Origin of the sequence: Pseudomonas sp. FP2294 (assembly GCF_030687625.1) — a bacterium.
In the GTDB taxonomy this organism is placed as follows: Bacteria; Pseudomonadota; Gammaproteobacteria; order Pseudomonadales; family Pseudomonadaceae; genus Aquipseudomonas; species Aquipseudomonas shahriarae.
In genome coordinates this window covers 1,204,298-1,318,166 of the sequence record NZ_CP117441.1, presented here as the reverse complement: position 1 = coordinate 1,318,166, position 113,869 = coordinate 1,204,298, and the positions used below count along the sequence as shown (strand labels likewise).

Below are 113,869 nucleotides of genomic sequence, written 5' to 3'. Positions count from 1 at the left end.
GCCGTAATACTTGTCGAAGGGCTCACCCGCCTTGGGCAACGCGCCAAACATCCATTCGCGGCCGGCGACATAGGTCTGGCTGTTGTCCGGGGTCACCGTATTGACGCCCAGGGAGTAGAACGGATGCCCCAGGGGTGTCACCAGGTACCAGCGCCCATCACGCTTTTCGGTACGGAAGAAGCCGCTGGCGTCAAAGGCCGGGCCCTTGGTCCAGCCGCCAAACTTGTCCAGGCCCGCCTTGTCACGCTCCGCAAGCCAGCCCTTGAGCTGTTGCTGCTCCTTGGCGGCCGCGGCTTTCAACTGCTCGTCGCTGCTGACCTTTTCCGGCCAGCGCGCGCGGTTGGACTGCCCGTAGGCATCCACCAACTCACTGTAGGCAGCCTTGAGCACCGGCTCGCTGTCCTGCACGCCAAAGCGCTCCAGCAGGATACTTTGCGGCGCAGCCGGCTGGATCATCGACAGCGTGACCGAGACCACCTGGCTGCGGTCGAGCTCGCCAGCGCTGCCGGCCAGCATCACGCGCTGACCGTCCACGGTGATCGGCATCGGCGGCCCGGCTTTCATACCCTGGCTCAAGGGCGAATTGGCTTGCAGTGGCACCAGCAGCGTTTGCGCAGGTCCCGCCGGCAAATCAATCCGGCTGACCAGGGTCTTGCCGTCGCTGCTCTGCACCTTGACGTACAAGGTCAGCGCCCAGTCCATCGCACTCTGGATACGCAGGCTCATGGCACTCGATTGCGACCAGTCCCACACGCCACTCTGCGGGCTGAGCACCAGGCTCGGTTCCGCCGCCGGGTTGAAGGTGATGCGGCGCAACACCTCGCCTTCCGGGGTCTGCTCGGCGTTGTATTGCGGCAGGCTGGCGTCCTGGGTCGCCACCTTGACCACATCGGCCGGCCGGACAAAGTTGAACAGCGTCTGTTGCCCGGCCGGCGCGGCCAGCAATGGCGCAGCGAACAACAAGGCAAAAAGAGCAGGCAGCGTGCGGATCATACGAACAAGGTTCTCCCAATTGGCCGGTGAATGGCCTGATGACATACATGAGATAGACCACGAAGTGGGCGAATTCGCCCACTGCGGCTTAAGAAATTTCGCGCCGGAAAGGCGGCAAGGCATTCAGGATCGCCTTGCCATAGCGCTGGGTGACCAGACGGCGGTCGAGCAAGGTGATGGTGCCCCGGTCTTCTTCGGTACGCAGCAAGCGACCACAGGCCTGGACCAGCTTCAACGAGGCATCCGGTACCGAGATCTCCATGAACGGATTACCGCCCCGGGCTTCGATCCACTCGGCCAGCGCAGCTTCGACCGGATCATCCGGCACCGAGAACGGGATCTTGGCGATCACCACGTGCTCGCAGTAGGCACCGGGCAGGTCGACACCTTCGGCAAAGCTCGCCAGGCCGAACAGCACGCTGGAGTCCCCGCCATCAACCCGCGCCTTGTGCTTGTTCAGGGTTTCCTGTTTCGACAGGTTGCCCTGGATAAACACCTGTTTGCGCCAGTCGCGGTCGAGGCCGTCGAACACGTCCTGCATCTGTTTACGCGACGAGAACAGCACCAGGGTGCCCTTGGAGCCTTCCACCAGCGACGGCAGGTCACGAATGATTGCCGCGGTGTGGGCCGGCGCATCCCGTGGGTCGGCCTTGAGGTCCGGCACCCGCAGCACGCCAGCGTCGGCGTGATGGAACGGGCTGGGGACCACGGCAGTGACGGCTTTTTTCGGCAGGCCGGCGCGCATGCGGAAGCGGTCGAAGGTGCCCAGGGCCGTCAGGGTGGCCGAGGTCACCAGGGCGCCGTAGGCCACATTCCACAGGTTGCGCCGGAGCATTTCTGCGGCAAGGATCGGGCTGGCGTTGACCTCGATATCGAACAGCGCACCGCTCTCCGACAGCGTCAGCCAGCGGGCCATGGGAGGATTGTCTTCCGGGTCTTCAACGGTGAAGGCCGTCCACAATTCCCAGTTGCCCTGGGCACGGGACAACAGGCTGCCAAACAACGGATACCACTCTTCGGCCTGGTTGCTGGCGATGCCGATATTGACCTCGCCGTCCATGCCTTCCTTGAGCAGGTCGGTGAGGCGGGTGAACAGGTCGGTCAGGCGTGAGAAGCCCTTCTTCAACTCCACACCCATCTCGCGCATATGCTCGGGGATCAGCCCGCCGACAAAGCGATGGCGTGGCCGCTCGCGACCTTCAACGTCTTCGCCGGGCTTGAAGTCCGCCACCTGTTCGCAGGCGCTGAACATGAACTGTTGCTGGGTCTTGATCTCCCGCGCCAACTCCGGCACCTGTTCGATCAACTTGCCCAGGTCGCCCGGCAGCGGATGCTGGGCCAGCAGCTTGGTGAGGTTCTTGGCGGTGGTTTCCAGCCAGTCAGCGGTGGAACGCAGGCGTGTGTAGTGGGCAAAGTGGCCGATGGCCTTGTCGGGCAGGTGATGGCCTTCGTCGAACACGTAGAGGGTGTCGCGCGGGTCGGGCAGCACGGCGCCGCCGCCCAGGGCCAGGTCAGCCAGGACCATGTCGTGGTTGGTGACAATCACGTCGACCTTGCCCATGCCTTCGCGGGCCTTGTAGAAGGCGCACTGGCCGAAGTTGGGGCAGTGCCGGTTGGTGCACTGGCTATGATCGGTAGTCAGGCGCGCCCAGTCGGCATCTTCCAGGGCGTTGGGCCAACTGTCGCGGTCGCCGTCCCACTTATTGCCGGCCAGCTTCTCGATCATGCTGGTAAACAGCTTCTGGCTGGCCTCATCGACTTCGATCTTGAAGCCTTCTTCTTCGAACAGCGAGGCCGTGGCGGTTTGCGCGTGGCCTTCCTGCAACAGCACATCCAGCTTGGACAGGCACATATAGCGGCCACGGCCCTTGGCCAGGGCAAAGGTGAAGCTCAGGCCACTGTTGCGCATCAGGTCCGGCAGGTCTTTGTAGACGATCTGCTCTTGCAGGGCCACGGTGGCGGTGGCAATCACCAGGCGCTTGCCGGCGGCCTTGGCAGTGGGAATCGCCGCCAGGCTGTAGGCCACAGTCTTGCCGGTACCGGTGCCGGCCTCGACGGCCACGACCGCAGGGTCGCCACTGCGCCGGCCTTCGTCATCGGTGTCGATATCCCCGAGGACCTTGGCCACTTCGGCGATCATCAGGCGCTGGCCGTAGCGCGGTTTCAAGCTCTTGGCTTCGAGAAAACGCGAGTAGGCGCCCTGGATCGTGGTTTTGAGTTCAGTGCTGATCATGGATAGTCGGGCGCAAAAAACGCTGGATAAATTTTCAGTGGTTCGGATCGGCCGCTATCATACCCCGCTAATTAATCCCGCGCAGAACGGAGTACCTCAATGACCATGTTTAGCCTTGCCTACACCCTGCATGTATTGGCCGCCCTGGTCTGGGTCGGCGGTATGTTTTTCGCCTGGATGATCCTGCGCCCGGCCGCAATGGCGGCGCTCGACGGCCCTCCACGGCTGAAATTGTGGATGAATGTGTTTCAGCGTTTTTTCGTGTGGGTCTGGGTCGCGGTGCTGATCTTGCCGATCAGTGGCGTCGGCCTGTTGCAACTGCGCTTCAACGGGTTTGAAACCGCGCCGCGTTATGTGCAAGTGATGATGGGTTTGTATGTGGTAATGACCGCGCTGTTTATCCGCATCCAGGCGTTGCAACTGCCTGAACTGCGCACGGCTGTGGCGGCCGAAGACTGGGCGACGGGCGCGCAGGTGCTGGGAAGAATCCGAAAGCTGGTAGGGATCAATCTGATTGTCGGGTTGGTGGTGGTGGGCGTGGCTTCGGCTCGGCCGATGTTCTGAGGTTGTTCCTCAGTGCCTCATCGCGGGCAAGCCCGCTCCCACACTTTGATTTGTGAATACCCAAAAATGTGGGAGCGGGCTTGCCCGCGATGGGCCAGTGCCGATAGCTCAAAGCCGCTGGATGGTCACCGTACCGGCAGGCCCCGCCGGCCCCGCCTGGCCTTCCAGACCCGGCCGGCCTTTCTCGCCGCCGTCGGCGCGGTACACCAGGCAGCCCTTGGACGCGCCGCCCTTGCCCGGCTTGCCGGCCACACCCGGTAAACCACCCGCACCACCCTCGACCCAGACCTTGATCTGCTCACTCGGATAATCCCGCGGCAACTCGATGCGCACCGCCGCCCCCGCCGCCCCCGGCAGCCCGTCGCCGCCGTTGTCACCATTGGCGCCACGTCCGGCCGAACCCCAGGTGCAACCAGGGTCTTCGCCATTGGCACCATCCAGGCCGCTGTAACCCTGGGCACCGGTGCCACCACGGGCATCGACGGACAGCTCTTCTGCAATCAACCCATTGATTCGCAGGGTCAGGTCACGCCCCGGCCGGGCCGGTTTTTCATGGGTGCCGGGCGCGCCACGGGAGGTGATTTGGCTGCCATGCTCCAACTGCGCATGCCGCACCTGCAACTGCAGGGCCGAGGCGCTGGGCACGATGGCAATCCGCGCTTCGCGGCCCAGGTGCAGTTCGTCGATAGTGACCTGGGTGATATTGGCCGGAATCAACAAGGTGCCATAGTCCGCCACTTCCAGGCGCTCCAACTGCAGCACGCTGGTGCTGTTGGGCAAGCGCATCAGCGAGTGGGTCTCGACACTGACGCTTTCGGCCAGGGCAATGGGGCTGACCAGCAGGGCCAGGAGAAAAACCTTACGCATGATTGGCATCCTTGTTGTCTTGGTTAGCCGTAGGCGCAGGCAGGCTCTTTATATGGAACATCCCCAGCAACAGGATCAGCAGGCGGTCACGCCAGGGGTGAGCACGATGTTTGACGCTGGCGTTGAATAACACCAACTCCAGAAGGTGGACCAGCAACAACAGGCTGCCGACCAGGTTGACCAACAGATGAAATGGATTAGTCAGCGGTTTGAACAGGTTGACCAGCACCACCGTCCAGAACAGCATCGCCAGCAACTTCCCCAATCCTAGCAACAGCTTCATGCCCTACGCCCCCTTGCACATTATTCTTTGGGCGCACAGTAACGAGTTCTACAGGCGATTTGCCAGTGAAGGATTAAAAAACTTGAGAAGGCTGCAACTTGGCGGCCAGATCGCCGAGATTCGTCGGATACAACTGTAAGAAATGCCCCTGACACCACCCAGGGGCATATCAGAAATGTCTTAGCGGTTGATTTGAATTTCCACGCGACGGTTCTGGGCGCGGCCATCGGCGGTTTTGTTGTCGGCCACCGGATGGCTCTCACCGGCCCCCGTCACCGACACAAAGTTACTGCGGGGCACGCCGGAGCTGACCAGGTACTCGGTCACCGAACGGGCGCGTTTTTCCGAAAGTTTCTGGTTGTAGGCATCTTTACCGACGCTGTCGGTGTGCCCGCTGACCCGCAACTGCGCAGTCGGCGCTTCCTGTTTCAGGCGTGTGGCAACCGTGTCGAGCTTGGTTTTGTCGGCGGCCGTCAGCCGGGCCGAATCGAACTCGAAGTGCACATCACGAATCACGATGGTCTCTTCCTGGACCACGACCACTTCCTCGACGACGACCGCCTCAGGTACCGGCGGGCAGCCGTTGGCATCCACCTGCACACCCTTCGGGGTGCCCGGGCACTTGTCGCGACTGTCCGGGACGCCATCCGCGTCTTCGTCACCGTCGCCATGCACCCAGCAATAGGCGCCGGCCATGCCGCCAATCAACAATGCGCCACCGCCAGCCCATGAAGAACTTTCGGTAGCGCCCAGCGCGGCCCCGGTTACGCCGCCGAGGGCGGCACAGGTGGGCCAGTCGGTTTTTTGCAAGCCTGCGCAACCTGTCAATACTCCGGTTAGCAGAACCAAGGGTAGAGCTGTCCGCATGATGCTCATTTGATTTCTCCTGAGGGGATCGGCCGCAAGCCGATGGGTGGAGTAAAGACCGCTCTTTTCATCTGCGCCAGCCGGCCACACCCCCGTATTCATTGGACGAGGCCGCTTTTTCCGGTCGACAGGCGAGCGCCCGCTCTAGGCCCGCACGCTCAAGCAGGCTAGTCTTGAAGGTTCTGATGTGAGGATCTTCGATGACCGCCGGCAATTCTTCCCGTACTCCGCAGCAAGCACTCGCTGCCCTGCTTGATCGCCAAGCCCCCAAACGCCTGCTGGTGTTGGGCGCCGGCCACTTCCCGGCGCTGGAGGCATTCCAGCAGGCGCACCCTGACACCGTGGTCTGCGTCGCCGGGCCTGGGCCATTGCCACCTGAGGTGGCCGCCCAGCGATTTGACCTGGCCCTGGTGGTCGATTGCCTGGAGCACCTGTCAAAACGTGCAGGTCTGGAGCTGCTGGGCGGCGTGCGCAACCTCAATGCCAGCCGCATCGCCGTTCTCGCCGACCTTGCCGCCTGCGGCTGGAAGGACACCGACTTTTTCTCCCTGGCCCTGCAGACCAATGAGCAGTTTTGCCGCGACAATCAGGTACTGACGCTGTTTACCTACGATCTGCTTGAATACAAACAAGTGCCGGACTGGCTGAATGCCCGGTTCTGGGCCAACCCGGAAAATTTCGGAAAGTATTGGTGGTAACCATGAGTACATCCATTTGCCCTTGCGGCAGCGGCAACCTGCTGGATGCCTGTTGCGGCCATTACCACACTGGCCACCCCGCGCCGTGCGCCACCGCGTTGATGCGCTCACGCTACAGCGCCTATGTGCTGGGGCTGGTGGATTATCTGGTGGCCACTACGCTACCGGCACAACAGAACGGCCTCGACCGTGATGCCATCGGGGCCTGGAGCGCGCAAAGCACCTGGCTCGGCCTGGAAGTGGAAAGCTCCGAGGTGTTTGGTGGGCAGCCGGAACATGCCTTTGTCACTTTTACCGCACGCTGGCATGACAGCACCGGCGAACACAGCCACCGCGAACAGTCGTCTTTCGTACAGAACGATGGGCGTTGGTACTTTATTGATCCTACGGTGGAGGTGAAGGCCGGGCGTAATGATGCCTGCCTGTGCGGCAGTGGGCAGAAGTTCAAGAAATGCTGTTCCAGTTACCTGTAAAACCACGGACACCGCGCTAAACCACACAACCCTCGTCATCGTTGACGACCATCGCCGGCAAGCCGGCTCCTACAAGGGATTGCGTCATGGTCAGCCGATTACGAACCTACAGCTGTTTAATGGTATTGACCGTTGGCCTCTCGGGCTGTGCGTCCTGGTTCGCCGATGACACGCCGCCGCCACAGATCCACCTGGTCAAGGTCGAGTTGGTGCGGGCCAAGCTACTGGAGCAGAAATTCAAGCTGCACTTTCGCGTGGATAACCGTGACGACTCGGACCTCACCGTGCGCGGCCTGATCTATAAGATCAGCCTGGCTGACGTGGAGCTGACCGAGGGCGAATCCAACGAGTGGCTGACCATACCGCCCCATGGCCGGGGATTTTTCAAGGTCACGGTGCGCACCAACCTGTGGCCACAGGTGCGGGAGATCGCCGACCTGCTGAAAAATCCGCACCGCCCCATCCCCTATCGCCTGGAAGGTGAGTTGAAAACCGGATTATTCATCGGTAACGACGTGCACGTGATGCGCAATGGCGAGATAATCCCCGGCGATTTTATTCCGGAGCGACACCAATGACTCAGCAACCCCATGTCCATGGTCCTGACTGCAACCACGATCACGATCACCACGATCACGACCATGGTCATGTCCACGGCCCGAACTGCGGCCATGCCCACCAGGAACCGGTGCGCAACGCCCTGAAGGACGTTGGCCGCAACGATCCATGCCCATGCGGCAGCGAGAAAAAGTTCAAGAAGTGCCACGGCGCCTGATACGCGTCCCGCAGGAGCCGGCAAGCCGGCTCCTACAGTTCTATCGTTAGACGCAAATATTTCATTGAATTTTCGGTAGCTGAGCACTACCTATACCTACAGGCACATCAACGGGCGTCCTGCCCGTTCAAGCATCACCAATCCTGGAGAGCTTCATGATCGACCTGTATTACTGGACCACCCCCAACGGTCACAAGATTTCGTTGTTCCTGGAAGAAGCCGGCCTGCCCTACGAGGTGCACCCGATCAACATTGGCCAGGGCGACCAGTTCAAGCCAGACTTCCTGAAGATCGCTCCCAACAACCGTATTCCTGCCATTGTCGACCAGCACCCGAGCGACGGTGGCGCGCCGATTTCGCTGTTCGAATCCGGAGCCATCCTGCTGTACCTCGCGGAAAAAACCGGCCAGTTCCTGCCCAAGGACCTGCGCGGTCGCCAGGAAGTGCTGCAATGGTTGTTCTGGCAAATGGGCGGCCTGGGCCCGATGGCCGGGCAGAATCACCATTTCAGCCAGTTCGCCCCGGAAAAAATCCCCTACGCGATCAAACGCTACGTCGATGAAACCGCGCGCCTCTATGGCGTGCTCGACCGGCGCCTGGCGGACCGCAGCTTCGTTGCCGGCGAGACCTACAGCATTGCCGATATGGCGATCTACCCGTGGATCGTTTCCCACAAATGGCAGAGCCAGCGCTTGGAAGATTTCCCCCACCTGCATCGCTGGTTCAACCTGATCAAGGAACGCCCGGCGACAGTGCGAGCCTATGACCTGGTGCAGAAGGTCAACCCGCCGAAACCCTGATGCACGCTCCCCCCTGTGGGAGCTGTCGAGCCCCCGGCGAGGCTGCGATGCAGGCGCTGGGGCTGCCAGATACAGCACGATGCTCCTATCGCAGCCTGGCTAAAGCTCGACAGCTCGCACATGTGCTCAATCAAATCCTGAAAATTAGCATCGCCTCCCGCTTGCGTCGGTTCGCCGCGCTCACTAACGTAGCGCCTTTACTGACGCTACCCCCCGCAGGAGCTTTGCCATGGCCTCGCCAGCCCTTTCACGTTTTCTTCCCCGGTTCGGCGTTGCCGCGGCAGTGGCCAGTGCCTTGGGCCTGGCCGGTTGCCAGTCCCTGAACAGCCAGGACACCCTGCCCCCCGTTTCCGGCGTGCAGCCGCTCAAGGGCCTGGCGCAGAATGTTTCCGTACGGCGTAACAGCCAGGGCATGCCGCTGATTGAAAGCAATACCTTCCACGACGCGCTGTTCACCCTCGGTTATGTGCACGCCAGCGACCGAATCAACCAGATGGTTACCCTGCGCCTGTTGGCCCAGGGCCGACTGGCGGAGATGTCCGGTGCGGACGTGCTGGATGTCGACCGCTTCATGCGCGCCGTCAACCTGAAGAAAAGCGCCAGCGAGCTGTACAACGCCTCGTCGCCGCGCCTCAAGCGCTTCTTTGAAGTGTATGCCCGCGGGGTCAACGCCTACCTGTTCCGCTACCGCGACAAACTGCCGCCCGACCTGGCCCAGACTGGCTACAAGCCCGAGTACTGGAAGCCGGAGGACTCGGCGCTGTTGTTTTGCCTGCTGAATTTCAGTGAGTCGGCCAACCTGCAGGAAGAGTTGTCCGCCCTGGTACTGGCGCAAAAAGTCGGCGCCGACAAACTCGCCTGGCTGACCCCAAGCTACCCGGACGAACCGCTGCCTGTGGCGGAGTCCGACAAGCTCAAGGGCGTCAATCTCGGGCAGATTCCCGGCCTTGCCACGCTCAACAGCATCAACGAACACCTGGGCAGCCTTAACACCCTTGGGGTTTCCACCTCCAGCAACTGGGCCATCGCCCCGCAACGCAGCCGCAGTGGTCGCAGCCTGTTGGCCAACGACCTGTCGACGCCTATGCAGGCGCCGTCCCTGTGGAATTTCGTACAAATCCGCGCGCCGAAATACCAGGCGGTCGGGGTGTCGATTGCCGGGATTCCTACCTTGCTGTCCGGTTTCAACGGCAAGGTGGCGTGGAGCATGAGCCAGGTGTCCGGCGATTCCCAGGACCTGTTCCTAGAGAAGGTCAAACGCCAGGGCAGCGCGCTGTACTACGAGCACAATGGCAAATGGCTGCCGGCAATCGTGCGTAACGAAACCTTCTTCGCCAAGGGCCAGCGGCCGATTCGCGAGGCGGTGTACGAAACCCGCCACGGACCGTTGCTCAACAGCGCCCAGTCGCTGACCAGCGGTTATGGTCTGGCCCTGCAAACCGCCAGTTTCAAGGACGACAAGAGCCTGGATGCGTTTTTCGACCTGTCCCGGGCGCAGAATGTGGAAAAAGCCTCGGACGCCAGCCGCGAGATTCGGGCCATCGCCCTGAACATGGTATTTGCCGACGCCAGCAATATCGGCTGGCAGGTCACCGGGCGGTTCCCCAACCGCCGCGAAGGTGAAGGCCTGCTGCCCTCGCCGGGCTGGGACGGGCGCTTTGACTGGGACGGCTACGCCGATGCGATGCTGCATCCCTATGACCAGGACCCGCCACAGGGCTGGGTCGGCACGGCCAACCAGCGTACGGTGCCCCACGGCTACGGCATGCAACTGTCCAACTCCTGGGCCGCGCCGGAGCGCAGCGAACGCCTGGCGCAACTGGCCGGCAACGGCAAGCACGACAGCCGCAGCGTGATCGCCATGCAGTACGACCAGACCACGCTGTTCGCCGCCAAACTCAAAAGCATGTTCCAGGCGCCGGGCATGGCCCAGCCACTGAAGCAGGCGATTGATGCCCTGCCTGCCGCTGAGCGGGCCAAGGCGCAGCAGGCCCTGGGCCGCCTGATGGCGTTCGACGGGCGGCTGGCAGCCACCTCGGCCGACGCCGCGATCTACCAACTGTTCCTGCAGGAAAGCGCCAGGCAGATTTTCCTCGACGAGCTGGGCCCGGAATCCAGCGCCACCTGGAAAGCCTTTGTCAGCAACGCCAACCTGTCCTACGCGGCCCAGGCCGACCATCTGCTGGGGCGTGAAGACAGCCCGTTCTGGGACGACCTGCGCACCCCTGGCAAAGAAGACAAACCGGCGATTCTCGCCCGCAGCCTGGCTGCTGCAATCACCGCCGGCGACAGCCAGTTGGGCGCAGATCACAAGGCCTGGCAATGGGGCAAACTGCACAGCTACACCTGGAAAAACACCGGCGGCCAGACGATTCGCGGCCCATTGGCAGCCGGCGGCGATCACAGTACGTTGAACGCAACGCCTTACAATTGGGGGCAGGATTTCGCCACCACCCAAGTCCAGGCCCTGCGCATGATTGTCGATTTCGGCCAGGTGGAACCGATGATGGGTCAAGGCGGGATCGGCCAATCCGGCAACCCTGCCAGCCCGAACTATGCCAATGGCATTGATCCATGGCTCAAGGCGCAATACCTGAGCTTCCCGATGCAGCCACAGAACTTTGAAAAGGTGTATGGCAAGACTCGTCTGACCCTGGTTCCGGGAAAGTAATCCCACGTAGGCGCCCCGCCCGCACTGCAATGGTGCTGAAGATTTTTAGCGCCCGATATCGGGCGCTTCCTACGTTACCCTTCGTGTAATCCCGCCAATTAAAAAGACTGTTCAGAACTATGGTGCAGAAATTGCTACTTGCGATTCGTCTGACACCGTTCAGTAACAGTCCTAATCGCGCCACAAGCGCTTATCTTGGTTCCCAGGGATTACATAATGAAAAAAGCATTGCTGACCCTTTCTGCACTCGCACTGTGCATGGCCGCCGGTACCGCCTTGGCCAAGGAATACAAAGAATTGCGTTTTGGTGTGGACCCTTCCTATGCGCCATTTGAATCCAAGGCCGCCGACGGCAGCCTGGTGGGCTTCGATATCGACCTGGGCAATGCCATTTGTGCGGAGCTGAAGGTCACCTGCAAGTGGGTGGAAAGTGACTTTGACGGCATGATCCCGGGCCTGAAAGCCAAGAAGTTCGACGGTGTGATTTCGTCCATGACCGTGACCCCGGCCCGCGAGAAGGTCATCGACTTCTCCAGCGAGCTGTTTTCCGGGCCGACCTCCTATGTATTCAAGAAAGGCTCGGGCCTGAGCGAAGACATCGCCTCTCTCAAGGGCAAGACCGTCGGCTATGAACAAGGCACCATCCAGGAAGCCTACGCCAAGGCTGTGCTGGACAAGGCCGGAGTGAAAACCCAGGCCTACCAGAACCAGGACCAAGTCTATGCCGACCTGACCTCGGGCCGCCTGGATGCGTCGATCCAGGACATGCTGCAGGCCGAACTGGGCTTTCTGAAATCGCCACAAGGGGCGGGCTATGAAGTCAGCAAGCCCGTAGACAGCGAATTGCTGCCCTCCAAGACCGCAGTCGGCATCGCAAAAGGTAACAAAGAGCTCAAAGCCCTTCTGGATAAAGGTATCAAAGCGTTACACGATGATGGCACCTACGCCACCATCCAGAAAAAACACTTCGGCGATCTGAACCTGTACAGCGGCAAATAACGCTGCGGCGCCCGCCGCTCCAAGGGGTGGGCGCACTACCGATTGCCAAAGGCGTACCCCATGTTTGAAGACCTGTTGCAGACCCTCGGGCTTGGCGCGTTCAGCTTGAAAGGGTTTGGCCCGCTGTTGCTGCAAGGCACCTGGATGACCATCAAGCTGTCGGTGCTGTCCCTGGCCGTCAGCGTGCTGCTGGGACTGATCGGCGCCAGCGCCAAGTTGTCGAGCCTGGCGCTGTTGCGCATTCCCGCGCAGCTGTACACCACCTTGATTCGCGGCGTGCCGGACCTGGTGCTGATGCTGTTGATTTTCTACAGCCTGCAAACCTGGCTGACCAGCTTCACCGACTACATGGAATGGGAATACATCGAGATCAACCCGTTCGGCGCCGGGGTGATTACCCTGGGCTTTATCTACGGTGCGTATTTCACCGAGACTTTTCGCGGCGCGATCCTCGCCGTGCCCCGCGGCCAGCTCGAGGCCGCCACGGCCTATGGCCTCAAGCGCGGGCAGCGCTTTCGCTACGTGACCTTCCCGCAAATGATGCGCTTCGCCTTGCCGGGCATTGGCAATAACTGGATGGTGATGCTCAAGGCTACGGCGCTGGTGTCGATCATCGGCCTGGCCGACGTGGTCAAGGCTGCCCAGGATGCAGGCAAAAGTACCTACCAACTGTTCTTTTTCCTGGTAGTGGCGGCCTTGATCTACCTGGCCATTACCAGCGCATCAAACTTCGTCCTGCGCAGGCTGGAAGCCCGTTACGCCGCCGGCTCACGGGAGGCCGTGCGATGATCGAACTGTTGCAGGAGTACTGGCGGCCTTTCCTCTACAGCGATGGCAACCATATGAGCGGCCTGGCCATGACGATGTGGCTGCTCACGGCCTCGATCTGCATGGGTTTCGTGGTGTCGATCCCACTGTCCATCGCCCGCGTCTCACCCAAGCGCTGGGTCCGTTGGCCGGTGCAGTTCTACACCTACCTGTTTCGCGGCACACCGCTCTATATCCAGCTGCTGATCTGCTACACCGGTATCTACAGCCTCGCTGCGGTTCGCGCACAACCATTGCTGGATGCGTTTTTTCGCGACGCGATGAACTGCACCCTTCTGGCCTTTGCCCTCAACACCTGCGCCTACACCACGGAAATCTTCGCCGGAGCCATCCGCAGCATGGCCCATGGTGAGGTCGAAGCGGCGAAAGCCTATGGCCTGAGCGGCTGGAAACTCTACGCCTACGTGATCATGCCGTCGGCCCTGCGCCGTTCATTGCCGTACTACAGTAATGAAGTGATCCTGATGCTGCACTCGACGACGGTAGCCTTTACCGCGACGATCCCGGACATCCTCAAAGTCGCCCGGGACGCCAACTCGGCCACCTTCCTGACTTTCCAATCGTTTGGTATCGCTGCGCTGATCTACCTGACCGTGACCTTTGCCCTGGTCGGTCTGTTTCGTCTGGCGGAGCGGCGCTGGCTGGCCTTTCTCGGGCCGAGCCATTAAGGAGCCCCTATGCGGCAACAGATTCATCCCCTCCTCGCCCCCGTGCCAGGCACGGCACGGCAGATCCACAGCTTTCACTTCGGGCCAGAGCAGGCCGAAGGCAAAATCTACATCCAATCCTCGCTGCACGCCGACGAACTGCCCGGCATGCTGGTGGCCTGGCACTTGAAGGTACGCCTGGCGGAACTGGCTGCAGCCGGCCGCCTGCGCAGCGAAATCGTGCTGGTGCCGGTGGCCAATCCAGTGGGCCTGGAGCAAGTGCTGATGGACATTCCCCTGGGCCGCTACGAGCTGGAGAGCGGGCAGAATTTCAATCGCCTGTTTGTCGACCTCAGTGACGAGGTCGGCAATCAGGTCGAGGGCCGGCTGGGGGATGATCCAAGGCGCAACGTCGCGCTGATCCGCGACAGCCTGCGCCAGGCCCTCGACCGCCATGTACCGGCCACGCAGCTGCAATCCCAGCGCCTGGTGCTGCAACGCCTGGCCTGTGATGCCGATATGGTGCTGGACCTGCATTGCGACTTCGAAGCCGTCGCCCACCTTTACACCACGCCCGAGGCCTGGCCGCAGGTCGAGCCGCTGGCCCGTTACATCGGCGCCGAAGCCTGCCTGCTGGCCACCGATTCCGGGGGGCAATCCTTCGATGAGTGTTTCACCCTGCTCTGGTGGCAATTGCAGCAACGTTTTGGCGAGCGCTTCGAGATTCCCCAGGGCAGTTTTTCCGTGACCCTGGAGTTGCGCGGCCAAGGCGATGTCAATCACGGCCTGGCCAGTCTCGATTGCCAGGCGATCATCGACTATCTGATCCGATTTGGCGCCATCAGCGGCGAACCTGCACCCCTGCCCGACTTGCCCTACCCCGCCACGCCGCTGGCTGCCGTCGAACCGGTGGCAACCCCGCTAGGTGGCTTGCTGGTGTTCCACGCGCTGCCAGGAGAATACCTGGAGGCCGGGCAGTTGGTCGCCGAGGTCATTGACCCCATTCACGACCGCGTCACCCCCGTTCACTGCCGCCATGCCGGCCTGATGTACGCCCGCTCGCTACGGCGCATGGCCACGGCCGGCATGGTGATTGCCCATGTCGCCGGCCTTACGCCCTATCGCAGCGGCTATTTACTATCGCCTTGAGGATGCACGCCCCATGTACAAACTGACCGTTGAAGGCCTGCATAAAAGCTATGGCGACCATGAAGTGCTCAAAGGTGTTTCGCTAAAGGCCAAAAGCGGTGATGTGATCAGCCTGATCGGCGCCAGCGGCTCGGGGAAAAGTACCTTCCTGCGTTGCATCAACTTTCTTGAACAACCCAATGACGGCGCCATTAGCCTGGATGGCCAGCCGATCCGTATGGTCAGCGACCGCCACGGCATGCGCGTGGCCGACGAAGCCGAGCTACAGCGCCTGCGCACCCGCCTGGCGATGGTGTTCCAGCACTTCAACCTGTGGAGCCATATGAGCGTGCTGGAAAACATCAGCATGGCCCCCCGCCGGGTCCTGGGCTGCAGCAAAAAGGACGCCGAGGACCGTGCCCGGCGTTATCTGGAGAAGGTAGGGCTGCCGGCACGGGTGGCCGAGCAGTATCCGGCGTTCCTCTCGGGGGGCCAGCAACAGCGAGTGGCGATCGCACGCGCCCTGGCGATGGAGCCGGAGGTGATGCTGTTCGACGAGCCGACATCGGCCCTCGACCCGGAACTGGTGGGCGAAGTGCTGAAGGTGATCCAGGGCCTGGCTGAAGAGGGGCGGACCATGATCATGGTGACCCACGAGATGAGTTTTGCGCGCAAGGTTTCCAGCCAGGTGCTGTTTTTGCACCACGGGCTGGTGGAGGAGGAAGGCACGCCGGAAGACGTGCTGGGCAACCCGAAAAGCGAGCGTTTGCGGCAGTTTCTAAGTGGCAATCTGAAGTAAGAGGCCAAGGCAAGAGGCCTTACTGTGGCGAGCGGGCTTGCCCGCGTCGGGCTGCGTAGCAGCCCCTGTAACGTTGCCGCCTGTCTTCAGATACACCGCGGCGCCAGGTTTCAGGGCTGCTGCGCAGCCCAACGCGGGCAAGCCCGCTCGCCACCACAAAAGCTACCAGCGGTTTGTGGAGGCCTGTCAGGCCACTGGCGCGGGTGGTGGCTCATCCGGCAGGGTCGGCACACCAGGCTCGGTAGGTTGTTCCGGGGTATCGGGGTCAGGCTGGCCAGGGATGCCGCCGGCGGCGGGGTCGGCCATCAGGGACCAGGCCAGAACACCAATCTGGTTGGGTTCAAGCCGGGCAAGTTCGGCGCTGATTCGCGGGTCGATCTTCATAGGGTACTCCTCAAGCGTGGCTCGGCGCGCTGTGCACGCGCCGAGGCAGTACTCCCAATAGAGTGCCTGCCCGCTGACAAATTCCCTTGCCCTGTAAGACGTTTCGATCAGGTGCGTGGCAGGGTGACGCCGCGCTGGCCCTGGTACTTGCCGCCACGGTCTTTATAGGACACTTCGCACTCTTCGTCGGATTCGAAGAACAGCATCTGTGCGACGCCTTCATTGGCGTAGATCTTGGCCGGCAAGGTGGTGGTGTTGGAAAACTCCAGGGTCACGTGGCCTTCCCATTCCGGCTCAAGCGGAGTCACGTTGACGATAATGCCGCAGCGCGCGTAGGTGCTCTTGCCCAGGCAGATGGTCAGCACATTGCGCGGAATACGGAAGAACTCGACAGTGCGCGCCAGGGCAAAGGAGTTTGGCGGGATGATGCACACGTCGCTCTTCACATCGACGAAACTCTTTTCATCGAAATTTTTCGGATCGACGGTGGCCGAGTTGATGTTGGTGAACACCTTGAACTCATCGGCGCAACGCACATCGTAGCCATAGCTGGAAACCCCGAACGAAATCAGGCGCTCGGCGCCCTCTCCGCGCATCTGGCGCTCGACGAAGGGTTCGATCATGCCGTGCTCTTGCGCCATGCGGCGAATCCACTTGTCCGATTTGATGCTCATGGCGGGTGTCCTGAATAGCGAGGTGGAAAATTCTGTTGGGCATCTTACCGGGGCTGGCCTCGCGGTTCAAAGGACGCGGGGGTTTTTCTTGATTAAGTTGCGCCCGATCACTGTCAGCCGTATGGGGCGGGCCCTGCCCCTGAATTAAAGGGCCGCAGGCCTGTAAAAGGCACCGCCAGTCACGAAAATAGAGAAACCTTCGGAAATACCATTGGCACGTTCCGGAAAAAGGGTTAAGGTGGCGCCACTGTGCTGCTTGTGTCACTGAGAATCTCTACACGATATGTTGAATTTCGATCCAACCATCTCCAAGAATTTTTCCTGCTCTTTGCACTCAGTCTCGGCCAGGGCTTTTCCTGAGTCGCAGTTAACTTTGTCCAAGGAGATACACCATGTCTAATCGCCAAACTGGTACCGTTAAGTGGTTCAACGATGAAAAAGGCTTCGGCTTCATCACTCCACAATCCGGTGACGACCTGTTCGTTCACTTCAAAGCTATCCAATCCGACGGCTTCAAAAGCCTGAAAGAAGGCCAACAGGTTTCTTTCATCGCTACCCGCGGTCAGAAAGGCATGCAAGCTGAAGAAGTTCAAGTTATCTAACTTGTACTGACTTAGTCGAAAGAACCCCGCCCTTAAAAGCGGGGTTTTTTTATGCCTGGAATTTGATGCTGCCCTTGCCAGCGAGAGCCGCCCTCAAGGTCGCCATCGTCGGCAAGCCGGGCTCCCACAACGCAAAACGCCCGGTGCATTCCCATGCACCGGGCGTTCTCATAGCTACCTTACAAGCCGTTACTGAAACAACGACTCACTCGACAAGCCATTCTTCTCCAGGATCTCCCGCAAACGCTTGAGACCCTCAACCTGGATCTGCCGCACCCGCTCGCGGGTCAAGCCGATCTCCAGGCCAACATCCTCCAGGGTACTGCTCTCATGGCCACGTAGACCGAAGCGGCGAATCACCACTTCGCGCTGCTTGTCCGTCAGCTCCGAAAGCCATTGGTCGATGCTCTGCGACAAGTCATCGTCCTGCAACAGCTCACACGGATCCGTTGGTCGGTCATCCGTCAGGGTGTCCAGCAGGGTTTTATCGGAATCCGGACCCAGCGAGACATCGACCGAAGACACACGCTCATTAAGACCCAGCATGCGCTTGACCTCTCCCACCGGTTTTTCCAGCAGGTTGGCGATCTCTTCAGGCGATGGTTCATGATCCAGCTTTTGAGTGAGCTCACGTGCTGCCCGCAGGTACACGTTAAGCTCCTTGACGACATGAATCGGCAACCGGATGGTCCGGGTCTGATTCATGATTGCCCGTTCGATGGTCTGGCGAATCCACCAGGTAGCGTAGGTCGAGAAGCGAAAACCCCGCTCGGGGTCAAACTTCTCCACTGCCCGGATCAGGCCGAGGTTGCCCTCTTCGATCAAGTCCAACAGGGACAGCCCACGATTGACATAGCGTCGGGCGATTTTCACCACCAGTCGCAGATTGCTTTCAATCATGCGCTTGCGCCCAGCAGGATCACCCTTTTGCGACAGTCGCGCAAAATGGACTTCTTCTTCGGGAGTGAGCAAGGGGGAAAAGCCGATTTCATTGAGATACAACTGGGTCGCATCGAGCGCCCGGGTGTAATCAATGTACTTATGCTGTTTTAACGCTGTGGAGTTTTTGGACTTGGTACGAACTGAAGGTACAGCGGGTCCCTCATTCGACATCGAATCCGTACCGATGCCGGTCTCCATAAGGAGAACCTCATCGTCGATGTCAAACTCCGGCGCTTCTTTACTGAGAGCCATTGTTATAGTCCTTTGGTGAGTTCGACCTCAAGCTCAAGCGACGCCTTTATCCTTGGCAACGCTGGAGCCTGTTCCTTCTACGTGAGGGAACAGGCTGACAACACATCAACGCCGGGGTAGGAATTGCAGTGGATCTACAGGCTTACCTTGGCGGCGAATCTCAAAGTGCAGTTTCACCCGGTCTGTACCAGTTGACCCCATCTCGGCAATTGTCTGTCCGACTTTGACTTGCTGCCCCTCCCGAACCAACAACCTGCGGTTATGACCGTAGGCACTGACGTAGGTATCGCTGTGTTTGATGATGACCAATTCGCCGTAGCCCCGTAAACCACTCCCGGCGTATACAACAGTCCCATCAGACGCAGCTAAAACAGGCTGTCCCAAATCCCCGGCGATATCAATGCCTTTATTCAAACTACCGTTTGAAGAGAATTTTCCAATAAGAATGCCATTTGAGGGCCATCCCCAACCCTTCGGCGCAGGCCCCACAGGTGGCAACGGCGCGGGTGCCGGCTTCCTCGCAGCCGCCGGCGCAGCGGTGCCTGCAGGCCGGGTGAAGACCGTCGTCTTGCTGGAAGAAGAAGCCGAGGAACCGGATTTTGTCACAACTGCCGTGGGTGCCGAACCCGTGCGCCCATCGAAACGTATCGTTTGCCCCGGATGTATCGTATAGGGCACCGGGATGTTGTTCCGCGCGGCCAGCGCCTTGTAATCCCAACCATAACGGAAGGCGATCGAGAACATAGTATCGCCCTTGCGCACCACGTACTGCCCGGTGGTCACCGTAGGCCGCTGCGGTGCCGCGCTATTGCGGTCGACGACCCGTGCCCCGCCGCCTGTGTTGGAACAGGCAGCCAACAAGGAACTCAAGACAAGGCCAATCACCAGTCGCTGAAAGCTCGTTTTACTCATACGCTGCGCAATGACTGTGAGACTCACCCGCCGCTCCCTTTGTGGTGGCTGAAACATGAACGCCTGTATCAGGCTTGAAATATGTCGCCAGTATAACTGGCTGCCGGACTTTAACCGGCAACAAGGTAGAAACGAAAAATTCATCTCGCTAAGTAACTACCCAACTTGATGTTGACTCAATGAACCCCGCTGTAAGACACATACCCGGCAATAGAATTCAGTGCGCCGTCATAAATGATCAGGCCAGCGGCCCATTAAGTAACGGCACAAAACGCACTGCCCCCAGGACATGCCGCGAAAAACCTTCTTCTTCGCGCACAATCAACATCAGTTGCTGCACTTCACCCGACCCGACCGGAATCACCAGGCGCCCACCCGGGGCCAGTTGGTCGAGAAGCGCCTGAGGCACATCCGTGGCCACGGCCGTCACGATGATGCCGTTATAGGGCGCCAATGCCGGCCAGCCCTCCCAGCCGTCCCCCCAGCGAAACACCACATTGCGCAGGTTCAATTCCACCAGGCGCTCCTTGGCCCGGTCCTGCAGGACCTTGATCCGCTCGACGGAAAACACCCGCTCCACCAACTGCGAGAGCACGGCGGTCTGGTAGCCGGAGCCGGTGCCGATTTCCAGCACTTTGTCCAGCGGACCCGCCGCCAGCAGCAGCTCGCTCATGCGCGCCACCATGTAGGGCTGGGAGATGGTCTGGTTATGGCCAATGGGCAGCGCGGTGTCTTCATAGGCGCGATGGGCCAGGGCCTCATCGACAAACAGATGACGCGGGGTACGACGGATGACTTCCAACACCTGGGCGTTGGACAGCCCCTCTTCGTAGAGCCGCTGGATCAATCGCTCACGGGTGCGCTGGGAGGTCATGCCGATGCCACGGCGCAACAGGTCGTCCTGTTCACGAGCCATCAGCGCAGCCCCTCCAGCCAGGGATCGAGACCACCGAAGGCATCATTGAAGGTGCGATCAAGTTGTAACGGGGTAATCGAAACATAACCTTGCATCACCGCATGAAAGTCCGTGCCCGGCCCGCCATCCTCGGCGTCGCCCGCTGCAGCAATCCAGTAGCCTTCCCTGCCACGGGGATCGACCACTTTCAGCGGTGCCGCGGCGCGGGCGCGATGGCCCAGGCGGGTCAACTGGATACCGCGAATATGGTCCAGGGGCAGGTTGGGGATATTGACGTTGAGCACTGTACGTGGCGGCAGCACCAGGGTGTCGTGGGCCTCCACCAGTTTGCGCGCGAAGTACGCGGCGGTCGCCAGGTTATCCACCTGGCGCGACGCCAACGAAAAGGCAAATGCCGTGCGTCCCAGGAAACGCCCTTCAAGGGCCGCCGCCACGGTGCCGGAGTACAACACGTCATCGCCCAGGTTGGCGCCCAGGTTGATCCCGGAAACCACTAAATCCGGCTCATCGACCAGCAAACTGTTGATCGCCAGGTGCACGCAATCGGTCGGCGTGCCATTTACGCTGATAAAGCCGTTGGCCAACGTTTGCGGGTGCAAAGGACGGTCGAGCGTCAGCGAACTGCTGGCGCCGCTTTTGTCCTGGTCCGGGGCAACCACCACGCACTCGGCGTAATCGGCCAGCGCAGCATGAAGCGCGGCAAGGCCGGGTGCGGTGACCCCGTCGTCGTTAGATATCAGAATACGCATGGGCTGTCCGTCTGCCCCACCGGCACCAGATCAACAAGCTCGCGCACCAAAACAGTGGCGAAGCATCCGGCCGGCAGGACGAATTCCAATTGCAGAATGTCAGTCTCGGGATAATGCCACGTCAACCCGCCAATGGGCAGTCGCAGAATGCGTCGCTCCTGACTCATGCCGGCTTTGGCCAGCCAATCGCACAGGTCTGCTTCGCTCGCTGCGACGGTTTGCTCCAGCGCATGGGTGGCGCCGCTGGCGGGCGATTCGCCTTCACCCCACTGCGGGCCGGTGGGATGCAGGTCGAGGATGGCCAGGCGCGGATCGCTGCACTCCGCCTCCCCGGCCGGGAAAAAGCTGCGGCTGTCGGTGAACGCCAGCAAGTCACCGACCTGGGCGCGCTGCCATGAACCATCGGCAACCCGCGCCGCCAGCACTTTATTGAACACAAAGCTGCGCGCGGTCGACAGCAGGCGCGAACGCACATTGCGCTGCTCCGGCAAGGCCTTGCGGGTCGCCCAGTCGCGGGCATCGACGACGTTACCGCCGTTATGGCCAAACCGCTGGGCGCCGAAATAGTTGGGGATACCCTGTTGGGCGATCAGTTGCAGGCGCGCATCGATCGCGGCGTGGTCACCGACCAGTTGGGTCAGGCGCAGGGTAAAACCGTTGGCCGCATGGGCGCCACGCTGCAACTTGCGCTTGTGGCGGGCGGTCTTGAGGATCTTCAGGGTGTCGTTTTCCGCCGCGCTCAGGTCTGGATCGGCCTTGCCGGGCAGTTGCACGCTGAACCACTGGCGGGTCAGCGCCTGGCGATCCTTGAGGCCGGCATAGCTGACCGTGCGCAAGGGCACGCCGGCAGCCTTGGCAATGCGCCGCGCGGCCTCTTCGGTGTTCAGGCCACGCTTTTCCACCCACAGCCACAGGTGCTCGCCCTCGCCGGTCAGCGGGATATCCAGCACCTCGTCCACCTGGAAGTCCTCAGCCGTCGCCTTGAGTACCGCGCTGCCCAGTGCTTCACCATAGGCCCGCGGCCCCAACAGTTGCAGGTCGTTCATGCGCGCAGCAACAAGGCGACGGAGTGCACGGCGATGCCCTCTTCTCGACCGGTAAACCCGAGTTTTTCGGTGGTGGTGGCTTTCACGTTGACTTGATCCAGTTCTATTTGCAGATCGGCGGCAATCACTGCGCGCATCGACTCGATATGCGGGGCCATTTTGGGCGCCTGGGCGACGATGGTGTTATCAACATTGCCGACCTTCCAGCCCTTGGCATGGATCAGGCCGACCACATGCCGCAGCAGCACGCGACTGTCCGCGCCCTTGAAGGTGGGATCGGTGTCCGGAAAGTGTTTACCGATATCCCCCAACGCCGCCGCACCGAGCAAGGCATCGCTCAAGGCATGCAGCACAACGTCGCCGTCGGAATGAGCCAGCAACCCATGGTGGTGCGCAATGCGCACGCCGCCCAGGGTGATGAAGTCGCCTTCGGCGAAACGGTGCACATCATAGCCGTGGCCAATACGCATAAAAAAACGCCCCGAGTTAATTCAGGGCGTGATTCTACCTACTTTTGCCGGACATTAACCGAGCAAAGCACGTCCATGATGACGCAAGTGGTCCTCGATGAAGCTGGCGATAAAGAAGTAGCTGTGGTCATAACCCGGCTGCAGGCGCAGCTCCAGCGGATGGCCGGCGGCCTTGGCGGCTTGTTGCAAGGCCTCGGGCTTGAGCTGGGTGGCGAGGAAGTCGTCGCGATCGCCCTGGTCCACCAGCAACGGCAGTTTTTCCGAGGCTTCGCTGATCAGCACGCAGGCATCCCATTCGCGCCACTTCGAACGCTCTTCCCCCAGGTAGCGGGAAAAAGCCTTCTGCCCCCAAGGGCAATCCATCGGATTGTTGATCGGCGAGAACGCCGACACCGACTGGTAGCGCCCAGGATTGCGCAAGGCACACACCAGCGCACCGTGGCCGCCCATGGAGTGCCCGCTGATGCCACGCTTGTCGGAAGCCGGGAAATGCGCTTCAACCAACGCCGGCAATTCCTGCACTACATAGTCATGCATCCGATAGTGCTTGCTCCACGGCTCTTGCGTGGCATTCAAGTAAAACCCGGCACCCAGGCCAAAATCCCAGGCATTGTCAGGGTCGCCCGGTACACCCGGCCCACGGGGGCTGGTGTCCGGCGCGACGATGATCATTCCCAGTTCGGCCGCCATACGTTGCGCGCCGGCCTTTTGCATGAAGTTCTCATCGGTGCAGGTCAGCCCCGACAGCCAGTACAGCACCGGCAACTTGCCGCCCTGCTCCGCCTGGGGTGGCAGGTAGACGGCGAAGGTCATGTCGCAGTCCAGCACATCGGAATGATGTTTGTAACGCTTATGCCAGCCGCCGAAGCTCTTCTGGCATGACAGGTTTTGCAGACTCATGGCCGACCTCAGAAATGGATGACGGTACGAATGCTCTTGCCTTCATGCATCAGGTCGAACGCCTTATTGATATCTTCCAGGCCCATGGTGTGGGTGATGAAGGTATCCAACGGGATTTCGCCGCTCTGGGCCATTTCCACGTAGCTTGGCAACTCGCTGCGGCCACGCACGCCACCGAAGGCCGAACCGCGCCAGACGCGACCGGTCACCAGCTGGAAGGGACGGGTGGAAATTTCCTGGCCGGCCCCGGCGACACCGATGATCACCGACTCGCCCCAACCTTTGTGGCAGCACTCCAGGGCCGCGCGCATCAGTTGGACATTGCCGATGCACTCGAAGGAAAAGTCCACGCCACCGTCGGTCAAATCGACGATAACGTCCTGGATCGGCCGGTCGTAGTCTTTCGGGTTGATGCAGTCGGTGGCGCCCAGTTGCTTGGCGATTTCAAACTTGGCCGGGTTGATGTCGATGGCGATGATACGGCCGGCCTTGGCCTTCACTGCACCGATCACAGCCGACAAGCCAATCCCGCCGAGGCCGAAGATGGCCACGGTATCGCCCGGCTTGACCTTGGCGGTGTTGATCACCGCACCAATACCGGTGGTGACGCCGCAGCCCAGCAGGCAGACTTTTTCCAGCGGAGCTTCTTTAGGAATCTTGGCCACGGAGATTTCCGGCAACACGGTGTATTCGGAAAAGGTCGAAGTACCCATGTAGTGGAAAATCGGCTGGCCCTTGTAGGAGAAGCGCGTAGTGCCGTCCGGCATCAGGCCTTTGCCCTGGGTTGCGCGGATGGCCTGGCACAGGTTGGTCTTGCCCGACAGGCAGAACTTGCACTTGCCGCACTCCGGGGTGTACAGCGGGATCACGTGGTCACCCACGGCTACCGAGGTCACACCCTCGCCAATCGCTTCCACTACCGCACCGCCTTCATGGCCGAGGATCGACGGGAAAATACCCTCCGGGTCGGCGCCCGACAGGGTGTAGGCATCGGTATGGCAAACCCCGGAGGCAACCACGCGCAGCAGGACTTCACCAGCCTTGGGCATGGCGACATCCACTTCCACGATCTCCAGTGGTTTCTTGGCTTCAAAGGCGACAGCGGCGCGTGACTTGATCATCCGGGTTTCTCCTGGGTCTTAAAAAGTAAGACGGGCAGTGTAAAACATGGCTCATTGATTAATAATCCAGGCAAAAGCAAAACATTATTGCTGTACTGGGATAATCACCATGCTTGAAAACCGCTGGGAAGGCATTGATGAGTTCGTCGCCGTGGCCGAGTGCAGCCAATTTACCGCTGCCGCCGAACGCCTGGGCGTGTCCTCGTCCCATATCAGCCGCCAGGTGGCACGCCTGGAAGAACGCCTGCAAACCCGCCTGCTCTATCGCAGCACCCGGCGCGTCACGCTGACCGAGGCCGGGCAGACCTTTCTGCAACATTGCCAACGCCTGCAAGACGGACGCGAAGAAGCCTTGCGCGCAGTGGGCGACCTGACCAGTGAACCCAAGGGTATGTTGCGCATGACCTGCGCCGTGGCTTATGGCGAACGTTTTATCGTGCCGTTGGTAACACGCTTCATGGGGCTTTATCCGCAATTGCGGGTGGATATTGAACTGAGCAACCGCCCCCTCGACCTGGTGCATGAAGGCCTGGACCTGGCGATTCGCCTGGGCCGCCTGCAGGATTCACGAATGGTCGCCAGCCGCCTGGCGCCGAGACGCATGTATCTCTGTGCGTCGCCGTCCTACCTGGAGCGGTACGGGCGCCCCCATAGCTTGTCGGAACTGAGCCGGCATAACTGCCTGATCGGCAGTTCGGATATTTGGCAGCTGGCGCAGGACGGACGCGAATTTTCCCAGCGCGTGCAGGGAAACTGGCGCTGCAACAGTGGGCAAGCGGTGCTGGATGCGGCGTTGCAAGGGGTGGGGTTGTGCCAGTTGCCGGACTATTACGTGCTGGAGCACTTGCACAGCGGCGCGCTGGTTTCACTGCTTGAAGCCCATCAACCGCCGAATACGGCAGTGTGGGCGCTGTATCCGCAACAGCGGCATTTATCGCCAAAGGTGCGCAAGTTGGTGGAGTTCTTGAAGGAGGGGTTGGCTGGGCGGCCGGAGTATGGCGGGTGATCTGGGGTGCCTGGCCTGGCCTCATCGCAGGCAAGCCAGCTCCCACACCTGACCGCGTATCTCTGTTGGAATGCGGTCAGGTATGGGAGCTGGATTGCCTGCGATGAAGTCACCTCGGTCCAGCAGCCTACCGGCGATTAGCCCACCGCAACCTAAGCCACTCCAGATCCTCCGGCCGCGTCACCTTGATATTGTCCGCACGCCCTTCCACCAAACGTGGCGCCTGGCCAGACCACTCCATGGCCGAGGCTTCATCGGTGATGACTGCATCAGCCACCAGGCTATCGGCCAATGCGCGGTGCAAGGCGCCGAGGCGGAACATTTGCGGGGTGTAGGCTTGCCAGATCAGGCTACGGTCAATGGTTTCCGCCACCCGCCCGTGCTTGTCGACACGCTTGAGGGTGTCGCGGGCCGGTACGGCGAGCAAGCCACCCACTGGGTCGTCCGCCAACTGCATCAATAACGTGTCGAGGTCTTCGCGGCTCAGGTTCGGCCGCGCAGCATCGTGCACCAGCACCCAGTCGTCATCGCTGGCGCCCAGGGCATTGAGTTGCAGCAGTGCATTGAGCACCGAGCCTGAGCGCTCTGCCCCGCCGTCCGCGCGCTGGATACGCGGGTCGGCAGCACACGCCAGGTTGGGCCAGTAAGGATCATCGACCGCCAGACTGACCACCAGCCCCTTGAGGCTCGGATGGTCGAGAAAACAGCCAAGGCTGTGTTCGAGAATAGTGCGCCCGCCCAACTGCAGATACTGCTTGGGACGGTCCGCGGCCATACGGGCACCGACGCCCGCGGCAGGAATCACGGCCCAGAAGGCCGGCAAACAGGCGCTCATTGGGCCAACTGGTAGAGGGTTTCGCCCTCCTTGACCATGCCCAATTCATGACGAGCCCGCTCTTCAACGGTCTCCATGCCTTTTTTCAACTCAAGCACTTCGGCATCGAGCACACGGTTGCGCTCCAGCAACACCTCGTTCTCGGCGTGCTGCGCGGCAATTTGCTGGGTCAGGTCGGTCACCTGCGCCAGACTGCCATTGCCCACCCAAAGGCGGTACTGCAGGCCAGCCAGCAGCAAGAGCAGGACGAGGAACAACCAATTGGGACTGCGCATCGAATATCGGGTATCCAGTGAAAAAAGACAGCCATGCAAAACTTTTGAAGCAACTGATAGCACGAAGCCTGGAAGACCCAGGCTTGTGCTTGATAGGCATCAGATTAGTGCGCAAATTCACTCTACAGCGAGTTATCCGACACAATCCTTTGTCTTTTTACCATCAACTACTCAGCCGCGAAACTCGCCACGACCGTTGTATTTGGCTTTTCCGCCCAGTTGCTCTTCGATACGCAGCAATTGGTTGTACTTGGAAACGCGGTCGGAACGGCACAGGGAACCGGTTTTGATCTGGCCCGCCGAGGTGCCCACAGCCAGGTCGGCAATGGTCGAATCTTCGGTTTCGCCGGAGCGGTGGGAGATCACGGCGGTGTAGCCCGCAGCCTTGGCCATCTGGATGGCTTCCAGGGTTTCGGTCAGGGTGCCGATCTGGTTGAACTTGATCAGGATCGAGTTGGCGATCTTCTTGTCGATGCCTTCTTTCAGGATCTTGGTGTTGGTCACGAACAGGTCGTCACCGACCAGTTGGATCTTCTCGCCGATCTTGTCGGTAAGGATTTTCCAACCGTCCCAGTCAGACTCGTCCAGGCCGTCTTCGATCGAGATGATCGGGTAGCGCTGGGTCAGGCCCTTCAGGTATTCCGCGAAACCTTCGGAGTTGAACACCTGGCCTTCGCCGGACAGGTTGTACTTGCCATCTTCGTAGAACTCGCTGGCCGCGCAGTCCAGGGCCAGGGTCACGTCGGTGCCCAGCTTGTAGCCAGCGTTGGCCACGGCTTCGGAGATCACTTTCAGTGCATCTTCGTTGGACGCCAGGTTCGGTGCAAAACCACCTTCGTCACCCACTGCTGTGCTCAGGCCACGGGCCTTCAGTACCGCTTTGAGGTGATGGAAAATCTCGGTACCCATGCGCAGGCCTTCGGAGAAGGTCTTGGCGCCCACTGGCTGCACCATGAATTCCTGGATATCGACGTTGTTGTCTGCGTGCTCGCCACCGTTGATGATGTTCATCATTGGGACTGGCATCGAGTACACGCCCGGAGTGCCGTTCAGATTGGCAATGTGCGCGTACAGCGGCAGGTCCTGGTCCTGGGCGGCAGCCTTGGCAGCTGCCAGGGATACAGCGAGGATCGCATTGGCGCCGAGGCTGCCTTTGTTTTCAGTGCCGTCGAGCTTGATCATCGCGTGATCGAGGGCTTTCTGGTCCAGCGGGTCCTTGCCCAGCAACAGGTCGCGGATCGGACCGTTGATGTTGGCTACTGCCTTGAGGACACCCTTGCCCAGGTAACGGCTCTTGTCGCCATCACGCAGTTCCAGCGCTTCGCGCGAACCGGTGGAAGCACCGGACGGCGCGCAGGCGCTGCCGATGATGCCGTTATCGAGAAGCACGTCGGCTTCGACGGTGGGGTTGCCACGGGAGTCGAGAACTTCACGACCTTTGATGTCGACGATTTTTGCCATTGTTGTAAACACTCCAAAGTTGACGAAAACGACGCAGCTGAAGGAAATCTTTTGACCGACCGCAAGGGTGGAACAACGGGGCAGGCTTGCAGACGACAAGACTCAGGCCCGGGGGCCTGAGCATAAAGCGCGGAAAGTTTACCGGAGAAACGCGGGTTACGCGGTCTCTACCGTCGGAAAACTCTTGACCAGTTCGTCCAATTGCTTGAGTTGGGCCAGGAATGGCTCCAGCTTGTCCAGGCGCAGAGCGCAAGGACCGTCGCACTTGGCGTTGTCCGGATCCGGGTGGGCTTCCAGGAACAGGCCTGCCAGGGACTGGCTGATACCGGCCTTGGCCAGATCCAGTACCTGGGCACGTCGGCCACCGGCGGAATCGGCTCGACCACCAGGCATTTGCAGCGCATGGGTCACGTCGAAGAACACCGGGTATTCGAACTGTTTCATGATGCCGAAACCAAGCATGTCCACCACGAGGTTGTTGTAGCCGAAGCTCGAACCACGCTCGCAGAGGATCAACTGGTCATTACCCGCTTCCACGCACTTGTTCAGGATGTGTTTCATCTCCTGGGGCGCGAGGAACTGGGCTTTCTTGATATTGATCACAGCGCCGGTCTTGGCCATCGCGACGACCAGGTCGGTCTGGCGCGACAGGAAGGCCGGCAACTGGATGATGTCGCATACCTCGGCGACCACACCAGCCTGTTCAGGCTCGTGGACGTCGGTGATGATCGGCACGCCGAAGGCTTGCTTGATGTCCTGGAAGATCCGCATGCCTTCTTCAAGGCCCGGGCCGCGATAGGAGGTCACGGACGAACGGTTCGCCTTGTCGAAGCTGGCCTTGAATACATAAGGGATACCCAATTTCTCGGTAACCTTTACGTACTCTTCACAGACCTGCATCGCCATGTCGCGGCTTTCCAGCACGTTCATGCCGCCAAACAGCACCATGGGCTTGTCGTTGGCAATTTCGATGTCGCCTACGCGAATGATCTTCTGGGCCATCAGGTTTACGCCTTCTTCTGATGTTGCGTCAGTGCTGCTTTAACGAAACCGCTGAACAACGGGTGACCGTCGCGCGGCGTCGAAGTGAACTCAGGGTGGAACTGGCAAGCGACGAACCATGGATGATCCGGGGCTTCGACCACTTCAACCAGCTTGCCATCACCGGAGCGACCGGAGATTTTCAGGCCAGCCGCTTTGATCTGCGGCAGCAGGTTGTTGTTCACTTCGTAACGGTGACGGTGACGCTCGACGATCACGTCCTTGCCGTAGCAGTCGTGCACCAGCGAGCCGGACTCCAGCAGGCAATCCTGTGCGCCAAGGCGCATGGTGCCGCCCAGGTCGGAGCTTTCGGTACGGGTTTCGACAGCGCCGGTGGCATCTTCCCACTCGGTGATCAGGCCCACGACCGGGTGGCCGCTGGTGTGATCGAACTCGGTGGAGTTGGCGTCTTTCCAGCCCAGCACGTTACGAGCGAACTCGATAACGGCCACTTGCATGCCCAGGCAGATACCCAGGTAAGGCACCTTGTTCTCACGAGCGTACTGCACGGCAGTGATCTTGCCTTCCACGCCACGCAGGCCGAAACCGCCTGGCACGAGGATCGCATCCACACCTTCGAGCAGCGCGGTGCCCTGGTTTTCGATGTCTTCGGAGTCGATGTAGCGCAGGTTGACCTTGGTACGGTTGCTGATGCCCGCGTGGCTCATCGCTTCGATCAGCGACTTGTACGCGTCCAGCAGCTCCATGTACTTGCCAACCATGGCGATGGTGACTTCGTGCTCAGGGTTGAGCTTGGCGTCAACCACCGCTTCCCACTCGGACAGGTCCGCGCCATTGCACTGCAGGCCGAAACGCTCGACCACAAAATCATCCAGGCCCTGGGAATGCAGGATGCCTGGGATCTTGTAGATGGTATCGGCGTCTTCCAGGGCAATCACCGCACGTTCTTCAACGTTGGTGAACTGGGCGATCTTGCGACGCGAGGAAATGTCGATCGGGTGATCGGAGCGGCATACCAGCACGTCCGGCTGCAGGCCGATGGAACGCAGTTCCTTGACCGAGTGCTGGGTAGGCTTGGTTTTGGTTTCGCCAGCGGTGGCGATGTACGGCACCAGGGTCAGGTGCATCAGCATCGCGCGCTTGGCGCCGACTTCGAAACGCAACTGGCGGATGGCTTCGAGGAACGGTTGGGATTCGATGTCACCCACGGTGCCACCGATCTCGACCATCGCCACGTCGGCATCGCCTGCACCCTTGATGATGCGGCGCTTGATTTCGTCGGTGATGTGCGGGATCACCTGGATGGTTGCACCCAGGTAGTCACCACGGCGCTCCTTGCGCAGCACGTGCTCGTAGACACGGCCGGTGGTGAAGTTGTTGTTCTGGGTCATGGTCGTGCGGATGAACCGCTCGTAGTGGCCCAGGTCCAGGTCGGTCTCGGCGCCGTCGTGGGTGACGAACACTTCACCGTGCTGGAACGGGCTCATGGTGCCCGGGTCGACGTTGATGTACGGGTCCAGCTTGAGCATGGTGACCTTAAGTCCCCGCGCCTCCAGGATGGCCGCCAACGAAGCGGAGGCAATGCCTTTCCCCAATGAAGAAACAACACCGCCCGTGACGAATATGTAGCGCGTCATGAAAAACCCTAGAAGTCTGCGTTAAAGCGGTCGGAGCCGCCGGGGAAAGCGAAGGAAGGCCGAAGCCCCCGATCACCTGCATTAATCACAGTGCACCTTTCAAAAAAACCGCCGCGTTGTGACAGACCAGCAATGGAACACCGGTACGTTGATCGCTACACATTTTTTGGAATCGCCCAGCAAAGACTGCTTGGTAATCGGCAACAACTGTGTTTCAGGAGAATCCACAGAAGTTGTATCAAGAAGGGAGCGTAGTCTACCGGAAAGGCGCTATCAGCTCAAACCTTGATCGCAGGTTGGTGGCGCCCAATGTAATTGCCAGTCATCCCCCTGCCCTGTCGAGGCCCCTGCCAGGTTGGCCACGGCCACCAGACGGCTACCCTGGTAGAGCAGCGGCAATCTGCCACGGATAAAGCCCGGTACAGCCGTTTCGTTGAGCAGACGCTTGAGGTCGCGCCGGCCACGGCCGGGCACGTCCATGACTTCACCGCCCTGGCGGTAGCGGATGCTCAAAGGGCCTTCAGGGGCATGCCCGCTGAAATACAACTGCCCGTTGCCAGGTAACTGTAGTGGGTTTTGCGGGTGCGACCAGCTCAAAGGACTGTCGGAAAACTCTGACCAATTGGTAGGTATCCACCAGATACGATCGTTGCAACGCTGCAATTGGCCGTCAGCCAAACGCCACACCGGCTGCGCGTCCTCCTTGGCATCGCGCAAGGCGCTCCAGCCAACCCAATGTTCGCTGTCAGGCATCGCCGTCAACGGCGCCAGCCAATAGCGCAGGACGTTGCGCTGCCGAGCGTCGGAAAGATCGCGCAGTGGCGCAAGTGCCAACGATGGCAGCGCCAGCCAGGGAAACGCCGACGGCAGTTGAGCGGCCTGCATATCCAGTTGCGCCAACTCATCGAGCAGCTCCTGGGCCTGCGCCAGATGCCCGGCAGTACGGGCCAGGCTATTCACGGCCCGGGGCCAGCGCGCCGTAAGTACGGGAAACACATGATGGCGCAGGTAATTCCGGGAAAAGCGTGGGTCGCCGTTGGAGGGGTCTTCGATCCAGCTCAACTGCTGCTCGCGGGCGTAAGTTTCCAGTTCGGCTCGCGACACCTCCAGCAGCGGCCGCATCAGGTGCCCCCCACCCAAAGATCGCTGGGCGGGCATGCCGGTGAGGCCCCGCACTCCCGCGCCCCGCAGCAGGCGAAACAGCAAGGTCTCGGCCTGATCGTCACGGTGCTGGCCAGTGAGTAGCAACTCACCTGGGCCGATTGCCTCGGCGAACGCCTGGTAGCGCGCGTCACGGGCCGCACGCTCCAGGCTTGCACCCGATGGCACCTGCACACGCATGACCCGCAGCGGCACACCGGCGGCATCACAGACCGCCTGGCAATGGGCTGGCCACGCGTCGGCCGCAACCTGGAGGCCGTGGTGAACATGGATAGCCTGCAGTGGCGGCAAGGATTGGGTTTTTGCCAGATCGGCAAGGAGGTGCAGCAGAACCGTGGAGTCGAGTCCGCCGGAGTAGGCGATCTGCCAGGCCGGGGCGTCGCGCCAGGGGGCCAGGGTTTGCAGGAGTTTGGCGGTTAGAGTTGGTTTCATCGCACGTTACCGCCGCAAAACTGGAATACGTTAGCCAAGCATATACAACGCCAATGTGGGAACGGGCTTGCCCGCGACAGCGGTGTACCAGTCAACCCATCTGGCACTGACACATTGCTATCGCGGGCAAGCCCGCTCCCACAGGGTAATGCAGTAGCTTAGAGACCGTAGCTCATCAGGCGCTCGTAACGACGGGCCAGCAGCGCCTCGTTGTCGAATTTCTTGAGCATGTCCAACTGCGCGCAGAGTTCGGCGCGGATGGTGGCCGATGCGGCCGCCGGGTCGCGGTGGGCGCCGCCCAGGGGTTCGGCAATCACTTTGTCGACGATACCCAGGCCTTTCAGGCGATCAGCGGTGATCCCCATGGCTTCGGCAGCATCCGGGGCCTTTTCTGCGGTTTTCCACAGGATCGAGGCGCAGCCTTCCGGCGAGATCACCGCATAGGTGGAGTATTGCAGCATGTTCAGTTGGTCGCAGACGCCAATGGCCAGCGCACCACCGGAACCGCCTTCACCGATCACGGTAGCGATGATCGGGGTTTTCAGACGCGCCATCACGCGCAGGTTCCAGGCAATCGCTTCGCTCTGGTTGCGCTCTTCAGCGTCGATGCCTGGGTAGGCGCCAGGGGTGTCGATAAAAGTCAGGATCGGCATTTTGAAACGTTCAGCCATTTCCATCAGGCGGCAGGCCTTGCGGTAGCCTTCCGGACGCGGCATGCCGAAGTTGCGACGCACTTTCTCACGCACTTCACGGCCTTTCTGGTGACCGATCACCATCACTGGCTGGTCATCCAGGCGAGCAATGCCGCCGACAATCGCCGCGTCATCGGAGAAGTGGCGGTCGCCATGCAGCTCGTCGAATTCGGTGAAGATGTGGTCGATGTAGTCCAGGGTGTACGGACGGCGCGGGTGGCGGGCCAGGCGCGCGATCTGCCAACTGGTCAGCTTGCCGAAGATGTCTTCGGTGAGCGTCTTGCTCTTGTCTTGCAGGCGGGAGATTTCATCGCCGATATTCAGCGAATTGTCATTGCCGACCAGGCGCAGCTCTTCGATCTTGGCTTGCAGGTCAGCGATCGGCTGTTCGAAATCAAGAAAATTCGGGTTCATAAGCGTCCGTCTTGGGTCGACGGCCAGGGAGTGCCTGGCCAGCCGGTTGTCTATTCGCGCCCTACCTTAAGGGAGAGGCGCGTCAAGGTCGAGATTAAATGTCGAGTCGAGGTCAGGGGTACAAGGGCAGCCCTGACCGTCAACGGTATTGGAGGAAGACGTTGTCACGCCCGAACTGGTCACGCAATGCTTGAATCAAGCCATCAGCCGGGTCAATTCGCCACGTCTCGCCAAACTGCAACATCGCCTTGGCATCGCTGCCGGTGTACTCCATGGTCACCGGGCACGCACCACGGTGACGTTTGAGCAGATCCCCCAGCCAGCGTAGCTGATCGCCCTTGAGCGCTTCGGTTTTCACCTTCAGGCGTAGGCTTTCGGCCAGGTTGGTGCGGGCATCTTCCATGCTCATTACGCGTTTGATCCGCAGGCGCAGGCCGCCGGAGAAGTCATCGTTGCTGACCTCGCCCTCCACCACCACCATCGCGTCGGTCTGCAACAGCGACTGCGCAGAATGGAACGCATCGGCAAACAGCGACGCTTCGATACGCCCGGAGCGGTCGTCGAGGGTGATGAAACCCATCTTGTCGCCCTTTTTGTTCTTCATTACCCGCAGGGCAATGATCATCCCGGCGACGGTCTGGGTATCGCGCGCCGGTTTCAGGTCGATGATGCGCTGGCGGGCAAAACGCCGGATTTCGCCCTCATATTCGTCAATCGGGTGGCCGGTGAGGTACAGGCCCAGGGTGTCTTTTTCACCCTTGAGGCGTTCCTTGAGGGTCAGCTCCTTGGCCTTACGGTGGTTAGCGTACACATCGGCATCTTCTTCGACGAACAACCCGCCAAACAGGTCGGCATGCCCACTGTCATGGGTGCGGGCGGTTTGTTCAGCGGCCTTGATCGCTTCTTCCATGGCGGTCAGCAGTACCGCGCGGTTACGGTCGATATTGGCCTGGTAGGCCTTCGACTCGTCATGGAAGTACGGACCAAGACGGTCAAGTGCGCCGCTGCGGATCAGGCCATCGAGGGTACGTTTGTTGATGCGCTTGAGGTCGACCCGGGCGCAGAAGTCGAACAGGTCCTTGAACGGACCGTCCTGGCGCGCCTCGGTAATCGCCTCAACCGGGCCTTCGCCCACGCCCTTGATCGCCCCCAGGCCATAAATGATGCGGCCTTCGTCGTTCACCGTGAACTTGAACTCCGAGGCGTTCACGTCCGGCGCGTCGAGGCGCAGCTTCATGGTCCGCACTTCTTCGATCAAGGTCACGACCTTGTCGGTGTTGTGCATATCCGCCGACAGCACCGCCGCCATGAACGGCGCCGGGTAGTGGGCCTTCAGCCAGGCAGTCTGGTACGACACCAGGCCGTAGGCGGCGGAGTGGGATTTGTTGAAACCATAACCGGCGAATTTTTCCACCAGGTCAAAGATGTTACCGGCCAGGTCGGCGTCGATATTGTTGGTGGCACAACCCTCAATGAAGCCGCCGCGCTGCTTGGCCATTTCCTCGGGTTTTTTCTTACCCATGGCCCGGCGCAGCATGTCCGCACCACCAAGGGTGTAGCCGGCCATGACCTGGGCGATCTGCATCACCTGTTCCTGATACAGGATGATGCCGTAGGTCGGTGCCAGTACCGGCTTGAGGCCTTCGTACTGGTAGTCGGAGTGCGGGTAAGCCAGTTCGGCGCGCCCGTGCTTCCGGTTGATAAAGTCGTCCACCATGCCCGATTGCAGCGGGCCCGGACGGAACAGGGCCACCAGTGCGATCAAGTCTTCCAGGCAGTCGGGCTTGAGCTTTTTGATCAGCTCCTTCATGCCGCGGGATTCAAGCTGGAACACCGCAGTGGTTTCGGCTTTTTGCAGCAGCGCGTAGGTAGGTTTGTCGTCCAGTGGGATAAAAGCGATATCCAGCGGCGCTTCATCCACCTTGGCGCGTTCACGGTTGATGGTCTTGAGCGCCCAGTCGATGATCGTCAGGGTACGCAGGCCGAGGAAGTCGAACTTCACCAGGCCGGCCGCCTCCACGTCATCCTTGTCGAACTGGGTTACCAGGCCATCGCCTTCTTCGTCGCAATAGATCGGCGAAAAGTCTGTCAGCTTGGTCGGCGCGATTACCACGCCACCGGCGTGCTTACCAACGTTACGCACCACGCCTTCGAGCTTGCGCGCCATGTCCCAGATTTCGGCGGCTTCTTCATCGACCTTGATGAAGTCGCGCAGGATTTCTTCCTGCTCGTAGGCCTTTTCCAGGGTCATGCCGACTTCAAAGGGGATCATCTTCGACAGACGATCCGCCAGGCCGTAGGACTTGCCCTGCACCCGCGCCACGTCACGAATTACCGCCTTGGCCGCCATGGAACCAAAGGTGATGATCTGGCTTACAGCGTTACGGCCATATTTCTCGGCCACATATTCGATGACACGGTCGCGACCATCCATGCAGAAGTCGACGTCGAAGTCGGGCATCGATACCCGTTCCGGGTTCAGGAACCGTTCGAACAGCAGGTCATATTCCAGCGGGTCGAGGTCGGTGATCTTCTGCACATAAGCCACCAGCGAGCCGGCACCCGACCCCCGGCCAGGGCCCACCGGCACGCCGTTGCTTTTGGCCCACTGGATAAAGTCCATTACGATCAGGAAGTAACCGGGGAACCCCATCTGGATAATGATATCCAGCTCGAAGTTCAGCCGGTCGACATACACCTGGCGCTTGGCCTCGTAGTCTTCGGTGGTGTCCTTGGGCAGCAGGACGGAAAGACGCTCTTCCAGGCCATCGAACGACACCTTGCGGAAATACTCGTCGATGGTCATGCCATCGGGAATCGGGAAGTTGGGCAAAAAGTGTTTGCCCAGCTTCACTTCGATATTGCAGCGCTTGGCAATTTCGACGGAGTTTTCCAGGGCCTCGGGCAAGTCGCTGAACAGCTCAGCCATTTCCTCGGCGCTTTTGAGGTACTGCTCTTCGCTGTAGTTCTTCGAGCGACGCGGATCGTCCAGCGCCCGGCCTTCGCCGATACACACGCGGGTTTCGTGGGCCTCGAAGTCTTCCTTCTTGATAAAACGCACATCGTTGGTGGCGACCAGCGGCGCACCCAGCTTTTCGGCCAGGGCCACGGCAGCGTGCAGGTGCTCTTCGTCGTTGGGGCGATTGGTGCGCTGAACTTCCAGGTAGAAGCGGTCAGGGAACACCGCCATCCACTCCCGGGCGAGCACTTCTGCCTCCTGGGGATTGCCGCCCAGCAAGGCGAGGCCGACCTCCCCTTCCTTGGCAGCCGACAGCATAATCAGCCCTTCGCTGGCCTCGGCTACCCATTCGCGCTCGATGATGATCGAGCCGTTGCGCTGGCCGTCGATAAAACCGCGGGAAATCAGTTCAGTCAGGTTGCGATAACCCACGCCGTTCATCGCCAACAGGCTGATGCGACTCAAGGCGTTATCGGGGTCTTTGTTGGACAGCCACAAGTCGGCGCCGCAGATCGGCTTGATGCCGGCGCCCATGGCGCTCTTGTAGAACTTGACCAGGGAGCACATGTTGTTCTGGTCGGTCACCGCCACGGCCGGCATATTCATGCCCACCAGGGTTTTGACCAGCGGTTTGATCCGTACCAGGCCGTCGACCAGGGAGTATTCAGTGTGCAGGCGCAGGTGAACGAATGAAGCCGGCATAGTGATCCTGTCTAGATACGTGTGAAAACAACAAGGCCCGGATTGTACCGGGCCTTGAGTAAAACATCAGCCTGCGCCTAAAGCTCGACCAGGCTTTCGCGCACCTCATAAGCCTGGCGTACCGGGGCAAACGAGCGGCGGTGGATCGGCGTCGGGCCCAATCGAGCCAGGGCTTCCAGATGAACGGGCGTCGGGTAGCCTTTATGGCCGCCTATGCCATAGCCCGGATAGATCAATTCGAACGCCGCCATCTCACGGTCACGACTGACCTTGGCCAGGATGGAGGCGGCGGCAATTGCCGGCACCTTACTATCACCCTTGACCACCGCCTCGGCCGGCATCGCCAGCTTCGGGCAGCGATTGCCGTCGATCATCGCCAGCTTGGGGGTGATGTGCAGGCCCTCGACGGCGCGCTGCATGGCCAGCATCGTGGCATGCAGGATGTTCAGTTCGTCGATTTCTTCGACTTCGGCCCGGGCGATATGCCAGCTGAGGGCTTTTTCGCAAATTTCATCAAAAAGCTTTTCACGACGGGCTTCGGTGAGCTTCTTCGAGTCGTTGAGACCGAGGATCGGACGATTCGGATCAAGAATCACCGCCGCCGTGACCACCGCGCCGCACAACGGGCCGCGCCCTACTTCATCGACACCGGCGACCAGTTCGTGGGTTTGGGCGACCAGGCTGAAATCCAGGCCCATTTGCGTCTTCATAGGGTTTCCTGCTGGCGGCCGATCAAGGTCAACACGGCGTCTGCGGCCTGGTTCGACGCATCACGGCGCAAGGTACGGTGAATTTCGTCAAAGCCGCGGGTTTGCTCTTCGCCACCGTCGATCAACGGCAGAATGTTCTGGGCCAAGGCCTCGGGGGTAGCAGCGTCCTGCAGCAACTCCGGCACCAACAACCGCTGGGCCAGCAGGTTGGGCAAGGAGATGTACGGGCTTTTGACCATGCGCTTGAGAATCCAGTAGGTCAGCGGCGCAAGGCGATAGGCCACAACCATCGGCCGCTTGTAGAGCAAAGCCTCCAGCGTGGCGGTACCGGAGGCGATCAACACCGCATCACAGGCCGCCAGGGCCAGGTGCGAACCACCGTCGAGCAGGGTCAACGGCAGGTCACGTCCTACCAGCAAGGCCTCGATCTGTGCACGCCGTTGCGGGCTGGCGCACGGCAGTACAAACCGCACCCCGGGCTTCAAGGCCAGCAGACGCTCGGCCGCATCGAAAAACAGTGCGCCCAGGCGCCCGACTTCACCGCCACGGCTACCGGGCATCAACGCCACCAGCGGCCCGTCGGGCAGGCCCAACGCGGCGCGGGCGGCGGCGCGATCAGCCTGCAGCGGAATGGTATCGGCAAGGGTGTGGCCGACAAACCTGACCGGCACGCCCTTCTCTTCGTAGAACCGCGCCTCGAAAGGCAGCAGGGTCAGCATCAGGTCGCAGCCTTCGCGGATCTTCAGCACACGCTTTTGCCGCCACGCCCATACGGACGGGCTGACGTAATGCACGGTCTTGATCCCGGCCTGACGCAGTTTGAGTTCGATATTGAGGGTGAAGTCCGGTGCGTCGATACCGATAAAGACGTCCGGTTTTTCTGCAATCAGGGTCTGGATCAGCAGTTTGCGCCGAGCCAGCAGCTCGCGCAGGCGCCCCAGCACTTCCACCAGCCCCATGACCGACAAACGCTCCATGGGAAAGTAGGAAGTCAGGCCTTCGGCCTGCATCAGCGGGCCGCCGACCCCAATGAATTCAACGGCTGGATGCTGCGCCTTGATGGCGCGCATCAGGCCAGCGCCGAGGATATCGCCGGAAGCTTCTCCGGCCACCAATGCAATACGCAGCGTGGCCATGATCAGCGGGTGATGCCGCGAGTCGATGCCTGGATCGAATCGCGGAAGATGGCAACTTCTGGAAACAGCGCCGCCGGCTCGGCCAGCTCGGCCAGCGCCTGGTCAACCGTCAGCCCCTGGCGATACACCACTTTGTAAGCGCGGCGCAGGGCGTGGATGGCATCTTCGCTGAAACCACGTCGGCGCATGCCTTCGAAGTTCATGCTGCGGGCTTCGGCAGGGTTGCCAAAAACCGTGACGAACGCCGGTACATCCTTGCCAATAGCGGTACCCATGCCGGAAAAGCTATGGGCACCAATATGACAGTACTGATGCACCAGGGTGAAACCGGAAAGAATCGCCCAGTCGTCAACGTGCACATGGCCGGCCAGCGCAGTGTTATTGACGAGGATGCAGTGGTTGCCGATCACACTGTCGTGACCGATATGGGCGTAGGCCATCACCAGATTGTGATCACCCAGGGTCGTTTCCGCCCGATCCTGCACTGTGCCACGATGAATGGTCACGCCTTCACGAATGATGTTGTGATCACCGATTACCAGGCGGGTTTCCTCACCCTTGTACTTCATGTCCGGCGTATCTTCGCCTACCGAGGAGAACTGGTAGATGCGGTTGTGTTTGCCAATGCGGGTCGGACCCTTGAGGATCACGTGCGGCCCGATGACAGTCCCCTCGCCGATTTCCACACCTGCGCCGATGATCGACCAGGGGCCGACCTCAACGTCGGCGGCCAGCACGGCCGTCGGATCGATGATTGCGCGAGGGTCAATCAAACTCATAGTTTGCGTTCCGCACAGATGATTTCGGCGGAACACACAGGCTTGCCGTCAACGGAGGCCTGGCATTCGAATTTCCAGATCTGGCGCTTGCAGCTCACGAACTTGGCTTCCAGGATCAACTGGTCACCTGGGGTGACCGGGTTGCGGAAGCGCAGCTTGTCGGAGCCCACGAAATAGTAAAGCGTGCCATCGGCAGGCTTGAGGTCGAGCATTTTAAAACCGAGGATACCAGCGGCCTGGGCCATTGCCTCAATGATCAGCACGCCCGGCATGATCGGATGCGCGGGAAAGTGACCGTTGAAGAATGGTTCGTTGATGCTGACATTCTTGTAGGCACGAATGCGCTTTTCCTCAACATTCAGTTCCACTACACGGTCCACCAGCAGGAACGGGTAACGGTGAGGCAGGTATTCGCGAATCTCGTTGATGTCCATCATTTCGGGGGGAAGCCTGTAATAAAGATTGGGAGCGCGCGGACTAAGGCACGCCCCTCTAGCAAATCAAGAAGGCAGTCTAGCTGCTGTGCACACTTGATATGGAAATGGTATCAGCCATCTGATGAAACATTACTGCCAGGGGTCACGTCCCCAACACGCTTTTCCAGATGTTTCAGGCGCCGCGCCATGTCGTCGAGCTGCCTTAAACGGGCCGCGCTCTTGCGCCACTCGGCCGCGGGTTGCATCGCTGTACCGGAAGAGTAGGCCCCTGGCTCGGTAATCGAGTGGGTCACCATGGTCATGCCGGTAATGAATACGTTGTCGCAGATTTCAATATGGCCCACCAAGCCGACACCGCCGGCCAGCATGCAATGCTTGCCGATCTTGGTGCTGCCAGAGATACCGACACACGCGGCCATGGCCGTGTGATCGCCAATCTGTACGTTGTGGGCGATCTGGATCTGGTTGTCCAGCTTCACACCATTGCCAATCACGGTATCGGCCAGGGCCCCGCGATCGACGGCAGTGTTGACGCCAATCTCCACATCATCACCGATCAGCACACCGCCGACCTGGGCGATCTTCTGCCAGATGCCCTTCTCGTTGGCGAAGCCAAAGCCTTCGCCGCCGATCACGGCACCCGACTGAATCACCACTCGCTGCCCGATACGCACATCGTGGTACAGGGTCACGCGCGGCGCGAGCCAGCCACCTGCAGCGATTTCACTGCGGGCACCGATAAAGCAATGAGCGCCTACGGTCACACCGGCGCCAATGCGCGCACCACTCTCGATCACCACAAAAGCCCCGATGCTCGCCGCAGGATCTACCTGAGCATCATCGGCGATGACAGCAGAAGGATGGATACCAGGAGCCGCTTTGGGTTTCGGATCGAACAGGTGCGACACCCGCGCGTAAGCCGCGTAAGGGTCAGCCACCACCAGCGCATCCCCGGCAAACGTCTCGGCGTCAGCGGCCTTCAGCAATACGGCTGCAGCCTGGCTGTCGCCCAGGTATTTACGGTATTGGGGATTTGCGAGGAAGCTCAACTGAGCTGGGCCAGCCTCCTGCAAGGTGGCTAGCCCAGTGATTTCCTTCTCCGGGGAGCCACTCAAGGTAGCCCCCAGGAACTCGGCCAATTGACCGAGTTTGATAGTCGCGGTCATGGCTTACTTCAGCTGGTTCATGCGCTCGATCACCTGGCGGGTGATGTCGTATTGAGGCTTGACGTCAATCACGGCGCCACGCTCGAAGACCAGGTCAAAGGCACCTTTCTTGATGACTGCTTCCACGGCGCTGTCGAGTTTTGGCTTCAGTTGCTTGAGCATTTCACGGTCAGCAACAGCCTTGGCTTCGTTCAGCTCCTTGGACTGGAACTGATAGTCACGGGCCTTTTGCTTGAATTCAAGCTCCAGACGCTCACGCTCGCCTTGCTGCATTTTATCGCCACCGGCGACCAGACGATCCTGGATGCCCTTGGCGCTGCTTTCCAGGGTCTTGAGCTTGGTCAGTTGCGGACCAAATTTCTTCTCGGCATCCACGGCGTACTTCTTGGCCGCATCGGATTCCAGCAGAGCCATCTGATAGTTCAGGACGGCGATTTTCATTTCGGCAAACGCCGGGGTCGCTACCAGCACAGTTGCCAGAAGAACCAATTGAGTCAACTTACGCACGATGCACTCCTACAGAATCCGTTGTCGTTATCTTGGGTCGGACGCTTAGAACGTCTGGCCGAGGGAAAATTGGAAAATCTGGGTTTCAGCGTTATCCGGTTTCTTGACTGGCATCGCCAAGGCGAAGCTCAGAGGACCCAGGGCAGTAATCCAGGTCACACCCACACCCACGGAACTGGCCAGATTGCTCAGGCTGACGTCGTTGCACTGGGTGTTGGACTTCAAGCCGCTTGGGTTACGGATCTGCTCGCACTTGGAGTCGAATACGTTACCCACATCCCAGAAGACCGAGGTCCGCAGGGAACGCTGGTCCTTGACGAACGGCAGCGGGAACAGAATTTCCGCACCACCTTGAATCAGCACGTTACCACCGAATGGCAGCGGATCATTGTCCGAGTCACGCACGGTGCCGACGTTACCGGTTTCGGCAACACCACGGCTTGGCGTACCACGTGGACCCAGGGTGCTGTCCTTGAAGCCACGTACCGAGTTGAAACCACCGGCGTAGTAGTTCTCGTAGAACGGCAGGCCATCGGTCGAACCGTAGCCATCACCATAGCCCAGTTCCGTGTGCAGGCGCATGGTGTAGTTATCGCTCAACGGCGTGAACAACTGGCCACGGTAGTCGAGTTTGAAGAACGACAGGTCGCTACCAGGGGTGGTGGCTTCCAGGGTCAGGCTCTGGGAATGACCACGGGTCGCCAGCACGCCTTTGTTCAGGGTGGACTCGGACCAACCGGCCGAGGCCTTGAAGTTGAGGAACTTGTCACCTTCGCGGCGGGTGAAGTCGAAGATTTCGTCCACGGTGTAGACACCGGTCTTGATCTCATCCTGCTGCGCGGTCAGGCCGAAGGTCAGACGCGAAGTCTCACTGATCGGGTAGCCCACGTTGACACCGGCACCCAGGCTGTCGATCGCATAGCTTGCAACGTCGACGTCGAGGTCTTTGTAGTCCGTGGTGCGGTAGAAAGCGTTGTAGCCCAGGCTCACACCATCAGCAGTCCAGTAGGGGTCCACATAACCGAAGTTGTAGCGGCTCTGGTATTCACTGCGGGTCAGGCCGATGGAAACCTTGTTACCAGTACCCAGGAAGTTGTTCTGGGTGATCGAGCCACCAAGGATCAGGCCTGCACTCTGTGCAAAACCGACACTGGCGGTGATCGAGCCGGAGGCTTGTTCTTCCACGGCGTAGTTCACGTCGACCTGGTCATCCACACCCGGTACGGCCGGGGTTTCGACGTTGACTTCCTTGAAGAAGCCCAGGCGCTCAAGACGGGTCTTGGACTGGTCGATCAGGTAGGTCGAAGCCCAGCCACCTTCCATCTGACGCATTTCACGACGCAGCACTTCGTCCTCGGACTTGGTGTTGCCACGGAAGTTGATGCGGTTGACGTAGGCACGCTTGCCTGGATCGACGACAAAGGTGATGTCCACAGTGTGGTCATCATCGTGGGGGGTCGGCACGCCGTTGACGTTGGCGAAGGTATAGCCTTCGTTACCCAGGCGACGGGTGATCAGCTCGGAAGTCGTGGTCATCAGCTTGCGCGAGAACACCTGGTCCTTCTGGACCAGCAGCAGGGACTTGACCTGGTCTTCAGGCACTTTCAGGTCGCCGCTGAGCTTCACGTCACGAACGCGGTACTTCTCGCCTTCGTTGACGTTGACGGTGATGTACACGTGTTTCTTGTCCGGGGTGATGGACACCTGGGTCGAGGCGATATCCATGTTGATATAGCCACGGTCCAGGTAGTAGGAACGCAGGCGCTCCAGGTCACCGGAGAGTTTTTCACGGGCGTACTTGTCGTCGTTCTTGAAGAACGACAGCCAGTTAGTGGTCTTGAGTTCGAACAGGTCGATCAGGTCGTCGTCGGCGAACTTGGTGTTACCCACCACGTTGATGTGCTGGATCGCCGCCACAGTGCCTTCGTTGATGTTGACCTTCAGGCCGACACGGTTGCGCGGCTGCGGCACCACTTCGGTTTCCACGGAAGCGGAGTAACGGCCCTGGGCAACGTATTGACGTTGCAGCTCGTTACGCACGCCTTCGAGGGTGGCACGCTGGAAGATCTCGCCTTCGGCCAGGCCGGACTGTTTGAGACCCTTCATCAAGTCTTCAGTGGAGATCGCCTTGTTGCCTTCGATCTCGATACTGGCGACAGAAGGCCGCTCGACGACAGTGATGACCAGGACGTTGCCTTCACGACCCAGTTGGATATCTTGAAAGAAGCCGGTTTTGAACAGCGCACGAGTGGATTCCACCAGGCGACGGTCGTCAGCCTGTTCCCCAACGTTCAACGGCAAGGCGCCAAAGACGCTACCCGCGGAAACCCGCTGGAGGCCGTTGACGCGAATATCGGAGATGGTGAAGGACTCGGCGTGAACTTCGGCGATCATCAATACGGTGAGAACCGCAGTTAGCAGCAGACGTTTCATGAAGTCCTTTCTTATTCCAACTGGCAATAAACAAACTGCCGCAAAATGCGGCAGATTCGCAATTCAGCGAAGCGTTACAGACGTCCCAGATCGTTGACCAAGGCTAACAACATCACCCCGACCACCAAACTGATACCGATCTGTATCCCCCAACCCTGCACCCGATCCGACAAGGGGCGACCACGCACCCACTCGACGAGATAAAACAACAGATGCCCCCCATCCAATACTGGAATGGGCAACAAATTCAGAACTCCTAGGCTAATACTCAGATAAGCCAGGAAATTCAGGAAATCAGCAACGCCCGACTGGGCAGAAGCGCCCGCCACTTTAGCAATGGTTATCGGTCCACTCAAGTTTTTTACCGAGAGCTCGCCGAACAACATTTTCTTCAGCGAATCGAGGGTCAGCACACTCATGGTCCAAGTGCGTCTTGCACCTTCGCCAATTGCAGCCAACGGCCCGAAGCTGACCTCCCGCACCATCGATGGCGGCCATTCGACACCTTTGACCCCGGCACCCAGGTATCCGCCGGCTGCCTTGGCCTCTCCACGCACCGCGAGGGTAACAGGGACGTCGATTTGAGCACCGTCACGCTCAACTTTCAGCACAATTTTCGTATCAGGACGTACACGAACCAGATCGACCACTTGCTGCCAGTCACCCAGCACCTGACCATCCAGGGCCAGCAAACGATCACCGGTCTTCAGGCCGGCCGCCTGGGCCGGCCCCTTCGGATCGAGCTCAGCCAACACCGGCGGCAGTGCCGGGCGCCATGGACGAATGCCGAGGGACTTGATCGGATCAGGCTCATCAGCGCCCTTGAGCCACTTGTCCAGGACCAGCTCGCGCGGTGTCTCGGCCGTGGAGTCCTGCTCGCGCACTACCAGTTGTACGGTGCCGCTCTCACCCAGGCGGCGAACCAACTGCAGATTGACCGCCCCCCAGCCTGTAGTAGGCTCGCCATCAATAGCAACAATTTCCTGCCCGGCGCTCAAACCGGCCTTGGCGGCGATGCTGCCCGCCTCCACCGCACCGATGACCGGCCGCACTTGCTGGCTGCCCAGCATTGCCAGGACCCAGAAGAACACCATGGCCAGCAGGAAGTTGGCGATCGGGCCGGCAGCCACGATAGCGATCCGCTGACGAACGGTCTTGCGATTGAAAGATTGATCCAACTGATCAGCCGGCACTTCGCCTTCGCGCTCGTCGAGCATCTTGACGTAGCCACCCAGGGGAATAGCGGCAATCACGAATTCGGTGCCCTTGCGGTCGTGCCAGCGCAGCAGCGGCATGCCAAAACCCACGGAAAAGCGCAGGACTTTGACGCCACAACGGCGCGCCACCCAGAAATGACCGAATTCGTGGAAAGTGACCAGCACACCCAGAGCAACCAGGGTGCCGATAATCATGTAGAGCGCACTCATCTAATCTCTCCGCATTCCAATCCCGCGCCTGCCGACTAACCTGCGTGGCGTTTCAACCATTGCTCGGCCAAGACCCGGGCCTTGGCATCCGCCTCGAACACGGCGCCCAAATCATTCACGGCAACCACCGGCTCAAGGCTCAAAATTTCCTCGATGATACTCGCGATCTGTGGAAAGCGGATGCGCCGATCAAGAAACGCAGCAACCGCGACCTCATTCGCCGCATTGAGCATCGCCGGAGCGCTGTTGCCCGCCTCTGCCGCCTCACGTGCCAGGCGCAGGCAAGGGAAGCGCTGATCATCCGGTGCTTCGAAATCCAGGCGGGCAATAGCAAACAGGTCCAGGGGCGCCACACCCGAGTCAATCCGCTCTGGCCATGCCAGGGCATTGGCAATCGGCGTGCGCATGTCCGGGTTGCCCAACTGGGCCAGCACCGAGCCATCCACGTAGTCGACCAGGGAATGAATCACACTTTGCGGATGAATCACCACTTCGACCTGATCGGCGCGAGCATCAAACAACCAGCAGGCTTCGATCAGTTCCAGGCCCTTGTTCATCATGCTGGCCGAATCCACCGAGATCTTGCGCCCCATCGACCAATTGGGATGAGCGCAAGCCTGATCGGGAGAGACGTGCTCCAGCTCGGCCAGCGGCGTCTGACGGAACGGGCCGCCAGAGGCTGTCAGCAGGATACGCCGTACGCCGACCTGGCTCAGGCCGCGGGCAAAATCGCCCGGCATGCACTGAAAAATCGCGTTGTGTTCGCTGTCCAGCGGTAACAGTACCGCTGCGCTCTTGCGCACGGCCTGCATAAACAGCGCGCCGGACATGACCAGCGCTTCTTTATTGGCCAACAGGATCTTTTTGCCAGCATCCACCGCTGCGAGGGTTGGACGCAAACCCGCGGCGCCGACAATAGCAGCGACCACGGTATCCACTTCAGAGGCAGCGGACACCTGGCACAAGCCCTCCTCGCCGACCAACACCTGGGTCGACAGGCCCGCAGCCCGCAGATCGTCCTGCAAACCACGGGCAGCGGTCCCGTCCGGCACCACTGCGAACTGCGGCCGGTGCCGCACGCACAGCGCCAACAGCTCGCTCAAGCGACTGAAGCCGGTCAGGGCAAATACCTGGTAGCGCTCAGGGTGACGGGCAATCACATCCAGCGTGCTCAATCCGACCGAGCCGGTTGCCCCCAGCACGGTGACCTGCTGCAGGCGGCTCACGAAGCGGCCATCCACAACAATACGGCAAACACTGGGATCGCCGCCGTCAGGCTGTCGATGCGGTCCAGCACACCGCCATGGCCCGGCAGCAGGTTACTGCTGTCCTTGATGCCCGCCTGGCGCTTGAACATGCTTTCGGTCAGGTCGCCGACCACCGAGATCAGTACGACCACCGCCGCGCCCATCAGGGCCAGGAGGATTTGTTTGCCCCCCCAATCACGCATAACGCCAACAACCAGGGTAATCAACAACGTCAAGGCCAGCCCGCCGTATACCCCTTCCCAGCTCTTGCCGGGGCTGACCGCCGGGGCCAGCTTACGCTTGCCAAAGGCACGGCCGGAGAAGTACGCACCGATATCCGCGCCCCAGACCAGGACCATCACCGCCATGATCAACCAGTTGCCCAGGGCCATATGCTTGATATAGACCAGGCCCTGCCAGGCCGGCAGCAGGATCAGCAGGCCGATCACCAGCTTGCAGGCGACGCTGGACCACTTGCTGCTGGTCCGCGGATAGGTCAATACGAGGAATGTCGCCAACGCCCACCACAGCACCGCTGCCCCGAGCACCCAGGGTGCGACATCCGGCAGGATGTACATCAGGAACAGCAACAACGCGACAACGGCGGCGTACACCACCCGCGGCAGTTGTTCGGCAAACCCTGCCAGGCGCGCCCATTCCCAGGCGCCCAGGGTCACGACCAAACCAATGAACAGCGCAAAGCCTGCGCCTTCGAGCAGGAAAAACCCGCACAGGGCGATCGGCAGCAGGATCAGTGCCGTGATGATTCGTTGTTTAAGCATTAAACCCGGGCTCCAGCTTCGATCTGCTCGCTCGTTTTACCGAAGCGACGCTGACGGGAAGCGAAATCGGCCAGCGCATTACGCATGGCATCGTGTTTGAAGTCCGGCCAGAACAGGTCGGAGAAGTACAATTCGGTATAGGCCAACTGCCACAACAGGAAGTTGCTGATGCGGTGCTCGCCACCGGTACGGATGCACAGGTCCGGCAACGGCAGGTCGCCGGTCACCAGACAGGTTTGCAACAACTCGGGCGTGATGTCTTCCGGCCGCAGATGACCGGCCTGCACTTCACGCGCCAGGCGCTGCGCAGCCTGAGCAATGTCCCACTGTCCGCCATAGTTGGCGGCGATTTGCAGGACGAAGCGGTTGCTGCCAGCAGTGATAGCCTCGGCCTCACGCATGGCCGTCTGCAGTTCCGGATGGAACCGCGAGCGATCGCCGATGATACGCAGGCTGATATTGTTGTCGTTCAGGCGCTTGGCCTCACGACGCAAGGCCTTGAAGAACAGGTCCATCAAGGCGCTGACCTCTTCGGCCGGGCGCTGCCAGTTTTCACTGGAGAAGGCAAACAAGGTCAACACCTCGACCTTGGCCTCGGCACACACCTCGATCACGGCCCGTACCGCATCGACACCCGCTTTATGCCCGGCGACACCCGGCATAAAGCGTTTTTTCGCCCAGCGATTATTCCCATCCATGATGATCGCGACATGGCGCGGCACCACAGAGGGCACAGTCTGCTTGGTCTTTTCCATGAAGGCGTCCTGACCCCTTATACGGCCATCAGGTCCTTTTCTTTCTCTTCCGTGGCCTTGGTGATCAGGGCCTCGGATTCCTTGGTCAACTTATCGATATCGGCGATGGCACGACGTTCTTCGTCTTCGCTGATTTCTTTGTCCTTGACCAGTTTCTTCAGGTCACCCAAGGCATCGCGACGGATGTTGCGCACGGCAACGCGAGCATCTTCAGCTGCGCTGCGCGCCTGCTTGGTGAAGCCCTTGCGGGTTTCTTCGGTCAGGGCCGGCATGGAGATCAGCAGCAACTCACCCAGGTTGGTCGGGTTGAGGTTCAGGCCAGCGCTCTGGATAGCCTTGTCGACAGCAGCGAGCATGTTGCGCTCGAAGGCCACGACCTGCAGGGTGCGCGAGTCTTTTACGGTCACGTTGGCCACGCCGCTCAGCGGGGTGTCGGAGCCGTAGTAAGGCACCATCACGCTGCCCAGGATGCTTGGGTGGGCCTTGCCGGTACGAATCTGGCCAAACGCGTGGTTCAGAGACTCCAGGGATTTTTGCATACGCGCTTGGGCGTCTTTCTTGATTTCATTGATCATTGTTGGCCTTCCTCGATCAGAGTCCCTTCTGCGCCGCCGTGTACGATATTCAGCAGGGCGCCGGGCTTGTTCATGTTAAATACGCGCAGCGGCATCTTATGGTCGCGGCACAGGCAGATTGCCGTCAGGTCCATCACACCCAGCTTGCGATCCAGCACTTCATCATAAGTCAGATGATCGAACTTCTCGGCATGCGGGTCTTTGAATGGATCGGCAGTGTAGACACCATCGACCTTGGTGGCCTTGAGCACTACGTCGGCATCAATTTCGATGGCACGCAGGCAGGCAGCCGAGTCGGTGGTGAAGAACGGGTTGCCGGTACCGGCGGCAAAAATCACCACCTCTTTGGCATTCAGGTGGCGCATGGCTTTGCGCCGATCATAATGATCGGTCACACCCACCATGGAAATGGCCGACATCACGATGGCCGAGATGTTGGCACGTTCCAGGGCGTCGCGCATGGCCAGGGCGTTCATCACAGTGGCCAGCATGCCCATGTGGTCGCCAGTGACCCGATCCATGCCAGCAGCACTGAGCGCGGCGCCACGGAACAGGTTGCCACCACCGATCACCAAGCCGACCTGGACGCCGATACCGACCAGTTGGCCGACTTCCAGCGCCATGCGGTCAAGCACCTTGGGATCGATCCCGAACTCTTCCGAGCCCATCAGGGCCTCGCCGCTAAGCTTGAGTAGAATGCGTTTATAGCGAGCCTGATAACCACTGCCCTGCTGAGCCATTGCGAATCTCTCCTGCGGCGTATTTTTAAAAAATTCTTGGCGAGCCGTTTACGGCTTGCGTTCACTCTAGCTGGACGCTGTCACAGCGCCATCGGAACACGGCTTTGTAAGCCAGTTCCAAAGGGAAGCCAAATAAAATTGAGCATCCCATTTGAAAAGAGGCTGCGCGCGTGAGCGGGCAGCCTCTCTTGGGCGACAGTTGAAAACTGTCTTATTGCTTAGCGGCAGCCAGCTGGGCAGCAACTTCTTCAGCGAAGTTGTCGACCGGCTTCTCGATGCCGTCGCCTACTTTGAAGTAGGTGAAGGAAACGATTTCAGCACCGGCTTTCTTGGCCAGCTCGCCAACCTTGATTTCAGGGTTCTTGACGAACGCCTGCTCAACCAGGCTTGCTTCGGCCAGGAACTTGCTGATACGGCCTTTGACCATGTTCTCAACAATGTTTTCTGGCTTGCCTTTGATTTTTTCTTCGTTCAGCTGCAGGAACACAGCTTTTTCGCGCTCGATCGCTTCGGCAGAAACTTCCGAAGGCAGCAGGAACTCAGGGTTGCTGGCCGCTACGTGCATAGCGATGTCTTTGGCCAGTTCAACGTTGCCGCCCTTGAGGACAACTGCAACACCGATCTTGTTGCCGTGCAGGTAACCACCGACAACATCACCTTCAACGCGCACCAGACGACGGATGTTGACGTTTTCGCCAACCTTGCCGACCAGTACCAGACGATCAGCTTCTTGAGCGGCGATCAGCGGAGCGGCGTCAGTCAGTTTGTCGGCGAACGCTTTTTCAACGCTAGCAGCAACAAATGCCTTGAAGTCGTCCTGCAGAGCCAGGAAGTCGGTCTGCGAGTTCACTTCCAGCAGAACGGCAGATTTACCGTCTTCCTTCAGAGCGATAGCGCCTTCAGCAGCGACGTTGCCTGCTTTCTTGGCAGCCTTGATCGCGCCCGAAGCACGCATGTCATCAATGGCTTTTTCGATGTCGCCGTCAGCCTTTTCCAGGGCTTTCTTGCAATCCATCATGCCTTCGCCAGTACGCTCACGCAGTTCTTTAACCAACGCTGCAGTAATTGCTGCCATTTTCAAATTCCTCTTGGATAGGTTTTCAACCATTCCACCCGACTTGTACGGGCGTTCAATTCTTCCCGAACCACCCTTGTTAACCGCTGCACGTTACAGATGCTGTAGCTGTGCCGCTCACAAATGGTTTTCGAGGTGGCAAAAAGGGGGCCAAGCCCCCTTTTTGCTTACTGAGTCAACGCCAGGGCGTCAATTACTCAGCTGCAGCGACCGGTGCTTCTTCAGCAGCGAACTCTACGGTGCCGCCGCCAACATTGTTGCGGCCACGGATTACAGCGTCAGCCATCGAACCCATGTACAGCTGGATAGCGCGGATTGCGTCATCGTTGCCTGGGATGATGTAGTCAACGCCTTCCGGGCTGCTGTTGGTATCGACTACGCCGATAACCGGGATACCCAGCTTGTTGGCTTCGGTGATCGCGATGCGCTCGTGATCAACGTCGATAACGAACAGTGCGTCAGGCAGACCGCCCATGTCCTTGATACCACCCAGGGAACGATCGAGCTTTTCCAGGTCACGGGAGCGCATCAGCGCTTCTTTCTTGGTCAGCTTGGCGAAAGTACCGTCTTCGGCTTGCACTTCAAGGTCACGCAGACGCTTGATGGAAGCACGGATGGTTTTGAAGTTGGTCAGCATGCCGCCCAACCAGCGGTGATCGACGTACGGCGAACCGCAACGTGCTGCTTCTTCAGCAACGATCTTGCCAGCGGAACGCTTGGTGCCGACGAACAGAATCTTGTTTTTGCCCTGAGCCAGGCGCTCTACGAAAGTCAGAGCTTCGTTGAACATTGGCAGGGTTTTTTCAAGGTTGATAATGTGGATCTTGTTACGCGCGCCGAAAATGTACTTACCCATTTTCGGGTTCCAGTAACGGGTCTGGTGACCGAAGTGCACACCGGCCTTCAGCATATCGCGCATGTTGACTTGGGACATGATAGTTCCTTAATAAGTCGGGTTTGGCCTCCACGTATCCCAATGACCAACCAGCGGCTTCAAGGCCTCCGGCACCCAGGTCATCGTGTCGACACGTGTGTGGATTTAAGCTTTGCGGGGTATCCCCGGAAAGCGGCGCATTTTATACCACAGCATCGGCAAAAACGAAACCCGCAATCGCACTTGCTTGCCGCCAGCGCCACCCAAGCCATTGAATCGGGTGAAAATACCCACACCTTATAGAGAGAAGCGATAGCCAGACACTCATGGTTTACACCTTGCGTCTGTTAGAATCGCGTTTTTTGGGCTTGTGCGAACGCTGCACCTTTTTGTCGCACGCCCGTAAACCGTATTGATTTCAGCGCGTCGCGCTAGAGAGAGCCTGTATGACCGTTACCCTGAAAACCGCCGAAGACATCGCAGGTATGCGCGTTGCCGGCAAACTGGCGGCCGACGTACTGGAAATGATTGCCGAACACGTCAAGCCCGGCGTCACCACCGAAGCCCTGGACCGCATCTGCCATGACTATATTGTCGACGTGCAGAAAGCCATCCCCGCGCCGCTGAACTACAAAGGCTTCCCCAAGTCGATCTGTACCTCGATCAACCACGTGGTCTGCCACGGCATCCCAGGCGACAAGCCGCTCAAGGACGGTGACACGCTGAACATCGACGTCACCGTGATCAAGGACGGCTATCACGGCGACACCAGCCGTATGTTCCATGTCGGCAACGTGCCGGTGTGGGCCGAGCGCCTGTCCCAGGTCACCCAGGAATGCATGTACAAGGCCATCGAGCTGGTCAAGCCGGGCTGCCGCCTGGGCGATATCGGAGAAGTGATCCAGAAGCACGCAGAAAAGAACGGCTTCTCGGTAGTCCGTGAGTTCTGCGGCCACGGCATCGGTAAAGTGTTCCACGAAGAGCCACAGATCCTGCACTACGGCCGTGCCGGCACCGGCATGGAACTCAAGGCAGGCATGACGTTTACCATCGAACCGATGATCAACCAGGGCAAGGCCGACACCAAGGTGCTGGGCGACGGCTGGACGGCCATCACCAAGGACCGCAAGCTCTCGGCGCAGTGGGAACATACCCTGCTGGTCACCGAGACGGGCTATGAGATCTTCACCCTGCGCGCCGACGACACGATTCCCCGCGTTTCGGCCTGATGCTTGCAGCGGGCTTTCCAGATAGCAATGTTGTGACCTACACCTAGATAGAAAGGAAAGCCGATCAATGCCCCAGGTGGATCCAGAACTCTTCGACCGTGGCCAGTTCCAGGCGGAACTGGCGCTGAAGGCCAGCCCCATAGCAGCCTTCAAGAAGGCCATCCGCCAGGCCCGCGAGGTGCTCGACGAGCGCTTTCGCAGCGGCCGGGAGATTCGCCGGCTGATCGAGGATCGTGCCTGGTTCGTCGATAACATCCTGCAAAAGGCCTGGGAGCAGTTTGATTGGAGCGAGGACGCCGACATCGCCCTGGTGGCCGTCGGCGGCTACGGCCGTGGCGAACTGCACCCCTACTCCGATATCGACCTGCTGATCCTGCTGGACAGCGCCGACCATGAGATCTTTCGTGACTCCATCGAGCGTTTTCTGACGCTGTTGTGGGATATCGGCCTGGAAGTCGGCCAAAGCGTGCGTTCGGTGGCTGAATGCGCCGAAGAGGCCCGCGCCGACCTGACCGTGGTCACCAACCTGATGGAAAGCCGCACCATCTGCGGCCCCGAGCGTCTGCGCCAGCGCATGCTGGAAGTCACCAGCACCGCGCATATGTGGCCGAGCAAGGAGTTCTTCCTGGCCAAGCGCGCCGAGCAGAAAGCCCGGCATCACAAGTACAACGACACCGAATACAACCTGGAACCCAACGTCAAGGGCTCGCCCGGCGGGCTGCGGGATATCCAGACCATTTTGTGGGTCGCCCGTCGCCAGTACGGCACCCTCAACCTGCGGGCCCTGGCCGGCGAAGGCTTTTTGGTGGAGAGCGAAAACGCCCTGCTGGCCTCGTCCCAGGAGTTCTTGTGGAAGGTGCGCTACGCCCTGCACATGCTGGCCGGACGCTCCGAAGACCGCCTGCTGTTCGACCATCAGCGCTCCATCGCCACCCTGCTGGGCTTCGAGGGCGAAGACGCGAAGACCAGCATCGAAAGCTTCATGCAGCAGTACTACCGGGTGGTCATGAGCATCGCCCAGCTCAGCGACCTGATCATCCAGCACTTCGAAGAAGTAATCCTGGCCCCCGAAGACGAAGCGCCGCCGCAACCGATCAACGCCCGCTTCCAACTGCACGATGGCTATATCGAGGCGCGTAACGACAATGTGTTCAAACGCACGCCGTTTGCCATGCTGGAAATCTTCGTGCTGATGGCCCAGCAACCGGAAATCAAGGGCGTGCGCGCCGATACCATCCGCTTGCTGCGGGAAAACCGTCACCTGATCGACGACGAATTCCGCCACGACATCCGCAACACCAGCCTGTTTATCGAGCTGTTCAAGTGCAAGGTCGGCATTCACCGCAACCTGCGGCGCATGAACCGCTACGGCATCCTCGGGCGCTATCTGCCGGAGTTCGGCTTTATTGTCGGGCAGATGCAACACGACCTGTTCCATATCTATACGGTCGACGCCCACACCCTGAACCTGATCAAACACCTGCGTAAGCTGCAATACACCCAGGTGTCAGAGAAATTCCCGCTGGCCAGTAAGCTAATGGCCAAGTTGCCCAAGCCTGAACTGATCTACCTGGCCGGCCTGTATCACGATATCGGCAAGGGCCGGCATGGCGACCACTCGGAAATCGGCGCAGTGGATGCCGAAGCCTTCTGCCAGCGCCACCAGTTGCCGCAGTGGGACAGCCGCCTGATCGTCTGGCTGGTGCAGAACCACCTGGTGATGTCCACCACCGCCCAGCGCAAGGACTTGTCCGACCCGCAGGTGATCCATGACTTTGCGCAGATCGTCGGCGACGAAACCCGTCTCGACTACCTGTACGTGCTGACCGTCTCCGACATCAACGCCACCAACCCGACCTTGTGGAACTCGTGGCGCGCCAGTCTGTTGCGCCAGCTCTACACCGAGACCAAGCGCGCCTTGCGCCGTGGCCTGGAGAACCCGGTGGACCGCGAAGAGCAGATCCGCCGCACCCAGAACGCGGCCCTGGATATCCTGGTGCGCGGCGGCAACGACCCGGACGATGTCGAGCAGCTCTGGTCGCAGTTGGGGGATGATTACTTCCTGCGCCACACCGCAGGCGACGTGGCCTGGCATACCGACGCGATCCTGCAGCAGCCGGCCGACGGCGGCCCATTGGTGCTGATCAAGGAAACCACCCAGCGCGAGTTCGAAGGCGGCACGCAGATCTTTATCTATGCGCCGGACCAGCATGACTTCTTCGCCGTGACCGTGGCCGCGATGGACCAGCTGAACCTGAACATCCATGACGCGCGGGTCATTACCTCCAGCAGCCAGTTCACCCTCGACACCTATATCGTGCTCGACACCGAAGGCGAGTCCATCGGCGACAACCCCGAACGCGTGAAGAAGATCCGCGAGGGCCTGACCGAGGCCCTGCGCAACCCGGACGACTACCCGACCATCATCCAGCGCCGGGTACCGCGCCAGCTCAAGCACTTCGCCTTTGCGCCCGTGGTGACGATCCACAACGATGCCCAGCGCCCGGTGACGGTACTCGAGCTCAGCGCCCCCGATCGCCCTGGCCTGCTGGCGCGGATCGGCGGGATTTTCCTGGAGTTTGACCTGTCGTTGCAGAACGCCAAGATTGCCACCCTGGGCGAGCGGGTCGAAGACGTGTTTTTTATTACCGATGCCGACAACCAGCCACTGTCCGACCCTGAACTGTGCCGCCGCTTGCAGGACGCCATCGTCGCGCAATTGAGCGTGAATCAGGAGCCTGGCGCGGAGTTGTCCAGAATAACCATTTGAGTTGAATTTAATTTCCCTGTGGACGCGGACCTTGTAGGGGCTGGCTTGCCTGCGATGCGGGCGGCGCGGTGTATCTGGTGCACCGAGGCGATGCCATCGCAGGCAAGCCAGCTCCCACAGGGCCGCGCTCAACGATAGAGGCCCCGATGAACAACGCTCTGAACCAACTGCAACCCTACCCGTTCGAGAAATTGCGTGCCCTGCTGGGCAGCGTCACACCAAACCCGGACAAGCGCCCGATTGCCCTGTCCATTGGTGAACCCAAGCACAAGTCCCCGGATTTTGTAGCCCAGGCCCTGGCCAACAATCTGGATCAGATGGCGGTATACCCCACTACCCTGGGGATCCCCGCGTTGCGCGAGGCTATTGGGGCCTGGTGCGAGCGGCGCTTCGACGTGCCCAAGGGCTGGCTGGACCCGGCGCGCAATATCCTGCCGGTCAATGGCACCCGCGAAGCCCTGTTCGCCTTCACCCAGACCGTGGTCAACCGGGGCGACGATGCCCTGGTGGTCAGCCCGAACCCGTTCTACCAGATCTACGAAGGCGCAGCGTTCCTCGCCGGCGCCAAGCCGCACTACCTGCCGTGCCTGGATGAAAACGGCTTCAACCCGGATTTCGACGCGGTCTCGGCCGACATCTGGAAACGTTGCCAGATCCTGTTCCTGTGCTCCCCCGGCAACCCGACCGGCGCACTGATCCCGGTCGACACCCTGAAAAAACTGATTGCCCTGGCCGACCAGTACGACTTCGTGATCGCCGCCGACGAGTGCTACAGCGAGCTGTACTTCGACGAGCAAACTCCGCCGCCAGGCCTGCTCAGCGCCTGCGTCGAGCTGGGCCGCCAGGACTTCAAGCGCTGCGTGGTGTTCCATAGCCTGTCCAAGCGCTCCAACCTGCCGGGCCTGCGCTCGGGGTTTGTGGCCGGAGATGCGGAAATCCTCAAGGCCTTCCTGCTGTACCGCACTTACCACGGCTGCGCGATGCCGGTGCAAACCCAGCTGGCAAGCATCGCCGCGTGGCAGGACGAGGCTCATGTACAGGCCAATCGTGACCTGTATCGGGAAAAATTCGACGCCGTATTGGCGATTCTCAAGCCGGTACTCGACGTGCAAAACCCCGATGGGGGCTTCTACCTATGGCCGAACGTCGAGGGCGACGATGCCGCGTTCTGCCGCGATTTGTTCGCGGAAGAACATGTGACCGTGGTGCCGGGCTCGTACCTGTCGCGGGAAGTGGATGGCTTCAATCCAGGGGCCGGACGGGTGCGCCTGGCATTGGTTGCGCCATTGACCGAATGTGTTGAAGCCGCCGAACGGATGCGCAACTTCATCCAGCGTCGTCGTTGATGACAGGGGCCGCTCCCGCCCAGGAGCGGCCTGCGCGTTGAGATCGCGCAAGGGCAACAGGGGTAAGTCAGCCCACACGGCTACTTCTGGGTCCCCAGGTTGGCCTCACTCATATCCAGGTCGGCCAGCACTTCGCGCAGCACGTCATCGCCAATCTGGTGGTGACGGCTCAGGCTATACAGCTCCAATCGCTGCGCGCGCAGGGCCTTGAGCCGTAACTTGCGCTCCAGATGATCCATCTGCAGCGCCAGCGCCTGGGCTTCGGCCGAGTCATTGAACACCTCCAGTTGATGGCGATATTCCGACATGATCCGTGCCTTGAGCTCTGCCGCCAGTGCAGCCTGGGCCGCATCCAGGGGCGCCGCGTCGGCGGCCTCCTCTGCTTCCAGGGCATGAATCGCGGCTTCGGCGGTTTTCTTCCAGGCATCACGCACCTCGCCGCGCCGCTTGTCATCCGGGCTCTTCTCGATCCCCCGCAACAACAAGGGCAAGGCGATACAGGCGGCGACCAATGACAACAGGATTACCCCGGCGGCAATGAAGATCAGCAGGTCGCGCTCGGGAAACGCCTGGCCAGGCGCCATCAGCAACGGTACTGACATCACACCGGCCAGGGTCACCGCCCCGCGCACCCCGCCAACCGTCAACAGCCAGCAGGACCGCGCGGTGGGCACCAGTGTCAGCTCACTTTTACCGCGCAGGCGACGCAGCAGACCGGACAGACGCCAAATGCTCTGTACCCAGATAAACCGCAACACCAACAACACCAGGAAGATCGCGATCACGTCCAGGCAGCGATAGAACAAGGTCGGCCACAGCGTGGCTTCGTGGCTGGTCACCGCCTTGATGATGTCCGGCAACTGCAGGCCCAGCAGCAGGAAGATCAAACCGTTGAAGGCAAACTCCAGCAACGACCAGACACTGCGATTGAGCAAGCGTGTACTGGTCTGGCGTGGCAGCAGGTCCAGCCAGCTCTGCATCATGCCCGCCGCCACGGCCGAGAGAATCCCCGAGGCGCCCAGGCGTTCAGCCAACACATACGCCGCAAACGGCAGCAGCAACATAAACACCACATGGGTCGCCGGATCATCCCAGCCCCGGGCAATCATCCAGGCCCGCAGGCGCCCCACCAGCCAGCTCAAGGCTACGCCAATGGCCAGGCCACCGACCGCCACCAGCACAAATGTCAGGCTGGCATCGGCCAGGGAAAATACCCCAGTCAACGCCGCCACCAGGGCGAACTTGAAGGTCACCAGGCCCGACGCATCATTCATCAAGGCCTCGCCCTGAAGCATGTGCATCAAAGGCGTGGGCAAGCGGTTCTGGGAAATCGCCGACACCGCCACCGCATCCGTCGGCGACAACACTGCCGCCAGGGCGAAAGCCACCGGCAAGGGAATGCTCGGCAACAACCAGTGGATAAAGTACCCGGCGCCCACCACGGTAAACAGCACCAGCCCCACGGCCAACGTCAGGATCGGCCCACGCAGGCGCCACAGCTCACGCTTGGGCATGCGCCAGCCATCGGAGAACAGCAACGGCGGCAGGAATAGAAACAGAAACAATTCAGGGTCCAACGCCACATGCAGCCCCAGGGTCGGCCACGCCAGCAAGGCACCAGCGGCAATCTGCACCAACGGCAACGGCAAAGGGATCACACGCCCGACCAGACGCGAAACGCTGACCAGCATCAGCAGGATAAGAACGGTGTAGGCGGTTTGCATAAAGCGGGGTTCCTGGACAATCGACTTGCAATGACACACTTGAGGCAACAACGCGCCTTTGAAGTGCCATATTAGCTGCCTATGCTGTTGCCGGGCTTTTGCACATAAGTCGCACCTCGTACCGTAAGGAGTGACGAGCGGCACCGAAACTGTTTTGTCGTGGCATAATCCGTGATCGTTTGTTTCCAGCAGCCCAAAGGGGGCAGTTCCTTGACCGATTCAAGCAAAACATTGCACCTTTTTGGCATCAAAGCCTGCGACACCATGAAAAAGGCCCGTACCTGGCTCGATGAAAATGCCATCAGCTATGAGTTTCATGACTACAAGACGGCCGGTATCGACCGCGAACACTTGACCCAATGGTGCAATGAGCACGGTTGGCAGGTGGTTTTGAACCGTGCAGGCACGACCTTTCGCAAACTCGAAGACGAACGCAAAGCCGATCTCGACCAGGCGAAAGCCGTTGAACTGATGCTCGCACAACCCTCGATGATCAAGCGCCCAGTGCTCGATCTCGGTGACAGAACCCTGATTGGCTTCAAGCCAGATAGTTATTCGGCGGCCCTCAAGTAGGCCAGCCACTTCATTTTTGTAGAGGTAACAGCATGTCCAATTCCCTGTTCAGCCTGGGCTTCGGCGTCGGCACCCAGAACCGCCAAGGTGCTTGGCTGGAAGTGTTTTACGCGCAGCCATTGCTCAACCCTTCGGCCGAAATCGTCGCTGCCATCGCGCCGATCCTTGGCTACACCGAAGGCAACCAGGCGATCACCTTCACCATTGCCCAAGCCTCGCAACTGGCTGATGCACTGAAAAATGTAGATGCCACCCAGGCCGCCCTGCTGACCCGCCTGGCCGAAAGCCACAAGCCGCTGGTCGCCACGTTGTTGGCCGAAGATGCCGCACTGACCTCCACCCCTGAGGCCTACCTCAAGCTGCATCTGCTCTCCCACCGCCTGGTCAAGCCCCATGGCCTGAGCCTGGCGGGTGTGTTCCCGCAACTGCCGAACGTAGCCTGGACCAGCCAGGGTGCGATCGACATCGGCGAACTGGCCGAGCGCCAACTGGAAGCGCGCCTGCGTGGCGAGCTGCTGGAAGTGTTCTCGGTGGACAAGTTCCCGAAAATGACCGACTACGTGGTCCCGGCCGGCGTGCGTATCGCCGATGCCGCACGTCTGCGCCTGGGTGCCTATGTGGGCGAAGGCACCACCGTGATGCACGAAGGCTTCATCAACTTCAATGCGGGCACCGAAGGCCCGGGCATGATTGAAGGCCGTGTATCGGCTGGCGTCTTCGTCGGCAAGGGGTCGGACCTGGGCGGCGGTTGCTCCACCATGGGCACCCTGTCGGGCGGCGGCAACATCGTGATCAAGGTGGGCGAAGGCTGCCTGATCGGCGCCAACGCCGGTATCGGTATCCCATTGGGTGACCGCAACACCGTGGAATCGGGCCTGTACGTGACTGCCGGCACTAAAGTGGCGCTGCTCGATGAGCAGAACCAACTGGTCAAGGTGGTCAAGGCCCGTGAACTGGCTGGCCAGCCGGACCTGCTGTTCCGCCGTAACTCCGAGACCGGTGCCGTGGAGTGCAAAACCCACAAGTCGGCCATCGAACTGAACGCAGCGCTGCACGCTCACAACTAAGCAGCGACTCGATGCCACCGGAGCCGGCCGTGCCTTGCAGCACGGCCGGTTCATATGAGTCTTGAACCCATGCTTGTGCCCTCGCCCTGGCGCGCCGATTTCCCGGCCATCGCCACCTTGCAACGGCAAGACCAGACCTATCTGGACAACGCCGCTACCACGCAAAAACCTCAAGCCCTGCTGGACGCCCTTGGCCATTACTACGCCAATGGCGCGGCCAATGTGCACCGTGCCCAGCATTTGCCAGGCGCCCATGCGACCCAGGCGTTCGAGGACAGTCGCAGCAAAGTGGCGCAATGGCTCAACGTCGGTGACAGCGGGCAGATCATCTTTACCCACGGCGCGACGTCTGCGCTGAACCTCCTGGCCTATGGCCTGGAGCACCTTTTCAACCCGGGCGATGAGCTTGTCATCAGCGCCCTGGAACATCACGCCAACCTGCTGCCCTGGCAGCAACTGGCCAAACGCCGCGAGCTCACGCTGGTGGTGCTGCCCCTCGACGATGAGGGTTTGATCGACCTGCAAGCCGCCGCCACGATGATCGGCCCACGCACCCGCCTGCTGGCGGTGAGCCAGTTGTCCAACGTGCTGGGCGTCTGGCAGCCGTTGCCGCAGTTGCTGGCACTGGCCAAGGCCCACGACGCCTTGACCGTGGTGGATGGCGCCCAGGGCATCGTCCACGGCCGCCATGACGTGCAGGCCCTGGGCTGCGACTTCTACGTATTTTCCAGCCACAAACTTTATGGTCCGGACGGCGTCGGCGTGCTTTACGGCCGCACCGAAGCCCTGCATCGGCTGCGCCACTGGCAGTTTGGCGGCGAGATGGTGCAGCAGGCGGACTACCACAGCGCTAGCTTCCGCCCGGCGCCCCTGGGTTTCGAGGCGGGTACGCCACCGATTGCCGGGGTGATTGGCCTGGGGGCGACCCTGGATTACCTCAACTCCCTGGATCAACAGGCGGTGATCGCCCACGAAGCGGCACTGCACGACTACCTCTTGCGCGGTCTACAGGCACGCAAGGGCGTCCATCTGCTGGGCTCGCCGCAAGTCGCCCTGGCCAGCTTTGTGGTGGAGGGTGTGCACAACGCCGATCTCGCCCACCTGCTGACCGAGCAGGGCATCGCGGTACGCGCCGGTCATCACTGTGCGATGCCTTTGCTCAAGAGCCTGCATCTGTCGGGGGCGATCCGGGTTTCCCTGGCGTTGTACAACGACTCCGATGACCTGGAGCGTTTCTTTGAAGCGCTGGATCAGGCCCTGGACATGCTGCGATGAGCCTGCCCGCAGATGCACGTGTCGCGTTGCAGGCCTTTCAGGCCGTCGGCAGTTGGGAGCAACGCGCGCGCTTGTTGATGCAATGGGGCGAGCGGCTGCCGGCGTTGGCGGCTGAGGACAAGGTCGAAGCCAACCTGGTGCAGGGCTGTGAAAGCCTGGTGTGGCTGGTGGGATGCTTGCGCGATGGCCATTGGCAGTTTGCCGCCAGCAGTGATGCACGCTTGATTCGAGGGTTGGTGGCGTTGCTGCTGGCGCGGGTCAACGGGCTGTCGGCGGAGGCGTTACAGGCGGTCGACCTGCCCGACTGGTTCAACCAACTGGGGCTTTCCCGTCAATTGTCGCCGTCGCGCAGTAATGGCCTGAATGCGGTCCTGCAGCGCATGCGCCAATTGAGCCAAGCACAAAACTGAATGTGGGAGCTGGCTTGCCTGCTCCCCCACTGTGATGGATGCCCAGCCGTGAGATTCAGGCGGGCTTGACCCGCTCGGACGGCCTGCGCACCCCAGCCACAATCTTGTCCACCGCCTTGGTCGCCGCGACCATGCCAAAAGTCGCCGTCACCATCATCACCGCGCCAAACCCGCCGGCGCAGTCCAGCTTCACCCCATCACCGACAAAACTCTTTTGCAAACAGATGCTGCCGTCGGGTTTGGGATAGCGCAGTTGTTCGGTGGAGAACACGCAAGGCACGCTGTAGTGCCGGGTCACGGTGCGCGAGAACCCGTAGTCGCGGCGCAAGGTGGAGCGCACTTTCGAGGCCAGCGGGTCGTTGAAGGTGCGGTTCAGGTCGCACACCTGGATCAGCGTCGGGTCAATTTGCCCGCCGGCGCCGCCGGTGGTGATGATCTGGATCTTGCGGCGCTTGCACCAGGCAATCAGCGCCGCCTTGGCGTTGACCGCGTCGATGCAGTCAATCACACAGTCGATGGTCGGCGTGATGTACTCAGCCATGGTGTCGCGGGTTACGAAGTCCGCCACCGCGTGCACCGTGCAAGCGGGGTTGATCGCACGCAGGCGTTCGGCCATCACTTCGACCTTGGGCTTGCCCACCGTGCTGTCCAGGGCGTGCAACTGACGGTTGCTGTTGCTGACGCACACGTCGTCCAGGTCAAACAGCGAAATCTCGCCCACCCCGCAACGGGCCATGGCTTCAGCGGCCCAAGAGCCGACACCGCCCACGCCGACGATGGCCACATGGGCCGCTTTCAAGCGTTCCAGGCCTTCTATGCCATACAAGCGGGCGACGCCGGCAAACCGTGGATCTTCTGTACTCATGACCATTACCCCAAAAACCGGCGCGCATTATAGGGCTACGCAGCGATAAGTTCTAAGCTACAAGCTATAAGTAAAGAACTTACCGACGCTTTGGCTGCCCAATGCCCGGTTTTTCCTGGCTTGCTGTACGCAGAGTGCAGGGCCGATGGTAGGATGCGCGCCGTTCGGCGTACACCAACACGTCTATTCGTTCCACACCCTTTGGAACCCGAAACAGCTATGTCATCGCGTAAATTTGGACTCAACCTGGTGGTGGTGCTGGCAATTGCCGCGCTGTTCACCGGTTTCTGGGCGCTGATCAACCGCCCGGTCACTACCCCCAACTGGCCTCAGCAGATTTCCGGGTTTTCTTACTCGCCGTTCCAGCAGGGCCAGTACCCGCAAAAAGACCAGTACCCGACCGACGAACAAATGCGTCAGGACCTTGCGATCATGAGCAAGCTGACGGACAACATTCGGACCTATTCGGTCGACGGTCCTCTGGGGAATATCCCCAAGCTGGCGGAAGAGTTCGGCCTGCGTGTGACCCTGGGGATCTGGATCAGCCCGGACCTTGAGCGCAACGAGCGCGAAATCCAGCGGGCCATCGAGATCGCCAACAGTTCGCGCAGCGTGGTGCGTGTGGTGGTCGGCAACGAGGCCATCTTCCGCAAGGAGATCACCCCCGAGGAGCTGATTGTCCTGCTGGACCGGGTGCGCGCCGCCGTCAAAGTGCCAGTGACTACCTCCGAGCAGTGGCACATCTGGGAACACAACCCGCAACTGGGCAAGCATGTCGACCTGATCGCCGCGCACGTTCTGCCGTACTGGGAACATGTGCCGATGGCCCAGGCCGGGCAATTCGTCCTCGACCGGGCCAAGGACCTGAAGAAGACCTTCCCGAAAAAGCCACTGCTGCTGTCGGAAGTCGGCTGGCCGAGCAATGGCCGCATGCGCGGTGGCGCGGACGCCTCCCCGGCTGACCAGGCCATTTACCTGCGCACTCTGGTCAACAAGCTTAACCGCCAGGGCTACAACTACTTCGTGATCGAAGCCTTCGACCAACCCTGGAAAGCCAGTGACGAAGGCTCGGTGGGCGCCTACTGGGGCGTGTTCGACGCTGCGCGCCAGCAGAAATTCAACTTTGAAGGGCCGGTCGTGGCGATTCCGCAATGGCGGGTGCTGGCCATCGGCTCGGTGGTGTTGGCACTGCTGTCGCTGACCTTGCTGATGATCGACGGCTCGTCCCTGCGCCAGCGTGGCCGTACCTTCCTGACCTTCATCGCGTTCCTGTGCGGCTCGGTGCTGGTCTGGATCGGCTATGACTACAGCCAGCAATACAGCACGTGGTTCAGCCTGACCGTGGGCTTCTTGCTCGCGCTAGGTGCCATGGGCGTGTTTATCGTGTTGCTGACCGAGGCCCATGAACTGGCGGAAGCGGTCTGGACCCACAAACGCCGGCGTGAATTCCTGCCGGTTGAAGGGGATTCGCACTACCGCCCGAAAGTCTCCATCCATGTGCCGTGCTACAACGAGCCGCCGGAAATGGTCAAACAGACCCTCGACGCCCTGGCCGCCCTCGATTACCCGGACTACGAAGTCCTGATCATCGACAACAACACCAAGGACCCGGCGGTGTGGGAACCGGTACGCGACTACTGCCTGACCCTGGGCCCGCGCTTCAAGTTCTTCCACGTCGCGCCCCTGGCTGGCTTCAAGGGTGGCGCGCTGAACTACCTGATTCCGCACACCGCCAAGGATGCCGAAGTGATCGCGGTGATCGACTCGGACTACTGTGTGTCGCCCAACTGGCTCAAGCACATGGTGCCGCACTTCGCCGACCCGAAAATCGCCGTGGTGCAATCGCCCCAGGATTACCGCGACCAGAACGAAAGCACCTTCAAGAAGCTCTGCTACGCCGAATATAAAGGCTTCTTCCATATCGGCATGGTCACCCGCAACGACCGCGACGCGATCATCCAGCACGGCACCATGACCATGACCCGCCGCTCGGTGCTCGAAGAACTGGGCTGGGCCGACTGGTGTATCTGTGAAGACGCCGAACTGGGCCTACGGGTATTCGAGAAAGGTCTGTCGGCTGCGTACTACCACACCAGCTACGGCAAGGGCCTGATGCCCGATACCTTTATCGACTTCAAGAAACAGCGGTTCCGCTGGGCCTATGGCGCGATCCAGATCATCAAGCGCCACACCGCCAGCCTGCTGCGCGGCAAGGACACCGAGCTGACCCGTGGCCAGCGCTACCACTTCCTCGCGGGCTGGTTGCCGTGGGTAGCGGACGGCATGAACATCTTCTTCACCGTCGGTGCCCTGTTGTGGTCGGCGGCGATGATCATTGTGCCGACCCGGGTCGACCCGCCGTTGCTGATCTTCGCAATCCCGCCGTTGGCGCTGTTTGTGTTCAAGGTCGGCAAGATCATCTTCCTCTACCGCCGCGCCGTTGGTGTGAACCTCAAGGATGCGTTCTGCGCAGCCCTGGCCGGGTTAGCGTTGTCCCATACCATCGCCAAGGCAGTGCTGTATGGCTTCTTCACCACCAGTATTCCGTTCTTTCGTACACCGAAAAACGCGGATAACCACGGCTTCTGGGTAGCGATTTCCGAAGCCCGCGAAGAGATGTTCATTATGTTGCTGCTGTGGGGCGCGGCGCTGGGGATCTACCTGGTGCAGGGCCTGCCAAGCAATGACATGCGCTTCTGGGTGGTGATGCTGCTGGTGCAATCACTGCCGTATGTGGCGGCGCTGATCATGGCGTTCCTGTCGTCACTGCCGAAACCGGCAGCGGTGGCGGAGCCCGCGACGGCCGCGTAAAAACTTGCGCAATGCACTAAACGGCGGCCTCTGGTCGCCGTTTTGCTATAAGATAACGGCCCTTTATGGGTTCAGGCAGCCACTGCCCCCCTTGTGGGAGCGGGCTTGCCCGCGATGGCATCGCTGCGGTGCAACTGCTACACCGCGGCGCCTGCAGCGCGGGCAAGCCCGCTCCCACATTGGATATATTTCACTCTCGTCTTGCGCCCTGACACACCTTCGGAGTTTTCCCATGACGGCCCACGCCGACCTTTCGCCGACCCTCCAACTCGCTATCGACTTGATCCGCCGCCCGTCGGTGACGCCGATCGACGCCGATTGCCAGAAGCTGATGATGCAGCGCCTGGGCGACGCCGGCTTTGCGCTTGAGCCGATGCGCATCGAAGATGTGGACAACTTCTGGGCCACCCACGGCAAGCATGAAGGCCCGGTGCTGTGCTTCGCCGGCCACACCGACGTGGTCCCGACCGGCCCGGTGCAGGCCTGGCAGAATGACCCGTTCGACGCACTGATCGACGAACACGGCATGTTGTGCGGGCGTGGCGCGGCCGACATGAAAGGCAGCCTGGCCGCGATGCTGGTGGCCTCCGAGCGCTTTGTGAAGGACTACCCGGACCACAAGGGTTCGGTGGCGTTCCTGATCACCAGCGACGAAGAAGGCCCGGCGCACCACGGCACCAAGGCAGTGATCGAGCGCCTGGCAGCACGCAAGGAGCGCCTGGACTGGTGCATCGTCGGTGAACCGTCGAGCACCACCCTGGTGGGCGATGTGGTCAAGAACGGCCGTCGCGGCTCCCTCGGTGCGACCCTGACCGTGCGCGGTGTGCAAGGCCACGTGGCTTACCCGCACCTGGCAAAGAACCCGATCCACCTGGCCGCCCCGGCCCTGGCCGAACTGGCCGCCGAGCATTGGGACAACGGCAATACCTTCTTCCCGCCGACCAGCTTCCAGATTTCCAACCTCAATTCCGGCACCGGCGCCACCAACGTGATCCCGGGTGACCTGACGGCGGTGTTCAACTTCCGTTTCTCCACCGAGTCCACCGTCGAAGGCCTGCAACAGCGGGTCGCGGCGATTCTCGACAAGCATGGCCTGGACTGGCATGTGGAGTGGGCGCTGTCGGGCCTGCCGTTCCTGACCGAGCCGGGCGCGCTGCTCGATGCGGTGTCCGCCAGCATCAAGGCCATTACCGGCCGCGAGACCCAGGCGTCCACCAGTGGCGGCACCTCCGACGGGCGCTTTATCGCGACCCTCGGCACTCAAGTGGTGGAACTGGGCCCGGTCAACGCGACGATCCATCAGGTCAATGAGCGCATTCTGGCCAGCGACCTCGATGTGCTGACCGAAATCTACTACCAGACCCTGATCAAGTTGCTCGCCTGATGCTTGCTTGCCCCATTTGCAGTGCGCCCCTCAATGAGGTGGATAGTGGCGTGGTATGCCCGGCCGGGCACCGGTTCGACCGGGCCCGCCAGGGTTACCTGAACCTGTTGCCGGTGCAGCACAAGAACAGCCGTGACCCAGGCGATAACCTGGCCATGGTGCAAGCGCGCCGCGACTTCCTCAATGCCGGGCACTACGCGCCTGTGGCCAGGCGCCTGGCCGCCCTGGCAGCCGAACGCAAACCCCAGCGCTGGCTGGATATCGGTTGCGGCGAAGGCTACTACACCGCGCAAATCGCCGATGCCCTGCTGCGCGCCGATGGTTATGCCCTGGATATTTCCAAGGAAGCAGTCAAGCGCGCGTGCAAACGCAACCCGACGCTGACTTGGCTGATCGCCAGCATGGCCCGCGTGCCGCTGGCCGACGGCAGTTGCCAGTTCCTCGCCAGCGTGTTCAGCCCCCTGGACTGGCAGGAAGCCAAGCGTCTGCTCAGCCCGGGCAGCGGCCTGATGAAGGTCGGACCGACCAGCGGCCACCTGATGGAACTGCGCGAACGCCTGTACGACGAAGTGCGCGAGTACACCGACGACAAGCACCTGGCCCTGGTGCCAGACGGCATGAGCCTGCAACACAGCGAAGTGCTGGAGTTCAAGCTCAGCCTGGCCGACCCCGGGGACCGCGCCAATCTGCTGGCGATGACCCCCCATGGCTGGCGTGCCAGCGCCGAGCGCCGCGCCCAGGTGATCGAGCAGGCCGAACCGCTGCTGGTCACCGTGTCGATGCGCTACGACTATTTCGTGCTTCAATAACCGACTATTCCGGGCCTTTGCGCCCACCCTGAATCCGCGAATGGATTTTCGAATCCCGCAACGAGGAACATCCATGCGCCAACCCGATATCGAGATTTACCTCAAGGACGCCGACGTCGACTACAAGGCTATCGCCGCCTGGCTCGGCGCTGCCCTGGGGCCGTGCACCGACTGGGTACAGAAGGGCCAGACCTACAAGTGCAAGGCCGGCAATGTGCCAGTGACCTGGCTGCCCAAGGCCGTGGGCAAATGGAACAGCCTGTACCTGGAAAGCGACCAGACCCCGTGGGAAGACGACATCGCCTGCGCCCGTGCGGCCTTTGCCGCGCTGAACGTTGAAGTGCGCTGCGCGCCGGGGACGTGGGTCGAGGAAGAAGGTGAAGAAAGCGCCGACACCTGGATTCGGATCAGCACCGACGGTGAAGAGCAGATCACCTGGAAAACCACCTGATTCTGAACTGTGAACCCAATCAGATGTGGGAGCGGGCTTGCTCGCGAAAGCAGTCAATCAGTCAACCTCTACAGTGACTGATTCAGCGCTTTCGCGAGCAAGCCCGCTCCCACATGGGTTCAGCGGCGTTGCAGAAATCTGCTTTAAAGACCGACTACATCCTCAGCCTGCAAGCCCTTGTCGCCGGTCACCACGGCGTATTCCACCTGCTGGCCCTCGGCCAGGGAGCGGTGGCCTTCACCGCGGATAGCGCGGTAGTGCACAAACACATCCTTGCCATCCTCCCGCTGGATAAAACCATAGCCCTTGGCGTCGTTGAACCACTTCACATTGCCGGTTTCGCGCGTTGTCATCTGTTTGCTCCCACTGGTTTTTATTGTTGAGTCAGTCGCATTGAACTGCCGAGTATAAGACAGGCTCAAAAACGATCAACTCAACTTTACATCGCTGCTTTTTTGCCGATTTTCGGCGAATACGGCACACTACCCGCCCGAGCGCCTGCTCGGTTTTTTCCACTCAAAGCAGCACGCCTATGACCCGCTCCCCGTTCCGCCGTCTGGTATTTGGCACCTTGCGCCGACTGTTGTACCTCTGGGTTCGCTCGGAGACGATCAACCAGTCGTCCCTCACCCTTAACCTGGACCGCAGCCGGCCGGTGTTCTACGTCCTGCAATCGCCCTCCCTGACCGAACTGGCCGTGGTGGATGCCGAGTGCACCAAGGCCGGCTTGCCGCGCCCGGTGCTGCCGGTGTCCGTTGGCCCGTTGATGGAACCGGCGGCGTTCTTCTACCTGACCCCGGACCCGGACTGGCTCGGCCGCCAGGACAAGCGCGGCGCGCCGCCGACCCTGACCCGCCTGGTCAACACCCTGACCGAGCATGCCGAAGAAAACGCCCAGATCATTCCGGTCAGCGTGTTCTGGGGCCAGTCGCCCGCCAGCGAGTCGAGCCCCTGGAAACTGCTGTTCGCCGACAGTTGGGCAGTCACCGGGCGCCTGCGCCGGCTGTTGAGCATCCTGATCCTGGGGCGCAAGACCCGAGTGCAATTCTCTGCGCCAATCAACCTGCGTGAATTGATCGAGCACAATAAAGGTCACGAACGCACCGTACGAATGGCCCAACGCATCCTGCGGGTACACTTTCGCAACCTGAAGACTGCGGTGATCGGCCCCGACCTGTCCCACCGGCGCAACCTGGTCAAAGGCCTGGTGAATATGCCACTGGTGCGCCAGGCGATCCTCGACGAGGCCGAGCGGGAAAAGATCACCCCGGAAAAAGCCAAGGCCCAGGCCCTGCGCTATGGCAACGAAATTGCCTCGGACTACACCTACACCGCCATCCGCTTCCTCGAAGTGGTGCTGAGCTGGTTCTGGAACAAGATCTACGACGGCATCAAGGTCAACAATATCGAAGGTGTGCAAAAGGTCGCCCAGGGCTACGAAGTGATCTACGTGCCCTGCCACCGCAGCCATATCGACTACCTGCTGCTGTCTTACCTCCTATTCAAGAACGGCCTGACCCCGCCGCACATTGCTGCCGGGATTAATCTCAATATGCCGGTGATCGGCAGCCTGTTGCGCCGCGGCGGGGCGTTTTTCATGCGCCGTACCTTCAAGGGCAACCCGCTGTACACCTCGGTGTTCAACGAATACCTGCATACCCTGTTCACCAAGGGCTTCCCGGTGGAGTACTTCGTCGAAGGCGGCCGCTCGCGCACCGGGCGCATGCTGCAACCCAAGACCGGGATGCTGGCGATCACCCTGCGCAGCTTCCTGCGCTCCTCGCGCATGCCCATCGTGTTTGTGCCGGTGTATATCGGCTATGAACGGGTGCTGGAAGGCCGCACCTACCTGGGCGAACTGCGCGGGGCGACGAAAAAGAAAGAGTCGATCTTCGATATCTTCAAGGTCATTGGCGCGCTGAAGCAGCGCTTTGGCCAGGTGGCGGTCAACTTCGGCGAGCCGATCAAGCTGGCGGAATTCCTCGACCAGGAGCAACCGGACTGGCGCGCCCAGGATCTGGCACCGAACTACAAGCCGGCCTGGTTGAATGAGACCACCAACCGCCTCGGCGAGCGCGTGGCCCAGCACCTCAACGAGGCGGCCGCGATCAACCCGGTGAACCTGGTAGCGTTGGCGCTACTGTCCACTAGCCGCCTGGCCCTGGACGACCAGGCCATGGCCCGGGTGCTGGACCTGTACCTGGCGCTGCTGCGCCGGGTGCCCTACTCGCCCCACACCACGCTGCCCGAAGGTGACGGCCAGGCCTTGATCAAGCACGTCAAGGACATGAACCTGCTGTCGGAACAGAGTGATGCCCTGGGCAAGATCCTCTATCTGGACGAGCAAAACGCCGTCCTGATGACCTATTACCGCAACAACGTGCTGCATATCTTCGCCCTGCCGGCGCTGTTGGCCAGCTTCTTCCAGAGCAGCTCGCGCATGAGCCGCGAACAGATCCTGCGCTACACCCGTGCGCTCTATCCGTACCTGCAATCGGAGTTGTTCATCCGCTGGACCCTGGACGAACTTGACGCAGTGGTCGACCAGTGGCTCGAAGCCTTGGTAGAACAAGGTCTGCTGCGCTTTGAAAACAACATCTACCTGCGCCCGGCGCCCAGCTCGCGCAACTTTGTGCTGCTGACCCTGCTGTCCAAGAGCATTGCCCAGACCCTGCAACGCTTCTACATGGCCATTTCCCTGCTGCTCAACAGCGGCCAGAACAGCATCAGCGCCGAAGAGCTGGAAGACTTGTGCACGGTCATGGCCCAGCGCCTGTCGATCCTGCATGGCCTGAATGCCCCGGAGTTCTTCGATAAGAGCCTTTTCCGACATTTTATTCAGACGCTGCTCGAGCAAGATGTGCTGCGTCGCGATGAAGCCGGCAAGTTGAGTTACCACGACCTGCTCGGCGAATTGGCCGAAGGCGCAGCCAAACGGGTGTTGCCGGCGGAGATTCGCCTGTCGATCCGCCAGGTCGCGTTGCACCGCAATGAAGAAGCGCCCGCACCGGACGCCGAGGCGGACGAAACCCGCTAGATTTACCAGGGCGCCAGGGTGTTTCTGGCGCCGTTGACAAGGAGCTGTACCATGAAAAAAATCATCCTCTTGGGCCTGACCGCCCTGCTGGGAGCCTGTCACTCGATGAATCCTGCGCCCAAAGCCAGCCTTGATGGCGAGGTGTTCTACCTGCAACGCATCGCCCTGCCGCCTGCCGCGACCTTGAGCGTCAGCCTGCAGGATGTGTCCCTGGCCGATGCGCCCGCCGTCACCCTGGCCGAGCAGAAAGGCCCGGTCAACGGCCAGGTGCCGCTGCCCTTCCACCTGAGCTACGACCCGGCCCAGGTCAAGCCTGGCCACAGCTATTCGGTCAGCGCTCGCATCGAGCTGGATGGCAAGCTAATGTTTATCACCACCGAGCGCCATTCGGTGCAGTTGAACGGCCAGGATTCCCAGCCGCTGCGCCTGCGCGTTGACGCCGTTGCCCACTGATCCAGTCGATTAAAAGGAAGCGCCCATGCTCCGTAACTCTCTTCGCCTCACCACCTTGTGTGCCGGCCTGCTGCTCGGTGCCAACGCCATGGCCCTGTCCCTCGGTGACCTGTCCCAGGGCGACGCTACCGGCGGCCTCAAGGACGCCCTGACCCAAGGCGCACAGATTGCCGTCAAGCAACTGGGGGCTCCCGGTGGCTTCAGCAACAACCCCGAAGTCAAGATCGGTTTGCCGGGCAAGCTGGAGAAAGCCGCCGGCGCCCTGAAAATGCTCGGGATGGGCGATCAGATCACCCAGCTTGAAGACAGCATGAACAAGGCTGCCGAATCCGCCGTGACCCAGGCCCAGCCGATTCTGGTGAATGCCGTGAAAAACATGAGCGTGAACGACGCCAAGGGCATCCTCAGCGGTGGCCAGGATTCGGCGACCCAGTATCTGGACAAAAGCAGCCGTGAGCAGATCCGCGCCAAGTTCCTGCCGATCGTCAAGCAATCCACGGACAAGGTCGGTGTAGCCCAGCAATACAACGCGCTCGCCAAAAAGGCGCCCCTGGGTTTACTGGGTGGCAAGAGCGACAGCGTCGAAAACTACGTGACTGAGCAAGCGCTGGACGGCTTGTTCAAGATGATTGCCCAACAGGAAGAAAGCATTCGCCAGAACCCGGCAGCCGCCGCGACCAGCCTGGCGAAGAAAGTGTTCGGTGCCCTCTAGGTACACCGTCGGTAACAAACAACAACGCCCCGAATAATTGGGGCGTTGGTGTTATTGCCCAGCGGACATGCCCCTTACTACCATCAGCTGTAGCTGATTTTTCCCTCGTACTTGATGGTACTGGAGAACTGCGGCGGTTGAGCGTGGTGGTGGTGGTGGCAGGGCGGAGGCTTGCATTTGGATTTACCGCGCTTGCCCATTTTGAAGGCCATCATCGGCATCATGCCCAGACCTATACCTATACCACCCATTGCAAATAAACCCATAGGTAATTCCTCGCAGGTTGATAAAGCCTTGTTCTGTAACAACCCCGTTGCCAGAAGAAGGTACCTGTAACTCAGGTACCCCTAAGTGGCAAACACGCAGGAAAAAGTTCCTAAACCCTGTAGCCGATTCACGCAGGCTTATGCCGAGTGCGGCTTGACCCGGAACCACGCCGCATACAGCGCCGGCAAAAACAGCAGCGTCAACGCCGTCGCCACAATCAACCCGCCCATGATCGCCACCGCCATCGGCCCGAAAAACACACTGCGCGACAGCGGGATCATCGCCAACACCGCCGCCAGGGCCGTCAGCACAATCGGCCGGAAGCGCCGCACGGTGGCTTCGATAATCGCCTGCCAAGGCTCCAGGCCTGCCTTGATGTCCTGCTCGATCTGGTCCACCAGGATCACCGAGTTACGCATGATCATCCCCGACAACGCGATGGTCCCCAACATGGCCACGAAGCCAAACGGCTGGCGGAACACCAGCAGGAACAGCGTCACCCCGATCAGCCCCAGCGGCGCGGTCAGGAACACCATGGCCGTGCGCGAGAAGCTGCGCAGTTGTAGCATCAGCAAGGTCAGCACCACCACGATAAACAGCGGCACCCCGGCCTTCACCGAGTTCTGCCCTCGGGCGGAGTCTTCCACGGTGCCGCCCACGTCCAACAGGTAACCGTCCGGCAATTCGGCACGTACATCGGCCAGGGTCGGCAGGATCTGCTGGACCAGGGTCGCCGGTTGCTCCTTGCCGTAGATATCAGCACGTACAGTCACCGTTGGCAGGCGGTTGCGGTGCCAGATAATGCCCTCCTCGAAGCCATATTCCAGGGTGGCGATCTGCGACAGCGCCACGCTGGTGCCGTTGTCGGTCGGCACCGCCAGGCTCGGCAGCAGCGACAGTTCGGTGCGCTCATGCACGGTGCCGCGCAGGAGGATTTCGATCAACTCGTTGTCTTCCCGGTATTGGCTGACGCTGGAGCCGGTCAGGGAACTCTGGAGGAATTTCGACAGGTTGGCGGTGCTCACGCCCAAGGCGCGGGCGCGGTCCTGGTCGACATTGAGGTAGACGATCTTGCTCGGCTCTTCCCAGTCCAGATGCACGTTGACCACGTGGCTGTTCTCACGCACCTTGGCCGCGACCTTGCGCGCCAGGGCCCGCACTTCTTCGATGTGCTCGCCGGTCACGCGGAACTGCACCGGGTAACCAACCGGCGGGCCGTTCTCCAGGCGGGTGACCCGCGAACGCAGGTCGGGGAATTGCTCGTTGAGGGTTTCGATCAACCAGGTGCGCAGGGTTTCGCGCTCCTCGATGGTCTTGGCCAACACCACAAACTGGGCAAAGCTGGCCGCCGGCAGTTGCTGGTCCAGGGGCAGGTAGAAGCGCGGTGAGCCGGTGCCGACATAGGCCACATAGTTTTCGATCCCCTCATGCGCCTTGAGCAAGCCTTCGAGACGCTTGACCTGCTCGGCGGTGCTGCTCAGGGAGGCGCCTTCCGCCAGTTTCAGGTCGACCATCAGTTCCAGGCGCCCGGACGCCGGGAAGAATTGTTGCGGGACAAAACGGAACAGCGCCACCGAGCCGATAAACAGCAGCACGGTCAGCACAATCACGGTTTTGCGGCGGCGCACACACCACTCCACCCAGCGCCTTACGCGCTGGTAGAACGGCGTGCCGTACGGATCCGGCCCATCAGTACCGTGCTTGGCCGCATGAATTTTCGCCAGGTCCGGCAGAAGCTTTTCCCCCAGATACGGCACAAACACCACAGCGGCGACCCACGAGGCCAGCAGCGCGATGGTCACCACCTGAAAGATCGAGCGGGTGTATTCGCCGGTACTCGATTGCGCGGTGGCAATCGGCAGGAAGCCGGCTGCGGTGATCAGCGTACCGGTGAGCATCGGAAACGCCGTACTGGTCCAGGCGAAACTGGCTGCCTTGAGACGGTCGTAGCCCTGCTCCATTTTGATCGCCATCATTTCCACGGCGATGATCGCGTCGTCCACCAACAGGCCCAGGGCCAGGACCAGCGCCCCCAGGGAAATCTTGTGCAGGCCGATCCCCAGGTAATACATGCAGGCAAACGTCATCGCCAACACCAGCGGAATCGCCAATGCCACCACCATGCCGGTGCGCACACCGAGGGAGAAGAAACTCACCAGCAATACAATCGCCAAGGCCTCGGCCAAGACCTGGACGAATTCGCCCACGCTGGTCTTCACCGCAGCCGGCTGGTCCGACACCTTGCGCAGTTCCATGCCTGCCGGAAGGTTCTTCTGCAGGCGTGCGAACTCGCCCTCCAGGGCCTTGCCCAGTATCAGGATATCGCCACCATCGCGCATGGCCACGGCCAGGCCGATTGCGTCGTCCCCCATATAGCGCATACGCGGCGCCGGTGGGTCGTTGAAGCCCCGGTGAATCTCGGCCACATCGCCGATGCGGAAGGTACGGTCGCCGACGCGGATCGGGAAATTGCGGATCTCTTCGACCGTCTTGAAGTTACCCGACACCCGCAGTTGCACGCGCTCGCTCGGGGTCTCGAAGAACCCGGCGGTGGATACCGCGTTCTGCTCCTGCAACGCCTGCTGCACCGCTGCCAGGGGCAGGCCGAGGGTGGCGAGCTTGAGGTTGGACAGCTCGATCCAGATCTTCTCGTCCTGCAACCCCAGCAGCTCGACCTTGCCCACATCCGGCACCCGTTGCAGCTGGATCTGGATACGGTCGGCGTAGTCCTTGAGCACCGCGTAGTCAAACCCCTCGCCGGTCAGGGCGTAGATATTGCCAAAGGTGGTGCCGAATTCGTCGTTGAAGAACGGGCCCTGGATGTCCGGTGGCAGGGTCTGGCGGATATCGCTGATCTTCTTGCGCACCTGGTACCACAGGTCGGGAATCTGCGCCGAGTGCATCGAGTCCCGCGCCATAAACGTGACCTGGGATTCGCCCGGGCGGGAGAACGAGACAATGCGCTCGTACTCGCCGGTTTCCATCAGTTTCTTTTCAATGCGCTCGGTGACCTGGCGCGAGACTTCCTGGGCCGTGGCCCCTGGCCAGTTGGTCTTGATGACCATGGCTTTGAAGGTGAACGGCGGGTCTTCACTTTGCCCCAGCTTGGTGTAGGACAACGTACCGACGACGGCCAACAGCAGCATCAGGAACAGGACGATCTGGCGATTGCGCAACGCCCATTCGGAAAGATTGAAACCCATCGGGGACTACTCCTTGTTGGCCGTCAGATTCACCACCCGGTTGGAGCGATCCACCGGGCGTACTTGCTGGCCCTCATGGAGCACATGGACACCGGCGGCAATCACCCAGTCGGAGGGGCTCAGGCCTTCAAGCACCGGTACGCTTTTTTCGCCGAACGCGCCGATGCGCACCGCCGTGCGCTTGAGGGTGTTATCCGGCTTGACCAGCCAGACGTAGGACGCGCCGTTCTCTGCGCTGAGGGCAGACAGCGGCACCGACAACGGAATCACGCCGTCGGCCTGGATAAAGACCCTCGCGCTCTGCCCCAGCTCCGCCGGGACTTTGCCGGCGTTGAAGGCGACACGGGCGGCGAAGGTGCGCGACTTGGGATCGGCCGCCGGCGACAGCTCGCGAATGCGCCCCTCGAAGCGTTGGTCGGGCTGGCTCCACAGCTCCACGGAGACCGGCTGGCCGACCTTGAAGCGACCGAAGCTCTGCTCCGGGAAGCTGATCAACACTTCACGCTCGCCATCGGTGGCCAGGGTGAACACGGTCTGCCCGGCCGACACCACTTGCCCGACTTCCACTGCACGCTTGGCGACCACGCCATCCTGGGGGGCGCGCAGCACGGCATAGCCGGCCTGGTTATTGGCCACGTCGAATTCAGCCTTGATCTGCTGCAGGCGTGCGACACCAGAACGGTAGAGGTTTTCGGAATTGTCGTACTGGGAACGGCTGACCATCTGACGGTCCATCAGGGTCTTGTAGCGATCACGCTCGGCCCGCACCAGGCTCAGGTTGGCCTCGGCTGCCGTGACCTGGGCACGGGTGGCCTGCAGTTGCAGGCGTACATCCTGGGGATCGAGTTCTGCCAGCGGCTGGTTGGCCTTGACGCGCTCGCCCTCCTCCACCAGCCGGCGACTGACTTTGCCACCAATGCGAAAGGCCAGGTCCGGCTCATAACGGGCGCGAACCTCGCCTGGATAACTGTCCATTGCCAGCGCCGAGGGCTGTGGCTGCACCACCATGGCCGGGCGGACGGTGGTTTGGGCCGCTTCTTCATGGCCGCAGGCAGCCAATAAAAGAGCAAGGCTGGCAGGCAACGCGAGGTGCAGAAAAATGCTGCGCATGCTGAAGGACCTTTCGCAAATGGTGCTTGGAGTAATTATACTGGCCAGTATGTTATTAATACCAAACTCACCAGTCCAGTATTAAAGTGAAAATGTCCGACAATCCTGTAAACACCAATAGCCCCGGGCGTCCCAAGGACATGGCAAAACGCCAGGCAATCCTCGACGCGGCGAAAATCCTGTTTTTGAGCAATGGTTACGCGAGTACCAGCATGGATGCCGTGGCCGTTGAGGCTGGCGTGTCGAAACTGACGGTCTACAGCCACTTCACCGACAAGGAAACGCTGTTCACCGCCGCCGTTGAGGCCAAGTGCGAAGCACAACTGCCGGTGATGTATTTCGAGTTGCCGGACGACGTGCCAGTGGAGAAGGTGCTGCTGAACATCGCCCGAGGCTTTCACCTGCTGATCAACAGCGAGGAATCGGTGAACCTGCATCGCCTGATGATGACCTCAGGCAATCAGGATCCGAAGCTGTCGCAGATCTTCTTCGAAGCCGGCCCCATGCGGATGTTGCAGGGCATGGAGCGCCTGCTGGGCAAGATCAATCAAAGTGGCGCATTGCGCATCGACAAGCCGTTTACCGCAGCCGAGCACTTCTTTTGCCTGCTCAAGGGCACGGCAAACTTCTGCTTGCTGTATGGCTGCGGCGAACGCTTGAGCGAAGCGGCCGCCGAGGAGCATGTGCAGGAAGTGGTGGGATTGTTTATGCGGGCGTACCGGCCTTGAGCGCTTTCTTCGGATAAATATCGTACCGGCTGGATTTGCCATCCAGCGCATGGCTCGGCTTGGGCCCCTCAATGCACGGCGCCTTGCGTGGGCGCTTCACCACCACCCGGTGGCTGGCCAGGGCCAAGGCCGCCGCGAGCAATGCCGGGGCATCCGGATCGTCACCCACCAGCGGGCGGAACAGGCGCATTTCCTTCTTCACCAGGGCGGTTTTCTCCCGATGGGGAAACATTGGGTCGAGGTAGATCACCTGCGGCAGCTCACCTTCCCAATTACGCATCACCTCGATGGAATTGCCCTTGAGCAGGGTCATCCGCGCAACAATCGGCGCCACTTCAAAATCCTCCGCCCCACGCGCCAGGCCATCTTCGAGCAAGGCACCGATCAACGGCTGACGTTCGATCAGGCTCATCTCGCAGCCCAGGCTGGCCAGCACGAAGGCATCCTTACCCAGGCCGGCCGTGGCATCCAGCACTCGCGGGCGCACGCCTTGGGAGACCCCCACCGCCTTGGCAATCATCTGCCCGCTGCCCCCCCCATAGAGCCGCCGATGGGCAGCACCGCCCTCGACAAAATCCACCCGCACCGGGCCAGGCGCATCCGGGCCCAGCTGTTGCAGCTGCAGGCCATGCTCACCCACTTGCAGGGCAAAATCGGCGTCCGCCAGTTGCAACGGCAGGCCGAGCTGCTCGGCCCAGTGCTGGGCACGGGCCTGAAAACCGTCGGCCAAGGCCTCGACCCGAATGCGGCTGGCCGCGGGTTGTTCGCTCATCGTTTACTACGCTCAAAAATATTAAGGATCGGCAAACAGCGGCCGATAAAAAAGGATCAGGCATTTTGCCAGACCCTGAGCGTCGACCGAGAGAAATGTCAGACATTCATTCCCTATTCACCGGTGTCCTGCCGACCCACAACCACTTCGGCCTGCGCAATACCCAAGCGCTGGCCGGCGTCAGTCATGTGTGGCAGGACTTCTTCGCCCGGGCGTTGGCCGAGCAGCTTGGCCAGGAGCCAGGTGCGCAGCTGGCCGCCGATCCGGTGCCGGTGGATGCCTCGGTCGAACCCAGCGCCGGCAGCGACCTGCTGACGCAAATCGTCACCCAGCGTCATTGCGATGTCCAGGACACCGAGATCGCCCCGCCTGAGCCACTGTTCCTGCCGATTGCCGAGTTCGAACTGGAGTTGCTGCCACCGGCGGCCGTGCCGTTCCCGGAGGATGAAATCGTTGCCCAGCAACGCCAGCAGAACTTCGAGAGTGGCTGGGTACGGCCGATCGTCCTGACCGCCGGCCAGCCATTGCCCGAGCCAGGCCCGGCGCCGCAACCCAAGCCGCTGTTCCTGCCGATTGCCGAATTCGAACTGGACCTGCTGCCACCGGCGGCCGAGCCATACCCCGACGAGGAACTGGTGCAACAGCAAAAGGCCCTGGACTTCGATTGCGGCTGGGCCCGCCCATTGATCCTCAACAACCTGCGCCTGGCGGCCTGACCCTTAGCGGCACACCCACCAACGCCCCATATCCAAATGGAAATGGTTGCGATGGGCGGCGTTGTAATCCGGGCTCAAGACCACGTTGAAATCATTGCACGCACTGTCGCGCACCTGCCGCAAAAAACGCGCGCTGGCCCCCTCTCCTGGCCAATCCTTCAACACATTGATGCTGCGTCCATCCGCCAGGCGAAACCCGGCAATGTCCAGGGCATTGGCCGAGGCATGCTGGCTGAGTCGCCCTTCAGCCCGCCCATACATATTGCGGCAGGCAAAACTGCCGAGGTGATCGACCCGCGTCACCGCCTGGCCAAACACCGCCTGGGCAGCCGGCTGCAAGCTGTGGCGCTCGAACAGGGCAAACGCCACCGCCAAGGGGCAACTGGCGAGAAAACTGCTGCTCAACCCCACCTCCGCGCCCTGAACCCGCAACGTGTTGCGCAATGGGCAAGCCGCATCCGCCGGGCTGTCCGCTTGATGGCTGACCCGCAACCCGGAGGTTTTCAGCACCTGGTCGCACAGGGTGGGATCGTCCTGCAAGCGCCCCAGTTTGAAGCGGGTCAGCAGGTTAGGCGCAGCTTGCACATCCAAGGGCGCCCAGGGGTTCCACTCGGCGGGCAGCGGCACCCAGCCGCGCCAGATGCCTACGAGTAGGCCGCCGGCGAGGAGCAGCAACACACCCAACACTTTGAAAAAAGCCACGTCTCAACCCTTGCACAACTGATTTGCCTGGCTGAACGGCATCGAGCGCTCGGTAAAGGTGAAGGTTCCCAGCTCCTGAACCTCCCGCGCGGCCCTGAAGAACTCCCCATAGGCCGCCAGGGCCATGGCCGAGCCGACGCTGATGCGCTTGACGCCCATCTCGCTCAGTTGCGCCACCGAGAGCTTGAGGCCACCTGACATCAACACATTCACCGGTTTTGGCGCCACCGCCCGCACCACCGCCAATACTTCCTCAGCACTGCGCAGGCCCGGGGCATACAACACGTCGGCACCCGCTTCGGCGTAGGCCTGCAAACGGCGAATAGTGTCGGGAAAATCCAGGCGACCATGTAGGAGGTTTTCCGCACGGGCCGTCAGCATGAAGGGAAATGGCAAACTGCGTGCCGCAGCGACGGCAGCCTCGATGCGTTCAACAGACAGATCAAAGGGGTAGATCGGGTCGACCGCAATCCCGGTAGCGTCTTCGATAGAACCGCCGACGATGCCAGTAGCGGCTGCCCGCAACAGGCTTTGGGCACAACCTTGAGGCGTATCGCTGAAGCCGTTTTCCAGGTCCGCCGCCACCGGCAGCGCGGTGGCCTGAACGATCATCCCGGCGTTGCCCAGAGTATCCTCCAGCGACAGCGCGCCTTCAGCATCCGGGCGCCCCAGACTGAAGGCAAAACCCGCGCTGGTAGTGGCCAGGGCTTCAAAACCGAGGCTGGCGAGCATCTTGGCGGAACCGGCGTCCCACGGGTTGGGCATCACGAATGCACGATCACGCTCGTGCAGGGCTCGAAAGGATTCGGCGCGAAGGGTTTGGGCATCCATGACTGACTCCAGGCACAAAAAAACCCTAGAGTAACCCCAGTTGCTCCACCGCGGGTTCCCGATGCAACTGCGCCAGCGCCGGCAACCCCGGCAACCGCTCCATCAATTGCTGATGAAAGCGTATGGCCAGTTGGGCCGCCAGGCGGTTATCCGAGGTGTGCAGGAACACATAAGGCGTGCGCCCCTCCTCAATCCAGCCTGCGACTTTCTCAAGCCACGGCACGAGGAACGGGTCGTTGGCTTCCAGGTCCGGGTGGCCGATAAAGCGTACCTGGGGAAACTGGGTCAACGCCGCTGGCCGGGGCGGTACCTTGGGCTTTTTCGATTGGGCGTGGAGCACCGCTGCCGAAGTCGACGTGCAACTGAACAAAGCTCGTGGATCCAGGCAGATACGCTCGACCCCGCGATCACGCAGCAGGCGGTTGAGGCTGCGCTCGGCGTCGCCCTTGGCGAAGAACTCACGATGACGCACCTCCACCGCCAACGGACGCTCCAGACCGTCGATAAACCCTGCCAGCTCCCCCAGCCGCTGCGGGGTGAAGCTGGCCGGCAGTTGCAGCCACAACGGCGACACCCGCTCGCCCAGCGGGCTCATCAACCCAAGAAAGCTTTCGGCGGCGGGCAACTGTTCGCGCAGGTCGGCACTGTGGCTGATATCACCGGGAAATTTGGCGGTAAACCGAAAGTGCGCGGGCATGATCTCGGCCCAGCGCTGCACGGTGGCCACCGAGGGCCGCGCGTAGAAGGTGGTGTTGCCTTCGCAGGCATTGAATACTTGGCAATACAGCCCAAGAAAATCCGTGGCGCGGGCGTCTTGCGGATACAGGTACTCGCGCCAGGCGTTTTCGCTCCAGGACGGGCAACCGAGGAAATAAGGCAACAGCATCAGATGTGGATATCGAGACCCAGCACTTCCATATCCCATTCGACAAAGCCGGCAGTGGTCAGGTAGCTGGCCAGGGCCGTAGCGACGTTTTTGCTCATGGAGCGCGGGAAGATCATGTCTTGCTGGCGGGCCGGAACGCCGCCGATACGCGAACCGCTGGCACCTTGGGCACGGGCGGAAACTGCCGCGCCCTGGGAGGTTTCGGGCTGGACTTCAATAAAGTCGGGGGATTCTTCGACGGACTCGTCTACCGTCACGTTCGCCTTGCGTGGCTTGCGCTTGAGGGGGTAGGACTGGGTAGAAAAGCCGTCTATACGCATACATGCAGATCCGCTATCAATGATGGCAATTTAGCGGCACTTTCCTTGGCACGCAAATGCTCTGGTGATAACTAGAACACATAAACGGGCAAAGGTTTAAACCCAGGGACAAATTCTGACGATTGGCGCGAATTGCCTGCGATCAACGGTGGGGCTCGGCAGCTCCCACACTAGAGGCTGAGCGCAATAAGCCTAGAGCCCGCGCTCGGCCTTGGTCTGTGCCACTTTATCGCGCAGGTACACCGGAGCGGCCTGATCAGCCGGGATCGCCTCGCCGCGCTCCCAGGCAAAACGCGCCAGGCTCAGCAGGTCTTCGGCATGGGGCAACATCCCGGCATCCTGGCCGGCCGTGGCCACGGCGATACGTTCGCCATAACCCCACCCCGTACCAGCGCCAAACCAGTCGCCACTGGCATCGGCCGGCAACGCGGCGGCCTCGGGCGGCTGCACGGCCTCGACGCCGACCAGGCGCATCTCACCAGCGGTTTCGCGGTAGCAGCCCCAATAGACCTCATCCATCCGCGCATCAATGGCGGCCGCGACCTGGCGTGCGCCATGTTCACGCAACGCGCGCTGGGCCAACACGGCGAGGTTGGACACCGGCAGTACCGGCCGCTCCAGGGCAAACGCCAGGCCCTGCACCACACCGATGGCGATGCGCACACCGGTGAATGCACCCGGGCCGCGGCCAAAGGCGATGGCGTCTACCGCCGACAGGGTGGTGCCGGCATCGAGCAATAGCTGCTTGATCATCGGCAGCAGCTTTTGCGCGTGCAGGCGCGGGATCACCTCATAGTGGCTCGTGACCTTGCCGTTATGCAGCAGGGCAACGGAGCAAGCTTCAGTCGCGGTGTCCAGGGCCAGCAGGGTGCTCATCGGTATGGGTGTCCAAATCGAAAAAAAGTGCGCCAGTATAAACAACAACGGCCCGCAAGCGGGCCGTTGAACGTCAAGCCAATCGTCAGATCAGTTCAGCGCTTCCAGCACCTTGGCGGTGATGGCTTCCACCGAGCCAACGCCCGGGATGTGGCTGTATTTCGGCTTGCCCTGGGCAGCCGACAGCTTCTGGTAGAACTCTACCAGCGGCTTGGTCTGGGAGTGGTAGACCGACAGGCGATGACGCACGGTTTCTTCGGTGTCGTCTTTGCGCTGCACCAGGTCATCACCGGTTACATCATCCTTGCCAGCCACTTTTGGCGGGTTGTAGACGATGTGGTAGACGCGACCCGAGGCTTCGTGAACGCGGCGACCGGCGATACGCTGGACGATCTCTTCATCTTCAACGGCGATTTCAACCACAGCGTCCAGCTCGACGCCGGCTTTCACCAGGGCTTCGGCCTGGGGAATGGTGCGTGGGAAACCGTCGAACAGGAAACCGTTCTTGCAGTCGTCCTGGCTGATGCGTTCCTTGACCAGGTTGATGATCAGGTCGTCGGAGACCAGGCCACCGCTGTCCATCACGCTCTTGGCGATCAGGCCCAGCTCGGTGCCGGCCTTGACGGCAGCGCGCAGCATGTCGCCAGTGGAGATTTGTGGAATGCCGAACTTTTCAGTGATGAACTTTGCCTGAGTACCTTTACCGGCCCCGGGAGCTCCCAGCAGAATGACGCGCATCGATGTGCTCCTCAATTTTTTATAGAGATGACGCTCGGATTCGCCGCGTGGGGCCAATCTCGTAGAATATGCTCGTAAAAATACGAATCCAGGCCGCCCAACCGGCCAAAGGCTGATCAAGATACACAGCGAGCCCTAACCACACAAGCCGCCAAAAGTCGGAAGAACCCGCACCACACAAGCCTTTTGGTCGCGGTATCCCTTGGTGCAACCCGGACACAAAACCGCCGGCACAGCCCTTTCGGGTCAGCCGGCGGTTTTGTGTGCAAGCCCTTGAGAACACGCCAGAAATGTCAGCCGGTGTTACGCAGCCCGGCGGCAATACCGGCCACGGACACCAGCAGCGCCTGTTCCAGAGGGCTGTCCTGTGTCGCCTCCTGCTGGCGGGAGCGGGCCAGCAGTTCGGCCTGCAACAGGTGCAACGGGTCGAGGTAGGTGTTGCGCAGGCGGATGAACTCCAGGGTGTCGGGGCTATGGGCCAGCAGCTGCGACTGGCCGGTCAGGCCAAGCACCACGGCGCAGGCCTGCGACAATAGGTCGCGTAAATGCGCACCCAATGGCAACAGGTCGGCTTGCACCAGACGCTGGTCATAGAGCCGGGCGATATCGGCGTCAGCCTTGGCCAGGACCATTTCCAGCATGTCGATACGGGTGCGGAAGAACGGCCATTGTTCGCGCATCTGCCCCAGCAATTCACCTTCGCCGCGCTCCAGGGCCTTGCTCAATGCCGCTTCCCAGCCGAGCCAGGCCGGCAGCATCAGGCGGGTCTGGGTCCAGCCGAAGATCCACGGGATTGCACGCAGGCTCTCGATGCCGCCGGCACGGCGCTTGGCCGGGCGACTGCCCAGGGGCAAGCGGCCCAGTTCCTGCTCGGGGGTGGACTGGCGGAAATACTCGACGAACTGCGGATTTTCCCGCACCACTGCGCGATAGGCGCTGACACCATCAGCCGCCAATTCATCCATCAAATGGCGCCAGGCCGGCTCCGGTGGTGGCGGTGGCAATAAGGTCGCCTCCAGCACTGCGGCCAGGTACAGATTGAGGTTCTGCTCAGCGATATCCGGCAAGCCGAACTTGAAACGAATCATCTCGCCCTGCTCGGTGGTGCGGAAACGCCCGGCTACCGAGCCCGGTGGCTGCGACAGAATCGCCGCATGGGCCGGGCCGCCGCCACGGCCCACGGTGCCGCCGCGACCATGGAACAACAACAGTTCCACCTGCTGCTCGCGACAGATATCCACCAGACGTTCCTGCGCCCGGTACTGGGCCCAGGCCGCAGCCGTGGTGCCAGCGTCCTTGGCCGAGTCCGAATAGCCGATCATCACTTCCTGCGGGCCTTGCAACCGCGCGCGATAACCGGGCAGCAGCAACAGGCGCTCGATTACCGGGCCGGCGTTGTCCAGGTCGGCCAGGGTCTCGAACAACGGCACCACACGCATCGGCCGCTGCACCCCGGACTCCTTGAGCAGCAACTGCACTGCCAGCACATCGGATGCCGCGCCCGCCATGGAGATGACGTAGGAACCGAGGGAAGCCGCCGGCGCAGCGGCGATTTCCTTACAGGTATTGAGCACTTCGGCGGTATCGGCCGAAGGCTTGAAATACCCCGGCAACAACGGGCGACGATTGGCCAACTCCTTCATCAGGAAGGTGATGCGCGCGTCTTCGTCCCAGTCCTCATAGCGACCCAGACCCAGGTAATCGGTGATTTCGGTCATCGCCGCCGAATGCCGGCTGGAGTCCTGGCGTACATCCAGGCGCACCAGGAACAGGCCGAATGTCACTGCACGGCGCAGGCAATCGAGGAGCGGGCCGTCGGCAATCACGCCCATGCCGCAGGCGTGCAGGGACTGGTAGCACAGCTCCAGCGGCTCCAGCAGGTCACGATTGTTTTGCAGCACATCGGCTGGCGCCGGGAGGCTGCCGGTCAACGCCGCGTGCGCCCAATTGCGGGTGGCGCGCAGGCGTTCGCGCAGTTGTTTGAGCAAGGCTCGATAAGGTTCGACGCTGTCGCCGACCTTGGCCTGCAACTCAGGGCTGGCCTGCTGCATGGACAGTTCCGAGGCCAGGTGGTCGATATCCCGTAAATACAGATCTGCCGCCATCCAGCGCGCCAGCAGCAGCACTTCACGGGTCACCGGCGCCGTCACATTGGGGTTGCCGTCACGGTCGCCGCCCATCCACGAGGCGAAGCGGATCGGCGCCGCCTCCAGGGGCAGGCGCAGGCCGGTGGCGGCGTGCAAGGCTTGATCGGCCTTGCGCAGGTAGTTGGGGATCGCGTGCCACAGCGAATGCTCGATCACCGCAAAGCCCCACTTGGCCTCGTCCACCGGGGTGGGCCGGGTACGGCGGATTTCTTCGGTGTGCCAGGCTTCGGCGATCAGCCGTTGCAGGCGTTGGCGAATCTGCTCGCGCTCGGCGCTGGTCAGGTCACGGTGATCCTGCAAGGCCAGTTGTGCGGCGATGGCGTCGTATTTCTGGATCAGGGTGCGGCGCGCGACTTCGGTCGGGTGGGCAGTGAGTACCAGCTCGATCTCCAGCCGCGCCAACTGCCGGGCCAGGGATTCGCTGCTGTGGCCCTCACTCTGCAGCCGCGCCAGCAGCTCGGGCAACACCCGCGATTCGAACGGGGCCGGCTGGGACTCATCGCGCCGATGAATCAGTTGGTACTGCTCGGCGATATTGGCCAGGTTGAGGAACTGGTTGAACGCCCGTGCTACCGGCAGCAGCTCGTCTTCCTGCAACTGGTTGAGGCTGGCGCTGAGTTCTTCACCGGCCGCCGCATCCGTGGTCCCGCCCCGGCGATCGGCCTTGGCGCCCTTGCGAATCTGCTCGATCTTGGCGAGGAACTCATCACCGTACTGTTCTCGAATCGTGTTGCCCAGCAATTCACCCAACAGGTGAACATCTTCACGCAAACGTGCATCGATATCGCTCATCAGCCAATCTCCAGCCAGGAATCCGTGATGCTTTGATCTTTAAGAGTGCCGATCAAGCCTTGGTCTGACAAGGAACTTTAAACCTTGGCGGTTGCAGCTAGTCTCAAGGGTACGTCGTCGCGTTATCCACGCTACGACTGGTCACTCATCACCGCCCGCTACCCCGGGCATCACTGAGGTTGCCATGAAAATCCGAGAACTGGCCCAGCAATGGGAAGAAACCGCCAAGGGTCGCCTGACCAAGACCGAATATGCCATCCACCTGGATGTAGAGGCCGCTGCCCGGCTGGCGGCCATCCGCGAGATGTACCCCAAGCGCAGCACCGAGGAATTGCTCGGCGAGCTGATCGGCGCCGCCCTGGAAGAGCTGGAAGCCAGCTTTCCGTATATCCGGGGCCAGCATGTGGTTGCCACCGATGAAGAGGGTGACCCGCTGTATGAAGACGTCGGCCCCACGCCGCGCTTCCTGTCGCTGTCACGGCGGTACCTGCACGACATGTCAGCCACGCCTGACGATCAGAAACACTGATCCACATTCGCTGATAAAAACCATCCCCCAGCGTACCGGGCCTTTCATAGGCCCGGCATACCGCTGCAGGTGGCAAAAGTTCCGATTTTTTATCGCCGCCCCCTCAGTCAGATTTGTTCAGATATTTTTTCGGGCAAATCGCCATCTTTGGCTGAACTATTCAAAAAAGCCTCGGGTCACAGCCAGTAAGCCATCACTTGGAACAGGCGTTTGAAAAGGCACACTGAGCTTCACCGCCAAACGCAGACGCTGAACACCGTAGATGGATTTGATGTTTTTCAGGAGTTATCTAATGGAGTTGAAGACGATGAAGACCAGCACTGCCAAATCCTCGTTTAACCACCTGCGCGGGCTCAAATTGGCCGCGTTGGCAATCGGCACCAGCTTCGTCCTCGCGGGCTGCGCCGGCAACCCGCCGACCGAACAGTACGCAGTGACCCAATCGGCCGTGAACAGCGCTGTAAGCGCTGGCGGTACCGAATACGCTGCCGTGGAAATGAAAGCTGCACAGGACAAGCTCAAGCAAGCCGAGCTGGCCATGCATGACAAGAAATACGACGAAGCCCGTCGTCTGGCCGAGCAGGCTGAGTGGGACGCTCGCGTGGCAGAGCGCAAGGCCCAGGCTGCCAAGGCCGATCTGGCGCTGAAGGATTCTCAGAAGGCTATTGAGGAGCTGCGTAACGAAGGCATGCGCCCTGCTGTGATCCAGCAGAAGTAAGCACCGCCATTGTTTGCATCGCACCCGAAATCGAATTGAAAGGACGACACCACTATGCGTAAACAATTGATGATCCCTGCCCTGCTGGCGATGAGCGTTGCACTGGCGGCTTGCTCCACCCCGCCTAACGCGAACCTGGAAAACGCACGGACCAACTTCTCGGCCCTGCAAGCCAACCCGCAAGCGACCAAAATCGCCGCCCTGGAAACCAAGGACGCCAGCGAATGGCTGGACAAGGCTGACAAGGCGTACCGCGACAAGGAAGACGAGAAGAAGGTCGACCAACTGGCCTACCTGACCAACCAGCGCGTTGAAGTGGCCAAGGACACCATCGCCCTGCGCGAGTCCGAAGCCAAGCTGAAAAACGCTGGCGACCAACGTGCCCGCGCCCTGCTCGAAGCCCGTGACGCGCAGATCAAGCAACTGCAAAGCAGCTTGAACGCCAAGCAGACTGAACGCGGGACCCTGGTGACCTTTGGTGATGTGCTGTTCGCTACCAGCAAGGCTGATCTGAAATCCAGCGGCCTGGTGAACATCAACAAACTGGCGCAATTCCTCCAGGAAAACCCGGATCGTAAAGTCATCGTCGAAGGCTACACCGACAGCACCGGCAGCGATGCCTACAACCAGACCCTGTCCGAGCGCCGCGCTACTTCGGTGCAGGTTGCACTGATCAAGATGGGCGTTAACCCAAGCCGCATCGTGACTGCTGGCTACGGCAAGGCATACCCGGTTGCCGATAACGCCAGCGTTTCGGGCCGTGCCATGAACCGCCGCGTTGAAGTGACCATCTCCAACGACAACCAGCCGGTCAAGCCACGTTCTTCGGTTCAATAACCGACTGACAGCTACTGGTCTGAAAGCCCTGCCTGTGTTCCAGGCAGGGCTTTTTTGCATAAGAACTGCGGGCAGACTCTGCGGATCAGCCGAAATTGATTTGGCTGTTGTTCTCTTGAGGCATCTGCATGCCTTGCTGCTGATCGCCACTCATCTGCTTGCGCAGCGGGTCCTCTTCCTCGTTAGCACCGCCACTGCCGCCACTGCCCTGGGAGCCGCCTGCACCTCCCGCACCGCCCAACAGTTGCGCCAGGAGTTTCTTCAGCGCTTCAGGATCCATACCGCCCTGCTGCTGACCGCCTTCGACGCCCTTGCCAACCATATTGCCGGAATCCCCCATGCCGGCGCCGCCGAAGTTACCGAACCCGCTGCCACCACCGCCTACTCCATTAATACTCATAGTGATACTCCACGTAATTAAGGGTTACTCGTCAGCGCTGCTGACGACCCAATCAGTGGTGTCATACGGAATATGGTTCCAAAAACTACCGGCAGGCTCACTCCTGCAGTTGCGGGGTTTCCTGGCCCATGCAACGCACCGCCTGCTTCTTGCTGTTTACCAGCACGCCCGTCAGCCCCTTTTGCTCGGTATCGAACAGCACCAGCACACCGTCGACGCATTGCGCCACTTGAGGGGCCGGGGTCAGGGAAACTTTGTAGTCCTCGCCGGGCACGGTCTTGAGCATGGTGTAGTCGCTGAGCAGCAACGCATCCTCAGGCTTGGCGAAGTGCAGGTAGCCGTAGTACCACAGGCAGCCAACGGTACCGATGATGGTGCCGATGCCGGTGAGGATCAGGGGGATCATGTTGCGTTCTTCGCTCATTGCGGGCTCTCTGATGATTCGGTTTTAGGATTGGCAGCCGCCGGATAATTGGGAATTTCCCCCAGGCGGCGCAAACCGTTGAAATGCTGCGGATCGTCAAGATAGCGCAGCATTACGGTTTGCCAGGTCTTGTCGGCAAAGGTCTGCACGTGACCGCCCCGGGTCAGTTGCAACACCCTTGGCGGCGGCGCAGCTTGATACAGACGGATGCCGTTGGAAAGCGGCACGATCGGATCATCCAGACTGTGGAACAGCAGTTTCGGCACGCCAGTCAGCTGTGGCATGCCATGGATCGCACTGTCGGCGTCTGGCACCAGCCACGACAACGGCACCTGGAACGGCCATGTTAGCCAGGAAGTGCTCAGGGCGAATTGCCCTACATCACGATAACTGGCGGGCACGCCATCGAGCACCAGCGCTTTGAGCCGGGGCTGTCGCTCGGGGTGTGCGGCCAGGTAATGCACGGCCAACGCCCCGCCCAGGCTCTGGCCGAGGACCACCAGCGGCTGCCCTTGGGTTTCAGGGGCCTGGTCGAGCCACTGGAAGGCGGCATCCAGATCCTGGTAAATGGCCGGCAACGAAGGTTTGCCTTCTGACACGCCATAGCCGCGATAGTCCAGCATCAGCACTTGATAGCCCTGGGCCGGCAACCACCAACTGCCGCCCAGGTGCCCGGAGAGGTTGCCCCCATTACCGTGCAGGTGCAGCACCGTGCCCTTGAGCGGCACGCCGGCCTTGGCTGGCAGCCACCAGGCCCGCAACTTCAGGCCATCGGCGGTGGTCAGGGTGACGTCACGGTATTCCAGGCGCGCCTGCTGTGGACTGAACGGCAGGCCGGGCTCGGGGTAGAACAGCAGCGAGCTGCAGCCATTGAGGGTGAGGAGCAGGCATAGAATGCCGAGGAGTCTCATCCGTTGAAACCTCGCAAATGGGTGGGGACACAACCCTGATAATCAATGAAGACTAACTGTGGGAGCTGGCTGTCAGTTACTCCACCGGTGGCTGACAGACCGCGATCGCAGGCAAGCCTGCTCCCACAGTTGATGGGATTTGGTCAGAGGATATTGGAGTAATCCGCCTCGATCCGGTCCAGGCTCAGGTGGTTGAGGAAGTTGGAGAAGCACATCCATGCCGACAGCGCGTTCATGTCACGGAACTGATCCGGCAGGTATTTGGGCGGCACCACCAGGCCTTCGTCCACCAACTGGCGCAAAGTACGCATGTCTTCCAGGGTGGTCTTGCCGCAGAACAACAGCGGCACCTGCTCCAGCTTGCCCTTGCGCACGGCCAGCTGGATATAGTTGTAGACCATGATAAAGCCCTTGAGGTACGACAGATCCTTGGTAAACGGCAGCCCCGTCGGCGTCGAGCCGCGGAACACCCGGCTGGCGTTGCCGTAGCTCTCGGCCATTTCAAAGCCTTGCTCGCGGAAGAATTCGAACACCTGCAGGAAATCGGCGCCCTCTTCCACCATATGGATCGCGCGGGTGCGGTTGGTCAACTTGCGCAAGCGGCTGGGGTAAGAGGCGAAGGTGATGATCTCCATCAAGATTGCCAGGCCTTCCTGGGTCACGGTCGACGACGGTGGGCCCTTGGACAGGAAGGTGCAGATCGGCTGGTTCTGGCCATTGAGGGTGGTGCCCACATGGACCAGCCCTTCGTGCACTTCCAGGGCCCGCACATCCCGCTCGTTGAACATCGCATCGGCGCGGATCTTGATGTAGTCGGCGCCCGCCGCCGCGTCGGCAACGATGCCGTCGGATTCAAACACACGAATGGTTTCTTCGGCTTCGCCAAACACTTTGTTCAGGCGGCTTTGCAGCAGGCCCACAGCGTCCTTGGCGGTCAGGGTCTTGGCTTCGTCCTTGAGGTCGCCACGACCGTCGATGTTATTCAGGTAGTCGGAAAGCATCAGGCCCAGGTCGGCCAGGGTCGGGTCGCCGGCATGGAATGCATCGGAGGCGGCGCCGTAAAGCTCCTGGGAAATCAGGCCGAAATCCTCAGTGCCACGGGCTTCGAGCATGCGCACCACCATGCGGTACTCCTTGCACATGCGCCGCATGATCTGCCCGACCGGGTTGAACTGGCCCAGTTGGCGGGTGATATCGCGCTCGATGTTCTGGAACTCCAGCTTCACCTTGCTGGAATCGAACGACAGTGGCCGGTTCAGGTAATAGTCGCGATCCACCGCCGGCATGTGCTTGCCCTTGCCCTGGAGGAAGCCCTTGCGAATGTTGTCGTCCCACTTCACGGCGTCGAGGACGCGAATCGGTGTCTGCGCCAGCACAATGCGATCGGACAAGGTGCGTATCGTCTGCTGGTAATCGTCCACCCGGTGCTCCCTCTTTAAACGTTATTTGCCCACACGCTTATAGCGTACGGCTTCGACAAACACATCGGCGTTGGCCGGATCATCCAGGTAAGCCAGGATCTGGCTCATGGGGCTGTCGATCAATATGCCGTCACCTTCGACAGTTTCCACGTGACTGCCAATCAGGATTTTCTGCGCGATGGCCTGGTTGATTGCCTCGGGGTCGAGGTTGTAGACCACCAGTTCGCGAGCCTCATTCAATTCAAAGCCGGCGAGGATAAAATGCCCACCCAGCTTGTCCGGCAGCGGCGCCGACAGGTACCAGCGGTTGCCGTGGCGGGACACGCTGAACAAATATTCGTCGCGCTTGACCGGTTTGGTTTGCGAAGTGCTCACCGCCTTGTAGCGATGCTGTCCAGCGCGACTGATCTGCAGGTCGAGCGGTTCGCCCCAGGCGTTCCTGCTGGCCCACTTGCCCAGCAGCGCGTCAGGTGCGGCCTCGCTGGCCGGCAGGGGTTCCTTGAAGGTCACCAGGCAGCCGCTCAGGAGCAGCAACACCATCGCGGTCACAACCACACGCCAGGTTTTCATCCATCACTCCACAGCTGTTTTGGGTGGCCCGGCTCCCACACGACTAGACCGAGGCCAGTACCAGGTGCATGTAACGCTTGAGAATCTCGAGCATTTCTTCGCCAGTCAGGGCCTCGGGCTCGAACAGCAGGCCCTGATATTCCATCCGACTGATAATCGCCGTCAACACTTTGGCATCTTGCTGGGGTTCGCGGGAGCCCAATACCTGGAAAAACTGGCAAGTGCCCTGCAACAGAATCTGCTGATGGGAGCGCACCAGGTCGGCCAGGCGCGGGTTCAACAAGGCCTCCTGGCGAAACGCCTGCTCGGCCATCAGGTACTCGCGACGGTTAAGCAGTTGGCGCAGGACGTAATCGGCGGTCAGCCGCGCAATATCGTCGGCCAGTTGCGAGCGCGACTCGGCGCTGCCATCACCATAAGCCACCATCTCGCGCAGCAAGCCCTCATTGCGCACCCACAACTTGCCCATGAACGCCGCACTGCGCTCCACGTACTGGGCAAAGGTGTCGGTAAGCAGGTCGTCGATATCCTTGAAGTAGTAGGTGGTGGCCGACAATGGCACACCCGCCTCCGCCGCTACCGCCCGATGGCGCACGGCGCGCACGCCGTCGCGCACGACAATGCGCATCGCTGCATCGAGGATGTCTTGCCGACGCTGCTCGCTGCCCTGGCGACTGGCCTTGCGCCCTTGGTACTGAACACTTTCAGCCACGGCGGCAGCAATGCCAGCGGCGCCTTCTTGAGCCATTACGCGCTTCACGAAAGATCGTCCTCTCCTATCAACAGAAGCCTGGCGCCGTTTGCTTGACGTTAGTTCAGGCCCCACAAAAAAGCCGCCTTATAAAAGGCGGCTTGATGATTTACTGCGGTTACGCTTGCGGCCGCATATGCGGGAACAAGATGACATCGCGGATCGACGGTGAGTTGGTGAGCAACATCACCAGACGGTCGATACCGATCCCTTCACCAGCCGTTGGCGGCATGCCGTACTCCAGCGCGCGCACGAAGTCGGCGTCGTAGTGCATGGCTTCGTCGTCACCGGCGTCCTTGTCGGCCACCTGGGCCATGAAACGCTCGGCCTGGTCTTCCGCGTCGTTAAGCTCGGAGTAGGCGTTGGCGATTTCGCGACCACCGATAAACAGCTCGAAACGGTCGGTGACGTTCGGGTTGTCGTCGTTGCGACGGGCCAGCGGCGACACTTCGAACGGGTACTGGGTGATGAAGTGCGGCTGCTCCAGCTTGTGCTCCACCAGCTCTTCGAAAATCATCACCTGCAGCTTGCCCAGGCCTTCGAAGCCCAGGACCTTGGCCCCGGCTTTCTTGGCGATGGCGCGAGCCTTGTCGATGTCGTTCAGGTCGTCAGCGGTCAGCTCAGGGTTGTACTTGAGGATCGAGTCGAACACCGACAGGCGCACGAACGGCTCGCCGAAATGGAACACCTTGTCGCCGTAAGGCACGTCGGTGCTGCCCAGGACCAGTTGCGCCAGCTCGCGGAACAGTTCTTCGGTCAGGTCCATGTTGTCTTCGTAGTCGGCGTAGGCCTGGTAGAACTCCAACATGGTGAATTCCGGGTTGTGACGGGTCGAGACACCTTCGTTACGGAAGTTGCGGTTGATCTCGAACACCTTCTCAAAACCACCCACCACCAGGCGCTTGAGGTACAGCTCCGGCGCGATACGCAGGAACATTTCCAGGTCCAGGGCATTGTGGTGGGTTTCGAACGGCTTGGCTGCGGCGCCGCCCGGGATGGTCTGCAGCATCGGCGTCTCGACTTCGAGGAAGTCACGCGCCATCAGGAAGCTGCGGATGTGCGCGATTACTTGCGAACGCACGCGGAAGGTCTGGCGCACTTCTTCGTTGACGATCAGGTCAACGTAGCGCTGGCGATAGCGCTGCTCGGTGTCGGTCAGGCCGTGGTGCTTGTCCGGCAGCGGGCGCAGCGACTTGGTCAGCAGGCGCACGTTGGTCATTTCGACGTACAGGTCGCCCTTGCCGGAACGGGCCAGGGTGCCTTCGGCGGCAATGATGTCGCCCATGTCCCAGGTTTTCACCGAGGCCAGGGTTTCTTCCGGGAGGGTCTTGCGGTTGACGTAGACCTGGATGCGCCCGGTCATGTCCTGGATCACCATGAACGAGCCACGGTTGAGCATGATGCGACCTGCCACCTTGACCGGGATCGCCGCTTCAGCCAGCTCTTCCTTGGTCTTGTCCGCGTACTGCTTCTGCAAGGCATCGCAGTAGTTTTCGCGGCGGAAGTCATTGGGGAAGGCATTGCCCTTGGCGCGCTCGGCAGCAAGCTTTTCCTTGCGCAGGGCGATCAGGGAGTTTTCTTCCTGTTGCAGGGCCTGGTCGAGTTGTTGGTCGCTCATGTCTTTAAATTTTCCATCACAGGTTCGTTGCCCCCAGGCCTTCGGCCTGGGGATCGCGGGCAAGCCCGCTCCCACAGAGGGTGTTACAGGCCGGACTTCAGGCTCGCTTCCAGGTATTCGTCGATATCGCCGTCGAGTACCTTGTCGCAGTCGCTGCGTTCGATGTTAGTGCGCAGATCCTTGATCCGCGAAGCATCAAGCACATACGAACGGATCTGGTGACCCCAGCCGATATCCGACTTGGTGTCTTCCAGCGCCTGGGAAGCGGCGTTGCGCTTCTGCATTTCCTGCTCGTACAACTTGGCCCGCAGCATTTTCATGGCGGTGTCCTTGTTGGCGTGCTGGGAACGTTCGTTCTGGCAGCTGACCACGGTATTGGTCGGAACGTGGGTGATACGTACGGCCGAGTCAGTGGTGTTTACGTGCTGACCACCGGCACCGGAGGAACGGTAGGTGTCGATCCGCAGGTCGGCCGGGTTGATCTCGATTTCCACCTTGTCGTCGATCTCTGGGGAGACGAAAACGGCGGAGAACGAAGTGTGGCGACGGTTGCCGGAGTCGAACGGACTCTTGCGCACCAGACGGTGTACGCCGATCTCGGTCCGCAGCCAGCCAAAGGCGTATTCACCCTTGATATGCACGGTCGCGCCCTTGATACCGGCGACTTCACCGGCGGACAGCTCCATGATGGTCGCTTCGAAACCGCGTTTGTCAGCCCAGCGCAGGTACATGCGCAGCAGGATGTTGGCCCAGTCCTGGGCTTCGGTGCCACCGGAACCGGCCTGGATATCCAGGTAGGCGTTGTTCGGGTCCATTTCGTGGCTGAACATGCGGCGGAATTCAAGCTTGGCGAGGTTGTCCTCGAGACGGGCCAGCTCGGCGACGACATCGCCCACTGCGCCTTCGTCGTTTTCTTCGACGGCCATGTCCAGCAGGTCGCGGCAATCGCCCAGACCGGTGTTCAACTCGTCGAGGGTGTCGACGATCTGCGCCAGCGCAGCGCGCTCGCGGCCCAGTTCCTGGGCGTATTCAGGTTTGTTCCAGACAGCCGGATCTTCAAGCTCGCGATTGACTTCGGTCAGACGCTCATGCTTTTGATCGTAGTCAAAGATACCCCCGAATAGTTTCGGAGCGCTCGGACAGGTCCTTGATGGTGTTCAGGATCGGGTTGATTTCCATGGCGGGCAGCACTCGTTGGCGAACTTTTGAAAGCCGGCGAGTATAACGGCAAAAGGCTGGAAACGGCAGTCCGCTTGGCCGAAAAGGCCGGGTTTGTGTGATATCTACAGGCCGATAACGATCAAAGTTGGGAGCGGGCTCCCACATTGGGTTGGCGGTGTCCTGCAGGCTATTCGATCCCCACCTGGTTGCGCCCATTATGCTTGGCCAGATACAACCCCTTGTCCGCCGCCGAGATCAATTGCCGGCAATCAGTCCCCAGCAGCGGCGTCATGGTCGCCAGGCCAATGCTGATGGTCAGGCTCGCCCCTTCAGAGGGTGCGATATGCGGGATTTTCAACGCGGCAACAGCCTGGCGCAGTTTCTCCGCCACCAACCGCGCACCGCCCGGCGAGGTGTTGGGCAACACCAGGGCAAACTCCTCGCCCCCGTAGCGCGCCGGCAGGTCCGAAGGACGGCTGCTGGCGTCACGGATGCTCGCCGCCACCTTACGCAGCGCCTCGTCTCCTTCCAGGTGGCCAAAGCTGTCGTTGTAGGTCTTGAAGAAGTCCACGTCGATCATCAACAACGACAACTGGGTCTGGTCCCGCATGGCGCGCCGCCATTCCAGCTCCAGGTATTCGTCGAAATGCCGGCGGTTGGACAGCCCGGTCAAACCGTCGGAGTTCATCAACCGCTGCAGCACCAGGTTGGTGTCCAGCAGTTGTTGCTGGCTGACCCGCAATGCACGGTAGGCCGCATCCCGCTGCAACAGGGTCATGTAGGAGCGCGAGTGGTAGCGGATACGCGCCACCAGTTCGATGTTGTCCGGCAGTTTCACCAGGTAATCATTGGCCCCGGCGGCAAACGCGGCGCTCTTGATCAGCGGGTCTTCCTTGGTCGAGAGCACGATGATCGGGATGTTCTGCGTCGCCGGGTGGTTGCGGTATTCGCGCACCAGGGTCAGGCCGTCCAGCCCGGGCATGACCAGGTCCTGGAGAATCACCGTCGGCTTGATGCGGATCGCCTGGGAGATGGCCTGGTGGGGGTCGGCACAGAAGTGGAAGTCGATATTCTCCTCATGGGCCAGACCGCGTCGCACGGCTTCGCCGATCATCGCCTGGTCGTCCACCAGCAACACCATGGCGGCGTTTTCGTCGGTCTTGAAGTCGTCGAGCTGTAAATCATTCATTTGCGGTCACCTGAATTACTACGTGCAGGCCAGGACAGCGAGTTATATCGGTCATTTTGCGAATACCTCCAGCAATCGTGGCGCAATTCTGTCCAACGGGCGAATCTCAACAGCGGCATCAATCGCCGCCGCCGCTTTGGGCATGCCGTAAACCGCACAGCTCTGCTGATCCTGAGCGATGGTCAGATAGCCCTGCTGACGCATCAATTTGAGTCCCTGGGCTCCGTCACGTCCCATGCCGGTCAGTAATACGCCGACGGCATCGCCGTTCCAATGGCTGGCGACGCTCTCGAAAAACACGTCGATGGACGGCCGATAAATCTCGTTCACGGGTTCCGCCGTGTAGGCCAACGTGCCGTTTTTCAGCAGCCGGATATGATGATTGGTGCCGGCCAGCAATACCACGCCGCTTTGCGGTGGCTCACCTTCGCGTGCCAGGCGCACCGGCAGGCCCGAGGCGCTGCTCAGCCACTCGGCCATGCCGGCGGCGAACACCTGGTCCACATGCTGCACCAGCACAATGGCTGCCGCAAAGTTCCGAGGCAAGCCCTTGAGCAGGGTTTCCAGCGCCGCCGGGCCGCCCGCCGAAGAGCCGATCGCGACCAGGCTCTGGCGCTTGCCCGTCCCCCGCGGATGCACAGGTTCGGCCCGCACCCGGCTGCCCCGCTGGCCGATCAGCCAGCCAATATTGAGGATCTTGCGCAACAGGGGCGCGGCCGCCTCCTTGGCATCGCCAACCCCCAATGCCGGGGTGTCCACCACATCCAGGGCACCATGGCCCATGGCTTCAAACACGCGGCTGACATTCTGCTGGCGATCCACCGTAACGATAACGATAGCGCATGGCGTCTCGGCCATGATCTGCCGGGTGGCCTCGACGCCATCCATCACCGGCATGATCAGGTCCATCAGGATCAGGTCCGGGGTCAGCTCGGCACAGCGCTGCACCGCTTCCAGGCCATTGGTGGCAACCCACACTACTTGATGGGCCGGTTCGAAGCTCAAGGCCCGGCGCAAGGCCTCGACCGCCAGGGGCATGTCATTGACGATGGCGATCTTCATGCCCGGGCGCCTCCAATCAGTTCCACCACCGCATCGAGCAGGGCGTCATCATGGAAACTGGCCTTGGCCAGGTAATAGTCGGCGCCGGCATCCAGGCCGCGCCGCCGGTCTTCTTCACGATCCTTGTAGGACACCACCATCACCGGCAGCGACTGCAGGCGAGTGTCACGGCGTAAAAGTGTGACCAATTCGATACCGTCCATGCGTGGCATATCAATGTCAGTAATCAGCAGGTCGAAGTCTTCGGAACGCAGAGCATTCCAGCCATCCATGCCATCGACGGCGACCGCCACCTCATATCCACGATTAAGTAATAGCTTGCGCTGCAGTTCACGCACGGTAAGCGAGTCATCCACCACCAGGATGCGCTTGCGCGTGGCCTCGACGGTTTGCTGCGCGCGGCGGGCAATGCGTTCCAGGCGGCCGGTGTTGAGCAGCTTGTCCACCGAGCGCAGCATGTCTTCGACATCGACGATCAACACCACCGAGCCGTCATCCAGCAGCGCACCGGCAGAAATGTCCTGCACCTTGCCCAGGCGATCGTCCAGCGGCAGCACCACCAGGGTGCGCTCGCCGATAAACCGCTCTACGGCAATCCCGTACACCGCATCGCGCTCGCGGATTACCACGACCTTGAGGGTATCCTGGCTGGTCTGCCCGGGCGGGCGCTGCAACAACTGGCTGGCCGCGACCAGGCCGACATGCCGGCCTTCGTGCCAGAAATGCTGGCGGCCTTCCAGTTGCACGATTTCGTCGGGTTCCAGGTCGCACATACGCTCGATATGGGCCAGGGGGAAGGCGTAGGCTTCTTCGCCAACCTCCACCACCAGGCTGCGCACCACCGACAAGGTCAGCGGCACTTCCAGATGGAAGCGGCTGCCCTGCCCTGCCGTCTGCTCCAGCACCACCGCACCGCGCAATTGGCGGACCATGTGTTGCACCGCATCCAGGCCGACACCGCGCCCGGAGACTTCGGTCACCTTGTCGCGCAGGCTGAAACCCGGCAGGAACAGGAAGGTCAGCAATTCCTCTTCGCTCAGGCGCAAGGCGGTTTCCAGTGGCGACAGATTGCGCTCGACAATACTGTCGCGCAGGCGCGCAAGGTCCACGCCGTTACCGTCATCACTCAATTCCAGTACCAACAGGCCAGCCTGGTGCGAGGCACGCAGGCGGATCAGGCCTTCGGCCGGCTTGCCCGCCAGCAAGCGCTGCTCGGGCATCTCAATGCCGTGATCGACGGCATTGCGCAACAAATGGGTCAGCGGCGCTTCGAGTTTTTCCAGGACATCACGGTCAACCTGAGTCTTCTCGCCTTCGATTTCCAGGCGCACCTGCTTGCCCAGGCTGCGGCCCAGGTCGCGCACCATGCGCGCCTGTCCCGCCAGCACATCGGCAAACGGGCGCATGCGGCACGCCAGCGCGGTGTCATACAACACCTGGGCGCGCTGCCCGGCCTGCCAGCCGAACTCATCCAGTTCAGCGGTCTTTTCCGCCAGCAGCAACTGCGCTTCGCTCAACAGGCGGCGGGCATCGGCCAGGGCTTCCTGGGCTTCGAGGTTCAGGTCGACGGTCTTGAGCTGGCCATCAAGGTTGTCCAGGGCCCGGGCGCTATTGCTTTGGATGCGCTTGAGGCGTTGCAGACTGGACAGGTAAGGCTTGAGCCGCTGGGTTTCCACCAGGGATTTGCTGGACAGGTCCAACAGGCTGTTCAAGCGTTCGGCGGTGACCCGCAACACCCGCTCGCCGCCTTCGGTCATACGTTTGTTGTGGCGCGGCGCATCACTGCTGACCGGCGGCGCGGCCTCCGGCTCCGGGGGCAATAGCAGCGATTCTTCAAGAGACGGCAGCGGCTGCGCGAGCGGCGTAGCCACGGGCGGCGGTGCAACCACCTGGGCCATGGGTTGCGACGGGTCCAGCAAGCGTTCCATCAGCGCCACATACGCCTGGATATCGGCCGGGCCCACGGTGTTACCCGGTGTGGCGATGCGCATCAGCAGGTCGGTGCCCTGCAACAACGCGTCGATATGTTCGGGTTGCAGAAACAGCCGGCTTTCCTGGGCGCTGACCAGGCAGTCTTCCATCACGTGAGCCACGCTGACGCCGGCATCGACCCCGACAATCCGCGCCGCGCCTTTGAGCGAATGCGCCGCACGCATGCACGCCTCAAGTTGGTCGGCCTGGGTCGGGTTGCGTTCCAGGGCCAACAGGCCGGCACTCAGGACCTGGGTCTGGGCATCGGCTTCCAGGCTGAACAGTTCCAGCAGCGAGGCGTCGCGCATCTGGTCGGGGGTCATGACAGGCTCCGGGTCACGGCAGACAGCAGTTGCGTCTCGTCCAGCCAGCGCAGGCTGCGGCCCTTGAACGGCAACACACCCTGGGTGTAGCGCGCACTGGCCTGGGTGCCGGAGGCAGACGCGGCTTTCAGGGTGCGCTCATCAATGGCATGGATGCCATCCACTTCATCCACCGGCACCACTACCGGGCCATCCTGCGCGGCGATGATCAGCATGCGCGGCATGATCCGCCCGCCACTGGCGCCGCCGCCGCTGCTGTCGAGCCCGAGCAACTCCACCAGAGACAGGCAGGCCACCAGCGCACCGCGCACATTGGCGACCCCGAGCAAGGCCCGCGAGCGCTGGTGGGGCAAGGAATGGATCGGCTGCAGGGGCGCCACTTCCACCAGGCAGCGGGTGGCGATGCCCAGCCATTCCTCGCCCAGGCGGAACATCAGCAAGGACCGGGTGGCCACCTCGTCGTCCGCCTGTGTCGCAGCGCCAGGGTGACGGTCCTCTTGCTGCAATGCATAGCGATCCAGCAGGCGAGTGGCCGCTGCCGAATACACCGCACAATTGCGGCAGTGGATATGCTCGGCCAGCAACGGGCAGGATTTATCGCCGTGGATCCCGATGCGGTTCCAGCAATCGTCAATGGCCTGGGTATCGGCGACCGTCAGGTTCAGGCCGGTGTCCGGGGATGCGGAGCTACTCATCGTTTACGCTCACTGTCAGCGGCTCGCTCGCTACGGGCAGCACGGGCTTGCAAGCGCCGCGCCCCCGCCGTATCGCCCTGGGATTCCAGCAGTGCGGCCAGGTGCATCAAGGCCTGCGGATGCTGGGGTTCCAGGTACAAGGCTTTTCGATAATACCCCTGGGCTTCCAGGGCGCTACCCGCCACATCGCTGAGCAGGCCCAGCCAGTAAAACACCTGGGCCGCCGGCGGATGACTCTGCAGGTACAGCTCACAGGCAGCACGGGCCTCAAGGCTCTTGCCTTCATTGGCCAGGGTTGCGATCTGCCCGAGCAGATCGGCAGCATCCGAATGCACTGGCGCAGGCTTGATCGGCGCCACCGGCGCTGCGAATGCACTGAAGGCTCGCGGTTTACTCGCAATCGGCGCTGCGCTGCGTTGCGGCAGCGGCGCCGGTATGGTGGTGAAGACCGGCTCAGGCGGCGCGGCTTCGGCGTGGCGACTGAAGGCAAACGACTGCGGCACACCAATCGAGCGCATGCCCAGGCGCCCCAACAGGCTGCCTTCGGCCGGGCCGATAAACAGCACGCCGTCGACATGGGTCAGGCCCTTGAGCACTTCAAAGACCTGCTTCTGGGTCGGCTGGTCGAAGTAGATCAGCAGGTTGCGGCAGAACACAAAGTCATAAGTCGGCTCATTGGCCAGCAACTGCGGGTCCAGCAGGTTGCCCACTTGCAGGCGCACTTGCTCACGCACCCGGTCGGCGACGCGATAGCCGTCGCTCTCGGCGCTGAAATGCCGCTCACGAAACTCGAGGTCCTGGCCACGGAAGGAGTTCTTGCCATACACCCCGCGCCGCGCGCGCTCCACCGACAATGGGCTGACGTCCATGCCTTGCACCTTGAACTGGTGGGGCGAAAGGCCCGCATCGAGCAGGGCCATGGCGATGGAATAGGGTTCCTCGCCGGTGGAACACGGCAGGCTGAGAATGCGCAAGGCGCGCATATGCTTGATTTCGCCCAGCCGTGTCACCGCCAGCCGCGCCAGGGTGGCAAAGGATTCGGGATAACGGAAAAACCAGGTTTCGGGGACGATCACCGCTTCGATCAGCGCCTGCTGTTCCTCGCTGCTGGTTTGCAGGCGTTGCCAGTACTGATCGGCACTCAGCCCCTGCAACGCCTGGCTGCGCTGGCGCACGGCGCGCTCGATGATGGCTTCGCCCACCGAGGCGACATCCAGGCCGATGCGTTCCTTGAGGAAGTCGAAGAAGCGTTGATCATTGCTCATCACGCCTCCCCAACGGTCAGGTCGGGGGCAAACAGCAAAGCGCAGACCTCGGGGGTCAGCAGGTCGGCGACGCCGATCCACTGCATCAGCCCCCGCTCGTCTTCGCGCACCGGCCCCAGGTAGGGCGCCTGGCGATTGTCCAGGCCGTAGGGCTGGAAGTCCGCCGGGTCGCAGCGCAGGGTGTCAGTGGCCTGTTCGAGGATCAGCCCCAGCCAGCGCGGCTCCAGCCAGGTTTCTGGCCGATAGTTGACCAATACCAGACGCGTACTGGTGCGGGCCTGGGCCGATGTACCAAAGGTCAGGGCGCTGAGGTCGATCACCGGCACCATGTTGCCGCGATGGGCAAAGATCCCGGCGACCCACACCGGCGCATGGGCAATCGGCTTGAGTGGCAGGCGCGGCAGCACCTCGGCCACTTCCGTGGCCTTGAGGGCGTAGCGCTCGCTGCCGATATGAAACACCAGGAACAAGGCTTTTTTGGCTGCTGTCATCGCGCCGCGTTTCGCCGCTGGATCGCTCATCAGACTTTAAAACGCGACACGCCGCTGCGCAGACCCACCGCAACCTGGCTCAGTTCATCAATGGCAAAACTGGCCTGGCGCAGGGACTCCACGGTCTGGCTGCTGGCATCGCCCAATTGCACCAAGGCATGGTTGATCTGCTCGGCCCCCGTGGCCTGGGCCTGCATGCCCTCGTTGACCATCAGCACCCGCGGCGCCAGGGCCTGGACCTGATGGATGATCTGCGAGAGTTGCTCGCCGACCTGCTGCACCTCGAACATCCCGCGACGGACCTCTTCGGAGAACTTGTCCATGCCCATCACGCCGGCCGATACCGCCGATTGGATCTCGCGCACCATCTGCTCGATATCGTAGGTGGCCACGGCGGTCTGGTCGGCCAGACGCCGTACTTCGGTGGCGACCACGGCAAAGCCGCGCCCGTATTCACCGGCCTTTTCGGCCTCGATGGCAGCGTTGAGGGACAGCAGGTTGGTCTGGTCGGCCACCTTGACGATGGTCACGACCACCTGGTTGATGTTGCCGGCCTTCTCGTTGAGGATCGCCAGCTTGGCGTTGACCAGATCGGCGGCGCCCATCACCGAGTGCATGGTTTCTTCCATTCGGGCCAGGCCTTGCTGGCCGGAACCGGCGGCCACCGAGGCCTGGTCGGCGGCGGTAGACACTTCGGTCATGGTGCGCACCAGGTCCTTGGACGTGGCGGCAATTTCCCGCGAGGTGGCGCCGATTTCGGTGGTGGTGGCGGCCGTTTCGGTAGCCGTGGCCTGTTGCTGCTTGGAGGTGGCCGCAATCTCGGTCACCGAGGTGGTGACCTGCACCGACGAACGCTGGGCCTGGGATACCAGAGCGGTCAGCTCGGTCATCATGTCATTGAAGCCGGTTTCCACGGCACCGAACTCGTCCTTGCGGTCCAGGTTCAGGCGCTTGCTCAGATCGCCGGTGCGCATGGTTTCGAGGATATCGACGATGCGGTTCATCGGCGCCATGATCGCGCGCATCAGCAGCAGCCCGCACAGGCCGGCGGCGAGGATCGCCAGGAGCAGCGACACGCCCATACCGATTTTCGCTGCAGCCACGGCATCATCAATGGCCGCGGTGGCGTTGTCCGCGACTGCTTTGTTCTCGTTGATGATGTCATTGAGCTTCAAGCGCCCGGCGATCCAGGCCGGGGTCAGTCGCTCGTCGAACATCTTGACCGCTTCGGCTTCCTTGTTGGCCGCATGCAGCTCCAGGACCTGGGCAAGTACTTGGTTGTACTTCTGGTGCAGGGCTTCAAAGGTGTCGAACTCAGTACGATCCTGGCCGATATTGACCGTCTTGGCGTAACTGGCCATATGCTGCTCCAGCTGCGCCTCGAACGTCTTGTAATCCTGCCTATCCTCGTCGGAAATGCCCTGGTGCTCGCGCAACCCGATCAACTCCTGGGTCTGCAGGTAGCTGTCGACCCAGGCGCTACGGATCATCGAGCTGAAAAACACCCCCGGTACGGCGTCGTCGCGTACCACATTTTCGCTCGCTTCGATCTTCAGCAACCGTGAATACGAGACCACAACCATCAGCAGCATGATGGCGATAATCACCGCAAAGCTCGCCAAGATGCGTTGGCGCAAGGTCCAGTTCTTCACAGTAATTCCTCGAAGGCCGATCAAATGCCGGGGAGTATAGCTGAGGCCGTGCCATCATTTATCAATGGGTTGTGGGCCAAGTCTCACGAAATATAAAAACACCCCGCAACCTGGACGGTGACGGGGTAGTTTTCTGTACGGGGCGAGTCAGAGCGTGGCTTGGCGTACCTGTTTTTCCAGTTCGATCTTGAGGCCCGGCTCCAGCTTGAGTTGGCGGGCCAATTCGTCGAGGTAGGACTTCTCCATGAAGTTCTCCTCGTCCACCAGCATGACGCTGGCGATGTACATTTCGGCGGCCATCTCCGGGGTGCTGGCAGCCCGGGCGACATCGGTGGGATCCAGGGGCTTGTTGAGTTCGGCATGCAGCCAGCGTTGCAGTTCCTGGTCGTTGTCCAGCTTGACGAATTCGCCTTCGATCAACGCACGCTCGCGCTCGTCCACATGGCCGTCGGCCTTGGCAGCGGCCACCAGGGCCTTGAGGATGGCCTGGCTATGCAGTTCGACCTGGGCCGGTGGCAGGCGATCGAGGGTCTGCGGTTCGCCTTTGGGCGCGCCGGCCTGTTGTGCCTGCCAGTTGCCGTAGGCCTTGTAGGCAATCACGCCTAATGCGGCAAGACCACCATAGGTGAGGGCTTTGCCACCAAAGTTGCGGGCCTTTTTGTTGCCCAATAGCAGGCCCATGGCCCCGGCGGCCAACGCCCCGCCACCTGCGCCACCGAGCAGGCTGCCGAGCCCGCCACCGCCGAGCAGACCGCCCAAGGCACCTTTGTCATCGCCTTTGCGTTGACCGCCAGCTTTGTTTTGCAGCATGTCCTGGCCAGACTTGAGCAACTGATCAAGCAATCCACGGGTATTCATTCATAGCCTCCAGAGACTTGGGTTCATAGGGTTGATAGGCCTTCAGCGTAAAACTAAGTGCCAATAATCCTGGATATAGAGTGCTTCCAGATGTAACTCAACTGCGATGGTTTTGGGTCGGTGTGTATATCCATTGCTGCGGTCACGGCGGCTATTGGTTCCGCTCTTACAGCGGGTCACTTTTGGAAAAGAGCCCCAAAAGTAACCAAAAGGGCTCTTGCCCCACCACTCGGCACCTCGCCCAGGCTCGGTGTGCCCGTCATCCGACATTGATTTGGGGGGCCGCCGCGATGGGCCATCCATGGCCCAGCGCGGCTAACCCGGCGTCCTGCCGGGTTACCCCCCAAATCAATATCGGATGACGGCCAGCGTGGTTTAACGGGGCGCCTCAGATCAAAAGCAAAGCGAGGCGGCCTGACAGCCGACCTGATCTTCGAGGCGTGCGCGTATCCCTGTGGGAGCGGGCTTGCCCGCGATGGCGGCAGGTCAGCCAATAGATTTATCGACTGATACACCGTCATCGCGGGCAAGCCCGCTCCCACAGGGGAAGGCAGCTTCGCGCTCTGGCTTTGCTGTTGCTCTGCTGTTGCTCTGCTGTTGCTCTGCTTTTGATTTGGCTTTTGATCTTAGGCGCCCCGTTAAACCACGCTGGCCGCAGGCAGGTATTGCGCAGTGGGCACCCCGGCATGGATGCCGGGGTAGCCGCGACACGGCCATGGATGGCCGATCGCGGCGGGCCCACGGAGCAATGCCTGACTGCGGGCATGCCGAGCCTAGGCGAGGCACCGAGTGGTGGGGCAGGAGCCCTTTTGGTTACTTTTGGCTGGGCCGGCACTCCGGGCTCTTTTCCAAAAGTAACCCGCTGTAAGAGCGGAACCAATAGCCGCCGTGACCGCAGCAATGGATATACACACCGACCCAAAGCCATCCCCAGCAAATCCCCCCTGCTGACACGTCTTGTTTCATATGCAACGCCATCATCCCGCTATCAATCAATTTTCCTTCCCCACCGAACCCCTTAAGCTATTCAGCATCTGTTTAATGTCCGTTGCGTTTGGCCGAAGGCATGTCCGAACCGTAATTTCTGATCCAGCACGCGCCAGGAACGGCACGGGATTGCTCACCACAGGTTGTATTTATGCACCGCAGGAATTTGCTCAAAGCGTCCATGGCCATCGCGGCCTACACCGGGCTGTCAGCCAGTGGCCTGCTGGCCGCCCAGGCCTGGGCCGGGAATCGTGCAGCCGATGGCGACGCCAAGGCGTTCGACTTCGACTGGCTCAAGCTGCAGGCCAAGCAACTGGCCGGTAAGCAGTATCAGGACACCCGCCAGGTGCTGCCGCCGACCCTGGCGACCATGACCCCGCAGAATTTCAATGCCATCGGCTACGACGGTAATCATTCGCTGTGGAAAGACCTCAAAGGCCAGCTGGACGTGCAGTTTTTCCACGTCGGCATGGGTTTCAAGACCCCGGTGCGCATGCACAGTGTCGACCCCAAGACCCGCCAGGCGCGGGAGGTGCATTTCCGTCCGTCGCTGTTCAATTATGAAAAAACCACGGTCGATACCAAGCAGCTCAAGGGCGACTTGGGTTTTTCCGGCTTCAAGCTGTTCAAGGCCCCGGAACTGGACCGCCACGACGTGGTGTCTTTCCTTGGCGCCAGCTATTTCCGTGCGGTGGATAACACCGGCCAGTACGGTCTTTCGGCACGCGGCCTGGCCATCGACACCTACGCCAATAAACGCGAAGAGTTCCCCGATTTCACCCAGTTCTGGTTCGAGACGCCGGACAAGGACAGCACCCGTTTCGTGGTCTACGCCCTGCTCGACTCGCCGAGCGCCACCGGTGCCTATCGTTTTGATATCGACTGCCAGGCCACCCAGGTGGTGATGGCCATCGACGCCCATATCAATGCGCGCACGGCAATCCAGCAGATGGGCATCGCGCCGATGACCAGCATGTTCAGTTGCGGCACCCATGAGCGGCGCATGTGCGACACCATCCACCCGCAGATCCACGACTCTGATCGCCTGGCGATGTGGCGCGGCAACGGCGAGTGGATCTGCCGCCCGCTGAACAACCCGGCCACTCTGCAGTTCAATGCCTTCGCCGATAAAGACCCGAAAGGTTTCGGCCTGGTGCAGACCGACCATGAGTTCGCCAGTTACCAGGACACCGTCGACTGGTACAGCAAGCGCCCAAGCCTGTGGGTGGAGCCGACCACCGCGTGGGGCGAAGGCTCTGTCGATCTGCTGGAAATTCCTACGACCGGCGAGACCATGGACAACATCGTCGCCTTCTGGACCCCGAAAAAACCGGTGGCCGCCGGCGACTCCCTGACCTTTGGCTACAAGCTCTACTGGAGCGCCCTGCCCCCGGTCAGCACACCGTTGGCACAAGTCAACGCTACCCGCTCCGGCATGGGCGGCTTCACCGAAGGCTGGGCGCCGGGTGAGCATTACCCACCGGTCTGGGCCCGCCGTTTTGCCGTGGACTTCAAGGGCGGTGGCCTCGACCGCCTGCCCGCAGGCACCGGGATCGAGCCTGTGGTCACCTGCTCCCATGGCGAAGTGAAAGACTTCAGCGTGCTGGTGCTCGACGACATCAAGGGCTACCGCATTCTCTTCGACTGGTACCCGACCAGCGACAGCGTTGCGCCGGTGGAGATGCGCCTGTTCATCCGCACCAATGACCGGACCTTGAGTGAAACCTGGTTGTACCAGTACTTCCCGCCCGCACCGGACAAGCGCAAGTACAGCTGATGCCCAACGTTCCCACGCTCATTGCGGCGTGGGAACGCCCCCACCCGGTTCAAAAACGCGAAATACTCCTCATCGCACCAATCAAATAACGCATTGCAATTTGATCGTTTTCGGTCAAGGCACGGTACTGCTCTAGCAACTGCGCCTCGTCCGAGCTCAACCGGCGGCCATGCAACGACAACTTGCGGCTGAAAAAAAGCACCAGAACCCCTGCGACACCAATGGACTTGACCATGGACTGTTTCTCCGTGTGATAAACAACAACTCCCGATGCCCATAACCCTATCCGCGAAGTGCAATGCCTCAGCGCGTAAACAGACTGACTTCCTGGGCCAGAAGCCGTCTTACTTCAAGCGTAGAAACTATCCTGGCGCTTGTGAGATTTTTTTAGAGTATTCACTTAAATAATGATCTCGAAGCAAAAAGCTTGCAGATAATTCTTACGCCTTATAAATTGAGTGACCACTCAATTAATGAATGAGACAGGCATGCGCACCCCTGACCCCCAGCAACGCGAAAGCAAACGCATGGCCCTGCTGGATGCCGCGTCCCAGTGTTTTGCCGAGGCCGGTTTTGTCGCCACGCGCACCGCTGATATCTGTGCCCGGGCCGGTATGAGCGCGGGCAATTTGTTCCACTATTTCGCCAGCAAGCACGAGGTGCTGCTGGCGCTGGTGGCCCGTGAAGGTGCACAGATCCAACAGGCCATGGCGCCGTTGGCCAAGGCGGCTGATCCGATGGCGCAGTTATTGGCTTTCCTCGATCAGGTCTGCCAATTGGCCTGCGACCGCCACTACGCCGGCCTGGCGCTGGAGATCTCGGCCCTGGGCCATCGTGACGAAGCCGTGGCGCGCCTGGTGAAGGCCAATGACCGCACCTTGCGTGACGGCCTGGAAGCCCTGGTACGGGCGGCTGACCAGGCCGGGCAATTGCACACCGCGCTGAGCGTGCCCGAAGCAGCCAACTGGCTGGCGGCCTTGATCGATGGCATGTTCGCCCGGGTGGCGGCCGACCCGGACTTTCACCCCGAGCAGCAGACCACGGTCCTGCGGGGCCTGGTGGTTCACCTACTGCAGGGGCGTTGAGCATGCCAGCCACGGCCAACGCGCGCTTGGTCCAGGTCGATGCGCTGCGCGGGTTTGCCTTGTTCGGCATTCTCAGCGTCAATATCTGGGCCTTTGCCGATCCCTACTACGCTTCGACCTCCAGCAACCCGACCTACGCCAGCGTGCTCGATCACGGGGTGCGGCTGCTGGTGGCGTGGTTGTTCGAGACCAAGTTCTACCTGCTGTTTTCCTTTCTGTTTGGCTACAGCTTCACCCTGCAAATGGCCGCCGCCGAACGTGCCGAAGCAGCATTCGTCCCACGCATGCTGCGCCGGCAACTGGCCCTGTTGATACTCGGCCTGGCCCATGGCGCGCTCTTGTATTACGGCGAGATTCTCTCGACTTATGCCCTGTTGGGCCTGGTGCTGCTGGCCGCCCGCAACCTGTCAGCGGCCCGCGCCCGGCGGTGGGCTATCGGTCTGGTGGTGGTCGCTTGTTCATTGTGGATGGTGCTGGGTGTCTTACAGGGCCTGGAAGGGCAATGGATCGGCACTGGCCATGGCGAGGCCCAGGCAAAACTCGCGGCATTTTCCGCCGGAGCCCTGCAGACCGTGCAATTTCACAGCCGGGAAGTATGGGCCACGGTGCCTGCGTTATGGCTATTGCAAGGGCCCAGCGCCCTGGCGATGTTCCTGTTCGGTTACGCCGCCGGGCGCCAGCAGTGGCTGGCCTCTTCACAGGCCTGGGCACCCCGTACCCGGCGTCTGCTGCTAACGACCGCCCCACTGGGCCTGCTCGGTGCGCTGGTCTACGCCCTGACCGCCGCTTACAGACCAGGCGGCGGCCTGGAAACCTTTGCCTTCGGCCTCGGCCAACTGACAGCACCGCTGCTGACTGCCGCCTATTGCCTAGTGATGCTGGCGCTGTTCAACACCGCCACTGGCGCAAGGCTGTGTGCGTGCCTGGCGCCGCTGGGCAAGATGGCCTTGAGCAATTACCTCATGCAATCCATGGTCCTCGGGCTGTTATTCACCGGCTACGGCGCGGGCTGGGTCAATCAGGTCGAGCCCTGGTTGCTGCTCCCCATGGCGGCTGCGATTTTTATCCTGCAAATGGGGTTGAGCGCGCACTGGCTACGCCGCCATCCCTATGGGCCATTCGAGTGGTTGTTGCGGGCCGCGACGTTGCTGGCCTGGCCACAGTGGCGACGTGAGGCCCGCTGACCCGGCGGGTCAGCGGCGGCTGGAGGGGTTACTTGTTGCGCAAATCCGACTCATGGATCGGCTGGTCGCGGTGGGTAGCCCGCTGGTACTGCGCCGGCCAGGTCGCCTTGCGGCCGCCCAGGTCGTCATCGGCGTGCAGCGGCCAGTACGGATCACGCAGCAGTTCCCGGGCCAGGAAGATGATATCGGCCTGGCAGGTGCGCAGAATATGCTCGGCCTGGGCCGGTTCGGTAATCATCCCGACCGTGCCGGTGGCCATACCGGATTCCTTGCGCACGCGCTCGGCAAAGCGCGTTTGATAGCCGGGGCCGATAGGGATTTCGGCATTGGCGGCGGTACCACCGGAGGACACGTCGATCAGGTCCACGCCCAGGTCTTTCAGGCGGCGCGCCAGTTCCACGGTTTCGTCCGGGTTCCAGCCGTCTTCCACCCAGTCGGTGGCCGAGACGCGCACAAACAGCGGCAGCTCTTGCGGCCACACCTCACGCACCGCTTCGGTGACTTGCAGCACCAGGCGGATGCGGTTTTCAAAGGAACCGCCATATTGATCCTGGCGCTGATTGCTCAGAGGCGAAAGAAATTGATGCAGCAGATAACCATGGGCCGCATGGATTTCCACCACTTCGAAACCGGCGGTCAGGGCACGCTTGGCGGCCGCCACAAAGTCGCTGATCACCTGCTGGATTTGCCCCTCATCGAGCTGCCGGGGGGCGGTGTGCTGAGGGTCGAAGGCTATCGGCGAAGGGCCAACAGGCACCCAGCCACCGTCTTCGGGCTTGACGCTGCCATGCTTGCCGATCCACGGCCGATGGGTGCTGGCCTTGCGCCCGGAGTGGGCCAGTTGAATGCCCGCCACCGCGCCCTGGGCGCTGATAAAGCGTGTGATGCGACGCAGCGGCTCAATCTGGGCATCGTTCCACAGGCCCAGGTCCTGGGCGGTGATGCGGCCATCGGCAGTAACGGCGGTAGCTTCGCTGAAAATCAGCCCGGCGCCGCCAACGGCGCGGCTGCCCAGGTGCACCAGGTGCCAGTCGTTGGCCAGGCCATCGACGGCGGAGTACTGGCACATCGGCGATACGGCAATGCGGTTGAGCAGGGTCAATTGGCGCAGGGTATAGGGTTCAAGCAACAGACTCATGGGGCACCTCTTCTCGTATCCGGTGGGCATTGGCTCCAGGGTTCTGTCTGACCGGTACGCGTGACGAGAAGATGAAAGGCCCGTCCCCTTCGGGCTAAAAAACAGACAAGGTCACAAGACCAATCACACAGTGCTTAGAGACTAGTCGACAACCGGGGATTGCACAGGGTTCAGCGCGGTTCGATGTGGGCAATCATCAATTGCACGGTTTCCTGGCCGCGGAACTCATTGACGTCGAGCTTGTAGGCCAACTCCACCCAGCGAATGGTCGGGTTCGGCCACACCTCGCGGTCGATGCCAAAGGCAATGCCATCGAGCTTCACCGCGCCGCACTCACTCTTGAGCACTACCTTGAGGTGCCGCTCGCCCACCACCCGCTGCTCCACCAGTTGAAACACCCCATGAAACAACGGCTCGGGAAAGTGCTGGCCCCAGGGCCCGGCGTTGCGCAGGGCACGGGCCAGTTCCAGGTGGAACTCTTCCACCGCCAGGGTGCCATCGGACAACAGGCGTCCCGTCAGGTCTTCTTCACGCAGTTGCCGGCGCACTTCGGCGTCGAAGGCTTCGGCGAACAACGGGAAGTTGGCTTCAGGCAAGGTCAGGCCCGCCGCCATGGCGTGGCCGCCGTACTTGGCGATCAGGTTCGGGTGCTGGCTGGCCACCACTGCCAGGGCATCACGGATATGAAAGCCCGGCACCGAACGCCCGGAGCCCTTGAGCAGGCCATCACCGGCATCGGCAAAGGCAATGGTCGGGCGGAAATAGCGCTCTTTCATACGCGAGGCGAGAATCCCGATCACACCCTGGTGCCATTCCGGGTCGAACAGGCACAGACCAAATGGCATCGACTCCACCGGCAAGTCCTTGAGCTGGGCCAGGGCCTCGCGCTGCATGCCCTGCTCGATGGCTTTGCGGTCCTGGTTCATGCCGTCCAACTGCGCGGCCATTTCCCGGGCCAGGGCGAAGTCGCTGGTGAGCAGGCATTCGATGCCCAGGCTCATGTCATCCAGGCGCCCGGCCGCATTCAGCCGTGGGCCGAGGATAAAACCCAGGTCGGTTGAGGTGATACGTGCGTGGTCGCGCTTGGCCACTTCCAGGATCGCCTTGATCCCCGGCCGCGCACGCCCGGCGCGGATCCGCTCCAGGCCTTGATGGACCAGGATGCGGTTGTTGGCATCCAGCGGCACCACGTCGGCCACGCTGCCCAGGGCCACTAGGTCGAGCAACTCGCCGATATTGGGCTGCGGCTGCTTGTCGTACCAGCCCAGGCTGCGCAGGCGCGCGCGCAGGGCCATCAGCACGTAGAAAATCACCCCGACGCCCGCCAGGGCCTTGCTGGGGAACCCGCAACCGGGCTGGTTCGGGTTGACGATGGCATCGGCTGCCGGCAGTTCATCGCCGGGCAAGTGGTGGTCGGTGACCAGCACCTTGAGACCCGCCGCCTTCGCCGCCGCCACACCCTCGACACTGGAGATGCCGTTGTCCACGGTAATCAGCAAGTGCGGCTCGCGCTGCAAGGCCACGGCGACGATTTCCGGGGTCAGGCCGTAGCCGTATTCGAAGCGGTTGGGCACCAGGTAATCCACATGGGCCGCCCCGAGCAGGCGCAGGCCGAGGGTGCCCACGGTGCTGGCGGTGGCGCCATCGGCGTCGAAGTCGCCGACGATCAGGATGCGCTGGCGCTGCTCCAGGGCCGTCACCAGCAAATCCACGGCAGCCTCAATCCCTTTGAGCTGCTGATAGGGAATCAGCCGCGCCAGGCTTTTATCCAGCTCATCCTGCGAGGTCACGCCACGGGCGGCGTAGAGACGGGTCAGCAACGGTGGCAATTCACCGAGGAACGGCAGGACAGCGGGCAATGGGCGGGGATCGATGCGCATGGGGTGATGGGGGCTTCTGTGCAATACAACGGTTAAAAAACACTATGAGTAACGACAAACATCAAATGTGGGAGCGGGCTTGTGTGGGAGCGGGCTTGCTCGCGAAAGCAGTGGGTCAGTCAACATCAATGCTTGCTGGGCCGACGTCTTCGCGAG

General features: G+C 61.0%; 107 protein-coding genes (1 of these 107 only partly in view). 36 read left to right on the top strand and 71 right to left on the bottom strand.

Annotated features, from left to right (window positions below):
- Both PSH73_RS05810 and dinG read right to left on the bottom strand, forming a co-directional pair.
- Positions 1-993 carry the 5' end (the start) of a beta-galactosidase gene (locus PSH73_RS05810; protein ID WP_115127547.1) on the bottom strand. It extends 1,272 nt beyond the left edge of the window, so only the first 993 of its 2,265 coding nucleotides appear in the window; its start codon is at positions 991-993; its stop codon lies off the left edge, out of view.
- Between the two features lie 88 nt (positions 994-1,081).
- The gene (dinG, locus tag PSH73_RS05805; RefSeq protein ID WP_032858113.1) at positions 1,082-3,226 is read right to left on the bottom strand and encodes an ATP-dependent DNA helicase DinG; all 2,145 of its coding nucleotides are present in this window, start codon (positions 3,224-3,226) and stop codon (positions 1,082-1,084) included.
- A 99-nt stretch (positions 3,227-3,325) separates the two neighbouring features.
- On the opposite strand from dinG, the gene PSH73_RS05800 reads away from it, so the two are divergent.
- Complete coding sequence (locus tag PSH73_RS05800) at positions 3,326-3,790, top strand: CopD family protein (protein ID WP_305462086.1); 465 nt, start codon at positions 3,326-3,328, stop codon at positions 3,788-3,790.
- Between the two features lie 108 nt (positions 3,791-3,898).
- Here the strand turns inward: PSH73_RS05800 and PSH73_RS05795 are convergent, their stop codons facing one another.
- From PSH73_RS05795 to PSH73_RS05785, 3 genes are all read right to left on the bottom strand, one after another.
- Complete coding sequence (locus PSH73_RS05795) at positions 3,899-4,657, bottom strand: collagen-like protein (protein WP_128593466.1); 759 nt, start codon at positions 4,655-4,657, stop codon at positions 3,899-3,901.
- Entirely contained in the window at positions 4,650-4,940 is a 291-nt protein-coding gene (locus PSH73_RS05790) for a DUF1145 domain-containing protein (protein ID WP_057439859.1), read from the bottom strand. The genes PSH73_RS05795 and PSH73_RS05790 overlap by 8 nt, the downstream gene beginning before the upstream one ends.
- A gap of 180 nt (positions 4,941-5,120) precedes the next feature.
- Positions 5,121-5,816 carry an OmpA family protein gene (locus tag PSH73_RS05785; protein ID WP_115127545.1) on the bottom strand — a complete coding sequence of 232 codons (696 nt, stop codon included), beginning with the start codon at positions 5,814-5,816 and terminating at the stop codon, positions 5,121-5,123.
- A 191-nt stretch (positions 5,817-6,007) separates the two neighbouring features.
- Between PSH73_RS05785 and PSH73_RS05780 the strand changes: the two genes are divergently transcribed.
- The 11 genes from PSH73_RS05780 (at position 6,008) to PSH73_RS05730 (ending at position 15,625) form a co-directional block, all read left to right on the top strand.
- Positions 6,008-6,505, top strand: coding sequence for a DUF6231 family protein (locus tag PSH73_RS05780; RefSeq protein WP_057439863.1), 498 nt, complete (start codon positions 6,008-6,010; stop codon positions 6,503-6,505).
- Positions 6,506-6,507: 2 nt separating this feature from the next.
- Positions 6,508-6,978, top strand: coding sequence for a YchJ family protein (locus tag PSH73_RS05775; RefSeq protein ID WP_057439866.1), 471 nt, complete (start codon positions 6,508-6,510; stop codon positions 6,976-6,978).
- 119 nt (positions 6,979-7,097) lie between these two features.
- Entirely contained in the window at positions 7,098-7,556 is a 459-nt protein-coding gene (locus tag PSH73_RS05770; RefSeq protein WP_370693719.1) for an LEA type 2 family protein, read from the top strand.
- A complete protein-coding gene (locus PSH73_RS05765) occupies positions 7,553-7,753 on the top strand; it encodes an SEC-C metal-binding domain-containing protein (protein ID WP_003189235.1) in 201 nt (66 codons plus the stop codon). Before PSH73_RS05770 ends, PSH73_RS05765 begins: the two co-directional genes overlap by 4 nt.
- 155 nt (positions 7,754-7,908) lie before the next feature.
- A complete protein-coding gene (locus PSH73_RS05760) occupies positions 7,909-8,553 on the top strand; it encodes a glutathione S-transferase N-terminal domain-containing protein (RefSeq protein WP_115127542.1) in 645 nt (214 codons plus the stop codon).
- A 229-nt stretch (positions 8,554-8,782) separates the two neighbouring features.
- Positions 8,783-11,224 (top strand): penicillin acylase family protein, encoded by a 2,442-nt coding sequence (locus tag PSH73_RS05755; RefSeq protein ID WP_169990176.1) that lies wholly within the window; start codon positions 8,783-8,785, stop codon positions 11,222-11,224.
- A gap of 216 nt (positions 11,225-11,440) precedes the next feature.
- A complete protein-coding gene (locus PSH73_RS05750) occupies positions 11,441-12,223 on the top strand; it encodes a transporter substrate-binding domain-containing protein (RefSeq protein ID WP_057958713.1) in 783 nt (260 codons plus the stop codon).
- A gap of 60 nt (positions 12,224-12,283) precedes the next feature.
- A complete protein-coding gene (locus PSH73_RS05745; protein ID WP_057439877.1) occupies positions 12,284-13,012 on the top strand; it encodes an ABC transporter permease in 729 nt (242 codons plus the stop codon).
- Positions 13,009-13,719: an ABC transporter permease gene (locus PSH73_RS05740; RefSeq protein ID WP_057958712.1), complete on the top strand. Its 711-nt coding sequence runs from the start codon at positions 13,009-13,011 to the stop codon at positions 13,717-13,719. The genes PSH73_RS05745 and PSH73_RS05740 overlap by 4 nt, the downstream gene beginning before the upstream one ends.
- Positions 13,720-13,728: 9 nt before the next feature.
- Complete coding sequence (locus PSH73_RS05735) at positions 13,729-14,847, top strand: succinylglutamate desuccinylase/aspartoacylase family protein (RefSeq protein ID WP_057958711.1); 1,119 nt, start codon at positions 13,729-13,731, stop codon at positions 14,845-14,847.
- 13 nt (positions 14,848-14,860) lie between these two features.
- The gene (locus tag PSH73_RS05730; RefSeq protein ID WP_057958710.1) at positions 14,861-15,625 is read left to right on the top strand and encodes an ABC transporter ATP-binding protein; all 765 of its coding nucleotides are present in this window, start codon (positions 14,861-14,863) and stop codon (positions 15,623-15,625) included.
- A 186-nt stretch (positions 15,626-15,811) separates the two neighbouring features.
- On the opposite strand, the gene PSH73_RS05725 is transcribed toward PSH73_RS05730, so the two are convergent.
- Positions 15,812-16,009 (bottom strand): hypothetical protein, encoded by a 198-nt coding sequence (locus PSH73_RS05725; RefSeq protein WP_029297182.1) that lies wholly within the window; start codon positions 16,007-16,009, stop codon positions 15,812-15,814.
- Between the two features lie 107 nt (positions 16,010-16,116).
- Positions 16,117-16,683: a dCTP deaminase gene (gene dcd, locus PSH73_RS05720; protein WP_003219273.1), complete on the bottom strand. Its 567-nt coding sequence runs from the start codon at positions 16,681-16,683 to the stop codon at positions 16,117-16,119.
- Positions 16,684-17,075: 392 nt separating this feature from the next.
- On the opposite strand from dcd, the gene PSH73_RS05715 reads away from it, so the two are divergent.
- Positions 17,076-17,285 (top strand): cold-shock protein, encoded by a 210-nt coding sequence (locus PSH73_RS05715; RefSeq protein WP_002554837.1) that lies wholly within the window; start codon positions 17,076-17,078, stop codon positions 17,283-17,285.
- 189 nt (positions 17,286-17,474) lie between these two features.
- Here PSH73_RS05715 and rpoS read toward each other — a convergent pair whose 3' ends face one another.
- The 8 genes from rpoS to PSH73_RS05675 all read right to left on the bottom strand — a co-directional run bounded on the left by rpoS (position 17,475) and on the right by PSH73_RS05675 (position 24,593).
- Positions 17,475-18,479, bottom strand: a complete 1,005-nt coding sequence (gene rpoS / locus PSH73_RS05710; RefSeq protein ID WP_057958709.1) for an RNA polymerase sigma factor RpoS — start codon at positions 18,477-18,479, stop codon at positions 17,475-17,477.
- Between the two features lie 105 nt (positions 18,480-18,584).
- Complete coding sequence (locus tag PSH73_RS05705) at positions 18,585-19,418, bottom strand: peptidoglycan DD-metalloendopeptidase family protein (protein WP_057958708.1); 834 nt, start codon at positions 19,416-19,418, stop codon at positions 18,585-18,587.
- A gap of 211 nt (positions 19,419-19,629) precedes the next feature.
- A complete protein-coding gene (locus PSH73_RS05700; protein ID WP_169865481.1) occupies positions 19,630-20,265 on the bottom strand; it encodes a protein-L-isoaspartate(D-aspartate) O-methyltransferase in 636 nt (211 codons plus the stop codon).
- 41 nt (positions 20,266-20,306) lie between these two features.
- The gene (surE, locus tag PSH73_RS05695; RefSeq protein WP_057958707.1) at positions 20,307-21,056 is read right to left on the bottom strand and encodes a 5'/3'-nucleotidase SurE; all 750 of its coding nucleotides are present in this window, start codon (positions 21,054-21,056) and stop codon (positions 20,307-20,309) included.
- Positions 21,044-22,102 carry a tRNA pseudouridine(13) synthase TruD gene (truD, locus tag PSH73_RS05690; protein WP_169990175.1) on the bottom strand — a complete coding sequence of 353 codons (1,059 nt, stop codon included), beginning with the start codon at positions 22,100-22,102 and terminating at the stop codon, positions 21,044-21,046. Before truD ends, surE begins: the two co-directional genes overlap by 13 nt.
- Complete coding sequence (gene ispF / locus PSH73_RS05685; RefSeq protein WP_029297241.1) at positions 22,099-22,572, bottom strand: 2-C-methyl-D-erythritol 2,4-cyclodiphosphate synthase; 474 nt, start codon at positions 22,570-22,572, stop codon at positions 22,099-22,101. Before ispF ends, truD begins: the two co-directional genes overlap by 4 nt.
- Before the next feature lie 54 nt (positions 22,573-22,626).
- Entirely contained in the window at positions 22,627-23,472 is an 846-nt protein-coding gene (gene fghA, locus PSH73_RS05680) for an S-formylglutathione hydrolase (protein WP_115127535.1), read from the bottom strand.
- 8 nt (positions 23,473-23,480) lie between these two features.
- Positions 23,481-24,593, bottom strand: coding sequence for an S-(hydroxymethyl)glutathione dehydrogenase/class III alcohol dehydrogenase (locus PSH73_RS05675; protein ID WP_057439887.1), 1,113 nt, complete (start codon positions 24,591-24,593; stop codon positions 23,481-23,483).
- Between the two features lie 109 nt (positions 24,594-24,702).
- On the opposite strand from PSH73_RS05675, the gene PSH73_RS05670 reads away from it, so the two are divergent.
- Entirely contained in the window at positions 24,703-25,599 is an 897-nt protein-coding gene (locus tag PSH73_RS05670) for a LysR substrate-binding domain-containing protein (protein WP_038446476.1), read from the top strand.
- A 127-nt stretch (positions 25,600-25,726) separates the two neighbouring features.
- On the opposite strand, the gene ispD is transcribed toward PSH73_RS05670, so the two are convergent.
- The 23 genes from ispD to rpsB all read right to left on the bottom strand — a co-directional run bounded on the left by ispD (position 25,727) and on the right by rpsB (position 51,872).
- The gene (ispD, locus tag PSH73_RS05665; protein WP_216312163.1) at positions 25,727-26,434 is read right to left on the bottom strand and encodes a 2-C-methyl-D-erythritol 4-phosphate cytidylyltransferase; all 708 of its coding nucleotides are present in this window, start codon (positions 26,432-26,434) and stop codon (positions 25,727-25,729) included.
- Complete coding sequence (gene ftsB / locus PSH73_RS05660; protein WP_029297251.1) at positions 26,431-26,709, bottom strand: cell division protein FtsB; 279 nt, start codon at positions 26,707-26,709, stop codon at positions 26,431-26,433. The genes ispD and ftsB overlap by 4 nt, the downstream gene beginning before the upstream one ends.
- Before the next feature lie 171 nt (positions 26,710-26,880).
- Positions 26,881-28,170 (bottom strand): phosphopyruvate hydratase, encoded by a 1,290-nt coding sequence (gene eno, locus PSH73_RS05655; protein ID WP_029297253.1) that lies wholly within the window; start codon positions 28,168-28,170, stop codon positions 26,881-26,883.
- Between the two features lie 156 nt (positions 28,171-28,326).
- Complete coding sequence (kdsA, locus tag PSH73_RS05650; RefSeq protein WP_057439889.1) at positions 28,327-29,172, bottom strand: 3-deoxy-8-phosphooctulonate synthase; 846 nt, start codon at positions 29,170-29,172, stop codon at positions 28,327-28,329.
- 5 nt (positions 29,173-29,177) lie between these two features.
- Complete coding sequence (locus PSH73_RS05645; RefSeq protein ID WP_057439891.1) at positions 29,178-30,809, bottom strand: CTP synthase; 1,632 nt, start codon at positions 30,807-30,809, stop codon at positions 29,178-29,180.
- A gap of 273 nt (positions 30,810-31,082) precedes the next feature.
- Positions 31,083-32,402 carry a tRNA lysidine(34) synthetase TilS gene (gene tilS, locus PSH73_RS05640; protein ID WP_305462078.1) on the bottom strand — a complete coding sequence of 440 codons (1,320 nt, stop codon included), beginning with the start codon at positions 32,400-32,402 and terminating at the stop codon, positions 31,083-31,085.
- Between the two features lie 158 nt (positions 32,403-32,560).
- Complete coding sequence (locus PSH73_RS05635; RefSeq protein WP_029297260.1) at positions 32,561-33,508, bottom strand: acetyl-CoA carboxylase carboxyltransferase subunit alpha; 948 nt, start codon at positions 33,506-33,508, stop codon at positions 32,561-32,563.
- A gap of 139 nt (positions 33,509-33,647) precedes the next feature.
- The gene (gene dnaE / locus PSH73_RS05630; protein ID WP_057958701.1) at positions 33,648-37,169 is read right to left on the bottom strand and encodes a DNA polymerase III subunit alpha; all 3,522 of its coding nucleotides are present in this window, start codon (positions 37,167-37,169) and stop codon (positions 33,648-33,650) included.
- Positions 37,170-37,246: 77 nt separating this feature from the next.
- A complete protein-coding gene (rnhB, locus tag PSH73_RS05625; RefSeq protein WP_057439893.1) occupies positions 37,247-37,879 on the bottom strand; it encodes a ribonuclease HII in 633 nt (210 codons plus the stop codon).
- Positions 37,876-39,015, bottom strand: a complete 1,140-nt coding sequence (gene lpxB, locus PSH73_RS05620; protein ID WP_057958700.1) for a lipid-A-disaccharide synthase — start codon at positions 39,013-39,015, stop codon at positions 37,876-37,878. The genes rnhB and lpxB overlap by 4 nt, the downstream gene beginning before the upstream one ends.
- A 2-nt stretch (positions 39,016-39,017) precedes the next feature.
- The gene (gene lpxA / locus PSH73_RS05615; protein WP_032858160.1) at positions 39,018-39,794 is read right to left on the bottom strand and encodes an acyl-ACP--UDP-N-acetylglucosamine O-acyltransferase; all 777 of its coding nucleotides are present in this window, start codon (positions 39,792-39,794) and stop codon (positions 39,018-39,020) included.
- On the bottom strand, positions 39,791-40,231 hold the full coding sequence (gene fabZ / locus PSH73_RS05610) for a 3-hydroxyacyl-ACP dehydratase FabZ (RefSeq protein WP_029297270.1): 441 nt from the start codon (positions 40,229-40,231) through the stop codon (positions 39,791-39,793). Before fabZ ends, lpxA begins: the two co-directional genes overlap by 4 nt.
- Positions 40,232-40,341: 110 nt before the next feature.
- Positions 40,342-41,397: a UDP-3-O-(3-hydroxymyristoyl)glucosamine N-acyltransferase gene (lpxD, locus tag PSH73_RS05605; RefSeq protein WP_271043512.1), complete on the bottom strand. Its 1,056-nt coding sequence runs from the start codon at positions 41,395-41,397 to the stop codon at positions 40,342-40,344.
- Between the two features lie 3 nt (positions 41,398-41,400).
- Positions 41,401-41,904 carry an OmpH family outer membrane protein gene (locus tag PSH73_RS05600; protein ID WP_057958698.1) on the bottom strand — a complete coding sequence of 168 codons (504 nt, stop codon included), beginning with the start codon at positions 41,902-41,904 and terminating at the stop codon, positions 41,401-41,403.
- 45 nt (positions 41,905-41,949) lie between these two features.
- Positions 41,950-44,337: an outer membrane protein assembly factor BamA gene (gene bamA / locus PSH73_RS05595; RefSeq protein ID WP_057958697.1), complete on the bottom strand. Its 2,388-nt coding sequence runs from the start codon at positions 44,335-44,337 to the stop codon at positions 41,950-41,952.
- A 74-nt stretch (positions 44,338-44,411) separates the two neighbouring features.
- Entirely contained in the window at positions 44,412-45,764 is a 1,353-nt protein-coding gene (gene rseP, locus PSH73_RS05590; protein ID WP_057958696.1) for a sigma E protease regulator RseP, read from the bottom strand.
- A gap of 35 nt (positions 45,765-45,799) precedes the next feature.
- Positions 45,800-46,990 (bottom strand): 1-deoxy-D-xylulose-5-phosphate reductoisomerase, encoded by a 1,191-nt coding sequence (gene ispC, locus PSH73_RS05585; protein WP_057958695.1) that lies wholly within the window; start codon positions 46,988-46,990, stop codon positions 45,800-45,802.
- On the bottom strand, positions 46,987-47,793 hold the full coding sequence (locus tag PSH73_RS05580; protein WP_057439903.1) for a phosphatidate cytidylyltransferase: 807 nt from the start codon (positions 47,791-47,793) through the stop codon (positions 46,987-46,989). The genes ispC and PSH73_RS05580 overlap by 4 nt, the downstream gene beginning before the upstream one ends.
- Positions 47,793-48,548, bottom strand: a complete 756-nt coding sequence (gene uppS / locus PSH73_RS05575; protein WP_057439905.1) for a polyprenyl diphosphate synthase — start codon at positions 48,546-48,548, stop codon at positions 47,793-47,795. Before uppS ends, PSH73_RS05580 begins: the two co-directional genes overlap by 1 nt.
- Before the next feature lie 17 nt (positions 48,549-48,565).
- Positions 48,566-49,123, bottom strand: coding sequence for a ribosome recycling factor (gene frr / locus PSH73_RS05570; protein WP_057439907.1), 558 nt, complete (start codon positions 49,121-49,123; stop codon positions 48,566-48,568).
- Positions 49,120-49,863 carry a UMP kinase gene (pyrH, locus tag PSH73_RS05565; RefSeq protein ID WP_003172271.1) on the bottom strand — a complete coding sequence of 248 codons (744 nt, stop codon included), beginning with the start codon at positions 49,861-49,863 and terminating at the stop codon, positions 49,120-49,122. The genes frr and pyrH overlap by 4 nt, the downstream gene beginning before the upstream one ends.
- A 211-nt stretch (positions 49,864-50,074) precedes the next feature.
- Positions 50,075-50,938 (bottom strand): translation elongation factor Ts, encoded by an 864-nt coding sequence (tsf, locus tag PSH73_RS05560; protein ID WP_003172264.1) that lies wholly within the window; start codon positions 50,936-50,938, stop codon positions 50,075-50,077.
- Between the two features lie 193 nt (positions 50,939-51,131).
- Positions 51,132-51,872, bottom strand: coding sequence for a 30S ribosomal protein S2 (gene rpsB, locus PSH73_RS05555; RefSeq protein ID WP_029297291.1), 741 nt, complete (start codon positions 51,870-51,872; stop codon positions 51,132-51,134).
- A 386-nt stretch (positions 51,873-52,258) separates the two neighbouring features.
- Between rpsB and map the strand changes: the two genes are divergently transcribed.
- The 3 genes from map (at position 52,259) to dapC (ending at position 57,157) form a co-directional block, all read left to right on the top strand.
- Positions 52,259-53,041, top strand: a complete 783-nt coding sequence (gene map / locus PSH73_RS05550) for a type I methionyl aminopeptidase (RefSeq protein ID WP_032858167.1) — start codon at positions 52,259-52,261, stop codon at positions 53,039-53,041.
- Between the two features lie 67 nt (positions 53,042-53,108).
- Entirely contained in the window at positions 53,109-55,811 is a 2,703-nt protein-coding gene (locus PSH73_RS05545; protein ID WP_057958694.1) for a [protein-PII] uridylyltransferase, read from the top strand.
- A gap of 146 nt (positions 55,812-55,957) precedes the next feature.
- Positions 55,958-57,157 carry a succinyldiaminopimelate transaminase gene (gene dapC, locus PSH73_RS05540; RefSeq protein WP_057958693.1) on the top strand — a complete coding sequence of 400 codons (1,200 nt, stop codon included), beginning with the start codon at positions 55,958-55,960 and terminating at the stop codon, positions 57,155-57,157.
- 80 nt (positions 57,158-57,237) lie between these two features.
- Here dapC and PSH73_RS05535 read toward each other — a convergent pair whose 3' ends face one another.
- Entirely contained in the window at positions 57,238-58,881 is a 1,644-nt protein-coding gene (locus tag PSH73_RS05535) for a Na+/H+ antiporter (protein WP_057958692.1), read from the bottom strand.
- Between the two features lie 264 nt (positions 58,882-59,145).
- Here PSH73_RS05535 and PSH73_RS05530 point away from each other — a divergent pair, with 264 nt between their 5' ends.
- The 4 genes from PSH73_RS05530 (at position 59,146) to PSH73_RS05515 (ending at position 62,206) form a co-directional block, all read left to right on the top strand.
- Positions 59,146-59,454: an arsenate reductase gene (locus tag PSH73_RS05530; protein ID WP_232545463.1), complete on the top strand. Its 309-nt coding sequence runs from the start codon at positions 59,146-59,148 to the stop codon at positions 59,452-59,454.
- A 32-nt stretch (positions 59,455-59,486) separates the two neighbouring features.
- Positions 59,487-60,521 (top strand): 2,3,4,5-tetrahydropyridine-2,6-dicarboxylate N-succinyltransferase, encoded by a 1,035-nt coding sequence (gene dapD, locus PSH73_RS05525; RefSeq protein ID WP_057439915.1) that lies wholly within the window; start codon positions 59,487-59,489, stop codon positions 60,519-60,521.
- Positions 60,522-60,590: 69 nt separating this feature from the next.
- Positions 60,591-61,796: an aminotransferase class V-fold PLP-dependent enzyme gene (locus PSH73_RS05520; protein WP_057439916.1), complete on the top strand. Its 1,206-nt coding sequence runs from the start codon at positions 60,591-60,593 to the stop codon at positions 61,794-61,796.
- Positions 61,793-62,206, top strand: coding sequence for a SufE family protein (locus PSH73_RS05515; RefSeq protein ID WP_198792444.1), 414 nt, complete (start codon positions 61,793-61,795; stop codon positions 62,204-62,206). The genes PSH73_RS05520 and PSH73_RS05515 overlap by 4 nt, the downstream gene beginning before the upstream one ends.
- A gap of 55 nt (positions 62,207-62,261) precedes the next feature.
- Here the strand turns inward: PSH73_RS05515 and tcdA are convergent, their stop codons facing one another.
- Positions 62,262-63,071: a tRNA cyclic N6-threonylcarbamoyladenosine(37) synthase TcdA gene (gene tcdA, locus PSH73_RS05510; protein ID WP_057441812.1), complete on the bottom strand. Its 810-nt coding sequence runs from the start codon at positions 63,069-63,071 to the stop codon at positions 62,262-62,264.
- Between the two features lie 219 nt (positions 63,072-63,290).
- Between tcdA and PSH73_RS05505 the strand changes: the two genes are divergently transcribed.
- The 4 genes from PSH73_RS05505 (at position 63,291) to PSH73_RS05490 (ending at position 68,526) form a co-directional block, all read left to right on the top strand.
- Positions 63,291-65,882 (top strand): glycosyltransferase, encoded by a 2,592-nt coding sequence (locus PSH73_RS05505; protein ID WP_198818016.1) that lies wholly within the window; start codon positions 63,291-63,293, stop codon positions 65,880-65,882.
- Between the two features lie 232 nt (positions 65,883-66,114).
- Entirely contained in the window at positions 66,115-67,266 is a 1,152-nt protein-coding gene (gene dapE, locus PSH73_RS05500; RefSeq protein ID WP_057958687.1) for a succinyl-diaminopimelate desuccinylase, read from the top strand.
- Positions 67,266-68,075, top strand: a complete 810-nt coding sequence (locus PSH73_RS05495) for a putative RNA methyltransferase (protein WP_305462075.1) — start codon at positions 67,266-67,268, stop codon at positions 68,073-68,075. Before dapE ends, PSH73_RS05495 begins: the two co-directional genes overlap by 1 nt.
- A 73-nt stretch (positions 68,076-68,148) precedes the next feature.
- Positions 68,149-68,526: a hypothetical protein gene (locus PSH73_RS05490; protein ID WP_057445111.1), complete on the top strand. Its 378-nt coding sequence runs from the start codon at positions 68,149-68,151 to the stop codon at positions 68,524-68,526.
- Between the two features lie 143 nt (positions 68,527-68,669).
- On the opposite strand, the gene PSH73_RS05485 is transcribed toward PSH73_RS05490, so the two are convergent.
- On the bottom strand, positions 68,670-68,879 hold the full coding sequence (locus tag PSH73_RS05485) for a cold-shock protein (RefSeq protein ID WP_057441757.1): 210 nt from the start codon (positions 68,877-68,879) through the stop codon (positions 68,670-68,672).
- Between the two features lie 179 nt (positions 68,880-69,058).
- Here PSH73_RS05485 and plsB point away from each other — a divergent pair, with 179 nt between their 5' ends.
- The 3 genes from plsB to PSH73_RS05470 are packed head-to-tail and all read left to right on the top strand — an operon-like array spanning position 69,059 to position 72,728.
- The gene (gene plsB / locus PSH73_RS05480; RefSeq protein ID WP_120731793.1) at positions 69,059-71,563 is read left to right on the top strand and encodes a glycerol-3-phosphate 1-O-acyltransferase PlsB; all 2,505 of its coding nucleotides are present in this window, start codon (positions 69,059-69,061) and stop codon (positions 71,561-71,563) included.
- 51 nt (positions 71,564-71,614) lie between these two features.
- Entirely contained in the window at positions 71,615-72,016 is a 402-nt protein-coding gene (locus PSH73_RS05475; RefSeq protein ID WP_057958684.1) for a YbaY family lipoprotein, read from the top strand.
- A 25-nt stretch (positions 72,017-72,041) separates the two neighbouring features.
- Positions 72,042-72,728, top strand: coding sequence for a DUF4197 domain-containing protein (locus tag PSH73_RS05470; protein ID WP_057958683.1), 687 nt, complete (start codon positions 72,042-72,044; stop codon positions 72,726-72,728).
- An 83-nt stretch (positions 72,729-72,811) separates the two neighbouring features.
- Here the strand turns inward: PSH73_RS05470 and PSH73_RS05465 are convergent, their stop codons facing one another.
- The 3 genes from PSH73_RS05465 to PSH73_RS05455 all read right to left on the bottom strand — a co-directional run bounded on the left by PSH73_RS05465 (position 72,812) and on the right by PSH73_RS05455 (position 77,308).
- Complete coding sequence (locus tag PSH73_RS05465) at positions 72,812-72,994, bottom strand: hypothetical protein (protein WP_057958682.1); 183 nt, start codon at positions 72,992-72,994, stop codon at positions 72,812-72,814.
- A 138-nt stretch (positions 72,995-73,132) separates the two neighbouring features.
- A complete protein-coding gene (locus PSH73_RS05460) occupies positions 73,133-76,198 on the bottom strand; it encodes an efflux RND transporter permease subunit (RefSeq protein WP_057958681.1) in 3,066 nt (1,021 codons plus the stop codon).
- Positions 76,199-76,204: 6 nt separating this feature from the next.
- Positions 76,205-77,308: an efflux RND transporter periplasmic adaptor subunit gene (locus PSH73_RS05455; protein ID WP_305462073.1), complete on the bottom strand. Its 1,104-nt coding sequence runs from the start codon at positions 77,306-77,308 to the stop codon at positions 76,205-76,207.
- 92 nt (positions 77,309-77,400) lie between these two features.
- Between PSH73_RS05455 and PSH73_RS05450 the strand changes: the two genes are divergently transcribed.
- Entirely contained in the window at positions 77,401-78,036 is a 636-nt protein-coding gene (locus tag PSH73_RS05450) for a TetR/AcrR family transcriptional regulator (RefSeq protein ID WP_057958679.1), read from the top strand.
- Here PSH73_RS05450 and PSH73_RS05445 read toward each other — a convergent pair.
- Positions 78,014-78,808 (bottom strand): class I SAM-dependent methyltransferase, encoded by a 795-nt coding sequence (locus PSH73_RS05445; protein WP_186625584.1) that lies wholly within the window; start codon positions 78,806-78,808, stop codon positions 78,014-78,016. The two genes, PSH73_RS05450 and PSH73_RS05445, sit on opposite strands and share 23 nt — an antisense overlap.
- Positions 78,809-78,903: 95 nt before the next feature.
- On the opposite strand from PSH73_RS05445, the gene PSH73_RS05440 reads away from it, so the two are divergent.
- Positions 78,904-79,524 (top strand): hypothetical protein, encoded by a 621-nt coding sequence (locus PSH73_RS05440; RefSeq protein ID WP_057441769.1) that lies wholly within the window; start codon positions 78,904-78,906, stop codon positions 79,522-79,524.
- Positions 79,525-79,527: 3 nt separating this feature from the next.
- Here PSH73_RS05440 and PSH73_RS05435 read toward each other — a convergent pair whose 3' ends face one another.
- The 7 genes from PSH73_RS05435 to ppc form a co-directional block, all read right to left on the bottom strand.
- Positions 79,528-80,226, bottom strand: coding sequence for an extensin family protein (locus PSH73_RS05435; protein ID WP_057958676.1), 699 nt, complete (start codon positions 80,224-80,226; stop codon positions 79,528-79,530).
- A 3-nt stretch (positions 80,227-80,229) separates the two neighbouring features.
- Entirely contained in the window at positions 80,230-81,057 is an 828-nt protein-coding gene (locus PSH73_RS05430) for an oxaloacetate decarboxylase (RefSeq protein WP_057441771.1), read from the bottom strand.
- A gap of 25 nt (positions 81,058-81,082) precedes the next feature.
- A complete protein-coding gene (locus PSH73_RS05425; RefSeq protein WP_057441772.1) occupies positions 81,083-81,943 on the bottom strand; it encodes a DUF72 domain-containing protein in 861 nt (286 codons plus the stop codon).
- Positions 81,943-82,263: a hypothetical protein gene (locus tag PSH73_RS05420; RefSeq protein WP_057441774.1), complete on the bottom strand. Its 321-nt coding sequence runs from the start codon at positions 82,261-82,263 to the stop codon at positions 81,943-81,945. Before PSH73_RS05420 ends, PSH73_RS05425 begins: the two co-directional genes overlap by 1 nt.
- Before the next feature lie 192 nt (positions 82,264-82,455).
- Positions 82,456-83,139, bottom strand: coding sequence for a tRNA (adenosine(37)-N6)-threonylcarbamoyltransferase complex dimerization subunit type 1 TsaB (gene tsaB, locus PSH73_RS05415; protein ID WP_057958675.1), 684 nt, complete (start codon positions 83,137-83,139; stop codon positions 82,456-82,458).
- A gap of 90 nt (positions 83,140-83,229) precedes the next feature.
- Positions 83,230-83,877, bottom strand: a complete 648-nt coding sequence (adk, locus tag PSH73_RS05410; protein WP_057441778.1) for an adenylate kinase — start codon at positions 83,875-83,877, stop codon at positions 83,230-83,232.
- Between the two features lie 293 nt (positions 83,878-84,170).
- Positions 84,171-86,816 carry a phosphoenolpyruvate carboxylase gene (ppc, locus tag PSH73_RS05405; protein ID WP_057441780.1) on the bottom strand — a complete coding sequence of 882 codons (2,646 nt, stop codon included), beginning with the start codon at positions 86,814-86,816 and terminating at the stop codon, positions 84,171-84,173.
- Between the two features lie 184 nt (positions 86,817-87,000).
- Between ppc and PSH73_RS05400 the strand changes: the two genes are divergently transcribed.
- From PSH73_RS05400 to PSH73_RS05390, 3 genes are all read left to right on the top strand, one after another.
- On the top strand, positions 87,001-87,345 hold the full coding sequence (locus PSH73_RS05400) for a hypothetical protein (protein WP_057441782.1): 345 nt from the start codon (positions 87,001-87,003) through the stop codon (positions 87,343-87,345).
- A gap of 292 nt (positions 87,346-87,637) precedes the next feature.
- Positions 87,638-88,063, top strand: a complete 426-nt coding sequence (locus PSH73_RS05395) for a DUF4398 domain-containing protein (protein WP_057441784.1) — start codon at positions 87,638-87,640, stop codon at positions 88,061-88,063.
- 54 nt (positions 88,064-88,117) lie between these two features.
- Entirely contained in the window at positions 88,118-88,900 is a 783-nt protein-coding gene (locus PSH73_RS05390; RefSeq protein ID WP_057958673.1) for an OmpA family protein, read from the top strand.
- An 85-nt stretch (positions 88,901-88,985) separates the two neighbouring features.
- Here the strand turns inward: PSH73_RS05390 and PSH73_RS05385 are convergent, their stop codons facing one another.
- The 16 genes from PSH73_RS05385 to PSH73_RS05310 all read right to left on the bottom strand — a co-directional run bounded on the left by PSH73_RS05385 (position 88,986) and on the right by PSH73_RS05310 (position 105,662).
- Entirely contained in the window at positions 88,986-89,300 is a 315-nt protein-coding gene (locus PSH73_RS05385; RefSeq protein ID WP_057958672.1) for a hypothetical protein, read from the bottom strand.
- A 97-nt stretch (positions 89,301-89,397) separates the two neighbouring features.
- Entirely contained in the window at positions 89,398-89,724 is a 327-nt protein-coding gene (locus PSH73_RS05380) for a hypothetical protein (protein WP_057441790.1), read from the bottom strand.
- Positions 89,721-90,635 (bottom strand): alpha/beta hydrolase, encoded by a 915-nt coding sequence (locus PSH73_RS05375; RefSeq protein ID WP_057958671.1) that lies wholly within the window; start codon positions 90,633-90,635, stop codon positions 89,721-89,723. The genes PSH73_RS05380 and PSH73_RS05375 overlap by 4 nt, the downstream gene beginning before the upstream one ends.
- Before the next feature lie 143 nt (positions 90,636-90,778).
- Positions 90,779-92,056, bottom strand: coding sequence for a flavohemoglobin expression-modulating QEGLA motif protein (locus tag PSH73_RS05370; protein ID WP_057441794.1), 1,278 nt, complete (start codon positions 92,054-92,056; stop codon positions 90,779-90,781).
- A 21-nt stretch (positions 92,057-92,077) separates the two neighbouring features.
- Complete coding sequence (locus PSH73_RS05365; RefSeq protein ID WP_169960728.1) at positions 92,078-92,626, bottom strand: hypothetical protein; 549 nt, start codon at positions 92,624-92,626, stop codon at positions 92,078-92,080.
- 43 nt (positions 92,627-92,669) lie between these two features.
- On the bottom strand, positions 92,670-93,386 hold the full coding sequence (locus PSH73_RS05360) for a TetR/AcrR family transcriptional regulator (protein ID WP_081044192.1): 717 nt from the start codon (positions 93,384-93,386) through the stop codon (positions 92,670-92,672).
- Positions 93,387-93,495: 109 nt separating this feature from the next.
- Entirely contained in the window at positions 93,496-94,995 is a 1,500-nt protein-coding gene (gene lysS, locus PSH73_RS05355) for a lysine--tRNA ligase (protein WP_057441798.1), read from the bottom strand.
- Positions 94,996-95,078: 83 nt separating this feature from the next.
- Positions 95,079-96,174 (bottom strand): peptide chain release factor 2 gene (prfB, locus tag PSH73_RS05350; RefSeq protein WP_104911704.1). Its coding sequence is split into 2 segments (ribosomal slippage): positions 95,079-96,101 and positions 96,103-96,174, totalling 1,095 coding nucleotides; the frame shifts between segments, so codons are not numbered across the junction.
- Positions 96,175-96,343: 169 nt separating this feature from the next.
- The gene (locus PSH73_RS05345; RefSeq protein WP_057441800.1) at positions 96,344-97,345 is read right to left on the bottom strand and encodes a diguanylate cyclase; all 1,002 of its coding nucleotides are present in this window, start codon (positions 97,343-97,345) and stop codon (positions 96,344-96,346) included.
- A 51-nt stretch (positions 97,346-97,396) separates the two neighbouring features.
- Positions 97,397-98,407 carry a chemotaxis response regulator protein-glutamate methylesterase gene (locus PSH73_RS05340; protein ID WP_120731778.1) on the bottom strand — a complete coding sequence of 337 codons (1,011 nt, stop codon included), beginning with the start codon at positions 98,405-98,407 and terminating at the stop codon, positions 97,397-97,399.
- Positions 98,404-100,701, bottom strand: a complete 2,298-nt coding sequence (locus PSH73_RS05335) for a hybrid sensor histidine kinase/response regulator (RefSeq protein WP_057958668.1) — start codon at positions 100,699-100,701, stop codon at positions 98,404-98,406. Before PSH73_RS05335 ends, PSH73_RS05340 begins: the two co-directional genes overlap by 4 nt.
- Positions 100,698-101,396 carry a chemotaxis protein CheW gene (locus PSH73_RS05330; RefSeq protein ID WP_057445119.1) on the bottom strand — a complete coding sequence of 233 codons (699 nt, stop codon included), beginning with the start codon at positions 101,394-101,396 and terminating at the stop codon, positions 100,698-100,700. The genes PSH73_RS05335 and PSH73_RS05330 overlap by 4 nt, the downstream gene beginning before the upstream one ends.
- Entirely contained in the window at positions 101,393-102,661 is a 1,269-nt protein-coding gene (locus PSH73_RS05325; RefSeq protein WP_120731772.1) for a protein-glutamate O-methyltransferase CheR, read from the bottom strand. The genes PSH73_RS05330 and PSH73_RS05325 overlap by 4 nt, the downstream gene beginning before the upstream one ends.
- Entirely contained in the window at positions 102,661-103,182 is a 522-nt protein-coding gene (locus PSH73_RS05320; RefSeq protein ID WP_128593473.1) for a chemotaxis protein CheW, read from the bottom strand. The genes PSH73_RS05325 and PSH73_RS05320 overlap by 1 nt, the downstream gene beginning before the upstream one ends.
- A complete protein-coding gene (locus tag PSH73_RS05315) occupies positions 103,182-104,804 on the bottom strand; it encodes a methyl-accepting chemotaxis protein (RefSeq protein WP_057958666.1) in 1,623 nt (540 codons plus the stop codon). The genes PSH73_RS05320 and PSH73_RS05315 overlap by 1 nt, the downstream gene beginning before the upstream one ends.
- A gap of 147 nt (positions 104,805-104,951) precedes the next feature.
- Positions 104,952-105,662, bottom strand: a complete 711-nt coding sequence (locus PSH73_RS05310; RefSeq protein ID WP_057958665.1) for a tellurite resistance TerB family protein — start codon at positions 105,660-105,662, stop codon at positions 104,952-104,954.
- 1,138 nt (positions 105,663-106,800) lie between these two features.
- On the opposite strand from PSH73_RS05310, the gene PSH73_RS05305 reads away from it, so the two are divergent.
- Positions 106,801-108,426 carry a glucan biosynthesis protein D gene (locus PSH73_RS05305; protein ID WP_057438023.1) on the top strand — a complete coding sequence of 542 codons (1,626 nt, stop codon included), beginning with the start codon at positions 106,801-106,803 and terminating at the stop codon, positions 108,424-108,426.
- Positions 108,427-108,475: 49 nt separating this feature from the next.
- Here PSH73_RS05305 and PSH73_RS05300 read toward each other — a convergent pair whose 3' ends face one another.
- Complete coding sequence (locus PSH73_RS05300) at positions 108,476-108,661, bottom strand: hypothetical protein (RefSeq protein ID WP_057959557.1); 186 nt, start codon at positions 108,659-108,661, stop codon at positions 108,476-108,478.
- A gap of 253 nt (positions 108,662-108,914) precedes the next feature.
- Here PSH73_RS05300 and PSH73_RS05295 point away from each other — a divergent pair, with 253 nt between their 5' ends.
- Both PSH73_RS05295 and PSH73_RS05290 read left to right on the top strand, forming a co-directional pair.
- Positions 108,915-109,511, top strand: a complete 597-nt coding sequence (locus tag PSH73_RS05295; protein ID WP_057959556.1) for a TetR/AcrR family transcriptional regulator — start codon at positions 108,915-108,917, stop codon at positions 109,509-109,511.
- Positions 109,512-109,513: 2 nt separating this feature from the next.
- Positions 109,514-110,695, top strand: coding sequence for a DUF418 domain-containing protein (locus PSH73_RS05290; RefSeq protein WP_057959555.1), 1,182 nt, complete (start codon positions 109,514-109,516; stop codon positions 110,693-110,695).
- A gap of 28 nt (positions 110,696-110,723) precedes the next feature.
- Here the strand turns inward: PSH73_RS05290 and PSH73_RS05285 are convergent, their stop codons facing one another.
- Together PSH73_RS05285 and recJ are read right to left on the bottom strand one after the other, a co-directional pair.
- A complete protein-coding gene (locus PSH73_RS05285) occupies positions 110,724-111,833 on the bottom strand; it encodes an NADH:flavin oxidoreductase/NADH oxidase (protein WP_305462064.1) in 1,110 nt (369 codons plus the stop codon).
- A gap of 170 nt (positions 111,834-112,003) precedes the next feature.
- Positions 112,004-113,713 carry a single-stranded-DNA-specific exonuclease RecJ gene (gene recJ / locus PSH73_RS05280; protein WP_057959553.1) on the bottom strand — a complete coding sequence of 570 codons (1,710 nt, stop codon included), beginning with the start codon at positions 113,711-113,713 and terminating at the stop codon, positions 112,004-112,006.
- Positions 113,714-113,869 lie beyond the last annotated feature (156 nt).

Excerpts from the sequence above, each read along its gene's own strand:
- bamA (WP_057958697.1), bottom strand. The coding sequence starts at position 44,337 with ATGAAACGTCTGCTGCTAACTGCGGTTCTCACCGTATTGATGATCGCC.
- rseP (WP_057958696.1), bottom strand. The coding sequence starts at position 45,764 with ATGAGTGCGCTCTACATGATTATCGGCACCCTGGTTGCTCTGGGTGTG.
- PSH73_RS05455 (WP_305462073.1), bottom strand. The coding sequence starts at position 77,308 with ATGCGCAGCATTTTTCTGCACCTCGCGTTGCCTGCCAGCCTTGCTCTT.
- dcd (WP_003219273.1), bottom strand. The coding sequence starts at position 16,683 with ATGAGCATCAAATCGGACAAGTGGATTCGCCGCATGGCGCAAGAGCAC.
- PSH73_RS05645 (WP_057439891.1), bottom strand. The coding sequence starts at position 30,809 with ATGACGCGCTACATATTCGTCACGGGCGGTGTTGTTTCTTCATTGGGG.
- plsB (WP_120731793.1), top strand. The coding sequence starts at position 69,059 with ATGACCCGCTCCCCGTTCCGCCGTCTGGTATTTGGCACCTTGCGCCGA.
- PSH73_RS05365 (WP_169960728.1), bottom strand. The coding sequence starts at position 92,626 with ATGAAAACCTGGCGTGTGGTTGTGACCGCGATGGTGTTGCTGCTCCTG.
- PSH73_RS05755 (WP_169990176.1), top strand. The coding sequence starts at position 8,783 with ATGGCCTCGCCAGCCCTTTCACGTTTTCTTCCCCGGTTCGGCGTTGCC.
- dinG (WP_032858113.1), bottom strand. The coding sequence starts at position 3,226 with ATGATCAGCACTGAACTCAAAACCACGATCCAGGGCGCCTACTCGCGT.
- PSH73_RS05325 (WP_120731772.1), bottom strand. The coding sequence starts at position 102,661 with ATGAGCAATGATCAACGCTTCTTCGACTTCCTCAAGGAACGCATCGGC.
- PSH73_RS05670 (WP_038446476.1), top strand. The coding sequence starts at position 24,703 with ATGCTTGAAAACCGCTGGGAAGGCATTGATGAGTTCGTCGCCGTGGCC.
- PSH73_RS05390 (WP_057958673.1), top strand. The coding sequence starts at position 88,118 with ATGCGTAAACAATTGATGATCCCTGCCCTGCTGGCGATGAGCGTTGCA.
- recJ (WP_057959553.1), bottom strand. The coding sequence starts at position 113,713 with ATGCGCATCGATCCCCGCCCATTGCCCGCTGTCCTGCCGTTCCTCGGT.
- rpsB (WP_029297291.1), bottom strand. The coding sequence starts at position 51,872 with ATGTCCCAAGTCAACATGCGCGATATGCTGAAGGCCGGTGTGCACTTC.
- PSH73_RS05490 (WP_057445111.1), top strand. The coding sequence starts at position 68,149 with ATGCGCCAACCCGATATCGAGATTTACCTCAAGGACGCCGACGTCGAC.
- PSH73_RS05675 (WP_057439887.1), bottom strand. The coding sequence starts at position 24,593 with ATGATCAAGTCACGCGCCGCTGTCGCCTTTGAAGCCAAGAAACCACTG.
- PSH73_RS05330 (WP_057445119.1), bottom strand. The coding sequence starts at position 101,396 with ATGAGTAGCTCCGCATCCCCGGACACCGGCCTGAACCTGACGGTCGCC.
- kdsA (WP_057439889.1), bottom strand. The coding sequence starts at position 29,172 with ATGGCCCAGAAGATCATTCGCGTAGGCGACATCGAAATTGCCAACGAC.
- rpoS (WP_057958709.1), bottom strand. The coding sequence starts at position 18,479 with ATGGCTCTCAGTAAAGAAGCGCCGGAGTTTGACATCGACGATGAGGTT.
- tsaB (WP_057958675.1), bottom strand. The coding sequence starts at position 83,139 with ATGAGCACCCTGCTGGCCCTGGACACCGCGACTGAAGCTTGCTCCGTT.
- PSH73_RS05375 (WP_057958671.1), bottom strand. The coding sequence starts at position 90,635 with ATGAGACTCCTCGGCATTCTATGCCTGCTCCTCACCCTCAATGGCTGC.
- PSH73_RS05635 (WP_029297260.1), bottom strand. The coding sequence starts at position 33,508 with ATGAACCCGAATTTTCTTGATTTCGAACAGCCGATCGCTGACCTGCAA.
- lpxB (WP_057958700.1), bottom strand. The coding sequence starts at position 39,015 with ATGGCCACGCTGCGTATTGCATTGGTGGCCGGAGAAGCTTCCGGCGAT.
- PSH73_RS05430 (WP_057441771.1), bottom strand. The coding sequence starts at position 81,057 with ATGGATGCCCAAACCCTTCGCGCCGAATCCTTTCGAGCCCTGCACGAG.
- ispF (WP_029297241.1), bottom strand. The coding sequence starts at position 22,572 with ATGCGTATTGGCCACGGCTATGATGTGCACCGTTTCGCCGAAGGCGAC.
- fabZ (WP_029297270.1), bottom strand. The coding sequence starts at position 40,231 with ATGATGGACATCAACGAGATTCGCGAATACCTGCCTCACCGTTACCCG.
- lpxA (WP_032858160.1), bottom strand. The coding sequence starts at position 39,794 with ATGAGTTTGATTGACCCTCGCGCAATCATCGATCCGACGGCCGTGCTG.
- lpxD (WP_271043512.1), bottom strand. The coding sequence starts at position 41,397 with ATGACCGCGACTATCAAACTCGGTCAATTGGCCGAGTTCCTGGGGGCT.
- tsf (WP_003172264.1), bottom strand. The coding sequence starts at position 50,938 with ATGGCAGCAATTACTGCAGCGTTGGTTAAAGAACTGCGTGAGCGTACT.
- tilS (WP_305462078.1), bottom strand. The coding sequence starts at position 32,402 with ATGAAACCAACTCTAACCGCCAAACTCCTGCAAACCCTGGCCCCCTGG.
- PSH73_RS05310 (WP_057958665.1), bottom strand. The coding sequence starts at position 105,662 with ATGAATACCCGTGGATTGCTTGATCAGTTGCTCAAGTCTGGCCAGGAC.
- ftsB (WP_029297251.1), bottom strand. The coding sequence starts at position 26,709 with ATGCGCAGTCCCAATTGGTTGTTCCTCGTCCTGCTCTTGCTGCTGGCT.
- PSH73_RS05425 (WP_057441772.1), bottom strand. The coding sequence starts at position 81,943 with ATGCTGTTGCCTTATTTCCTCGGTTGCCCGTCCTGGAGCGAAAACGCC.
- dapC (WP_057958693.1), top strand. The coding sequence starts at position 55,958 with ATGAACAACGCTCTGAACCAACTGCAACCCTACCCGTTCGAGAAATTG.
- PSH73_RS05700 (WP_169865481.1), bottom strand. The coding sequence starts at position 20,265 with ATGACCTCCCAGCGCACCCGTGAGCGATTGATCCAGCGGCTCTACGAA.
- PSH73_RS05765 (WP_003189235.1), top strand. The coding sequence starts at position 7,553 with ATGACTCAGCAACCCCATGTCCATGGTCCTGACTGCAACCACGATCAC.
- PSH73_RS05770 (WP_370693719.1), top strand. The coding sequence starts at position 7,098 with ATGGTATTGACCGTTGGCCTCTCGGGCTGTGCGTCCTGGTTCGCCGAT.
- PSH73_RS05400 (WP_057441782.1), top strand. The coding sequence starts at position 87,001 with ATGAAAATCCGAGAACTGGCCCAGCAATGGGAAGAAACCGCCAAGGGT.
- PSH73_RS05420 (WP_057441774.1), bottom strand. The coding sequence starts at position 82,263 with ATGCGTATAGACGGCTTTTCTACCCAGTCCTACCCCCTCAAGCGCAAG.
- PSH73_RS05505 (WP_198818016.1), top strand. The coding sequence starts at position 63,291 with ATGTCATCGCGTAAATTTGGACTCAACCTGGTGGTGGTGCTGGCAATT.
- PSH73_RS05320 (WP_128593473.1), bottom strand. The coding sequence starts at position 103,182 with ATGAGCGATCCAGCGGCGAAACGCGGCGCGATGACAGCAGCCAAAAAA.
- PSH73_RS05285 (WP_305462064.1), bottom strand. The coding sequence starts at position 111,833 with ATGAGTCTGTTGCTTGAACCCTATACCCTGCGCCAATTGACCCTGCTC.
- PSH73_RS05445 (WP_186625584.1), bottom strand. The coding sequence starts at position 78,808 with ATGAGCGAACAACCCGCGGCCAGCCGCATTCGGGTCGAGGCCTTGGCC.
- PSH73_RS05300 (WP_057959557.1), bottom strand. The coding sequence starts at position 108,661 with ATGGTCAAGTCCATTGGTGTCGCAGGGGTTCTGGTGCTTTTTTTCAGC.
- PSH73_RS05715 (WP_002554837.1), top strand. The coding sequence starts at position 17,076 with ATGTCTAATCGCCAAACTGGTACCGTTAAGTGGTTCAACGATGAAAAA.
- PSH73_RS05800 (WP_305462086.1), top strand. The coding sequence starts at position 3,326 with ATGACCATGTTTAGCCTTGCCTACACCCTGCATGTATTGGCCGCCCTG.
- frr (WP_057439907.1), bottom strand. The coding sequence starts at position 49,123 with ATGATCAATGAAATCAAGAAAGACGCCCAAGCGCGTATGCAAAAATCC.
- fghA (WP_115127535.1), bottom strand. The coding sequence starts at position 23,472 with ATGAGTCTGCAAAACCTGTCATGCCAGAAGAGCTTCGGCGGCTGGCAT.
- PSH73_RS05785 (WP_115127545.1), bottom strand. The coding sequence starts at position 5,816 with ATGAGCATCATGCGGACAGCTCTACCCTTGGTTCTGCTAACCGGAGTA.
- dapE (WP_057958687.1), top strand. The coding sequence starts at position 66,115 with ATGACGGCCCACGCCGACCTTTCGCCGACCCTCCAACTCGCTATCGAC.
- truD (WP_169990175.1), bottom strand. The coding sequence starts at position 22,102 with ATGAACGACCTGCAACTGTTGGGGCCGCGGGCCTATGGTGAAGCACTG.
- PSH73_RS05515 (WP_198792444.1), top strand. The coding sequence starts at position 61,793 with ATGAGCCTGCCCGCAGATGCACGTGTCGCGTTGCAGGCCTTTCAGGCC.
- PSH73_RS05295 (WP_057959556.1), top strand. The coding sequence starts at position 108,915 with ATGCGCACCCCTGACCCCCAGCAACGCGAAAGCAAACGCATGGCCCTG.
- PSH73_RS05750 (WP_057958713.1), top strand. The coding sequence starts at position 11,441 with ATGAAAAAAGCATTGCTGACCCTTTCTGCACTCGCACTGTGCATGGCC.
- rnhB (WP_057439893.1), bottom strand. The coding sequence starts at position 37,879 with ATGAAGACGCAAATGGGCCTGGATTTCAGCCTGGTCGCCCAAACCCAC.
- PSH73_RS05290 (WP_057959555.1), top strand. The coding sequence starts at position 109,514 with ATGCCAGCCACGGCCAACGCGCGCTTGGTCCAGGTCGATGCGCTGCGC.
- PSH73_RS05385 (WP_057958672.1), bottom strand. The coding sequence starts at position 89,300 with ATGAGTATTAATGGAGTAGGCGGTGGTGGCAGCGGGTTCGGTAACTTC.
- PSH73_RS05735 (WP_057958711.1), top strand. The coding sequence starts at position 13,729 with ATGCGGCAACAGATTCATCCCCTCCTCGCCCCCGTGCCAGGCACGGCA.
- PSH73_RS05790 (WP_057439859.1), bottom strand. The coding sequence starts at position 4,940 with ATGAAGCTGTTGCTAGGATTGGGGAAGTTGCTGGCGATGCTGTTCTGG.
- PSH73_RS05530 (WP_232545463.1), top strand. The coding sequence starts at position 59,146 with ATGAAAAAGGCCCGTACCTGGCTCGATGAAAATGCCATCAGCTATGAG.
- PSH73_RS05475 (WP_057958684.1), top strand. The coding sequence starts at position 71,615 with ATGAAAAAAATCATCCTCTTGGGCCTGACCGCCCTGCTGGGAGCCTGT.
- PSH73_RS05545 (WP_057958694.1), top strand. The coding sequence starts at position 53,109 with ATGCCCCAGGTGGATCCAGAACTCTTCGACCGTGGCCAGTTCCAGGCG.
- PSH73_RS05760 (WP_115127542.1), top strand. The coding sequence starts at position 7,909 with ATGATCGACCTGTATTACTGGACCACCCCCAACGGTCACAAGATTTCG.
- PSH73_RS05380 (WP_057441790.1), bottom strand. The coding sequence starts at position 89,724 with ATGAGCGAAGAACGCAACATGATCCCCCTGATCCTCACCGGCATCGGC.
- PSH73_RS05465 (WP_057958682.1), bottom strand. The coding sequence starts at position 72,994 with ATGGGTTTATTTGCAATGGGTGGTATAGGTATAGGTCTGGGCATGATG.
- surE (WP_057958707.1), bottom strand. The coding sequence starts at position 21,056 with ATGCGTATTCTGATATCTAACGACGACGGGGTCACCGCACCCGGCCTT.
- dnaE (WP_057958701.1), bottom strand. The coding sequence starts at position 37,169 with ATGCCGGCTTCATTCGTTCACCTGCGCCTGCACACTGAATACTCCCTG.
- PSH73_RS05725 (WP_029297182.1), bottom strand. The coding sequence starts at position 16,009 with ATGAAGATCGACCCGCGAATCAGCGCCGAACTTGCCCGGCTTGAACCC.
- PSH73_RS05535 (WP_057958692.1), bottom strand. The coding sequence starts at position 58,881 with ATGCAAACCGCCTACACCGTTCTTATCCTGCTGATGCTGGTCAGCGTT.
- PSH73_RS05305 (WP_057438023.1), top strand. The coding sequence starts at position 106,801 with ATGCACCGCAGGAATTTGCTCAAAGCGTCCATGGCCATCGCGGCCTAC.
- PSH73_RS05780 (WP_057439863.1), top strand. The coding sequence starts at position 6,008 with ATGACCGCCGGCAATTCTTCCCGTACTCCGCAGCAAGCACTCGCTGCC.
- PSH73_RS05495 (WP_305462075.1), top strand. The coding sequence starts at position 67,266 with ATGCTTGCTTGCCCCATTTGCAGTGCGCCCCTCAATGAGGTGGATAGT.
- adk (WP_057441778.1), bottom strand. The coding sequence starts at position 83,877 with ATGCGCGTCATTCTGCTGGGAGCTCCCGGGGCCGGTAAAGGTACTCAG.
- PSH73_RS05340 (WP_120731778.1), bottom strand. The coding sequence starts at position 98,407 with ATGAAGATCGCCATCGTCAATGACATGCCCCTGGCGGTCGAGGCCTTG.
- PSH73_RS05520 (WP_057439916.1), top strand. The coding sequence starts at position 60,591 with ATGCTTGTGCCCTCGCCCTGGCGCGCCGATTTCCCGGCCATCGCCACC.
- ispD (WP_216312163.1), bottom strand. The coding sequence starts at position 26,434 with ATGAGCGCCTGTTTGCCGGCCTTCTGGGCCGTGATTCCTGCCGCGGGC.
- PSH73_RS05485 (WP_057441757.1), bottom strand. The coding sequence starts at position 68,879 with ATGACAACGCGCGAAACCGGCAATGTGAAGTGGTTCAACGACGCCAAG.
- tcdA (WP_057441812.1), bottom strand. The coding sequence starts at position 63,071 with ATGAGTACAGAAGATCCACGGTTTGCCGGCGTCGCCCGCTTGTATGGC.
- PSH73_RS05795 (WP_128593466.1), bottom strand. The coding sequence starts at position 4,657 with ATGCGTAAGGTTTTTCTCCTGGCCCTGCTGGTCAGCCCCATTGCCCTG.
- PSH73_RS05730 (WP_057958710.1), top strand. The coding sequence starts at position 14,861 with ATGTACAAACTGACCGTTGAAGGCCTGCATAAAAGCTATGGCGACCAT.
- PSH73_RS05440 (WP_057441769.1), top strand. The coding sequence starts at position 78,904 with ATGTCAGACATTCATTCCCTATTCACCGGTGTCCTGCCGACCCACAAC.
- PSH73_RS05470 (WP_057958683.1), top strand. The coding sequence starts at position 72,042 with ATGCTCCGTAACTCTCTTCGCCTCACCACCTTGTGTGCCGGCCTGCTG.
- pyrH (WP_003172271.1), bottom strand. The coding sequence starts at position 49,863 with ATGGCTCAGCAGGGCAGTGGTTATCAGGCTCGCTATAAACGCATTCTA.
- PSH73_RS05740 (WP_057958712.1), top strand. The coding sequence starts at position 13,009 with ATGATCGAACTGTTGCAGGAGTACTGGCGGCCTTTCCTCTACAGCGAT.
- PSH73_RS05745 (WP_057439877.1), top strand. The coding sequence starts at position 12,284 with ATGTTTGAAGACCTGTTGCAGACCCTCGGGCTTGGCGCGTTCAGCTTG.
- PSH73_RS05345 (WP_057441800.1), bottom strand. The coding sequence starts at position 97,345 with ATGAATGATTTACAGCTCGACGACTTCAAGACCGACGAAAACGCCGCC.
- map (WP_032858167.1), top strand. The coding sequence starts at position 52,259 with ATGACCGTTACCCTGAAAACCGCCGAAGACATCGCAGGTATGCGCGTT.
- PSH73_RS05335 (WP_057958668.1), bottom strand. The coding sequence starts at position 100,701 with ATGACCCCCGACCAGATGCGCGACGCCTCGCTGCTGGAACTGTTCAGC.
- uppS (WP_057439905.1), bottom strand. The coding sequence starts at position 48,548 with ATGGAAAAGACCAAGCAGACTGTGCCCTCTGTGGTGCCGCGCCATGTC.
- PSH73_RS05580 (WP_057439903.1), bottom strand. The coding sequence starts at position 47,793 with ATGCTTAAACAACGAATCATCACGGCACTGATCCTGCTGCCGATCGCC.
- lysS (WP_057441798.1), bottom strand. The coding sequence starts at position 94,995 with ATGAGCGACCAACAACTCGACCAGGCCCTGCAACAGGAAGAAAACTCC.
- eno (WP_029297253.1), bottom strand. The coding sequence starts at position 28,170 with ATGGCAAAAATCGTCGACATCAAAGGTCGTGAAGTTCTCGACTCCCGT.
- PSH73_RS05395 (WP_057441784.1), top strand. The coding sequence starts at position 87,638 with ATGGAGTTGAAGACGATGAAGACCAGCACTGCCAAATCCTCGTTTAAC.
- PSH73_RS05460 (WP_057958681.1), bottom strand. The coding sequence starts at position 76,198 with ATGGGTTTCAATCTTTCCGAATGGGCGTTGCGCAATCGCCAGATCGTC.
- dapD (WP_057439915.1), top strand. The coding sequence starts at position 59,487 with ATGTCCAATTCCCTGTTCAGCCTGGGCTTCGGCGTCGGCACCCAGAAC.
- PSH73_RS05775 (WP_057439866.1), top strand. The coding sequence starts at position 6,508 with ATGAGTACATCCATTTGCCCTTGCGGCAGCGGCAACCTGCTGGATGCC.
- PSH73_RS05450 (WP_057958679.1), top strand. The coding sequence starts at position 77,401 with ATGTCCGACAATCCTGTAAACACCAATAGCCCCGGGCGTCCCAAGGAC.
- ppc (WP_057441780.1), bottom strand. The coding sequence starts at position 86,816 with ATGAGCGATATCGATGCACGTTTGCGTGAAGATGTTCACCTGTTGGGT.